At 72.7% G+C, this 110,412-nt stretch carries 99 protein-coding genes, 34 tRNA genes and 4 pseudogenes (1 of these 137 cut by a window edge); 93 read left to right on the forward strand and 44 right to left on the reverse strand.

All coding sequences use genetic code 11. The features are described from left to right. A pseudogene (locus GA0070213_RS21620) lies at positions 1–185 on the reverse strand (hypothetical protein); the annotation flags it as partial. A 774-nt stretch (positions 186–959) separates the two neighbouring features. Between GA0070213_RS21620 and GA0070213_RS21625 the strand changes: the two are divergent. Continuing rightward, positions 960–1,961: an NAD-dependent epimerase/dehydratase family protein gene (locus GA0070213_RS21625; protein WP_091067755.1), complete on the forward strand. Its 1,002-nt coding sequence runs from the start codon at positions 960–962 to the stop codon at positions 1,959–1,961. Positions 1,962–2,006: 45 nt separating this feature from the next. On the opposite strand, the gene GA0070213_RS21630 is transcribed toward GA0070213_RS21625, so the two are convergent. After that, entirely contained in the window at positions 2,007–2,981 is a 975-nt protein-coding gene (locus GA0070213_RS21630) for an Acg family FMN-binding oxidoreductase (RefSeq protein WP_091067758.1), read from the reverse strand. A gap of 184 nt (positions 2,982–3,165) precedes the next feature. Between GA0070213_RS21630 and GA0070213_RS21635 the strand changes: the two genes are divergently transcribed. Further along, positions 3,166–3,804, forward strand: a complete 639-nt coding sequence (locus tag GA0070213_RS21635; RefSeq protein ID WP_091067762.1) for a response regulator — start codon at positions 3,166–3,168, stop codon at positions 3,802–3,804. Positions 3,805–3,813: 9 nt separating this feature from the next. Here the strand turns inward: GA0070213_RS21635 and GA0070213_RS21640 are convergent, their stop codons facing one another. Further along, entirely contained in the window at positions 3,814–5,481 is a 1,668-nt protein-coding gene (locus tag GA0070213_RS21640) for a GAF domain-containing sensor histidine kinase (RefSeq protein WP_175441439.1), read from the reverse strand. 92 nt (positions 5,482–5,573) lie between these two features. Then, complete coding sequence (locus tag GA0070213_RS21645; protein WP_091067768.1) at positions 5,574–6,584, reverse strand: Acg family FMN-binding oxidoreductase; 1,011 nt, start codon at positions 6,582–6,584, stop codon at positions 5,574–5,576. Between the two features lie 169 nt (positions 6,585–6,753). Between GA0070213_RS21645 and GA0070213_RS21650 the strand changes: the two genes are divergently transcribed. After that, positions 6,754–9,093: a heavy metal translocating P-type ATPase gene (locus GA0070213_RS21650; RefSeq protein ID WP_091067770.1), complete on the forward strand. Its 2,340-nt coding sequence runs from the start codon at positions 6,754–6,756 to the stop codon at positions 9,091–9,093. Positions 9,094–9,140: 47 nt separating this feature from the next. Here GA0070213_RS21650 and GA0070213_RS21655 read toward each other — a convergent pair whose 3' ends face one another. The 6 genes from GA0070213_RS21655 to GA0070213_RS21680 form a co-directional block, all read right to left on the reverse strand. Continuing rightward, a complete protein-coding gene (locus tag GA0070213_RS21655) occupies positions 9,141–10,004 on the reverse strand; it encodes a universal stress protein (protein ID WP_091067774.1) in 864 nt (287 codons plus the stop codon). Next, entirely contained in the window at positions 10,001–12,403 is a 2,403-nt protein-coding gene (locus GA0070213_RS21660; protein ID WP_091067780.1) for a phosphoketolase family protein, read from the reverse strand. The genes GA0070213_RS21655 and GA0070213_RS21660 overlap by 4 nt, the downstream gene beginning before the upstream one ends. Before the next feature lie 128 nt (positions 12,404–12,531). Next, positions 12,532–13,362, reverse strand: a complete 831-nt coding sequence (locus tag GA0070213_RS21665; protein WP_091067784.1) for a universal stress protein — start codon at positions 13,360–13,362, stop codon at positions 12,532–12,534. Positions 13,363–13,428: 66 nt separating this feature from the next. After that, positions 13,429–14,253 carry an oxidoreductase gene (locus GA0070213_RS21670; RefSeq protein WP_091067787.1) on the reverse strand — a complete coding sequence of 275 codons (825 nt, stop codon included), beginning with the start codon at positions 14,251–14,253 and terminating at the stop codon, positions 13,429–13,431. Next, positions 14,250–14,813 (reverse strand): TetR/AcrR family transcriptional regulator, encoded by a 564-nt coding sequence (locus tag GA0070213_RS21675; protein WP_091067790.1) that lies wholly within the window; start codon positions 14,811–14,813, stop codon positions 14,250–14,252. The genes GA0070213_RS21670 and GA0070213_RS21675 overlap by 4 nt, the downstream gene beginning before the upstream one ends. A 64-nt stretch (positions 14,814–14,877) precedes the next feature. Further along, entirely contained in the window at positions 14,878–15,678 is an 801-nt protein-coding gene (locus GA0070213_RS21680) for a PP2C family protein-serine/threonine phosphatase (protein WP_091067793.1), read from the reverse strand. 103 nt (positions 15,679–15,781) lie between these two features. Between GA0070213_RS21680 and GA0070213_RS21685 the strand changes: the two genes are divergently transcribed. The 7 genes and pseudogenes from GA0070213_RS21685 to GA0070213_RS21710 all read left to right on the forward strand — a co-directional run bounded on the left by GA0070213_RS21685 (position 15,782) and on the right by GA0070213_RS21710 (position 21,048). Continuing rightward, complete coding sequence (locus tag GA0070213_RS21685; RefSeq protein WP_091067797.1) at positions 15,782–16,018, forward strand: HTH domain-containing protein; 237 nt, start codon at positions 15,782–15,784, stop codon at positions 16,016–16,018. Continuing rightward, positions 16,018–16,215, forward strand: a pseudogene (locus GA0070213_RS32785) (Clp protease N-terminal domain-containing protein); the annotation flags it as partial. The gene GA0070213_RS21685 and the pseudogene GA0070213_RS32785, both read left to right, overlap by 1 nt. A 174-nt stretch (positions 16,216–16,389) precedes the next feature. Beyond that, positions 16,390–16,581: pseudogene (locus GA0070213_RS32790) on the forward strand (Clp protease N-terminal domain-containing protein); the annotation flags it as partial. A gap of 104 nt (positions 16,582–16,685) precedes the next feature. After that, positions 16,686–17,693: a diacylglycerol/lipid kinase family protein gene (locus GA0070213_RS21695; RefSeq protein WP_091067804.1), complete on the forward strand. Its 1,008-nt coding sequence runs from the start codon at positions 16,686–16,688 to the stop codon at positions 17,691–17,693. Beyond that, complete coding sequence (locus tag GA0070213_RS21700) at positions 17,686–18,687, forward strand: YihY/virulence factor BrkB family protein (RefSeq protein WP_091067809.1); 1,002 nt, start codon at positions 17,686–17,688, stop codon at positions 18,685–18,687. Before GA0070213_RS21695 ends, GA0070213_RS21700 begins: the two co-directional genes overlap by 8 nt. Positions 18,688–18,764: 77 nt before the next feature. After that, positions 18,765–20,255: a phosphatase PAP2 family protein gene (locus GA0070213_RS21705; protein WP_091067813.1), complete on the forward strand. Its 1,491-nt coding sequence runs from the start codon at positions 18,765–18,767 to the stop codon at positions 20,253–20,255. 4 nt (positions 20,256–20,259) lie between these two features. Next, a complete protein-coding gene (locus GA0070213_RS21710; RefSeq protein WP_091067816.1) occupies positions 20,260–21,048 on the forward strand; it encodes an endonuclease/exonuclease/phosphatase family protein in 789 nt (262 codons plus the stop codon). Here GA0070213_RS21710 and GA0070213_RS21715 read toward each other — a convergent pair. Together GA0070213_RS21715 and GA0070213_RS21720 are read right to left on the reverse strand one after the other, a co-directional pair. Beyond that, complete coding sequence (locus tag GA0070213_RS21715; protein ID WP_091067819.1) at positions 21,045–21,680, reverse strand: GAP family protein; 636 nt, start codon at positions 21,678–21,680, stop codon at positions 21,045–21,047. The genes GA0070213_RS21710 and GA0070213_RS21715 overlap by 4 nt on opposite strands. A gap of 177 nt (positions 21,681–21,857) precedes the next feature. Then, positions 21,858–22,820 carry a TIGR03557 family F420-dependent LLM class oxidoreductase gene (locus GA0070213_RS21720; protein WP_091067821.1) on the reverse strand — a complete coding sequence of 321 codons (963 nt, stop codon included), beginning with the start codon at positions 22,818–22,820 and terminating at the stop codon, positions 21,858–21,860. Positions 22,821–23,080: 260 nt separating this feature from the next. Between GA0070213_RS21720 and GA0070213_RS21725 the strand changes: the two genes are divergently transcribed. Both GA0070213_RS21725 and GA0070213_RS21730 read left to right on the forward strand, forming a co-directional pair. Next, on the forward strand, positions 23,081–24,469 hold the full coding sequence (locus tag GA0070213_RS21725) for a cellulase family glycosylhydrolase (RefSeq protein WP_091067823.1): 1,389 nt from the start codon (positions 23,081–23,083) through the stop codon (positions 24,467–24,469). A 343-nt stretch (positions 24,470–24,812) separates the two neighbouring features. Next, positions 24,813–25,343 carry a hypothetical protein gene (locus tag GA0070213_RS21730; protein ID WP_245716498.1) on the forward strand — a complete coding sequence of 177 codons (531 nt, stop codon included), beginning with the start codon at positions 24,813–24,815 and terminating at the stop codon, positions 25,341–25,343. 51 nt (positions 25,344–25,394) lie between these two features. On the opposite strand, the gene GA0070213_RS21735 is transcribed toward GA0070213_RS21730, so the two are convergent. The 3 genes from GA0070213_RS21735 to GA0070213_RS21745 form a co-directional block, all read right to left on the reverse strand. Continuing rightward, the gene (locus GA0070213_RS21735; protein WP_175441440.1) at positions 25,395–26,642 is read right to left on the reverse strand and encodes an RNA polymerase sigma factor; all 1,248 of its coding nucleotides are present in this window, start codon (positions 26,640–26,642) and stop codon (positions 25,395–25,397) included. A 2-nt stretch (positions 26,643–26,644) separates the two neighbouring features. Further along, a complete protein-coding gene (locus GA0070213_RS21740) occupies positions 26,645–27,037 on the reverse strand; it encodes a YciI family protein (RefSeq protein ID WP_217628649.1) in 393 nt (130 codons plus the stop codon). A gap of 117 nt (positions 27,038–27,154) precedes the next feature. Further along, positions 27,155–27,565 (reverse strand): RidA family protein, encoded by a 411-nt coding sequence (locus tag GA0070213_RS21745; protein WP_091067835.1) that lies wholly within the window; start codon positions 27,563–27,565, stop codon positions 27,155–27,157. A gap of 79 nt (positions 27,566–27,644) precedes the next feature. Between GA0070213_RS21745 and GA0070213_RS21750 the strand changes: the two genes are divergently transcribed. Continuing rightward, a complete protein-coding gene (locus GA0070213_RS21750; RefSeq protein WP_091067840.1) occupies positions 27,645–28,022 on the forward strand; it encodes a winged helix-turn-helix transcriptional regulator in 378 nt (125 codons plus the stop codon). 3 nt (positions 28,023–28,025) lie between these two features. On the opposite strand, the gene GA0070213_RS21755 is transcribed toward GA0070213_RS21750, so the two are convergent. From GA0070213_RS21755 to GA0070213_RS21770, 4 genes are all read right to left on the reverse strand, one after another. Further along, the gene (locus GA0070213_RS21755; protein WP_091067844.1) at positions 28,026–30,245 is read right to left on the reverse strand and encodes an alpha-galactosidase; all 2,220 of its coding nucleotides are present in this window, start codon (positions 30,243–30,245) and stop codon (positions 28,026–28,028) included. 148 nt (positions 30,246–30,393) lie between these two features. Further along, positions 30,394–31,278, reverse strand: a complete 885-nt coding sequence (locus tag GA0070213_RS21760; RefSeq protein ID WP_091067848.1) for a carbohydrate ABC transporter permease — start codon at positions 31,276–31,278, stop codon at positions 30,394–30,396. Continuing rightward, positions 31,275–32,234: a carbohydrate ABC transporter permease gene (locus GA0070213_RS21765; protein WP_091067852.1), complete on the reverse strand. Its 960-nt coding sequence runs from the start codon at positions 32,232–32,234 to the stop codon at positions 31,275–31,277. The genes GA0070213_RS21760 and GA0070213_RS21765 overlap by 4 nt, the downstream gene beginning before the upstream one ends. A gap of 22 nt (positions 32,235–32,256) precedes the next feature. After that, positions 32,257–33,588 carry an ABC transporter substrate-binding protein gene (locus tag GA0070213_RS21770; RefSeq protein ID WP_091067855.1) on the reverse strand — a complete coding sequence of 444 codons (1,332 nt, stop codon included), beginning with the start codon at positions 33,586–33,588 and terminating at the stop codon, positions 32,257–32,259. Between the two features lie 217 nt (positions 33,589–33,805). Between GA0070213_RS21770 and GA0070213_RS21775 the strand changes: the two genes are divergently transcribed. Beyond that, positions 33,806–35,797 (forward strand): beta-galactosidase, encoded by a 1,992-nt coding sequence (locus GA0070213_RS21775; RefSeq protein WP_091067858.1) that lies wholly within the window; start codon positions 33,806–33,808, stop codon positions 35,795–35,797. Beyond that, on the forward strand, positions 35,797–36,573 hold the full coding sequence (locus GA0070213_RS21780) for a DeoR/GlpR family DNA-binding transcription regulator (protein WP_091067861.1): 777 nt from the start codon (positions 35,797–35,799) through the stop codon (positions 36,571–36,573). Before GA0070213_RS21775 ends, GA0070213_RS21780 begins: the two co-directional genes overlap by 1 nt. A 1-nt stretch (position 36,574) precedes the next feature. On the opposite strand, the gene GA0070213_RS32795 is transcribed toward GA0070213_RS21780, so the two are convergent. Then, complete coding sequence (locus tag GA0070213_RS32795) at positions 36,575–36,898, reverse strand: hypothetical protein (RefSeq protein WP_425412852.1); 324 nt, start codon at positions 36,896–36,898, stop codon at positions 36,575–36,577. Then, positions 36,895–37,119: a DivIVA domain-containing protein gene (locus GA0070213_RS21790; protein WP_091067864.1), complete on the reverse strand. Its 225-nt coding sequence runs from the start codon at positions 37,117–37,119 to the stop codon at positions 36,895–36,897. The genes GA0070213_RS32795 and GA0070213_RS21790 overlap by 4 nt, the downstream gene beginning before the upstream one ends. Before the next feature lie 411 nt (positions 37,120–37,530). On the opposite strand from GA0070213_RS21790, the gene GA0070213_RS21795 reads away from it, so the two are divergent. The 8 genes from GA0070213_RS21795 to GA0070213_RS21830 all read left to right on the forward strand — a co-directional run bounded on the left by GA0070213_RS21795 (position 37,531) and on the right by GA0070213_RS21830 (position 48,558). Further along, positions 37,531–38,403 carry a helix-turn-helix domain-containing protein gene (locus GA0070213_RS21795; protein ID WP_091068448.1) on the forward strand — a complete coding sequence of 291 codons (873 nt, stop codon included), beginning with the start codon at positions 37,531–37,533 and terminating at the stop codon, positions 38,401–38,403. Then, positions 38,400–38,621, forward strand: coding sequence for a DUF397 domain-containing protein (locus GA0070213_RS21800; protein ID WP_091067868.1), 222 nt, complete (start codon positions 38,400–38,402; stop codon positions 38,619–38,621). The genes GA0070213_RS21795 and GA0070213_RS21800 overlap by 4 nt, the downstream gene beginning before the upstream one ends. Before the next feature lie 478 nt (positions 38,622–39,099). Further along, on the forward strand, positions 39,100–40,167 hold the full coding sequence (locus GA0070213_RS21805; protein WP_091067872.1) for an ACP S-malonyltransferase: 1,068 nt from the start codon (positions 39,100–39,102) through the stop codon (positions 40,165–40,167). Positions 40,168–40,178: 11 nt separating this feature from the next. Then, positions 40,179–41,015, forward strand: a complete 837-nt coding sequence (locus GA0070213_RS21810) for an ACP S-malonyltransferase (RefSeq protein WP_281182315.1) — start codon at positions 40,179–40,181, stop codon at positions 41,013–41,015. An 8-nt stretch (positions 41,016–41,023) separates the two neighbouring features. Beyond that, complete coding sequence (locus GA0070213_RS21815) at positions 41,024–44,614, forward strand: type I polyketide synthase (RefSeq protein ID WP_091067879.1); 3,591 nt, start codon at positions 41,024–41,026, stop codon at positions 44,612–44,614. Positions 44,615–44,637: 23 nt separating this feature from the next. Beyond that, positions 44,638–45,981 carry an MATE family efflux transporter gene (locus tag GA0070213_RS21820; RefSeq protein ID WP_091067882.1) on the forward strand — a complete coding sequence of 448 codons (1,344 nt, stop codon included), beginning with the start codon at positions 44,638–44,640 and terminating at the stop codon, positions 45,979–45,981. A 30-nt stretch (positions 45,982–46,011) separates the two neighbouring features. Continuing rightward, entirely contained in the window at positions 46,012–47,448 is a 1,437-nt protein-coding gene (locus GA0070213_RS21825; protein WP_091067885.1) for a condensation domain-containing protein, read from the forward strand. Between the two features lie 60 nt (positions 47,449–47,508). Further along, positions 47,509–48,558 (forward strand): sporulation protein, encoded by a 1,050-nt coding sequence (locus GA0070213_RS21830; protein WP_091067889.1) that lies wholly within the window; start codon positions 47,509–47,511, stop codon positions 48,556–48,558. A 64-nt stretch (positions 48,559–48,622) separates the two neighbouring features. On the opposite strand, the gene GA0070213_RS21835 is transcribed toward GA0070213_RS21830, so the two are convergent. Further along, entirely contained in the window at positions 48,623–49,000 is a 378-nt protein-coding gene (locus tag GA0070213_RS21835) for a hypothetical protein (protein ID WP_091067893.1), read from the reverse strand. 272 nt (positions 49,001–49,272) lie between these two features. On the opposite strand from GA0070213_RS21835, the gene GA0070213_RS21840 reads away from it, so the two are divergent. Next, the gene (locus GA0070213_RS21840) at positions 49,273–49,695 is read left to right on the forward strand and encodes a hypothetical protein (RefSeq protein ID WP_175441433.1); all 423 of its coding nucleotides are present in this window, start codon (positions 49,273–49,275) and stop codon (positions 49,693–49,695) included. Positions 49,696–49,750: 55 nt separating this feature from the next. On the opposite strand, the gene GA0070213_RS21845 is transcribed toward GA0070213_RS21840, so the two are convergent. Next, a complete protein-coding gene (locus GA0070213_RS21845; protein WP_175441442.1) occupies positions 49,751–51,967 on the reverse strand; it encodes a HelD family protein in 2,217 nt (738 codons plus the stop codon). 242 nt (positions 51,968–52,209) lie between these two features. Beyond that, positions 52,210–53,337, reverse strand: coding sequence for a LolA family protein (locus GA0070213_RS21850; protein WP_091067899.1), 1,128 nt, complete (start codon positions 53,335–53,337; stop codon positions 52,210–52,212). A gap of 95 nt (positions 53,338–53,432) precedes the next feature. Between GA0070213_RS21850 and GA0070213_RS21855 the strand changes: the two genes are divergently transcribed. Both GA0070213_RS21855 and GA0070213_RS21860 read left to right on the forward strand, forming a co-directional pair. Then, positions 53,433–54,089, forward strand: coding sequence for a response regulator transcription factor (locus tag GA0070213_RS21855; RefSeq protein WP_091067902.1), 657 nt, complete (start codon positions 53,433–53,435; stop codon positions 54,087–54,089). Further along, positions 54,086–55,534: a sensor histidine kinase gene (locus GA0070213_RS21860; protein ID WP_091067905.1), complete on the forward strand. Its 1,449-nt coding sequence runs from the start codon at positions 54,086–54,088 to the stop codon at positions 55,532–55,534. Before GA0070213_RS21855 ends, GA0070213_RS21860 begins: the two co-directional genes overlap by 4 nt. 4 nt (positions 55,535–55,538) lie before the next feature. Here GA0070213_RS21860 and GA0070213_RS21865 read toward each other — a convergent pair whose 3' ends face one another. Both GA0070213_RS21865 and GA0070213_RS21870 read right to left on the reverse strand, forming a co-directional pair. Further along, positions 55,539–57,140 (reverse strand): tetratricopeptide repeat protein, encoded by a 1,602-nt coding sequence (locus GA0070213_RS21865; RefSeq protein ID WP_091067908.1) that lies wholly within the window; start codon positions 57,138–57,140, stop codon positions 55,539–55,541. Positions 57,141–57,188: 48 nt separating this feature from the next. Then, positions 57,189–57,659 (reverse strand): MarR family winged helix-turn-helix transcriptional regulator, encoded by a 471-nt coding sequence (locus GA0070213_RS21870; RefSeq protein ID WP_091067910.1) that lies wholly within the window; start codon positions 57,657–57,659, stop codon positions 57,189–57,191. 50 nt (positions 57,660–57,709) lie between these two features. On the opposite strand from GA0070213_RS21870, the gene GA0070213_RS21875 reads away from it, so the two are divergent. Then, a complete protein-coding gene (locus GA0070213_RS21875; RefSeq protein WP_091067913.1) occupies positions 57,710–58,231 on the forward strand; it encodes a VOC family protein in 522 nt (173 codons plus the stop codon). A 48-nt stretch (positions 58,232–58,279) separates the two neighbouring features. Beyond that, on the forward strand, positions 58,280–59,179 hold the full coding sequence (locus GA0070213_RS21880; protein WP_091067916.1) for a hypothetical protein: 900 nt from the start codon (positions 58,280–58,282) through the stop codon (positions 59,177–59,179). On the opposite strand, the gene GA0070213_RS21885 is transcribed toward GA0070213_RS21880, so the two are convergent. Both GA0070213_RS21885 and GA0070213_RS21890 read right to left on the reverse strand, forming a co-directional pair. Beyond that, a complete protein-coding gene (locus tag GA0070213_RS21885) occupies positions 59,145–59,663 on the reverse strand; it encodes a potassium channel family protein (protein WP_091067920.1) in 519 nt (172 codons plus the stop codon). The genes GA0070213_RS21880 and GA0070213_RS21885 overlap by 35 nt on opposite strands. A gap of 118 nt (positions 59,664–59,781) precedes the next feature. Next, positions 59,782–59,955, reverse strand: a complete 174-nt coding sequence (locus GA0070213_RS21890; RefSeq protein WP_064498970.1) for a DUF4236 domain-containing protein — start codon at positions 59,953–59,955, stop codon at positions 59,782–59,784. Between the two features lie 217 nt (positions 59,956–60,172). Between GA0070213_RS21890 and GA0070213_RS32660 the strand changes: the two genes are divergently transcribed. The 7 genes from GA0070213_RS32660 to GA0070213_RS21920 all read left to right on the forward strand — a co-directional run bounded on the left by GA0070213_RS32660 (position 60,173) and on the right by GA0070213_RS21920 (position 65,623). Further along, positions 60,173–60,277: a putative leader peptide gene (locus GA0070213_RS32660; protein ID WP_311773696.1), complete on the forward strand. Its 105-nt coding sequence runs from the start codon at positions 60,173–60,175 to the stop codon at positions 60,275–60,277. 138 nt (positions 60,278–60,415) lie between these two features. Then, on the forward strand, positions 60,416–61,450 hold the full coding sequence (locus GA0070213_RS21895) for an ABC transporter substrate-binding protein (protein ID WP_091067923.1): 1,035 nt from the start codon (positions 60,416–60,418) through the stop codon (positions 61,448–61,450). Further along, positions 61,447–62,265: an ABC transporter ATP-binding protein gene (locus GA0070213_RS21900; RefSeq protein WP_091067927.1), complete on the forward strand. Its 819-nt coding sequence runs from the start codon at positions 61,447–61,449 to the stop codon at positions 62,263–62,265. The genes GA0070213_RS21895 and GA0070213_RS21900 overlap by 4 nt, the downstream gene beginning before the upstream one ends. Next, positions 62,258–63,109: an ABC transporter permease gene (locus GA0070213_RS21905; protein ID WP_091067930.1), complete on the forward strand. Its 852-nt coding sequence runs from the start codon at positions 62,258–62,260 to the stop codon at positions 63,107–63,109. Before GA0070213_RS21900 ends, GA0070213_RS21905 begins: the two co-directional genes overlap by 8 nt. Positions 63,110–63,120: 11 nt before the next feature. Beyond that, on the forward strand, positions 63,121–64,455 hold the full coding sequence (locus GA0070213_RS21910; RefSeq protein WP_091067933.1) for an LLM class flavin-dependent oxidoreductase: 1,335 nt from the start codon (positions 63,121–63,123) through the stop codon (positions 64,453–64,455). After that, on the forward strand, positions 64,452–65,015 hold the full coding sequence (locus GA0070213_RS21915) for a flavin reductase family protein (RefSeq protein ID WP_091067937.1): 564 nt from the start codon (positions 64,452–64,454) through the stop codon (positions 65,013–65,015). Before GA0070213_RS21910 ends, GA0070213_RS21915 begins: the two co-directional genes overlap by 4 nt. After that, a complete protein-coding gene (locus GA0070213_RS21920) occupies positions 65,012–65,623 on the forward strand; it encodes a malonic semialdehyde reductase (RefSeq protein ID WP_091068458.1) in 612 nt (203 codons plus the stop codon). The genes GA0070213_RS21915 and GA0070213_RS21920 overlap by 4 nt, the downstream gene beginning before the upstream one ends. Here the strand turns inward: GA0070213_RS21920 and GA0070213_RS21925 are convergent, their stop codons facing one another. Both GA0070213_RS21925 and GA0070213_RS21930 read right to left on the reverse strand, forming a co-directional pair. Then, positions 65,624–66,079, reverse strand: coding sequence for an RrF2 family transcriptional regulator (locus tag GA0070213_RS21925; protein ID WP_091067940.1), 456 nt, complete (start codon positions 66,077–66,079; stop codon positions 65,624–65,626). A gap of 7 nt (positions 66,080–66,086) precedes the next feature. Further along, positions 66,087–67,001, reverse strand: coding sequence for a helix-turn-helix transcriptional regulator (locus GA0070213_RS21930; RefSeq protein ID WP_425412853.1), 915 nt, complete (start codon positions 66,999–67,001; stop codon positions 66,087–66,089). 160 nt (positions 67,002–67,161) lie between these two features. Here GA0070213_RS21930 and GA0070213_RS21935 point away from each other — a divergent pair, with 160 nt between their 5' ends. After that, positions 67,162–67,938 carry a glucose 1-dehydrogenase gene (locus tag GA0070213_RS21935; RefSeq protein ID WP_091068464.1) on the forward strand — a complete coding sequence of 259 codons (777 nt, stop codon included), beginning with the start codon at positions 67,162–67,164 and terminating at the stop codon, positions 67,936–67,938. Between the two features lie 78 nt (positions 67,939–68,016). Here GA0070213_RS21935 and GA0070213_RS21940 read toward each other — a convergent pair whose 3' ends face one another. Further along, a complete protein-coding gene (locus GA0070213_RS21940; RefSeq protein WP_007457244.1) occupies positions 68,017–68,448 on the reverse strand; it encodes an SsgA family sporulation/cell division regulator in 432 nt (143 codons plus the stop codon). Between the two features lie 273 nt (positions 68,449–68,721). Here GA0070213_RS21940 and GA0070213_RS21945 point away from each other — a divergent pair, with 273 nt between their 5' ends. Then, complete coding sequence (locus GA0070213_RS21945; RefSeq protein ID WP_425412854.1) at positions 68,722–69,255, forward strand: TIGR02611 family protein; 534 nt, start codon at positions 68,722–68,724, stop codon at positions 69,253–69,255. A gap of 50 nt (positions 69,256–69,305) precedes the next feature. Further along, positions 69,306–69,377, forward strand: a tRNA-Val gene (locus tag GA0070213_RS21950). Between the two features lie 568 nt (positions 69,378–69,945). Here the strand turns inward: GA0070213_RS21950 and GA0070213_RS32285 are convergent. Continuing rightward, positions 69,946–70,104 (reverse strand): hypothetical protein, encoded by a 159-nt coding sequence (locus tag GA0070213_RS32285; protein ID WP_245716500.1) that lies wholly within the window; start codon positions 70,102–70,104, stop codon positions 69,946–69,948. A 6-nt stretch (positions 70,105–70,110) separates the two neighbouring features. On the opposite strand from GA0070213_RS32285, the gene GA0070213_RS21955 reads away from it, so the two are divergent. Next, positions 70,111–70,428 carry a hypothetical protein gene (locus tag GA0070213_RS21955; RefSeq protein WP_245716501.1) on the forward strand — a complete coding sequence of 106 codons (318 nt, stop codon included), beginning with the start codon at positions 70,111–70,113 and terminating at the stop codon, positions 70,426–70,428. Between the two features lie 277 nt (positions 70,429–70,705). Here GA0070213_RS21955 and GA0070213_RS31200 read toward each other — a convergent pair whose 3' ends face one another. Continuing rightward, positions 70,706–71,017, reverse strand: coding sequence for a hypothetical protein (locus GA0070213_RS31200; protein ID WP_139128709.1), 312 nt, complete (start codon positions 71,015–71,017; stop codon positions 70,706–70,708). A 211-nt stretch (positions 71,018–71,228) separates the two neighbouring features. Here GA0070213_RS31200 and GA0070213_RS21960 point away from each other — a divergent pair, with 211 nt between their 5' ends. From GA0070213_RS21960 to GA0070213_RS22125, 37 genes and pseudogenes are all read left to right on the forward strand, one after another. Further along, on the forward strand, positions 71,229–72,503 hold the full coding sequence (locus GA0070213_RS21960; protein WP_245716502.1) for a barstar family protein: 1,275 nt from the start codon (positions 71,229–71,231) through the stop codon (positions 72,501–72,503). A gap of 244 nt (positions 72,504–72,747) precedes the next feature. Then, entirely contained in the window at positions 72,748–72,879 is a 132-nt protein-coding gene (locus GA0070213_RS32570) for a hypothetical protein (RefSeq protein ID WP_281182317.1), read from the forward strand. A gap of 70 nt (positions 72,880–72,949) precedes the next feature. Further along, positions 72,950–73,022: transfer RNA gene (locus tag GA0070213_RS21965), tRNA-Trp, on the forward strand. Positions 73,023–73,210: 188 nt separating this feature from the next. Beyond that, positions 73,211–73,283: transfer RNA gene (locus GA0070213_RS21970), tRNA-Pro, on the forward strand. Positions 73,284–73,412: 129 nt separating this feature from the next. After that, positions 73,413–73,486: transfer RNA gene (locus tag GA0070213_RS21975), tRNA-Glu, on the forward strand. Positions 73,487–73,501: 15 nt separating this feature from the next. Beyond that, positions 73,502–73,574: transfer RNA gene (locus tag GA0070213_RS21980), tRNA-Gly, on the forward strand. Between the two features lie 7 nt (positions 73,575–73,581). Further along, positions 73,582–73,654, forward strand: a tRNA-Gln gene (locus GA0070213_RS21985). A gap of 3 nt (positions 73,655–73,657) precedes the next feature. Then, a tRNA-Leu gene (locus tag GA0070213_RS21990) sits at positions 73,658–73,732 on the forward strand. Positions 73,733–73,737: 5 nt separating this feature from the next. Then, positions 73,738–73,813: transfer RNA gene (locus GA0070213_RS21995), tRNA-Thr, on the forward strand. A 1-nt stretch (position 73,814) separates the two neighbouring features. After that, positions 73,815–73,887, forward strand: a tRNA-Gly gene (locus tag GA0070213_RS22000). Positions 73,888–73,923: 36 nt separating this feature from the next. Next, positions 73,924–74,367: pseudogene (locus GA0070213_RS22005) on the forward strand (HNH endonuclease). Between the two features lie 36 nt (positions 74,368–74,403). After that, positions 74,404–74,475: transfer RNA gene (locus tag GA0070213_RS22010), tRNA-Gln, on the forward strand. A gap of 6 nt (positions 74,476–74,481) precedes the next feature. Further along, positions 74,482–74,558: transfer RNA gene (locus GA0070213_RS22015), tRNA-Leu, on the forward strand. A gap of 1 nt (position 74,559) precedes the next feature. Further along, a tRNA-Thr gene (locus tag GA0070213_RS22020) sits at positions 74,560–74,635 on the forward strand. Positions 74,636–74,715: 80 nt separating this feature from the next. Continuing rightward, positions 74,716–74,791: transfer RNA gene (locus GA0070213_RS22025), tRNA-Met, on the forward strand. 1 nt (position 74,792) lies between these two features. Beyond that, positions 74,793–74,876: transfer RNA gene (locus GA0070213_RS22030), tRNA-Leu, on the forward strand. 14 nt (positions 74,877–74,890) lie between these two features. Then, a tRNA-Ala gene (locus GA0070213_RS22035) sits at positions 74,891–74,963 on the forward strand. A 102-nt stretch (positions 74,964–75,065) separates the two neighbouring features. Next, positions 75,066–75,138, forward strand: a tRNA-Asp gene (locus GA0070213_RS22040). 11 nt (positions 75,139–75,149) lie between these two features. Next, positions 75,150–75,240: transfer RNA gene (locus GA0070213_RS22045), tRNA-Ser, on the forward strand. A gap of 1 nt (position 75,241) precedes the next feature. After that, positions 75,242–75,318 (forward strand) — tRNA-Ile (locus tag GA0070213_RS22050). Between the two features lies 1 nt (position 75,319). After that, positions 75,320–75,392: transfer RNA gene (locus GA0070213_RS22055), tRNA-Arg, on the forward strand. A gap of 5 nt (positions 75,393–75,397) precedes the next feature. Then, positions 75,398–75,473: transfer RNA gene (locus GA0070213_RS22060), tRNA-Pro, on the forward strand. A 1-nt stretch (position 75,474) separates the two neighbouring features. Beyond that, positions 75,475–75,548, forward strand: a tRNA-Pro gene (locus GA0070213_RS22065). 5 nt (positions 75,549–75,553) lie between these two features. Continuing rightward, positions 75,554–75,642 (forward strand) — tRNA-Ser (locus tag GA0070213_RS31640). A 47-nt stretch (positions 75,643–75,689) separates the two neighbouring features. Continuing rightward, positions 75,690–75,896: a hypothetical protein gene (locus tag GA0070213_RS22070; RefSeq protein WP_091067950.1), complete on the forward strand. Its 207-nt coding sequence runs from the start codon at positions 75,690–75,692 to the stop codon at positions 75,894–75,896. A 229-nt stretch (positions 75,897–76,125) separates the two neighbouring features. Beyond that, a tRNA-Lys gene (locus GA0070213_RS22075) sits at positions 76,126–76,201 on the forward strand. Between the two features lie 3 nt (positions 76,202–76,204). After that, a tRNA-Arg gene (locus tag GA0070213_RS22080) sits at positions 76,205–76,277 on the forward strand. An 83-nt stretch (positions 76,278–76,360) separates the two neighbouring features. Then, positions 76,361–76,436, forward strand: a tRNA-Met gene (locus tag GA0070213_RS22090). A 2-nt stretch (positions 76,437–76,438) separates the two neighbouring features. Further along, positions 76,439–76,510 (forward strand) — tRNA-Val (locus tag GA0070213_RS22095). Positions 76,511–76,516: 6 nt separating this feature from the next. Beyond that, positions 76,517–76,590: transfer RNA gene (locus GA0070213_RS22100), tRNA-Lys, on the forward strand. 1 nt (position 76,591) lies between these two features. After that, a tRNA-Asn gene (locus GA0070213_RS22105) sits at positions 76,592–76,665 on the forward strand. 4 nt (positions 76,666–76,669) lie between these two features. Beyond that, a tRNA-Ser gene (locus tag GA0070213_RS31645) sits at positions 76,670–76,756 on the forward strand. Positions 76,757–76,761: 5 nt separating this feature from the next. After that, a tRNA-Val gene (locus GA0070213_RS22110) sits at positions 76,762–76,833 on the forward strand. Between the two features lie 20 nt (positions 76,834–76,853). After that, a tRNA-His gene (locus GA0070213_RS22115) sits at positions 76,854–76,927 on the forward strand. Continuing rightward, a tRNA-Tyr gene (locus GA0070213_RS31650) sits at positions 76,928–77,011 on the forward strand. Positions 77,012–77,013: 2 nt separating this feature from the next. Then, a tRNA-Arg gene (locus tag GA0070213_RS22120) sits at positions 77,014–77,087 on the forward strand. 4 nt (positions 77,088–77,091) lie between these two features. Next, a tRNA-Cys gene (locus GA0070213_RS22125) sits at positions 77,092–77,162 on the forward strand. Positions 77,163–77,524: 362 nt separating this feature from the next. Here GA0070213_RS22125 and GA0070213_RS22130 read toward each other — a convergent pair. Both GA0070213_RS22130 and GA0070213_RS22135 read right to left on the reverse strand, forming a co-directional pair. After that, entirely contained in the window at positions 77,525–77,785 is a 261-nt protein-coding gene (locus GA0070213_RS22130) for a hypothetical protein (protein ID WP_091067952.1), read from the reverse strand. A gap of 326 nt (positions 77,786–78,111) precedes the next feature. Further along, the gene (locus GA0070213_RS22135; RefSeq protein ID WP_091067957.1) at positions 78,112–78,627 is read right to left on the reverse strand and encodes an isochorismatase family protein; all 516 of its coding nucleotides are present in this window, start codon (positions 78,625–78,627) and stop codon (positions 78,112–78,114) included. A 593-nt stretch (positions 78,628–79,220) separates the two neighbouring features. On the opposite strand from GA0070213_RS22135, the gene GA0070213_RS22140 reads away from it, so the two are divergent. Next, complete coding sequence (locus GA0070213_RS22140) at positions 79,221–81,482, forward strand: ATP-binding protein (RefSeq protein ID WP_091067960.1); 2,262 nt, start codon at positions 79,221–79,223, stop codon at positions 81,480–81,482. Between the two features lie 69 nt (positions 81,483–81,551). Beyond that, positions 81,552–83,801 (forward strand): helix-turn-helix domain-containing protein, encoded by a 2,250-nt coding sequence (locus GA0070213_RS22145; RefSeq protein WP_091067964.1) that lies wholly within the window; start codon positions 81,552–81,554, stop codon positions 83,799–83,801. 21 nt (positions 83,802–83,822) lie between these two features. On the opposite strand, the gene GA0070213_RS22150 is transcribed toward GA0070213_RS22145, so the two are convergent. Beyond that, entirely contained in the window at positions 83,823–84,578 is a 756-nt protein-coding gene (locus GA0070213_RS22150; protein WP_091067967.1) for a PP2C family protein-serine/threonine phosphatase, read from the reverse strand. 373 nt (positions 84,579–84,951) lie between these two features. Between GA0070213_RS22150 and GA0070213_RS22155 the strand changes: the two genes are divergently transcribed. The 4 genes from GA0070213_RS22155 (at position 84,952) to GA0070213_RS22170 (ending at position 87,974) form a co-directional block, all read left to right on the forward strand. Then, positions 84,952–85,785, forward strand: coding sequence for an alpha/beta fold hydrolase (locus GA0070213_RS22155; RefSeq protein ID WP_091067969.1), 834 nt, complete (start codon positions 84,952–84,954; stop codon positions 85,783–85,785). Positions 85,786–85,802: 17 nt separating this feature from the next. Beyond that, complete coding sequence (locus tag GA0070213_RS22160) at positions 85,803–86,516, forward strand: alpha/beta fold hydrolase (protein WP_091067971.1); 714 nt, start codon at positions 85,803–85,805, stop codon at positions 86,514–86,516. 83 nt (positions 86,517–86,599) lie between these two features. Continuing rightward, a complete protein-coding gene (locus GA0070213_RS22165) occupies positions 86,600–87,370 on the forward strand; it encodes a pirin family protein (protein WP_091067976.1) in 771 nt (256 codons plus the stop codon). A gap of 79 nt (positions 87,371–87,449) precedes the next feature. Next, on the forward strand, positions 87,450–87,974 hold the full coding sequence (locus GA0070213_RS22170; protein WP_175441434.1) for a VanW family protein: 525 nt from the start codon (positions 87,450–87,452) through the stop codon (positions 87,972–87,974). A gap of 166 nt (positions 87,975–88,140) precedes the next feature. Here GA0070213_RS22170 and fxsT read toward each other — a convergent pair whose 3' ends face one another. Beyond that, positions 88,141–90,711, reverse strand: coding sequence for an FxSxx-COOH system tetratricopeptide repeat protein (gene fxsT / locus GA0070213_RS22175; protein WP_175441435.1), 2,571 nt, complete (start codon positions 90,709–90,711; stop codon positions 88,141–88,143). Between the two features lie 232 nt (positions 90,712–90,943). Further along, on the reverse strand, positions 90,944–91,834 hold the full coding sequence (locus GA0070213_RS22180; protein WP_091067987.1) for an META domain-containing protein: 891 nt from the start codon (positions 91,832–91,834) through the stop codon (positions 90,944–90,946). 650 nt (positions 91,835–92,484) lie between these two features. On the opposite strand from GA0070213_RS22180, the gene GA0070213_RS22185 reads away from it, so the two are divergent. The 3 genes from GA0070213_RS22185 to GA0070213_RS22195 all read left to right on the forward strand — a co-directional run bounded on the left by GA0070213_RS22185 (position 92,485) and on the right by GA0070213_RS22195 (position 94,962). Further along, complete coding sequence (locus tag GA0070213_RS22185) at positions 92,485–93,444, forward strand: DUF1963 domain-containing protein (RefSeq protein WP_091067992.1); 960 nt, start codon at positions 92,485–92,487, stop codon at positions 93,442–93,444. Positions 93,445–93,727: 283 nt separating this feature from the next. Continuing rightward, complete coding sequence (locus GA0070213_RS22190) at positions 93,728–94,144, forward strand: hypothetical protein (RefSeq protein ID WP_245716503.1); 417 nt, start codon at positions 93,728–93,730, stop codon at positions 94,142–94,144. A 107-nt stretch (positions 94,145–94,251) separates the two neighbouring features. After that, positions 94,252–94,962: an alpha/beta hydrolase gene (locus tag GA0070213_RS22195; protein WP_091067996.1), complete on the forward strand. Its 711-nt coding sequence runs from the start codon at positions 94,252–94,254 to the stop codon at positions 94,960–94,962. Positions 94,963–94,998: 36 nt separating this feature from the next. Here the strand turns inward: GA0070213_RS22195 and GA0070213_RS22200 are convergent, their stop codons facing one another. From GA0070213_RS22200 to GA0070213_RS22210, 3 genes are all read right to left on the reverse strand, one after another. Then, the gene (locus GA0070213_RS22200) at positions 94,999–95,979 is read right to left on the reverse strand and encodes a hypothetical protein (RefSeq protein ID WP_139128710.1); all 981 of its coding nucleotides are present in this window, start codon (positions 95,977–95,979) and stop codon (positions 94,999–95,001) included. Continuing rightward, positions 95,976–96,491 (reverse strand): SigE family RNA polymerase sigma factor, encoded by a 516-nt coding sequence (locus tag GA0070213_RS22205; protein WP_245716504.1) that lies wholly within the window; start codon positions 96,489–96,491, stop codon positions 95,976–95,978. Before GA0070213_RS22205 ends, GA0070213_RS22200 begins: the two co-directional genes overlap by 4 nt. Before the next feature lie 123 nt (positions 96,492–96,614). Then, on the reverse strand, positions 96,615–97,388 hold the full coding sequence (locus tag GA0070213_RS22210; RefSeq protein ID WP_139128711.1) for a hypothetical protein: 774 nt from the start codon (positions 97,386–97,388) through the stop codon (positions 96,615–96,617). A gap of 121 nt (positions 97,389–97,509) precedes the next feature. On the opposite strand from GA0070213_RS22210, the gene GA0070213_RS22215 reads away from it, so the two are divergent. Continuing rightward, positions 97,510–98,523, forward strand: a complete 1,014-nt coding sequence (locus GA0070213_RS22215) for an acetamidase/formamidase family protein (protein ID WP_091068009.1) — start codon at positions 97,510–97,512, stop codon at positions 98,521–98,523. An 18-nt stretch (positions 98,524–98,541) separates the two neighbouring features. Here GA0070213_RS22215 and GA0070213_RS22220 read toward each other — a convergent pair whose 3' ends face one another. Beyond that, complete coding sequence (locus GA0070213_RS22220; RefSeq protein ID WP_091068013.1) at positions 98,542–101,814, reverse strand: ATP-binding protein; 3,273 nt, start codon at positions 101,812–101,814, stop codon at positions 98,542–98,544. A 142-nt stretch (positions 101,815–101,956) separates the two neighbouring features. On the opposite strand from GA0070213_RS22220, the gene GA0070213_RS22225 reads away from it, so the two are divergent. From GA0070213_RS22225 to GA0070213_RS22240, 4 genes are all read left to right on the forward strand, one after another. After that, complete coding sequence (locus GA0070213_RS22225) at positions 101,957–103,495, forward strand: MFS transporter (protein WP_091068015.1); 1,539 nt, start codon at positions 101,957–101,959, stop codon at positions 103,493–103,495. Between the two features lie 35 nt (positions 103,496–103,530). Next, the gene (locus GA0070213_RS22230; RefSeq protein WP_091068018.1) at positions 103,531–104,442 is read left to right on the forward strand and encodes an NADP-dependent oxidoreductase; all 912 of its coding nucleotides are present in this window, start codon (positions 103,531–103,533) and stop codon (positions 104,440–104,442) included. A 78-nt stretch (positions 104,443–104,520) separates the two neighbouring features. Continuing rightward, positions 104,521–105,258, forward strand: a complete 738-nt coding sequence (locus GA0070213_RS22235; protein ID WP_091068022.1) for an SDR family oxidoreductase — start codon at positions 104,521–104,523, stop codon at positions 105,256–105,258. Positions 105,259–105,288: 30 nt separating this feature from the next. Continuing rightward, positions 105,289–106,176, forward strand: a complete 888-nt coding sequence (locus tag GA0070213_RS22240) for an SDR family oxidoreductase (RefSeq protein WP_091068026.1) — start codon at positions 105,289–105,291, stop codon at positions 106,174–106,176. A 69-nt stretch (positions 106,177–106,245) separates the two neighbouring features. Here GA0070213_RS22240 and GA0070213_RS22245 read toward each other — a convergent pair whose 3' ends face one another. Next, entirely contained in the window at positions 106,246–106,989 is a 744-nt protein-coding gene (locus GA0070213_RS22245) for an alpha/beta fold hydrolase (RefSeq protein ID WP_091068029.1), read from the reverse strand. Between the two features lie 58 nt (positions 106,990–107,047). On the opposite strand from GA0070213_RS22245, the gene GA0070213_RS22250 reads away from it, so the two are divergent. Beyond that, positions 107,048–108,037: a helix-turn-helix transcriptional regulator gene (locus GA0070213_RS22250; protein WP_091068033.1), complete on the forward strand. Its 990-nt coding sequence runs from the start codon at positions 107,048–107,050 to the stop codon at positions 108,035–108,037. On the opposite strand, the gene GA0070213_RS22255 is transcribed toward GA0070213_RS22250, so the two are convergent. Beyond that, on the reverse strand, positions 108,009–108,614 hold the full coding sequence (locus tag GA0070213_RS22255; RefSeq protein WP_091068038.1) for a TetR/AcrR family transcriptional regulator: 606 nt from the start codon (positions 108,612–108,614) through the stop codon (positions 108,009–108,011). The two genes, GA0070213_RS22250 and GA0070213_RS22255, sit on opposite strands and share 29 nt — an antisense overlap. Before the next feature lie 70 nt (positions 108,615–108,684). Between GA0070213_RS22255 and GA0070213_RS22260 the strand changes: the two genes are divergently transcribed. Both GA0070213_RS22260 and GA0070213_RS22265 read left to right on the forward strand, forming a co-directional pair. Then, positions 108,685–109,953, forward strand: coding sequence for an FAD-binding oxidoreductase (locus GA0070213_RS22260; protein WP_091068042.1), 1,269 nt, complete (start codon positions 108,685–108,687; stop codon positions 109,951–109,953). Beyond that, positions 109,950–110,412, forward strand: the 5' portion of a protein-coding gene (locus GA0070213_RS22265; RefSeq protein ID WP_091068046.1) for a MerR family transcriptional regulator. It continues 308 nt past the right edge of the window; only the first 463 of its 771 coding nucleotides appear in the window; its start codon is at positions 109,950–109,952; its stop codon lies beyond the right edge, outside the window. Before GA0070213_RS22260 ends, GA0070213_RS22265 begins: the two co-directional genes overlap by 4 nt.

Raw genomic sequence — 110,412 nt, forward strand, 5'->3', positions numbered from 1 at the left:
ACGTTGGCGGTCTGCTCGTCGTTCAGCGCGATGGTGGACTGCTCACCCTGCACACTCGCCACCGCGACCGGCTTGGTGGCGGTGTGGGCGGGCTCGGCGTGCGCGGCGATCGGACCGGCGAACACACCACCGGTAAAGGCCAGACCGGCAACACCGAGGATGCTCTTACGCAGGATCGTGTTCATGGTGAGGGCTCCATTCGGGGGTCGACGCACCCCGTGGGGGGACCGGGGGTGCGGGGGCACCGTCAGGCGCTCAGAAGACTGGGGGATCCGGCATGCGCGCGGGGCAGGACGCTGCCTCGTCGCGGGTGCCGGGAGTGTGTGCAACGACCGGGCGGCCACCGTCATTCCCGGGGTGGGGGGGCGGCAGGTGGTCGGCGGTGCGGGGTGCGCTCGCCTTCCTCGGTCGTTCACCCGTCTACAACGCCCCGCACCCCGCGACGATTCCACCGCCAGCGTGCCACCCACCACCGCCGAACCGGACACCCACCCCATCCGGAACACCCGGCGGCACACCACCGGCACCCGCCCCGCACACACCCACCCCGTTCCACCCACACCCCACGAACCCCACGACTGGAACGCCACGGGTGCCTCAACGCCTCGCAGACACCCACAGCGTTCCGCCCGCGCCCCGCGCACCCTGCCGAGTGGGACGCCATGGGTGTCTCAGGGCCCGTAGGCGCCCACAGCGTTCCGCCCGCGCCGCGTACGGGAACAGGGCCTCAGGGCGACGCGGGCACCGCGACCGGGACCTCGCGGGTGTCTGAGGTCGCCGGCGCGCTCCCGAGCCGGTTGGCCAGCACCGTCGGGTCCGGGAGCATGACGGCCCGGCCGCGATCGACTCGCGGGGATGAGCGCCCCGCCCGGCACCCGCGCGGAAGCGTTCTGCCGTCGGCAGATCCGCTCACCGTGAACAGGGTGTCCCGGGCGGGGTTCGGGCGGCAGGGTGGGGTGATGCGACTGTTGATGCTGGGTGGCACGGGTTTCGTCGGCGGGGCGGTGGTCACGGAGGCGGTACGCCGGGGCTGGGCGGTGACCGTCTTCAACCGGGGGGTGAGCGGGGAGGCGCCGACCGGCGTACACCGGTTGCGGGGTGACCGGGACGAGCCCGGCGGGTTGGCCGCGCTCGCCGGCGGTGAGTGGGACCTGGTGGTGGACACCTGGGACGGCGCGCCACGGGCCGTGCGGGACGCGGCGCGGGCGGTGGCCGGCGCGGTGCCGCACTACGTCTACGTCTCCAGTGGATCGGTCTACGCGCCGCCGGTCGGCCTGGGCACCGGCGAGGAGGCGGCGACCGTGGCGGCGGAGCCGGACGCGGGCTTCGGCGACTACGCGAGCAACAAGGCCGGCGGGGAGCGGGCCGCGGTGGAGGTGTACGGCGACCGGGCGTTGCTGGTGCGGGCCGGGCTGATCCTCGGGCCCGGGGAGGACATCGGCCGGTTGCCGTGGTGGTTGCAGCGGATCGCCCGGGGCGGCGAGGTGCTGGCGCCCGGGCCGCGTGACCTCCCGGTGCAGTACGTCGACGTCCGCGACCTGGCGATCTGGCTGCTGGACCGGGGCGCCGAGGGCGTCGGTGGCGCGTACAACGTGGTCGGTCGCAGCGGCCACACGACGACCGGTGAGCTGCTCGACGCGGTGGTGGCCGCCACCGGGTCGACGGCGACGCTGCGCTGGGTGGAGCCGGGCCCGATCCTGGCCGCCGGGGTGGAGCCGTGGAACGACCTGCCGATCTGGATCCCGCGTGGACACGAATACCGGTGGTTGCAGGAGCGGGACGTGGAGCGGGCGTACGCGGCGGGGCTGGTCTGCCGGCCGGTCGCCGAGACGGTCGCGGACACCTGGCGGTGGCTGCGCGAGGTGGGCCGGGTGCCGGCACGGGCGGGGCGGCCGGCACGCGCCCCGGTGGGCCTGGCGCCGGAGCGGGAGGCGGCGCTGCTGGCCTCGCTGCCGGCCTGAGCCGGGGGCGCGGTGGACCGGCCCGGGCCACCGGGCGGCGCACGGTCAGGCCGGCACGACCGGCAGGTCCAGCACTTCGTCGACCGGCCGGCGCGGGGTGGCGCGGCCCGGCTGCCCGTACCCGATCCGCATCACCATCTGCGGGGTGCCGAACCGGCCCAGGGACATCCGCAGCGCCTCCCGCGCCCCCGGCACCTCGATCGGCTGGGAGAGCATCGACACGCCGAGCCCGGCATCGGTGGCGGTGAGCAGCACCCGTTGCAGCGCCTGCCCGGCGACGACCTGGTCGGTGCCGGTGTTGCCGGGCGTGCCGAGCACGGCGACGAGTGGCTCCGGTTCGAAGTCGCGGCCGGGGGCGCGGTTCCGCCCGCCGAAGCCGCGCTGGGGCAGCAGGTCCTGCGGCTCGCTCTGCGGCCCGCCGGCGGCGGCGGGCACCCCGTCCGGGGCCGGCTCGGAGCGGATCCACTCCACCCGCTCGGCCACGTAGGCGGGGTCGCGTTCCAGCACCCGGTGCGCGCTGCGGGCGACCTCGGCGAGCGCGTTGACCGCGCTGGCACCGATGACCAGCTCCAGCCAGCACTGCTCGGCCCGGGCCGCCTCGCCGAGCCGCCACCGCGCCTCGGCCGGCACCGGGTCGGGCCAGAACGGCGCGCGGTTGCTGAACCGGTGGGCGATCGCCCCGTAGAGGCCCTGTTCGGTAGGGGTGGGCCGGCGCGGCACGTCGGGCACCAGTCGGGCCACCACGTCCGGGTCGGCCGGGTAGGGGCGCAGCCGGACCGTGGCCGGGGTGCCCGCCACGGCGAGCGCCAGCCGCAGGTTGAACAGTGCCGCCCCGCAGGCGATCCGCGCCCCCCAGCCGGTCGGGTCGGTGGCCGGCAACCCGCGCAGCGGGTCGACGGCGACCTCGATGCCGCCGTCGTGCAACCGGAAGCGCCACGGCTGGGTGTTGTGCAGCGACGGCGCGCGTACCGCGTCGGCGACCGCGGCCCGCAGCTGCGAGACGGTGTATCCGGTCGTCATGGTCGTGCTCCCTCCGTGCGTCGCCGGCTCCCCGGTCGGTCCACCCCCACCGTGCGGCACCGGTGCCGGCCCTGGTCAGGGCCGGAGGTCCCCACCTGGGCGGGACCGTCCGTCCCGGGTCGGCGCGCGACGGACGGGACCTTCGGCCCGTGCGGGGGTGCGGTGCGGCGGGTAGAAAGGACGGATGATCCGGGTGTTCCTGCTCGACGACCACGAGGTCGTCCGTCGTGGCCTGGCCGACCTGCTCCAGAGCAGCGGCGACATCGAGGTGGTCGGCGAGTCCGGCCTCGCCCAGGAGGCGACGCGGCGGATCCCCGCGCTCCGCCCCGACGTGGCGATCCTCGACGCCCGGCTGCCCGACGGCAACGGCATCGACGTCTGCCGGGACGTCCGCGCCGTCGACTCGTCGATCAAGGGCCTGATCCTCACCTCGTACGAGGACGACGAGGCGCTCTTCGCGGCCATCATGGCCGGGGCGGCCGGCTACGTGCTCAAGCAGATCCGCGGCACCGACCTGGTGGACGCGGTCCGCCGGGTGGCGGCCGGTCAGTCGCTGCTCGACCCGGCGATCACCACCCGGGTGCTGGAGCGCATCCGCAGCGGCGTGGAGCAGCCGCGGGAGCTGAAGTCCCTCACCGAGCAGGAACGGCGGATCCTGGAGTACGTCGCCGAGGGGCTCACCAACCGCGAGATCGCCGGGAAGATGTTCCTGGCCGAGAAGACGGTGAAGAACTACGTCTCCAGCGTGCTGGCGAAGCTCGGCCTGGAACGGCGGACCCAGGCCGCGGTGCTGGCCACCCGGCTGCTCGGCAAGACGCACTGACCCGACCGGTCAGCCGAGCGGGACGCTCCAGCGCAGCTCGGTGCCGTGCGGCTCGACCCGGCGCAACGTGAACCCGCCGTCCAGCCGTTCGGCCCGCTCACGCAGGTTGACCAGGCCACTGCGGGCCGCCTCCGGATCGCAGCCGACCCCGTCGTCGGTGACGGTGACCTCGACCCGGCCGGCGTCCACCGCCACCCGCACCGCCACCCGGTCGGCGTGCGCGTGGCGGACCGCGTTGGAGAGCGCCTCGCGTAGCACGGCGACCAGCTCGGGGCGCAGCTCGTCCGGCACGGCGCTGTCGATCGGGCCGACCAGCTCCAGGTCGGGCCGGTGGCCGAGCGACTCGGCGGCCACCTCGATCGCCTCGCGGATCTCGGTGCGCAGCGCCGCGCTCATCGGGGTACGCAGCTCGAAGATGGTGCGGCGGATGTCGCGGATGGTGGCGTCCAGGTCGTCGACCGCCTGGTTGATCCGCTTGGCCGTCTCGGGTCGGGCGTTCATCGCCCCGCTCTGCAGTTGCAGGCCGGTGGCGAAGAGCCGCTGGATCACCACGTCGTGCAGGTCGCGGGCGATCCGCTCGCGGTCCTCCAGGACCACCAGCAGCTCCCGTTCCTCCTGCCCGCGGGCGCGTTCCATGGCCAGCGCGGCCTGGCCGGCGAAGCTGGCGAGCAGCGCGAGGTCGTCGTCGGCGGCCGGGGCGTGGTCGGGCCGGTGCGCGATCACCAGCACGCCGTGCAGCGTGTCGGCGGCGGCGAGCGGGGAGACCACCGCCGGCCCGGCGATCACCGGGCGGGGCCAGGGCGCCGCCGCGGCGAGGTCGTCGACCTGTTCGTGGCGGCGTTCGGTGGCCGAGCCGGCGAAGCTGGTCTCGGCGGCCGGCAGGACCGCGCCGACGAGTTCCCGGGCGATCGGGTCGGCGCCGTCGACCACCTCGACGGTGAACTGTGCCTCGTCCTCGTCGTAGAGCAGGACCAGGGCCAGCTCCGCCTCGGCGACCTCGCGGGCGCGGCGGGCCACCAGCGACAGCGCGTCGGTGCGGCGGACCTCGCCCAGCAGCACCGAGGTGATCTCGGCGGTGGCGGCCAGCCAGCGTTCCCGCCGGTGCGCCAGCGCGTAGAGGCGGGCGTTCTCGATCGCCACGCCGGCCGCGGCGGCGAGCGCGGTCACGATCTCCTCGTCGTCCTCGGTGAACTCGGCGGCGCCCTGCTTCTCGGCCAGGTAGAGGTTGCCCCAGACGTGGTCGCGGATGCGCACCGGAACGCCGAGGAAGCTGTGCATCGGCGGGTGGTTCGGCGGGAAGCCGTACGACCGGGGGTGGCGGGTGATGTCGGGCATGCGCAGCGGCTTCGGCTCGTCGATGAGCAGGCCGAGCACGCCCCGCCCGTGCGGCAGCTCGCCGATGCGGGCGTGCAGTTCGGCGTCGATGCCGTGGACGATGAAGTCGTGCAGCATCCGGTCGGGGCCGATCACGCCGAGCGCGCCGTAGCGGGCGCCGGCCAGCTCGCACGCGGACTGCACGATCCGCTGCAACGTGCTGCGCAGGTCGAGGTCGGAGCCGATGCCGACCACCGCGTCGAGCAGCGCGCGCAGCCGCTCGCGGCTGGTGACGACCTCGCCGACCCGGTCGAGCATCTCCTGGAGCAACTCGTCGAGACGGACCCGGGACAGCGGGGTCAACCCGAGCGACGGCGTGACGTGCTCGTGCCGGGGGTTCGGTGCGGCGGTCACCGGGCGATGCTATCGCCCGGTGGCGCGCGCCGACGAGACCGTCAGGCCAGGTGGCCCCGGACCGCGGAGGTGTCGACGGTCTGCGCGGCGTCCAACCGCGGGGTGTGCGGCGGGCCGGCGTGCTCCGGGTCGGCCACGCCGAGGCGCATGCTCAGGTAGGGGTGGCCGAGCCCGGCCAGCATCTGCCGGAGCACCTCGCGGGTGCCGTCGACCTCCACCACGCCCGACAGCGGCACCACTGACACCCCGTGCCGGGTGGCTTCCAGCCAGGCGGCGGAGAGCGCCTCGCCGGCGCGCAGCCAGCTCTCCGGCTCGTCCTCGGAGCCCCAGAGGATGGCGTAGACGGCGGCCTTGTCGTGGCCGGGGCCGATCGGCAGCGAGCCGGGGGCGCCGAAGTTCCGGCCCGGCACGGTCGTCTGCGCCGGCTGGTCGGGCAGCACCTCCGGCGGCAGGCCGGTGCCGGTGCCGGCCCGGTTGGTCCAGTAGGCCAACTCCTCGCGCAGCTCCGGGCTGTCCGCCTCGACGGCGGCGGCCTGCTGCGCGGCGCCGGCCAGCTCGATCTTCTGCATGTCGTCGAGGAGCTGCAGGTTGACGCCCTCCCGGGTGGCGGCCCGGTCGATGTCGCCCAGCACGGCGGCGGGGATCGGCTCGTCGCTGACCGGCCGCCGGTCGGTGTGCCGCACCTGCATGCACTGCACCAGGCGCATGGCGTCCGGGTCGGCGCCGGTGTGGCGCAGCCCGGTGAGCCGGGCCACCAGGTCGGGCCGGTGCGGGTCGGGCAGGCGCTCCACCACCGGGGTCCAGCCCTCGGCGGCCAGCGCCACCCGGGCGTGGTGCAGCGCGGCGCCGCAGCTCACCACCAGGAGCCGGCCCTCCGGGTCCATGGCGCTGAGGTGCCGGTCCTTGACGACCCGCAGTTCGAGCGCGTCCGGGAGGACCGTCCAGTGCCACGGCTGGGTGTTGTGCACCGACGGGGCGTGGCCGGCCGTTCCGGCGGCCTCCGCGAGCGCGGTGGTCAGCGGGCGATCGGTAGCCGGCGTCTCGTGGCTCATCGTCACGACCTTTCCTGTTTCTCCCCATCGTGCCCCACGCCCGGGACGCCCGGGCGGGGTTGCCGCTCCATCCTCGGGCATGCCCGGACGGAGCGCACGGGTCCTTGTGCCTACCGGATTACCCGCGTTCGCCCTACCTGCGCCACTTCGGCACTGAGACGATCCGCACGTGGGATCCGAACCGCGCGAGTGCGTACCCGAACGGCCGGCCCGTTCCCGGCGGGCCGTGACGGCCGAGTGGGCGCCGCTGGCGCTGCTCACGCTGGCCGTGCTGGGCGGCGCGGCGCTGTGGTTCGCGGGGGCGCGGGGCGCGGCCGACCTGGTCTGGGCCGCCGTCACCGTGCTCGCGCTGGCGCCGGCCGCCTGGTCGGTGCTGCGCGAGCTGTGGCGCCGGCAGTTCGGGGTGGACGTGATCGCCGTGCTGGCCCTGCTCGGCGCGCTGCTGGTGCGGGAGTACCTGGCCGGCGCCGTGATCGCGGTGATGGTCGCCACCGGGCGGGCGTTGGAGGAGTACGCCCGCCGCCGCGCCACCCGTGACCTGCGGGCGCTGCTGGAACGCGCGCCCCGCCAGGCCCGGCGGCGCACCCCGGACGGCGGGATCGAGGTGGTCGAGCTGGATCGGGTGACGGCCGGTGACCGGCTGGTCGTCGGTCCCGGTGACGTGGTGCCGGTGGACGGCACGGTCGAGGAGCCGGCCACGCTCGACGAGTCGGTGGTGACCGGCGAGTCCCGGCTGGTCGGTCGCGCCGCCGGGGAGCAGGTGGCCAGCGGCGTGGTCAACGCGGGCGCCGGGTTCGGCCTGCGGGCCAGCCGCAACGCGGCGCAGAGCACGTACGCCGGCATCGTCCGGCTGGCCGGCGAGGCCACCGCGCGGAAGGCCCCGATGGTGCGCCTCGCCGACCGGTACGCGGCCGCGTTCGTGCCGTTCACGCTGCTGCTCGCCGGCCTGGCGTGGCTGTTGTCCGGCGAGTTCGTGCGGGCGGTGGCGGTGCTGGTGGTGGCCACCCCGTGCCCGCTGCTGCTGGCCACCCCGATCGCGGTGGTGTCCGGGCTGTCCCGGGTGGCCCGCCGGGGCGTGCTGGTGCGCGACGGCGGATCGCTGGAACAGCTGGGCCGCGCCCGTACCCTGCTGCTGGACAAGACCGGCACGCTCACCGCCGGTCGGCCCCGGGCCGCGGAGACCGTGGTGGCGCCCGGCGGCGACCGGGACGAGGTGCTGCGGCTGGCCGCCTCCGTCGAGCAGCTCTCGCCGCACGTGCTGGCCGCCGCGCTGGTCCGGCAGGCCCGCGAGCGGGGGTTGCCGCTGGCCGAGCCGACCGGGGTGACCGAGGAGCCGGGGCGCGGGGTGACCGGGCGGGTGGACGGCCGCGAGGTGCGGGTCGGTCAGCTCGACGGCGAGCCGCCGCCGTGGGCGGACCGGGCGCGCGAGCGGGCCGAGCTGTCCGGCCGCTCCACGGTGTGGGTCAGCGACGGGCACGGGCCGCTCGGCGCGATCCTGCTGGAGGACCCGGTGCGCCCGGACGCCCGGCGGACCGTGCGGCGGCTGCGCGAGGCCGGGCTGACCCGGCTGGTCATGGTGACCGGCGACCGGCCGCGCACGGCCCGCCAGGTGGCGCAGGTGGTGGGCGTGGACGACGTGATCGCGCGCTGCTCGCCGGGGGAGAAGGCCGATCGGGTACGCGCCGAGTCGGCGCGGGCGGTGACCGTGATGGTCGGCGACGGGGTCAACGACGCCCCGGCGCTGGCCGAGGCGCACGTCGGGGTGGCGATGGGCGCGACCGGGGCGACCGCCTCCGCCGACGTCGCCGACGCGGTGCTCACCGTGGACCGGCTGGACCGGCTCGCCGACGCCGTGGAGATCGCCCGGTACGCCCGGCGCATCGCGGTGCAGAGCGCCACCGTGGGGATGGGGCTGGCGGTGCTGGCCATGCTGGTGGCCGCCGCCGGTCGGCTGCCGCCGGTCGCCGGCGCGTTCCTCCAGGAGGGCATCGACGTGCTGGTGATCCTCAACGCGCTGCGCGCCCTCGGCGGCGGCCTGCGGCGGAGGGACGTGCCCGCGCACACCCGGGAGCTGCTCGACCGCTACGAGCGGGAGCACGGCGGCGTGCGGGACGTGCTGGCCCGGCTGCGGGACACCGCGGACCTGGTGGCGACCCGTCCCGACGACCCGGCGTGCGGGCCGGCGCTGCGCGACGTGCACCGGCGGTTGACCGAGGAGGTGCTGCCGCACGAGGAGGCGGAGGAACGGCAGCTCTATCCGGCGCTGGCCGGCCCGCTCGGCAGCGACGAGGCGACCTCGACGATGAGCCGGGCGCATGTGGAGATCGTCCGGCTGGTGGAGCGGATCGGCGGTCACCTGGTGACCCTGGACGGCCGGGTGCCCACGGACGAGGCGCCCGACCTGCTGGCCGCGCTCTACGGCCTGGACGCCGTGCTGCGCCTGCACCTGGCCCAGGAGGAGGAGGACTACTTCTCCCTCAACCCCGCCGACGGGCCGGCGGGGCGTTAAGCGGGGCCCCCTCCTATGCGGAATGCGTTAAGAAGGGGCCCCGCCTTTCACTCGCGCACGACGGCGACGGGGCAGTGGGCGTGCTGGATGAGCTGTTGGCTGACCGAGCCGAGCAGCATGCCGCGCAGGCCGCCCCGGCCCCGGCTGCCGACCACCACCAGCTGTGCCGACCGGCTCGCCTCCACCAGCAGCGACGCCGCGCTGCCGGGGACCGCCGAGATCTCGATCGGCACGTCGGGGAAGGTCTCCCGCCACGGGGCCAGCTCCGACTCGGCGGCGGTCCGCTCGCCCGCCGCGACGTCCTCCGGGTCGAAGTCCGCGGGCGACCACCTGTCGCCCGGCGGCTCCCAGACCCGCAGCACGCGCAGCGGCACGTCGCGCTGGGCGGCGCGCTCCACGGCGAAGCCGAGCGCCCGCAGCGCCGAGGGGGAGCCGTCCGAGCCGACCACCACCGGCCCGGACGTGACCGCCCGGCCGTCGCGGACCACCACCACCGGGCAGTGCGCGTGCGCGGTGACGGAGACCGCGGTGGAGCCGGCGAGCAGCCCGCCGAAGCCGCCGTGCCCCCGGCTGCCGAGCACCAGCAGGCCCGCCTCGGCGGAGCGTTCCTGGAGCACCAGCGCGGGCGGGCCGTCGAACACCTCGCCGTGCACGGTGATGCCGGGCCGCTCGGCGGCGGCGTCCGCCGCCGCCTTGCGGACCAGTTCCTCGACCTGGCGCCGGGCGTTCTCGTCCGGCCAGATCCCCGGGGCCACCCCGGGGCCGATCCAGCCGGCCACGGTCAACCACTCGAAGACGTACGCCAGTCGTATCGGCCGCCCGGAGCGGCCCGCCTCGTCCAGCGCCCAGTCCAGGGCCACCGACGCGTCGGTGGAGCCGTCGTAGCCCACCAGGATCTCGTCGTCGCTCATGCGTCACCCTTCAGGGCCGGGTCGGTCTCGCGGATCCACCGCCACTCGGCGACCCGGGGGCCGTCCTCGCCGTGCTCGCGGGTGTAGTCACGGCAGGCCTGCCGGGCGTCCACCATCTCCTGGCGCAGGTGCGCGGCGCGCGAGCGCAGCCCCGGCACCCGGTCGATGACGTCGATGACCAGGTGGAAGCGGTCCAGGTCGTTGAGCATCACCATGTCGAACGGCGTGGTGGTGGTGCCTTCCTCCTTGTAGCCGCGCACGTGCAGGTTCTCGTGGTTGGCTCGGCGGTAGGTGAGCCGGTGGATCAGCCACGGGTAGCCGTGGTAGGCGAAGATGACCGGCTTGTCGCGGGTGAAGATGGTGTCGAACTCGTTGTCCGGCAGGCCGTGCGGGTGCTCCGAGGGCGGTTGCAGCCGCATCAGGTCGACCACGTTGACCACCCGCACCCTCAGGTCGGGCAGGTGCCGGCGCAGCAGGTCGGCGGCGGCGAGGGTCTCCAGCGTCGGCACGTCGCCGGCGCAGGCGAGCACCACGTCCGGCTCGGCGCCGTCGTCGGTGCTGGCCCAGTCCCAGATGCCGAGGCCGCGGCGGCAGTGTTGGACCGCCTCGGCCATGGTCAGCCAGTTCGGCGCCGGCTGCTTGCCGGCCACCACCACGTTGATGTAGTGCCGGCTGCGCAGGCAGTGGTCCATGGTGGAGAGCAGCGTGTTGGCGTCCGGCGGCAGGTAGACCCGGACCACCTCGGCCTTCTTGTTGACCACGTGGTCGATGAAGCCCGGGTCCTGGTGCGAGAAGCCGTTGTGGTCCTGGCGCCAGACGTGGCTGGAGAGCAGGTAGTTCAGCGACGCGATCGGCTCCCGCCAGGGGATGTGCCGGGTCACCTTGAGCCACTTGGCGTGCTGGTTGACCATCGAGTCGACGATGTGGATGAACGCCTCGTAGCTGGTGAAGATGCCGTGCCGGCCGGTCAGCAGGTAGCCCTCCAGCCAGCCCTCGCAGAGGTGCTCGGAGAGCACCTCCATCACCCGGCCGTCGGGGGAGAGGTGGTCGTCGCCGGGCTCCCGGCGGCCGACGAACGCGCGGTCGGTGACCTCGAACGCGGCGCCGAGCCGGTTGGAGGCGACCTCGTCCGGGCCGAACAGGCGGAACGTCTCCGGGTTGCGGGTGATCACGTCGCGGACCCAGGGGCCGAGCGTGCCGGTGGCCCCGGCGACCGTGCCGCCGGGCTCCTCGACGTCGACGCCGTAGTCGCGGAAGTCCGGCAGGTCCAGGTTGCGCAGCAGCTTGCCGCCGTTGGCCACCGGGTTGGCGCTCATCCGCCGGTCACCCGTGGGCGGCAGCGTGGCCAGCTCGGCGACCGGGCCGCCGGTGGCGTCGAACAGTTCCTCCGGGCGGTAGCTGCGCAGCCAGCGCTCCAACTCGGCCAGGTGCGCCGGGTTGTCACGCACCTCGGCGATCGGCACCTGGTGGGCGCGGAACGTGCCCTCGACGCGCTTGCCGTCCACGTCCGCCGGGCCGGTCCAGCCCTTCGGCGTGCGCAGCACGATCATCGGCCAGCGGGGGCGTTCGACGTCGCCGCCGGAGCGGGCCCGGCGCTGGATCCCGGTGATCTCGTCGACCGCCCGGTCCAGCGTCGCGGCGAGCACCTGGTGCACGGCCGTCGGGTCGTCGCCCTCGACGACGTACGGCTGGTAGCCGTAGCCGCGCATCAGGTCCAGCAGGTCGTCGGTGGGGATCCGGTCCAGCACCGTCGGGTTGGCGATCTTGTAGCCGTTGAGGTGCAGGATCGGCAGCACCGCGCCGTCGCGCGCCGGGTTGAGGAACACGTTGGACAGCCAGCTGCCGGCGAGCGGGCCGGTCTCCGCCTCGCCGTCGCCGATCACGCAGGCGACCAGCAGGTCCGGGTTGTCGAACGCGGCGCCGTACGCGTGGCTCAGCGCGTATCCCAGCTCCCCGCCCTCGTGGATCGAACCCGGCACCTCCGGCGCCACGTGGCTGGGGATGCCGCCGGGGAAGGAGAACTGGCGGAACAGCCGCTGCATGCCGGCCTCGTCGCGCGGGATGTGGTGGTAGAGCTCGCTGTAGGTGCCCTCCAGCCAGGTGTTGGCGACCAGCGCGGGGCCGCCGTGGCCGGGGCCGGTGACGAAGATGGCGGACAGGTCACGCGCGACGATGACGCGGTTGAGGTGCGCGTAGAGCAGGTTGAGGCCGGGGCTGGTGCCCCAGTGCCCCAGCAGGCGCGGCTTGACGTGCTCAGGCTTGAGCGGCTCGCGGAGCAGCGGGTTGTCGAGCAGATAGATCTGCCCGACGGTCAGGTAGTTCGCCGCCCGCCAGTAGGCGTCCAGCCGGCGCAGCTCGTCGTCGGTCAGGGGGCTGTGCAGGTCCAGCGCGGTGTCCATGCTGCGTTAGCCTCTCGTGGCTCGGGGTCGTCTGCCACTCGGGGAGGAAACTGCCGTCCCCGGCGCGTCCACTCTCGCCGCCGGCCGGGGGCGACGGTCAGGGCCGTAGGTCCCGGGTCGGGCGGGTGTCACGGCCCCTCCCCGGCGCCCGGGTCGAGCCCGCGTACGACGATCAGCGGAGCCGGCGAGTGGTAGAGCAGGGACTGGCTGACCTCGCCCAGGCTGGACTGCACCGGCCCGTCACCGCGCGCGCCCACCACGACCAGTTGCGCCGAGCGGGACCGGTCGAGCAGGACGGTGCGCGGGTCGCCCCGCACGGTCTGGCAGTCGGCGGCCACCCGGGGGTGCCGGGCGGCGTGCCGGTTGACCGCCTCCTCCAGCACACCGTCGTCGCCGTCGCGGCGTTCCGGTTCGACCACCCGGACGGCGAGCAGCCGGGCGCCCCGGCGTTCGGCGCAGTCGAAGGCGTACCCGAGGGTGGCGTGGGAGCCGGGCGAGCCGTCCCAGCCGACCAGCAGCGGCCCGGGCGGGGCGGGCTCGGACCGGCCGACCAGGACCGGGCAGCCGGCCCGGGCGGCCAGTTCGACGGCCGGCGCGTCGGCCGGTACGCAGGCCGGGCAGGTGGCCATGCCGCCGTCGCCGAGCGCGACCAGGAAGGCGGCGTCGGCGGCCCGCAGCAGCGCCTCGACCGGTGAGCCCTCGACGATCTCACCGCTGACCGGCACCTCCGGCGCGGCGTCGGCGACGATCCCGCCGGCCCGTTCCAGCGCGTTCTCGGCGTCGATGCGGGTGCCGCCGGCCGGGGCGGGGCCGCCGGTGGCCGCCCAGTTGAACGCGTGCACCAGGTGCAGCGGCCGGTGGTGGGCCGCGGCCTCGTCGGCGGCCGTGCGGACCACCGACAGGGCCTCCGCCGACCGGCCGACGCCGACCACCACCGCGCCGTGGCTGGGTGCGGCCATGCCGGCTCACCTCCCGAGCGCGCTTTCCACCCACGGTAGTCGGGCGGCCGGGCCGGCCGGAGCGGGTCAGCGGAACTGGAGGCGGTTGACCGCGTCGAAGAGCCGGGCGCCGAACAGCCGGCGGGTGTGCACCATCGCCCAGGCCGCGGCGGTGACCAGGTAGCGGGTGCGGGGCCGGCGGGCCACCACGGCCCGCTCGATGGTGCGGGCCACCGCCTCCGGCGGGGCGGCCAGCAGCCGGCTGCGGTAGGACTTCGCCATCGCCGCGTCGACCGCGGCGACCATCCGGTGGTACGGCCCGGCCGGGTCGGCGCCCGCGCCGAGCGAGGACGCGGCGACCGCGCCGAAGCCGGTGCGGATCAGGCCCGGCTCGATCACCGCCACGTCGATGCCGAACGGGCGGGTCTCCTGGCGCAGCGCGTCCGAGACGGCCTCCACCGCGTACTTGCTGGCGTGGTAGTAGCCGCCGCCGGGGAAGACCAGTCGGCCGCCCATCGAGCTGACGTTGACGATCCGGCCCCGGCCGGCGCGGCGCATGCCGGGCAGCACGAGCTGGGTGAGCCGGGCGAGCCCGAAGACGTTCGTCTCGAACTGGGCGCGCACCCGCTGCATCGGGGTCTCCTCGATCGGGCCGTACTCGCCGTAGCCGGCGTTGTTGACCAGCACGTCGACCTGGCCGTGGGCGGCCTCCACGGCGGCGACGGCGGCGCGCATGGACGCCTCGTCGGTGACGTCGAGGGGGAGCAGTCGGGCGCCGGTGTCGGCCAGGTCGGCGATCGCGTCGACCTGGCGCGCGGTGGCGTAGACGGTGAGGTCGGGGCGGCGGGCGAGGCGCGCGACGGTGGCCCGGCCGATGCCGGAGGAGGTGCCGGTGATCAGGACGGCGGTCATGCGGGGTCTCCCTGGTGGGGTAGGCCGGCGACGAGCAGCGCGACGCCGTCGCGCAGCCGCTGCCGGGGCAGGTCGGGGTCGGTGAGGTCGGCCTCCAGGCCGCGGGTGAGCGCGACGAGCACGTCGGCCACCGCGCGGGCCCGCGGCCCGGCGGCGTCCGCCAGCGTGTCGGCCACCAGCCCGGTCAGCTCGGCGGTGTACGCCTCGACGAGGTCACCGGTGAGCTTCCCGCTGGCGTCGAGCAGCTCGGTGGCGTGCGGGCTGTCCCGGTGCAGGGTGAGGGTGAGTTCCAGCTTGGCGGCGAGCACGTCGTGCAGCCGGCCGGTCAGGTCTCCGCCGGCGGTGGTGGCGGCGCGGCGGGCCCGGTCGAGCGAGTCGGCGAAGAGCCGCTCGGCCAGCCGCCGGTAGGCGTCGTCCTTGTTGCGCACGTACTGGTAGACCGCGGGCCGGGACATCCCGGCGGCGGCCGCGATGTCGTCCATCGTGGTGCGCCGCATCCCGTGCCGGGTGAAGCACTCGTACGCGGCGGTCAGGATCGTGTCCAGGCGGGCCTCTGACATGCTGACGATTCTTGCACAGAATGTCAGAGTGTTGCGAGTGGTTCCCGTCACGCCGCCCCGGCGGTCAGCGCGGCGCGGGCAGCGCCGGATGCACGCGCAGGACCACGGCGGTGGCGTTGTCCTCGCCGCCGGCGTCCAGGCTGGCGTCGAGCAGGGCCCGGACGGTGCGTGCCGGGTCCCGCCGGGCGGCCAGCAGGTCCCGCAGGCGGTGGTAGCCGAGCTGGTCGCTCACCCCGTCGGTGCAGAGCAGCCAGGTGTCGCCGCGGCGCAGTGGGACGCAGAGCAGGTCCGGGTCCGGCGCGTCCGGGTGGCCGACGTAGCGCAGCAGTTGGTAGCGGGCCCGGGCCGCCTCCGGCGAGTCCGCCGCCCACCACCCGTGCAGCAGGCCGAGCCAGGCCATCGTGTGGTCGACCGTGACCAGCTCCAGCATTCCGTCGCGCAGCCGGTACGCCCGGGAGTCGCCGAGCTGCACCAGCCACCCCTGGCCGCCGGTCGGCTCGACCGCCAGGGCGGTGAGCGTGCAGCCGGTCAGCCCGGTCCGGGCCGCGCCGGCCCGGCGTACCCGTCGCTGGGTCTCGGCCGTGGCGGCGCGCAGCCCGGCGGCGTCGACGGCCGGCCAGGCGGCGCGGACCTGGTCGACGAAGGTCCGCGCCGCGGTGGCGCCGGCCGCCCGGCTGCCCTCGCCCTCGCCCATGCCGTCGCAGACCACGGCCAGCGGCAGCTCGTCGTCGACGTGCAGCACGTCGTAGTTCTCCGGGTAGCGGTGCCCGACCACGCTGCCCCCGGCGACCTCCAGGGTGAGCCGCCCGGCGGTCAGCCGGCGCGCGGCCTCGACCGGCCGGTCCAGCGGACGGCGACGGAACACCTACGGAACGTAACACCGGCGTCGTCGGTGGGTGGGTAGGCGACGGCGTGTCTCCTGTCAACCGGGGTTGACGCGAGTCCGGTTGTCAACCTACATTGACAGCATGAGTCATGCGACGGAACTCGCGGCGGCGGCCGGCAGCACCGACCCCAAGGTCGGCCTGCGTGCGGTGCTGGCCCTGCGCCGGCTGCTCGAACGGCTCGAGGTGGTCCAGGTGGACAACGCCCGGCGTCAGGGCTGGTCCTGGCAGGAGATCGCCGACGCCCTCGAGGTCAGCCGGCAGGCGGTCCACAAGAAGCACGCCGGGCGACCGGCGGTGCGCGAAAGCTGGGAGGCGTGATGTTCGAACGATTCACCGACCGGGCCCGGGCCGTGGTGCGCCACGCGCTCGTCGAGGCCCAGACCGAGGGCCGGCGTCCGGTCGGCACGGAACACCTGCTGCTCGGCGTGCTCGCCGACCGCGACAACCTGGCGGTCCGCCTGCTGGCGGCCGACGGCATCGACGCCGACGCCCTGCGCGCCGCGGTGGCCCGCCACACCGTGCGGGGCGTCGACGGCCTCGGCGCGGCGGACGCGGCCGCGCTGCGCGAGATCGGCGTCGACCTCGCCGCGATCGTGGCCCGCATCGAGGAGTCCTTCGGCCCCGACGCGCTGCGCGAGGCGACGCCCCGCCCGCGCCGGTGGTGGCGCCGCCGGCACGACAGTGGCCGGTTCTCGCCGCGGGCGAAGAAGGTGCTGGAGCTGTCGCTGCGGGAGGCCCTGCGGCTGCGCCACCGGCACATCGGCACCGAGCACATCCTGCTCGGCCTGCTCCGGGAGGGCAACGGCCTGGGCGCGCAGGTGCTCGTCGAGGCCGGCGCCGACGTCGACGACCTGCGGCAGCGGGTCGAGGTGGCGCTGCGCGAGGCGGCCTGACGCCGGGTCCGGATTCCAAACCTCTTTGCGGTCCTCGCAACGACCCCGCCCGCCGGGTCGCCGCCGCGCTCCGCGTCCTGCACACTGACGCCGTGGACGGTGCAGAAGAGAAGCTTCCGGTGACCGCGGAGAACCGGACCCCGCGCTCCGCCGTGGTGGTCAACCCGGTGAAGGTGGCCGACCTGGACGAGTTCCGGCGGGTCGTGGACGGCGCGCTCAACGCGGCCGGCTGGCCGGCGCCGACCTGGTACGAGACCACGGTCGAGGACCCGGGGCGCGGCCAGGCGGAGGAGGCCGTCAAGGCCGGGGCCGAGGTGGTCTTCGCCTGCGGCGGCGACGGCACCGTGATGGCCTGCGTCACCGCGCTCGCCGGCACCGAGGTGGCGCTCGCCGTGCTGCCCCAGGGCACCGGGAACCTGCTCGCCGCCAACCTCGGTCTCTCCAACGACCTGGGCGCCGGGCTGGAGGTCGCCGTCGAGCGCGGGATGCGCCGGCTCGACGTCGGCGTGGTCGACGACCAGTGCTTCGCGGTGATGGCCGGGATGGGCTTCGACGCCCAGATGCTCGACTCCACCTCCGAGACCACCAAGAAGCGGATCGGCTGGCCGGCCTACCTGGTCGGCGCGGCCCGCCACCTGCGGGACCGGCCGATGCGCGTCTCGGTGCGCATCGACGGCCGGCCGCCGCTGCGCCGCCGCGCCCGCTCGGTGCTGGTCGCCAACGTCGGCCGCCTCCAGGGTGGGGTGCGCCTGCTCACCGACGCCGAGCCCGACGACGGCTGGCTCGACGTGGCGGTGCTGACCCCGCGCACTGTCGGTCACTGGCTCGCCATGGGCTGGGCGCTGGTCCGCCGCACCGGCAGCGTGCCCCGGATGGAGGTGTTCCGGGCCCGCACCGTCGAGATCGCCAGCAACCGGCCCCAGCCCCGCCAGCTCGACGGCGACCTGATCGAACCCGGGCGCTCGCTCACCGCCACCATCCGGCCCGAGTCGCTCTGGCTCTGCGTCCCGCAGCCGGAGGACCACCCCGACCTCGCCGAGGACGCCAAGGCCGCCGCGGAGCGCGGCGAGCGTCTGGTCGAGGACGCCCGCCGTGAGTAGCACCAAGCTCGTCCCCGAGACCCGGCTGATGACCCAGAACGAGCTGTCGGCCGACGACGCCTGGCACACCCTGCGCCGGCACGGCGGCTGGTGCCTGCTGCGGGACGCCTTCATCCGGTTCCGCTACGGCGACGGCTTCAGCCACTCCCGGGCGCTGGCGTTCCAGCTCTGCCTCGCCGTGGTGCCGTTCCTGATCGCGCTCACCGGCCTGATCACCGACCTCGGCGCGGACGAGGGCGGCAAGGTCGTCGCCGACACGGTGCTGGCGATCACGCCGGGCCAGAGCGAGTCCATGGTGCAGGAGCTGCTGACCGACTCCGACCGCACCGAGGACGTCGGCGAGCTGGCGCTGACCCTCGGCCTGATCACCGGGCTGGTCGCGTTGACCACCACGATGGCCCAGATCGAGCGGGGCGCCAACCGGATCTACGGCGTCGAGCGGGACCGCCCGGCCTTCCCCAAGTACGTGCGGGCCGCGGTGCTCGCCGTGGTCGCCGGCGTACCCGCGCTGATCGGGTTCCTGATCCTGGTCGGCGGCGGCGCGGTCGGTGACTCGGTGCGCCGGCACTACGAGTGGGGCGAGGCCGCCACCGTGGTGTGGGACGTGGTCCGCTGGCCGCTCAGCCTGGGCCTGACCGTGCTCGCCGTCGCGGCGCTGTTCCGGCACGCGCCCCGGCGCAAGCAGCCCGGCCTGTCCTGGCTCTTCTTCGGCGCCGGCATCGCCATCGCCATCTGGTGGGTGGCCAGCCTGCTGCTCGCCGCGTACGTCAAGTACGGCGGCGGGTTCGGCCAGACCTACGGCGCGTTGACCGGCATGATGGCGCTGCTGCTCTGGGCCAACCTCACCGGAATGGCGCTCTTCGGTGGGCTGGCGTTCGCCGCCCAGCTGGAGGCGATGCGGATCGGCGTGGAGGAGCCGGCCCAGCCGGACCTGTGGGAGCCGGACGCGCAGCGCCAGGAGCTGCTCGACACCGGCGAGATGACCGCCCTCTGACGCCGCGCCGGTACGGCGTGTACAAAACACGCCGATCGGGTACAGCGCGCCTCGCAGAAGAACAAGGGAGGTGCGGTGTGACCGCGGTCAAGGAATCCGGGCGCCGACCGCTCGGCCACTTCGCCGAGCGGAGCCTGGTCGGCCTGCTCGCGGTGGCCGGCGCGGGCGTCGCGTTCGGCGTGCTGCTGATGCTCGTCCGGTTCCGCTGGAGCCCGCTGCAGGACGCCGACCACGAGGCGGCCGAGTGGTTCAACAACCTCGTGGCCCCGCACCACCCGCTGGTCACCGTGCTCCAGGCGATCACCGACCTGGGCGGGCGACCGGTGCTGATCTGGCTGATCACCATCGCGGTGGTGGGCCTGCTGATCCGCCGCCAGTCCCGGCTGGCGGTCTACCTGATCGTCACCGGTGTCGGCGGGCTGATCCTCGACCCGTCGCTCAAGGCGCTGGTCGGCCGGCTGCGCCCGGTGGTGGACGTGCCGATCGCCAGCGCGCCCGGCAACAGCTTCCCCAGCGGCCACGCGCTCGGCTCGTTCGTCGCGTACGGCGCGCTGCTGCTGGTGTTCCTGCCCGCCATGGCGCCGCGCTGGCGCAAGCCGGCCATCGCCATCGCCGCCGTGCTGGTCTTCCTGGTCGGGCTGACCCGGATCGCGCTGGGCGTGCACTTCGTCTCCGACGTGCTCGGCGGCTGGCTGCTCGGGGCGGCCTGGCTGGGCGTCACCGCGTATGCCTTCCGGCTGTGGCGGCGCGAGCGCGGCCGGCCGGTTCCGCCGCTGACCGAGGGCCTGGAGCCGGAGGCGGGCGAGGAGATCACCCCGGCCCCGGCCGAGGAGAAGGTGCTGGAGCACCCCCGCTCGGCGGTGGCCGAGCTGCTGGTCGGCTGGGTGATCGTGTTCGGCGCGCTCTACGCGTTCGGCATGTACGTCAGCTACCACGCCAAGGGCACGGTCTTCGACTGGCTCGACACCGAGGTGCCGCGCTGGTTCGCCGCCCGGCACACCGACGCGCTCACCGACCTGAGCTGGTGGTGGAGCAAGTTCGGCGACACCCACGCCATCCTGCTGGTCTCGCTGGTGTTCTGCCCGATCGTGCTGGCCGTGTGGCGCCGGTGGCGGCCGGTGTTGTTCGTGGTGCTGGCCATGTTCGGCGAGCTGAGCCTCTTCCTGGCCAGTGCCCGGGTGGTGGAGCGGCCGCGCCCGCCGGTGGAGAACCTGGACGGGCAGATGCCCACCTCGTCGTTCCCGTCCGGGCACATCGCGGCGACCATCTGCCTCTGGGTCGCCATGGCGATCATCGTGTTCCCGCGCACCGACCGGTGGTGGCGGTGGCTGTTCGTGGCGATGGCGGTGATCATGCCGGTGGGCGTGGCCACCTCCCGGATGTACCGGGGCATGCACCACCCGACCGACTTCATGGGCGCGATCATCCTCGGCACGCTCTGGCTGTCGCTGCTCTGGTGGGTGATCCGGCCGAACGCCGACGTGGCGCAGGGCAACCAGCCGGAGATCGAGTCCGAGCAGGTGGACGAGCTGGACGACGAGCTGGCCAAGGCCGGCCGGCCGGAATGACCCGATGCTGCGGCTGATGACCTGGAACATCCGCACCGGCGGTCGGGACCGAGACGGCACCGACCGCCGGGACCGGATCGTCTCGGTCGTCGCCGCGCACCGCCCGGACGTGCTGGCGTTGCAGGAGCTGCGCGGGTCGGACCGCACGCTGGGCGGGCTGGCGCAGCGGCTGGGCATGGCGCCGTACCTGGCCCGGTCCTGGTTCGGCCAGCCGGTGGCGGTGCTGGTCCGCCCGCCGCTGCGGGTGCTGCGCGCCGGCCCGGTACGCCGGCCGTTCCACCACGCCGCCGCCCGGGTCCGGGTCGCCACGCCGGCGGGACCGCTGACCGTCTTCAGCACCCACCTGAACCCGTACTCGGGCGGGCGGCGGCGGATCGAGGCCGGTTGGCTGGCGACGGCGGTGCGGCGCGGCGGGGGAGAGCTGGCAGTGCTCGCCGGGGACCTGAACACGCTGGAACCGGACGTGGACCACGCCGACCGGCTGGCCGGGCTCGCCGCCGCGTACCGACGCCGGCACCTGCGTCGCGACGGCCGTACCGTGGACACCCGCGCGGTGGCCCGCCTGCTCGACGCCGGTCTGGTCGACCTGTGGCCGCGCGCCGACGGCGACGGGCTGACCGTGCCGACCGGGCACGGCGGCGCGGAGTTCGCCGGGATGCGGCTGGACTACCTGCTCGCCACGCCGGCGCTGGCCGCGCGGGTCCGGGCGGTCCGGGTGGTCCGCGACGGCGACGCGGAAACCGCCTCCGACCACTACCCGGTGCTGGCCGAGCTGGACGTCGCACCCGGCTAGGCGAGGTCGGACAGCACGATCGCCACGAAGATCAGGATGACCGCCTCGCTGATGATCCAGGAGTGCGCGTTGGACCAGTCGCGGATCGTCGGCAGCAGCCGTTCGGCGCGTGCGCCCAGCAGCACCAGCGCGAGCAGCGGCAGCGCCAGCAGCAGCACGGTCAGCACCAGGAACGGCAGCAGGTGCCACCACGGCTTGTCGTGCCCGGCCAGGCTGCCGGCCACCGAGGCCATGGTGACCTCGTCGCTCGGCATGGCCAGGAAGAGCAGCAGGCCGAGGCCGAAGGCGAACGCCGGCTTCGGGTCCTCCAGCTTGCGCATCCAGCCGGGCGGCTGGTTCCGCCCGCGCCGGAGGAACGTGATCACCATGAGCACGAGCAGCAGCGCCAGCACGATCCAGTCGATCAGGTGCCGGCTGCCGCTGTCCTTCGTGCCGTTGCCGGCGCCGTGCCGGATCGCCCGGAACACGCCGTACCAGACGGTCAGCGGGACCAGCGTGCCCAGCGCGGCACCGGCCAGGTAGGCCACCGAACTGCGGCGCGGGTCGCGGCTGGCGGCCAGGAAGACCGCGCTGATCAGCTGCGGCCCGGCGACCATCACCAGGGTCAGCGGCAGCACGGTCAGCAGGTTCATGGCCTCATTGTGTTGTCGCCCCGGCGGCGGCGCGGCCGGTTCTAGAGGATCAGGTTGAGCAGCACGGTCAGCACCACCGACGCCACGATCGAGAAGAGGATCATCAGGAGGCAGCCGACCCCGCCGCCGGCGGGCCGGATCTCGGTGTTCCCGATACGCATGTCGCGGGCCCTCCCGTCACAGCTCGCGCAGTCGGGGCAACAGCTCCTCCTGGGCCCAGTCGAGGAACATCGGCTGGCTGTCGCCGCCCACCTGCACCAGCGCCACATGGGTGAAGCCGGCGTCGACGAACTTCTTGAACGCCTCGACGTGCCGTTCGGTGTCCGGGCCGCAGGAGATGCCCTCGGCCACGTCCTCCTCGCGGACGAACTGGGTGGCCGCGGCGAACGCGTCCGGGTTCGGCAGGTCGGCGTTGACCTTCCAGCCCATCCCGAACCAGCGGAACTGGTCGTGCACGATCTTGCGGCACTCGTCCTCGTCGGGGCCGTAGCAGATGGCCACCTGGCCGTAGCGGGGGCGGCCCGCGCCGCCGGCCTCCTCGTACATGTCGACCAGGTGCGACAGCGGGTCGGTGGCGATCATGGCGTCGGCGTACTCGGCGGCGAGGGTGGCCGACTGGCGGCCGGACGCGGCCACCGCCATCGGCACCGGGCGCTCCGGCCGGTCCCACACGTACGCGTCGGGCACGTCGAAGTGGTTGCCGGAGAACGTCAGCGTCTCGCCGTTGAGCAGCGGCCGGATGATCTGCAGCGCCTCCTCGAACATCTCGTGCCGCTGCTGCACGTGCGGCCACCCGCCGACCACGTGCTCGTTCAGGTTCTCCCCGGCGCCGAGGCCGAGCGTGAACCGCCCGTCCGAGAGCACCCCGATGGTGCTGGCCTTCTGCGCCACCACGGCCGGGTGGTAGCGGCGGATCGGGCAGGTGACGAACGACAGCAGCTCGGGCCGGGTGGTGGCGTGGGCGACCGCGCCGAGCACCGACCAGGCGTACGGGGAGTGGCCCTGCGACTCCAGCCACGGGTAGTAGTGGTCGGACATGACGAGGTGGTCGAAGCCGGCCGCCTCGGCGCGCACGGCGTGGTCGACCAGGTCCTTCGGGCCGGCCTGCTCGCACATCAGGGTGTAGCCGACGTTCACCATGTCGCCTCTCCTTCCGGGTGGATCGTCCCGGGATACCCCGTCGGGCGCGGATCAACCTTGACGAGTGGTTTGCCGCTGCCTATATTCCGGCTTAACCGGTTCATGCCGGGGAGGCGCACCATCCTGTGGTGGGGATGACCGCCCCTGCGGCGGCCCGTGTCGACACGGGCCGCCGCAGGACTTAACCGGTTGCTTTCAGCGGTCCATCGGCCTACGCTGATGCCGGCGTCCGGGACCGCCGCCACCTTCTGAGGACAGCCATGAAGAAAATGCTCTCCGTCGCGGGCGTCGCCCTGCTGACGGCCCTCACCGCCGTCTTCGCCTTCGGGCAGCCGGCGCAAGCCGCCACCGGTTTCTCCGTCTCGAACGGCCGGCTCTACGACGCCAACGGCACCGAGTTCGTCATGCGCGGCGTCAACCACGCGCACACCTGGTACCCGCAGCAGACCAGCTCGTTCGCCAACATCAAGGCGCTCGGCGCCAACACCGTCCGGGTGGTGCTGGCCACCGGCGACCGCTGGACGAAGAACAGCGCCGCGGACGTGGCCAACGTGATCTCGCTGTGCAAGACCAACCGGCTCATCTGCGTGCTGGAGGCGCACGACACCACCGGCTACGGCGAGGACGGCGCGGCCACCACGTTGGCCAAGGCGACCGACTACTGGCTGAGCATCGCCGACGTGCTCAAGGGCCAGGAGAAGTACGTCATCGTCAACATCGGCAACGAGCCGTTCGGCAACCAGGGCTACGGCGCCTGGACCACCGACACCTCGAACGCGATCAAGCGGCTGCGCGCCGGCGGCCTCACCCACACGATCATGGTGGACGGCCCGAACTGGGGCCAGGACTGGTCGTTCACGATGCGCGACAACGCCGGCACCGTGTTCAACGCCGACCCGCAGCGCAACACCGTCTTCTCCATCCACATGTACGGCGTCTTCGACACCGCCGCGGAGATCACCGACTACCTGGGCCGGTTCCGCAGCGCCGGGCTGCCGATCGTGGTCGGCGAGTTCGGCTTCAACCACTCCGACGGCAACCCCGACGAGGACACCATCATGTCCTACGCCCAGGCCAACCGGATCGGCTACCTGGGCTGGTCGTGGAGCGGCAACGGCGGCGGCGTGGAATACCTGGACATGACGACCGGCTTCAACCCGAACCAGCTCACCAGCTGGGGCCAGCGCATCTTCGCCGGGGCCAACGGCATCACCGCCACCTCCCGGGAGGCCTCGGTCTACTCCGGCAGCTCGCCGACCCCGACGACGAGCCCCACCACCAGCCCGACCACCGGCCCGTCGCCGACCACCAGCCCCAGCCCGACCACGCCGCCGACCACGACGCCCCCGCCGGCCGGTGGCTGCACCGCCACTCTCACCGTGGTCAACTCGTGGCAGGGCGGCTTCCAGGGCGACGTCAAGGTGACCGCCGGCTCCGCCGCGATCAACGGCTGGACGGCGAAGTGGACGTTCGCCAACGGCCAGACCGTCAGCCAGGCGTGGAACGCCACGGTCAGCAACAGCGGGTCGGGCTTCACCGCTCGCAACGTCGACTACAACGGCCGGCTCGGCGCCGGCGCCAGCACCACGTTCGGCTTCATCGGCAACGGCAGTGCCGCCACGCCGGCGGTGACCTGCACCGCGAGCTGACCGACCAGCGCATCGGTGGCCGGGTCCGCGCGGACCCGGCCACCTCTCCTCGCGTACGCCCCTGCGCTGCGCTCCGGTCCCGTCCGTAGTGCCTACAAACTTGATGACGTGGACGAGTCACCGTCTCGACTCGCTTACGTCATCAAGTTTGTAGGCACACGAAAGACCGATCCGCCCAGCTCGGGTGGAGTCCTGGGCGGTGCGCCCGTCCGACGGGCGCACCCGCGCGCCGAGGGCACCCTGCCGTACAGTCTGGCGCGCGCTGGGCCGACCGGTCGGCGCGCGATGGTCGGGAGGGGACGCGATGAGTACACCGGGGACCAGGGGACGACCGTCGGGGCTCGTGATCGGCTCGCTCGTGGCCATCTCGTTCGGGACCGTCTTCATCATGGTCAACAGCGGCGGCCTGCCGTCGCCGTGGCCGCTCGTGCTGCGGATCGCCGGTCTGGTGGTGGCCGCGCTGCTCCTGGTCGGCCTGTTCCGGGTGGCCCGCCAGGCCACGCCGGCCGCGCAGGGGTCGGAGGCGGCGGGGTTCATGGACCGCCGCTACTGGATCGTGGTGGCGCTGGAGGCGGTCGCGCTCTTCGGCGGCCTCGCTGTCATCAACAACGTGCTCGACCGCCCCGCCGTGGCGGTGGCCTGGGTCGCGGTGGTGGTCGGCGTGCACTTCTTCGGCCTGGCCGCGGTCTGGAAGATGCCGCGCTACCACTGGCTCGGCGCCGTGATGACCGCGCTCGGCCTGGCCGGTTTCCTCACCTACGCACTGGGCGGTGACGCCGGTGCGGTCGGCCTGATCTCCGGCGTAGGCTGCGGCGCCGCCCTCTTCGCCACCGTCGCCCTGGCCCTGCGCGACACCACCTCGCGCATCAGTTGACCAAGGAGTTCGCGTCGGGAAGCGTGCCGAACGCCGACGCGAACTCCTTGATCAACGAGAGCGGCGCAGGCGGGCGGCGCGGGTCAGCAGGTACTCCTGTTCCGGGCGGCTCGTCGTTCTCGCGGCGGCGGCCCGGTAGTGGGTCACCGCGGCGTCCCGGTCGCCGGCCATCTCGTGCAGGTGGGCGCGGGCCGCGTCGAGCCGGTGCGAGCCGGCGAGTCGGGGGTCGGCGGCCGGGCCGGCGAGCGCCGCCAGCCCGGCGGCCGGGCCGTGCACCATGGCGGTGGCGACCGCCCGGTTCAACGCCACCACCGGGCTGCCGGTGAGGCGCTCCAACACCCCGTAGAGCGCGAGGATCTGCGGCCAGTCGGTGGCCGCCGCGCTCGGCGCCTCGTCGTGCAGCGCGGCCACCGCGGCCTGGAGCTGGTACGGCCCGACCGGGCCCCGGCGCATCGCGTCGGTGACCAGCGCCGTGCCCTCGGCGACCGCGGCGGCGTCCCAGCGGGACCGGTCCTGTTCGGCCAGCGGGATCAGCTCGCCGGCCGGGCCGGTGCGGGCGGCGGCGCGGGCGTCGGTGAGCAGCATCAGCGCGAGCAGCCCGGCCACCTCGCTGTCGTCGGGCAGCAGCCGGTGCATCTGCCGGGCCAGCCGGATCGCCTCCTCGCAGAGGTCGATGCGGCGCAGGTCGTCCCCGAGGCTCGCGGTGTGCCCCTCGGTGAAGATCAGATAGAGCACGTGCAGCACGGCGGCGAGGCGGGCCTGCCGGTCGGCCGGCTCGGGCAGCCGGAACGGCAGGCCGGAGTCCTTGATGCGCTGCTTGGCGCGGCTGATGCGCTGCGCCATGGTGGCCTCGGGCACCAGGAACGCGCGGGCGATCTCGGCGGTGCTCAGGCCGCCCACCGCGCGCAGCGTCAGCGCGATCGCCGACGGGGTGGTCAGCGTCGGGTGGCAGCAGAGGAAGAGCAGCACCAGCGCGTCGTCCCGGTCGCCGATGGGCAACTCGTCCGCGCCCGGCGCGGTCCGCCGGTCGTCGCCGGAGCGCCGGGCCGCGCGTTCCTCCCGGTCCCGCCGGGCCGTCTCGGCCCGCACCAGCTCGATCATCCGCCGGTACGCGACCTGGGTGAGCCAACCGCGCGGATGCTCCGGCAGCCCTTCGGCGGGCCACTGCCGGGTCGCCGCCAGCAGCGCCTCCTGGACGGCGTCCTCGGCGGTGGCGAAGTCGCCGAACCGGCGGGCGAGCACGCCGAGAACCTGCGGCGCCAGTTCGCGCAGCAGGTCCTCGACGGCGTGGTCGACCAGGGTCACATCTCCTGCGGCGGGCCGGACATCACCGGGCGCACCTCGATCGGCATGTTCAGCGGCCGACCGCCGGGGCCGGGTGCCGTCGAGATGAACGCGGCGATCTCGACCGCCCGCTGCGGGGTCTCGCAGTCGACGATCCAGAAGCCGGCCAGGAACTCCTTGGTCTCCGCGAACGGCCCCTCGGTGACCACCGGCGCGCCGTTCTCACCGGCCCGCACGATCCGGGCCTGTTCCGGGCCGCCGAGCCCTTCGCCCTGCACGAACTCGCCGTCCGCCATGAGCTTGGCGTTGACCTCGCCCATGAAGTCGATGTGCGCCCGGAACTCCTCCGGAGTCCAGGTGTCCACCGCGGGAAAGTCGGCCCCGGCGGCGCTGAACTGCATCAGCAGCATGTACTTCACGATTGGCTCCTCACGCCCGAGCACCGATTGTCGGTGCTTCCACCCTCGGGTAGAAGCCACCACCCCGCTCCTCGACATCCGGTGGCGAGAAAGTTCGAGGAACTCCGGTCACGCCGTGACGGCGGTCGCCTCCAGTTCGACGAGCACGTCGGGCTCGAAGAGATGGTCGACGCCGATCAGCGAGGCCGGCGGCAGCGGACGGGGCAGGCCGAGTTCCTCGGCGACCGACTCGATCCCGGCCATGAACGGCCCGATCTTCTCGGGTGCCCAGTCGGTGACGTAGAAGGTCAGCCGGACCACGTCGTCGAAGGAGGCGTCTGCGCCGGCGAGTGCCCGGCCGGTGTTGCGCAGCACCTGCGCGACCTGCCCGGTGAGGTCGCCGGTCGCGACGGGGGTGCCGTCGCCGAGGCGGGCGATCTGACCGCTGACGTGGATGTGGCGCGACCCGGTGGCGACCGCCACGTGGTGGTAGGGCGTGTGCGGCTGAAGATCGTCGGGGCTGAGGCGGGTTACTGGCATCGGGTCTCCTCCAGGTGCGATGTAGCGGTTTACTATTGATACCTAGTCGACGGCGGACACTTCAAGGAGACCTGGTTTCATGCGCGATACCACCGCCCCCCGGGCCGCCGAGCTACGCATCGACGCGCCGCACCGCGAGCTGCTCGACCAGGTGCTGGACAAGTGGTCGCTGAGCGTCCTCAACGAGCTGTGCGAACGGCCGTGCCGCTTCAACGAGCTGCGCCGCGCGATCCCGGCGGTGACGCAGAAGTCCCTGACCGCGACGTTGCGACGCCTGGAACGCAACGGCATCGTGGAGCGCCACGTGGTGGCGACCCGTCCGGTCGCGGTGGAGTATCGGATCACCCCGCTGGGCAAGACGCTGCGCGCCCCGATCGACGCGCTCCTGGACTGGGCCGACGCGCAGATGCCGCGGATCGAGAACGCGCGGCGGGCGTTCGACGCCACTGTGGAATAGTGCTCAGGCGGCGGTGACCTCCAGCAGCAACGCCTGCTCCGGGTGCAGCGCGGGCAGTTGCAGGCCGACAGTCCCGAGCGCCGATCCGGGCAGCGTCACCCCGGTGCCGGAGGTCAGCCAACCCGGCGCTGCCAGCTCCAGCGCGGCCGGCTCCGGCGCCCCGGCCGGGGGCCGCACCCGGTAGCGCCGCTCCGGGTCCAGCCCCGGCAGCCGCACCGCGCCCGGCACCTGGGCCACCGAGGTGGCGACCCGGCTGACCGCGTACACCGCTCGGGAGCGGTCGTGGGCGACGACACCGTGGGCCTGCACGGCCTCGTCGGGGTGGTCGACCCGGACCACCCGCCCGCCGTGCAGCAGCGGGCGGAGCCGCTTGTGCAGCGCCACCCAGGCGGTGAGTTCGGCCCGGGCGGACGTGTCGATCGCGCTGATGTCCCACTCGATGCCGTGGTGGCCGAAGAACGCGGTGACCGCCCGGAAGCCGAGGTCGTGCACCCGGTGCGTGGTGTGCGAGCGGTCCGGGCCGATGTGCGTGCCGATCAGCTCCGGCGGGAGCAGCAGCCCGGTCCAGCGCTGGATGGCCAGCCGTTCCAGCGCGTCGTTGCAGTCGCTGGCCCAGACCCGGTCGGTGCGGCGCAGGATCTCCAGGTCGACCCGGGCGCCACCGGAGGAGCAGCTCTCGATCTCCAGGCCGGGGTGCCGTTCACGCAGCTCGTCGAGCAGCCGGTAGACCGCCACGGTCTGCGCGTGCACGCCGGGCCGGCCGCCGTGTCCGGCCTCGGTGAGGTCCCGGTTGTGGTCCCACTTCAGGTAGGCGATCCCGTCGTGCTCGCCCAGCACCGCGTCGAGCCGGCCGAGCAGGTACGCGTAGGCGTCCGGGTGGGCCAGGTCGAGCACCTGCTGGTGCCGCCAGGCCGGGGGCAGCCGGCCGGGCGCCTGGAGCACCCAGTCGGGGTGGGCGCGGAACAGGTCGGAGTCGGGGTTGACCATCTCCGGTTCGACCCAGAGCCCGAACTGCATGCCGTGCCCGCGGACGTGGTCGACGAGCGGTTGCAGCCCGCCCGGCCAGACCTGCTCGTCGACCCACCAGTCGCCGAGCCCGGCGAGGTCGTGCCGCCGGCCGCGGAACCAGCCGTCGTCGAGCACGAAGCGTTCCACGCCCACCTCGGCGGCCCGGTCGGCGAGCCCGCGCAGCCGGTCCAGATCGTGGTCGAAGTAGACCGCCTCCCACACGTTGAGCGTCACCGGCCGGGGCGTGCGCGGATGGCCCGGCCGGGCGCGCAGGCTGGTGTGCAGCACGTCGCTGAGCCCGTCCAGCCCGTCGGCCGAGCAGGCCGCGTAGAGCAGCGGGGTGGCGTACTCCTCGCCCGGCCCGAGCACGACCTCGCCGGGCGCGAGCAGCTCCCCGCCGCCGAGCGTGGCCTCGCCGGTCGGGCGGCGTTCGGCCACCGTGACGTGGTCGCCGCTCCACGCGGTGTGCACCGCCCACACCTCGCCGTGCCCGAAGCCGAAGCCGGGCGTACCGGCGACGAGCAGCAGCGTGGCGTCGTGCCCGGTGCGGCCGTGCCGCCCCTCGCGCACCCAGGCGCCCATCGGCCACGGGTGCCGCTGCGGCGCGCGTTCCCGGCACCAGCGCCCGGTCAGGTCGAGCAGTTCGGTGGCGACCGCCGGCACCGGCAGCACCGGGGTCAGCTCCCGCAGCTCGTAGCGGCCGTCGCCGTCGTTGCGCAGCCGGTGCCGCAGCGTCAGCAACCCCGCCGCGTCCAGCGTGATCTCGACGGTCAGGCTCAACCCCGCGCCCGGGTCCGCCGCCCGCACCGTCACCCGCGCCGCCCCGCCGCCGTCGTGGTCCCGCTCCCCGTCGGATACGCGCACCGCCTCCCCGCCGTCGGCCACGTGACCCGCATCATGGCTCCCCGCACTCACGTCGAGACCGACCAGGCGAAACGCCGTGGACCAGTCCCGGCCGTCGCGGTGGCCGGCAAGCCCGGGCCGGCCACTCCAGCCCGCGCTCCCCTCGGGCAGCAGCGACAGCACGGTGGGTTCGTCGAAGCTGCTCGGTACCACCGGCGCGACGGTGGCGTCGACCAGCGCGGAGAGGTCCGCGGTCGACAGCGGCCCGAGGTCGGCGCCCCAGTGCACGACTCGTGGCAGCCCCGAGCCGCGCGCGTCGAGCACCAGGCTGGTCCCCGCCCGGCGCAGGTGAACGATGACCGAAGGCTTCATGACCGCTCGATTCCCTATGAGTGCCCCACGCTCGTCACGCGGAGCGACGCCAGCGGAGAGGGCAAGAGTAATGAGCGCTATGACTGAGAGGCATAATTATTCCTCCTGGTCATATCGCTCTATGGACGTCACCGCCCGGAGCCCGGAGTCATCCCTTGGAGGCTCCCAGCGTCAGGCCCCTCACGAACTGCTTCTGCAGCAGGAAGAAGATCACCAGGGTGGGGATCGCGACCAGCACCGAGCCGGCCGAGACGAGGTTGTTGTCGGTGAAGAACTGGCCGCGCAGGTTGTTCAGCGAGCTGGTCACCGGGAACTTGTCGCCGCTGCGCATCAGCACGGTGGCCCAGAAGAACTCGTTGTAGATCCAGGTCACCTCCAGCGTGGCCAGCGCGGCCAGGGCCGGCCGGCACAGCGGCATGGTGACCTGCCAGTACTGCCGCCACACGCTCGCCCCGTCGACCATCGCCGCCTCGTACAGCTCGTGCGGCAGCGCCTTCATGTAGTTGCTCAGCACGAAGACGCAGAACCCGCACTGGAACGTGACGTTGACCAGGATCAGCCCCCAGTAGCTGTCGTAGAGCAGCTCCGAGTCGCTCATCCAGGCCGGCAGCGGGATCTCGGTGAACATCCGGAACAGCGGGATCAGCAGGGACTGCTGCGGCAGCAGGTTGGCCGCGGTGAAGAGGCCGAGCAGCGCGATGTTGAGCCTCCAGCTGAACCGGGCGATCACGAACGCCACGCACGAGGCGAGGAAGAGCGTGAGCAGCACCGCCGGGACGGTGATGTAGACCGAGTTGAGGAAGTGCTTGCCGAACTCGGCGGTCTGCCACGCGGTGACGTAGTTGTCGATGGTCCAGCCGCCGAACGAGACGTAACCGTGCACGGCGGTGTACTGGTAGGAGCGGAACGAGGTGAGCACCGCCCAGAGCAGCGGGAACAGCCAGCCGACGGCGACCGTACCCAGGAAGACGTGCAGGACGACCCGGGCGGGCCGCACCGGCCGGCGGCGCCCGGGGGAGACGGCGGTGCTCATCGCTTGTCCTCCCGCATCACGGTCCAGAGGTAGATGGTGATGAAGATCAGCGAGACGGCCAGCATGATGGTGGCCAGCGCGGAGCCGAAGCCGATGCGGCTGGCCTCGCCGACCACGTTCTGGGTGACCAGGGCGGAGATCAGCTCGAGCCCGTTGCGGCCCTTGTTGATCACCCAGACCAGGTCGAACGCGCGCAGCGACTCGATCACGGTCACCACCAGCACGATGATGTTGATCGGGCGCATCACCGGGAAGACGACCCGGAAGAACGTGCTGGTCTCCGAGGAGCCGTCGACCGCGGCGGCCTCCCGCAGTGACGGGTCGACGCCCTTCAGGCCGGCCAGGTAGAGCAGCATGATGTAGCCGACGTGGCGCCACCCGGCGGCCACCAGCACCGCCCAGATGTTGACGTTCGGGTCGCCGTACCAGTCGGTCTCGCCGCCGAACACGCCGTTGAGCAGGCCCTGGTCGCGGCTGTAGATGAGCTGCCAGATGAAGCCGACGAGCGCCAGCGAGAGCACCACCGGCAGGTAGAGCGCGGTCTGGTAAAAGCGGCTGCCGCGCAGTTCCTTGTCCAGCAGCACGGCGAGGAACATGCCGAACGGGGTGGCCACCACGAAGAGCGCGGCCAGCCAGAGCAGGTTGTTCTGCACCGCGGGCACGAACGGCGGGTAGTTGTGCACCACGTCGTCATAGTTCTTCAGCCCGACCCAGTCGATCTCGCCGATCGGGCCGATGCCGTCCCAGTTCGTGCCGGAGAGCAGCACGGTGGCCCCCGCCGGCAGCCAGACCAGGCCGAGGACGAGCAGCAGGGGCACCAGCACCATCAGCGTGATCACCACGCGGTCGGTGCCGGAGAGGAGCCGTAGCCGGCGGCCGCGGCCACCACCGGTGGCGGTGGTCGCGGCCGGTGGCGGCACGGCGCGATCCGCGTGGATCAGGGGCAGGTCGGACATGGTGTCCTTCCCCCTTCCGCCGTCAGCTGGTGAAGATCGACTTCTTCTGGTTCTCGACGCTGGTGAGCATCCCGCTGATGTCCTTCGGGTTCTTGATGAACTGCTGGAGCGCCGGGATCATCACGGTGGAGGCGAAGTCCGGCCGGGTGTCCCGGTCGAGGAACTGCGCGATCTCGGTGGCCGAGCCGACCAGTTCGGCGGCCTTCTTCTGCAGCGCGGTGTAGCTCGCGGTGTCCGCGCCGCTGTTGGCGACCAGGGTGCTCGGGTCGTTCTTGACCGTGACGTTCGCGGCGTCCTTCGAGCCCAGGTAGGTCAGCAGCTTGGTGGCCGCGTCCTTGGACTTCGGCTTGCGGGCCATCATGTAGCCGTCGATCGGCGCGTCCAGGGCCTTGGCCCCGATCGTGGAGTCGACCTCGGGGAACGTGAAGAAGTCCAGGTCCTCCAGGTCGGCGCCGCTGAACTGCTGGCCGACGAAGAGGCCGAGCAGGTACATGCCGCTCTTCTTCTGCTGCAACGACTGGGCGGCCTCCTGCCAGGTGCGGCCCAGCGCGTCCGGCTGGTGCAGGGGGAGCAGGCCGGCCCAGGTGTCGAAGACCTTCTTGACCTTGTCGGAGGTCCACGCCTCCTTGCCGGCCATCAGGTCGACGTGGAACTGGTAGCCGTTGATCCGCAGGTTGAGGATGTCGAACGTGCCCATCGCCGGCCAGCCGTCCTTGTCGGCGAACGCGATCGGGTTCAGCCCGTCCTTCTTCATCTGCGCGCCGAGCGTGGTGAGCTGGTCCAGCGTGGTCGGCACCTGGTAGCCGCGCTGCTGCCAGACCGACTTGCGGTAGAAGACCGCCCACGGGTAGTACGACGCCGGCACGAAGTACTGCTTGCCGTCGTCGCCGGTGGACGCCTTCTTGAACGCGTCGGAGTAGCCGTCGAGCTTGGCCCAGACGTCGCTGAGGTCACCGGCCAGGCCCTTGGCCGCGAAGAACCGCATCCGGTAGCCGGCGAACCAGGTGAACACGTCGTCCGGCTTGCCCTGCAGGTAGTTGTTGATGTTCTCCTGGAACGTGTTGTGGTCGACCGTGTTGACGTTGACGGTCACCCCGGACGACGTCTTGAAGCCGTCCATCACCTTGGCGATGACGTCCTTGGGCTTCGGGTCCGACTGGTTCGAGCCGAGCGAGACGCTCTTCGCGTCGCCGCCGGAGCCGGAGTCGGAGTCGCCGCATCCGGCGAGCGCGCCGGTGCCGAGCAGCGCGCCCGTGGCGGCCGCGCCGGCGAGCAGCGAGCGCCGGTTCAGGCCGGCGACGGACGGGGGTACGAGCCGGGCGAGGTACTCGGCCTGCGAACGGGGACGGGACATTGCGCCTCCTGCGTGGAGAGGTGTGCTACGAGATCCACCGAGAATCCACACGTCCAAACAGAAATAGCCGGTGGCGGTTGAAGCTACCCCTTGGTTCGGCGCTGTCAAGAGGGCGAAAAGCTGTTCTGGACAGGGAATAAAGATGGTAAACGTTGTAATGACTATCGATGTTAGAAAGTGTTGACTTGGGTGCCGGACGGGGGCACCCTCTGCTCTCATGCGGACCTGGCACGGCGAGGGAATCTTCTACGGCGCCGACTACAACCCGGAGCAGTGGCCCGAGGAGGTGTGGATCGAGGACGTCGCGCTGATGCGCCGCGCCGGCGTCAACCTGGTCTCCGTCGGCATCTTCTCCTGGGCCCTGCTGGAGCCCGCCCCCGGCGCGTACGAGTTCGGCTGGCTGGACCGGGCCCTCGACGTGCTGCACGACGGCGGGATCGGCGTCGACCTGGCCACCGCCACCGCCAGCCCGCCACCGTGGCTGGCCCACCGGCACCCGGAGACGCTGCCCCGCCGCGCCGACGGCACCGTGCTGTGGCCCGGTGGCCGGCAGGCGTACTGCCCCAGCTCGCCGGTCTTCCGGGAACGCTCCGTCGCGTTGGTCGAGGCGGTCGCGCAGCGGTACGCCGCCCACCCGGCGGTCGTGCTCTGGCACGTCTCCAACGAACTGGGCTGCCACAACGTGCACTGCTACTGCGACGTCAGCGCCGAGGCGTTCCGGCGCTGGCTGCGCGGGGTCTACGGCGACCTGGACGCGCTCAACGCCGCCTGGGGCACCGCGTTCTGGAGCCAGCGCTACCACGACTGGGCCGAGGTGAACCCGCCGCGTGCCGCGCCGACCTTCGCCAACCCGACGCAGCAGCTCGACTTCCTGCGCTTCTCCTCCGACGAGCAGCGCGCCCAGCTCCGCGCCGAGCGGGAGGTGCTGGACCGGCTCGTCACCCAGCCGGTCACCACCAACTTCATGGTCGGCACCGGCATCAAGCACATGGACTACCACTCCTGGGCGTCCGACGTGGACGTGGTCGCCAACGACCACTACCTGAACGCCGCCCACCCGCACCCCGAGGTCGACCTCGCGTTCGCCGCCGACCACACCCGCGGCGTGGCCGGCGGCGCGCCGTGGCTGCTCATGGAGCACTCCACCAGCGCGGTCAACTGGCAACCCCGCAACGTGGCCAAGACGCCCGGGCAGCTGCGCCGCAACAGCCTGGCGCACGTGGCACGCGGCGCCGACGGGGTGCTCTTCTTCCAGTGGCGCGCCTCCCGCGCCGGCGCGGAGAAGTTCCACTCCGCGCTGGTGCCGCACGCCGGGCCGGAGACCAAGGTGTTCCGCGAGGTCTGCCGGCTCGGCGCCGACCTGCGGGCGCTGGCCGAGGTACGCGGCAGCCGCGTCGACGCCGACGTCGCCGTGCTCTTCGACTACGAGGCGTGGTGGGGCGTCGAACTCGACTCCCACCCCAGCGTGGACGTCACCTACACCGACCGGGTCACCGCGCTGCACGGCGCGCTCTGGCGGGCCGGCGTCACCGCCGACGTGGTGCACCCGTCGGCCGACCTGTCCCGCTACCGGCTCGTGCTCGTGCCCACGCTCTACCTGACCCGCGACGCCGACGCCGCCGTGCTGCGCGAGTTCGTGGCGGCGGGCGGCACCGCGCTAGTGACCTACTTCAGCGGCATCGTCGACGAGCACGACCACATCCGGCTCGGCGGCTACCCGGGCGCGTACCGCGACCTGCTCGGCGTCCGCACCGAGGAGTTCTTCCCGCTGCGCGCCGGCGAGACGGTACGCCTCGACGACGGCTCGCACGCCGACGTGTGGACCGAGTGGCTGCACGCCGAGGGTGCCGACGTGCTGGCCGCGTACACCGACGGGCCCTTGCCGGGCGTGCCCGCGCTGACCCGCAACGCCGTCGGCGCGGGGGCCGCCTGGTATGTCGGCACGCGACTCGACGAGGCGGCGACCGACCGGCTGATGGCCCGGCTGCTCGCCGAGGCCGGCGTGCGTCCGGCGGCGCCCGCGCCGGCCGGGGTGGAGGTGGTCCGCCGCCGCTCGGCGGACCGGAGCTGGCTGTTCGTGGTCAACCACACCGACGAGCCGGCCCGCCTGCCGGTCACCGGTGCCGAACTGCTCGGCGGCGGGCGGTGCGACGGCGAGCTGACGGTGCCGCCCGGCGAGGTGGCGGTGGTCCGCGAGGAGCGGGTCTGATGCTCGCCCAGCAACGGCAGAGCGCCATCCTGGAGCTGATCCGCCAGCGCGGCGGCGTCCGGGTCAGCCACCTGGTGAGCCGCTTCGGCGTGTCGGACATGACCATCCGGCGGGACCTGGAGGTGCTCGCCGACCGCGGGTTGATCGACAAGGTGCACGGCGGCGCGACGTTGGCCGGCCCCGGCTCGACCGAGGAGCCCGGCTTCGCCGCCAAGTCGGTGCGGCAACGGGCCGAGAAGCAGGCCATCGTGGCGCGGGCCGCCGGGCTCGTCGAGCCCGGCATGGCCGTCGCGCTCTCCGCCGGCACCACCACGGCCGCGTTGGCCGCCCGGCTCGCCGAGGTACGCGGGCTGACCGTGGTCACCAACTCGATCCCGGTCGCGGACGCGCTCTACCAGAACCCCCGCCCCGACCAGACCGTGGTGCTGACCGGCGGCATCCGCACCCCGTCGGACGCGTTGACCGGCCCGGTCGCCGAGGCGGCGATCGCCGCGCTCAACGTCGACCTGCTCTTCCTCGGCGTGCACGGGATGAGCCGGCGGACCGGCTTCACCACCCCGAACCTGCTGGAGGCGGCGGTGAACCGCCGGCTGATCGGCGCGGCCCGTCGCCTGGTCGTGCTGGCCGACCACACCAAGTGGGAGACCATCGGCATCGCCACCATCGCCCCGCTGGGTGAGGCCGACGTGCTGGTCACCGACGCCGGCCTGGCCGCCGAGGCGCGCCGGGAACTCGGCGAGCAGGTGGGTGAGCTGGTCGTCGTCGACGTGGGCTGACTCACCCGGTGTCGGGCTCGCACGGCCCGTCGTGGTCGGCCGCCCGCAGGCACCGGCGGCGATCCGGCATGACCAGGTCACAGAAGACCCAGCGTCGTACGTGCTGGGCGTCCTCGGCGGAGACGGTGGTGCCGGCGACCTCCAGCCCGGGGACCGCCGCCAGCGAACGGGCCAAGGTGTACGCGAAGCGCATCGCCTGGTCCGTCCCGACGACGGTGATCGGCAGGTGCACGACGTGCCGGCGCGGCGCGTCGTCGGGTTCGGCGAACGCCTCGACCACGGCGCGGGGGAGCGGCGCGAACACCACGTCGCGATCGGGGCTCACGGCTGCCTCCGGTGCGCGCTCTGCCACTCGCGCAGCGCCCGCTTGAGCCGGGCGTTCTCGTCCGCCAGGCGCGCCAGCCCGTCGTGCGCGGTGGCGAGTTCCCGCGCGACGCGGCGCAGGAAGCGGCGTACCTCCTGCGGATCGAGACCGCGGCGGCCGAAGCCGACGACGGTGAACCGGCGGTCGCGGACGACCGTCGGGTGGAGGGTGCCTCGGATCATGGGTTGCCTCTCCTCGTCTGTAGAGGGAGCGGCCCTGGTCTCCGCGCAGGGCCGCTCGATCGGCGGGTACGGCGCACCGGGCTGCCGGTGAATCGGTGATGTCGAGCAGGTCGGGGTCGCGCGCGCCCCGGTCTGCGTGGTAGGTATTCAGGCAAGTCGGTCGGAGCCGGATTGCGCGTGTGGCGCGGCTCCAGGTAGAGGCCCGACGAGAGCCGGTATGCGGTTGCCGCCCGCGAGGCCGTCCCTCGTCATCTTCTCGGCTGGTGGCACAGCCGCGGTTACTGCGCTTGCACCGGGCGTCCCCGGGGGCCGGTGATCACCTTCACCCGAAGACCACATTTCCAGTGGCTTCGGGATTGGTGCAACGACACCAACGGATTCCTTTCTCAACGGGTGCCCGGAGAGGTGAGCATGGCGGCAAGACGAGAAGCGTTCGTCCGCACGCTGCGAGCGCAGTGGCTCGGCCAGCAGATGCGCGAGCTGCGGGAGCGGCGAGGTCTGACCCTGAAGTACGTCGCGCGATTCCTGGAGCGGGACTTCTCGTCGCTGGCTCGGTACGAGCGAGCCGAGTGGCCGTTCCGCCGGGATCTCGTGGTGGAACTGCTGGACCTGTACGGCGTCTATGACGAGCGGGAGCGTGACCGTCTCGTCCAACTCGCCCAGGACGCCTGGCGCGTCGATCGCTGGGAGAACGAATTCGACCAAACGGTCTACGACACGTCCTTCATCGACTTCCCGTGGTTGGAGTCGAAGGCCGAGCAGATCTGCACCTATGCCGCGCTGCTGATTCCCGGGCTTCTGCAGACCAGGGATTACGCCGAGGCGGTCATCCGGAACGCCGAACCGAGTTCCACGAGCGAGGTCCAGATCCGCAAGTGGGTCCAGCTCCGAATGGATCGGCAACGGTTGCTCGACGGACCGTCGTTGACCAGGTTGGCCGTGATCATCGAGGAGGCGGCACTCAGACGACCGGTGATGAGCCGGTCAGTTATGGCGGGCCAGCTCGCGCACCTTGTCGATGCGACCCGCCGGCCGGCAGTCGAGATCCGGGTCCTCCCGCCCTCGCTCGGGCTGCACGCCGGGTTGGATGGAACATTCTGGCTCTTCAAGATGCCGTATCCGTACCCGGACGTGGCACACACGGAGACGCTGGGCGGTCGGCTGTTCATGGAATCGGACAAGGCCCAGAGATACGTCCGCGCGTACAATCGCCTCCGGGAGGCCGCACTCAGCGTGAGTGAGTCGGCGAGACTGATCGCAGCGGTCGCAGAGGAGCTGTCATGAGCGAGACCCTGCCGGACGTCGCGTGGCATGTCAGCACCAGGAGCCCTGACAACGGCGGGAACTGCGTCGAGGCGGGCCCCGTCCTCGACGGGTCCGGCCGGGTGGCGGTGCGCGACAGCAAGGCGCGGGCGGCCGCGACGATCGTCTACCCGGCCACCCACTGGACCACCTTCGTCAACGCGATCAAGGCCGGCGACTTCACTCCCCCCGCGTCCTGAGGAGATCTTGGTACGAAATGGCCCCTCCGGGGGCACTTTCGCACTAAGATCTACCCGCTCCATGATCACATCTCACCATGGCCGCGTTGATGAACGGTGTCAGCTGCGTTAATTCCTCGTGGGGTGGCTGCGCGTACCTCAATCAGCGGGACAAATGGTACCTGCCTGGCAATTCTTTTGCGGGCAGTCGAGCGCGAGTGGACTGAGCTGCGCAAACTCGGGAATTGCGCGGAGTGCTATTGACGCTGCGCGATGGTTCGCATACTGTTCGCGGTGCCCCGCCCGCCACCTGCGAAGAAGCAGCGTCCACATCGGACGCTAGACGGGTCCTCATGCCGCAACATTGAGGTCACGGGCACGTTCGAATTGCGTGACAACACCCCGATCCGCAAGGAGATCCTTGGAAACGCTCGCCTCGCCCCGGCGTGTCCTGGCCCTTTTCGACGGAATAGGTGGACACCAGGGAAATCTGCTCACCGTGCTCGGTGAGCGATTCGCAGAACCGCAGAACGCGCCGTTCTTCGACCGCATGTTCCGTACCCTCGACGCGCTTGTGGAGCACCTCGGCCCGACACCCGGTCCGACGCCGCCCGCCGGGGCCCGGCTCCGGCGCTGGCTGGCCGCGCCCGGCGCCGCGCCGCCCGGGGCGACCGACGACTCGGTCGCCGCCGGCGTCTGCGTCCACCTGCTGCAACTGTGCGACCTGCAACCGCAGCTGACGGCGCTGGACGAGGTCGCCGCCGTCCTCGGGCACAGCATCGGCCTCCAGGCGGCGATCGTCGCCGGCCTGCGACCGAAGCGCACCGACGACTTCCTCGCGCTGGCCGAGACCTCGCTCCGGCTGGTCGCGCTCAGTCTCGTCCGCGCCCACCAGGTGACCGCCGGGCCACCCGGCCCGGCCGACACGTGGGGGCCGCCGCACGCGACCGACCCGCCGCACGCGACCGATCCGGCGCGGGCCGAGCGGGGCGAGCCCGGCGTGCGGCCGGCGCCGATGGCGGTGGTCAGCGGGCTGTCCCGGGACGACCTCGCGGCCCTGGTCGAGTGCTACCGGCGGGAGAGCCGGCGGCCCGTCTCGGTGAGCCTGGTCAACACGCCGACGACGGGCGTGCTCAGCGGGCGCACCGACGACCTGCTGCACTTCCGGGCCCACCACGAGCCGGTGTTCCGCGACGGCGCGGTCCGCTGGACGTTCCTCGCCAACACCGTGCCGTTCCACAGCCCGCACCTGGCGCCGGCCGCCGAGCAGGTGCGCCGCGAGCGGGACTTCGTCGGCGCGCTGCCACCCGCCGCGGCGCTGCGGATCCCGGTGTACGCGGCCGACGCCCCCCGCACGCTGCCCCCCGGCGCTGACCTGGTCGACGAGTTCCTCGACCAGGTGCTGGTCCGCCCGGTCGACTGGGCGACCGCGAGCCTGCACGCCGTCGCCGACGCCGGCATCACCACGGTGCTCGACTGCGGCCCGGGCCCGGGGGCCCGGCGCTTCACCCGCGAGTGCCTCGGCGCCGGCGCCCGCGCGCTGCGCTTCACCTCGATCCGACGCTGAAAGGACACCCCGTGCACTGTCTACTCTTCCCAGGTCAGGGCGTGCAGCGCAGAGGGATGGGCGCCGACCTGTTCGGCAGGTACCCGCAGGAGACCGCGACGGCCGACGAGATCCTCGGCTGGTCGATCGAGGAACTGTGCACCCGCGACCCGCACCGGCGACTGCGCGACACCCGCTACGCCCAACCCGCCGTCTTCTTCGTGAACGCGCTGCTGGCACGGCAACTGACCGCCGAGCGGCACTACCACTACTTCGCCGGGCACAGCCTCGGCGAGTACAACGCGCTGGTCGCGGCCGGAGTGCTCGACCTCGCCGCCGCGCTGCGGCTGGTCGACCGGCGGGCCGAGCTGATGTCCGAGGTCACCGGCGGGGGCATGTCGGCGGTCCAGGGCCTGCCGGTGTCCTTCGTGCGGCGCGCGCTGACCGAGACCGGCCTGCCCCGGGTGTTCCTGGCCAACCTCAACGCCGACACCCAGAACACCATCGCCGGGGACCGCGCCGAACTGGCGGTGGCGGCCAAGGCGATCGGCGCGCTGCCCGGCGCACGGGTCGTGCCGCTCAACGTCAGCGGGCCGTTCCACACGCCGCTGATGGCCCCGGCCGCCGAGCGGTTCCGGGCCGCGTTGGCCGACTGCGTGTTCGCCGCCCCGCACACGCCTGTGGTGTCCAGCGTCACCGGTGACGTGCTCGACCCGGCGCAGGCCGCCGACCTGCTGGCCCGGCAGCTCTGGACCCCGGTGGAGTGGGTGCGGACGGTCACCACGCTGCGGGCGGCCGGCGTCACCGAGTTCGACGAGGTCAACGGCAAGACCCTCAGCGCATTCCTGACCCGCATCGCGGAGAGGTGAGTCACCGCATGGACACGGACATCGCCGTCGTCGGCCTCTCGGTCGAGGTTCCCGGCGCCACCGACCTGGACGGCTTCTGGCAGATCGTCAGCTCCGGCGCGAGCCTCACCCGGCCGTTCCCCGCCGACCGCCGTCAGAAGCTGCGCGAATACGTCAGCTATCTGCGGGCCACCAGCATCGAACCGGTGCCCGACCCCGACATCGACTATCACCACGGCTGCTTCCTCGACGAGGTCGACACCTTCGACCACACCGTCTTCGGTATGAACCCGCGCCAGGCCACGCTCACCGATCCGCACCACCGCATGGTGATGCGCGCGATGTTCCTCGCGCTGGAGGACGCCGGCTACGGTTTCGACAGGCTGCGCGGCAGCCGGACCGGAGTGTTCGTCGGGTTCGCGGTCAACCCCGGATCGACCTACCTGGACTACATCTGCCGGGTCGACCCGAACAACGGCCAGCAGGCCATCACCGGCAACATCCCGGCGATGCTGGCGAACCGGCTGTCCCACCTGCTCGACCTGCGCGGCCCGAGCCTGGTGGTGGACACCGCCTGCTCGGCCACCCTGGTCGCGGTGCACCAGGCCAAGAACGCGCTGCTCGCCGGCGACTGCGACATGGCCGTGGTGGGCGGCGCGCGGATCGTCTTCTCCCCGGTCAAGCACCCGCACTCGAACATCGGCATCGAGTCGTCCGACGGGGTCACCCGCACCTTCGACGAGGCCGCCGACGGCACCGGCTTCGGCGAGGGGTCCGGATCCGTCGTCCTCAAGCGGATGGCGGAGGCGCTCGCGGACGGCGACCGGATCTACGCCGTGCTCAAGGGCAGCGCGGTCAACCACGACGGCAACACCGAGGGGATCACCAACCCCGACTCCGACTCGCAGGCCGACCTGCTCGACGCCGCCTGGCGCAACGCCCGCGTCGACCCCCGCACGCTGGGCTACCTGGAGGCCCACGGCACCGCCACCCGGGTGGGCGACCCGATCGAGCACGAGGGGATGAAGCGGGCCTTCGCCCGGCACACCACCGACCGGGGCTTCTGCGCGGTCGGCACGGTCAAGGCCAACGTGGGGCACCTGTTCGAGGGCTCCGGCGTGCTCGGGATGATCAAGGCCATCGCGGTGCTGCGCAACCGGATGATCCCGCCGCAGGCCAACTTCAAGAACCCCAACCCGAAGCTCGACTTCGCCGCCGGACCGCTCTACGTCTCCACCAGCCTGCGACCGTGGGAGTCGCCCGACGGCCCGCGCCGGTGCGGGGTCAGCGCCTTCGGCCTCGGCGGCACCAACGCCCACGTCGTCCTGGAGGAGTACGTCGCGCCGCCGGCACCGGCCCCCGCCGGCGGGGGCCCCCACCTGTTCACGCTCAGCGCGGCCACACTGAAGTCGCTGGTGCGCCTCGGCGAGAGCTACGTGCGGTTCATCGACGCCGCCGGGTTCGACGGCGTCGACATCGCCGACATCTGCCACACCAGCCAGGTCTCGCGCAGCAGCCACCGGCACCGGGCCGCGTTCGTCGTGCGCGACGTCGCCGACCTGCGCCGGCAACTGGTCGCCTCGCTTGCCGACGGGGCGGCGCCGCCGCCGGACGGGCCGCTCGGCGACGAGGCTCGCCGCTATCTGGCCGGCGCGCCGGTGGACTGGCGCCGGCTGTCGCCCGGCCCCCGCCGGATCGTCCGCCTTCCCGGGTACGTCTTCGACACCGTCCCCGCCTGGGTGCAGTTCCCGGACACCTGGCGCGACCAACTGTCCCTCGGCACCGCCGACGAGGAGCAACCGGTCACCCATGACACGGTCTTCGCGCCCGCGCCCGCCCCGGCGGACCCGGTGGCCGGGGCCCGCGTGCTGGCCCTGGTCGACCCGGACACCGACGCCGAGGAGCTGCTCGCCGCGACCGGCCTGGCCGACCTGCGCGTGCTGCGCCTGGGCGAGCCGGTACGCCCCGACGGCGCGCCCTTCGACGCCGGCTCGGCCGACTCGTACGCCGAGATCGCCGACCTGGTCGGCGCGGCCGGGATCACGCACGTGGTGCACGCGCTCGGCTTCGACGCCACGCCCGCCCGCGACGGCGGCGAGCTGGACCGGCGCACCACCAAGAACCTGGGCAGCCTCTTCCACCTCACCCGGGCGCTGATGGCCGCCGGCGCGAAACTGGAGCTGACCGTGCTCACCCGTCGGGCGGTGTGCGCCCACGACGGGGAACCCGACGTGGTGGTGGAGAACGGGGCGCTCGTCGGCTTCGGCAAGGTCGTCGGCCGCGAGTACCCGTACCTCGGGGTCACCCACCTGGACGTCGACGCGACGGCGCCGGCCGACGCGGTCCGGGCGGAGATCCTCTCCCCGGAGCGCGGCGTGTTCCTGCTCCGCGACGGCCGGCGCCTGCACGAGGTCTTCGTGGAGGTGCCGCAGGTCGACACCGACGGGCCGCAGGTCTACCTGAAGCCGGGCGGGACCTACCTGGTCACCGGCGGCACCGGCGCGCTCGGCCTGGCCGTCGCCCGGTCCTTCGCCGGCCGGCAGCCCGGGGTGAACCTGGTGCTGCTCAGCCGCTCCGGGCTGCCGCCGCGCGCGCAGTGGCCGGACCTGCTCGCCGGGCCCGGTGGCGACGCCCGCGCGGCCCGGATCCGGGCGGTACGGGAGCTGGCGGACCTCGGCGCCGAGGTGCGGGTGGTGGCCGCCGACGCCGGCGACCCGGCCGCCCTGGCCGGCGCGCTGGCCGGGGTCCGCGCCGAGTTCGGCCGCGTCGACGGCGTCGTGCACGCCGCCGGCCTGCCCGGTGGCAGCACCGTCATGTTCCGCGAGCCGGCCGACTTCGACGCCGTGGTCCGGGCGAAACTGCACGCCGCGTTCCACCTGGAGGAGCTGACCCGCGAGGACCCGCCGGACTTCGTCGTGCACTTCTCGTCGGTGGCCTCGGTGTTCCCGGCCCCGGGCCAGGCCGACTACGCGGCGGCCAACTACTACCTGGACAACGTCGCCCGGGCGCGGGCCGGCGGGCCGACCCACGTGCTCGCCCTGGACTGGGTCGCGTGGAAGGAGATCGGCATGGCCGTCGACCACGGCACCAGCGGCGACACCATGTTCCGGGCCCTGCCGACCGCGACCGCGCTGGAGATCCTCGACGCCGGCCTGCGCTCCGGGCGGTCCCGGCTGTTCGCCGGGGAACTGCACTACCGGGGCGAGCTGATCCACCTGCTGCGCTCCTACGACGTGCGGCTGGCCCCGGAGATCGACGCGAAGGTCGAACACGAGATGCAGGCGCTGGAGCTGCGGCTCAGCCAGGCCGCCGAGAAGATCCGGGCCACCGTGGACGCGGTGGTGGTGGAGCTGGAGGGGCGGCCGGACGGCGACCACACCGACGTCGAGCGCTCGGTGGCGCAGTGCCTGGCCCTCGCGTTCGGCTATCCCACGCTCGACGTCGAGGCGGACTTCTTCGACCTGGGCGGCGACTCCATCATGGCCGCCTCGGTGGCCAACACGATCGCGGTCCGCCACGGCGTGACGTACGACGTGGCGGACCTGCTCGCCGACCGCACCGTCGCCGAGATCGCCTACCACGTCGAGGACCTGGTCGCGTTCGCGGCCGACACCGCCTGAATCCACACCGATCGGAGGACGGCATGTCGGACATGACCGCCGGGCCGGCGCTGCGGCGCATCGTCGGCTTCGCCCTGCCGCTGACCGCCGCCAACCTGCTGCAGCAGGGCTACCTGCTGGTCGACAGCATCGTCGTCGGTCGCTACGTGGGCGTCGAGGGGTTGGCCGTGGTGGGCGCCTGCGGGCCGCTGTTCTATCTGCTCAACGCCATGTTCATCGGGCTGGGCACGGCGTTCACCATCCGGCTGGCCCACCTGACCGGCGGGCAGCAGGTCGACCGCCGGCGCGACGTGGTGGCCGCCCTGGCCCTGCTCACCGTCGTCTGGTCGGCCGGCTGCGTGGTCCTGGCCACGCTGCTGGTCGACCCGGCGCTGGCGGTGATGGGCATCGACGGCCGGCTCGCCGCCGACTCGGCCCGGTTCTTCTCCACCCTGGCGGTCGGCTTCCCGGGGATCTTCGGCACCGCCGCGGTCAGCGCCTACTTCCGAGGGCTCGGCGACTCCCGGTCCGCCATGTGGGTGCAGGGCATCGGCAGCATCGCCAACGTCGTGCTGGTGTGGGTCTTCGTCGCCGTGCTCGGCGGGGGAGTGGCCGGCGCGGCGCTCGCCACCGGGGTGGCCAGCACCGCCGCCCTGGTGGTCGGCCTGGTCTGGGCCGCCCGCGCCCATCCCGTCCGCCGACGCGGCCCGCGCCCGGCGGTGCGCCGCGAACTCGTCGACGCCGCCCGGCTGGGCCTGCCCCTGGCCAGCCAGCACATCGTGCTCGCCGTCGGGATCATGGTGCTGGTCGCGATCATCCAGTCGTACGGCGAGGTGGTGCTCGCCGCCTTCACCATCGTCTCCCGGATCGAACTGTTCACCGGGATGCTGTTCCTCGACTTCTCCGGCGCGGTGACCGCGTTCGCCGCGCAGAACCTCGGCGCGGGCGACCGGGCCCGCGCGCGGGAGGGGCTGCTGCGCACCATCCGGCTGACCGCCGTGCTGTCGGTGGTCGTCGCCGGCGTGGTGCTGGTGGCCCGGGCCCCGCTCGCCGCCGTCTTCACCGACGACCCGGCGACCCGCGACCTCACCGAGCGCTACCTGACGATCATCTACCCGTTCCTGATCCTCTACACCGTCATGGTGGTCACGCACGGCTACCTCAACGGCTCGGGACGGACCACCGCGCCGCTGGTCTGCACGCTCATCGCGTTCGTCGCGGTGCAGATCCCGTTCGCCTGGCTGCTGAACGGCCCGTTCGGCATCGACGCCGTGATGTGGGCGGTGGTGGCCAGCTGGACCGCCGGGCTCACCTACAGCGTGCTGTGCCTGCGCCGGGTCCTGTTCACCCGCCCGGCGTCCGAGCCGGTGCCCGCCGCCGTGCCCTGACCCCGCCCACCCTTCTCGTGAGGACACCCGTTGATCACACGTCGCAGCGCCGAGGTCACCTTCCACGCCGGCGCCGACCGGTCCGCCCACCTGACCTGGGGACAGCAGGGCACCTGGGACGTCTTCCGGCAGTGGCTGCCGGAGCTGAAACCGTTCTTCGTGCTGACCCGGTGGCTGCCCGTACCCCTGCTGCTGGAACTGGACGACGTGCTGGCGCAACTCGCCCACCTGCTGGAGCGGCACGAGTCGCTGCGGACGGTGTTCCCGGCCGGCCCGGCCGGTGAGGGCAGCCAGCACGTCCTCGGCCGGGGTTCGGTGCGCGTCGAGGTCCTCGACCGGCCGGACGGCGACCCGGTGAGCTTCGCCGACCTGGTCACCGACGCCGTCCGGCAGGCCGGCACGACGCCGTTCGACCACGACACCGGGCTGCCGATCCGGTTCACCGTCGCCACCCACGAGGGCGTACCGGTACTGCTGGTCCTCGCCGTCTCCCACCTGGCCGCCGACCACCTCAGCGCCGACCTGCTCGTCACCGAGCTGACCGAGCTGCTGCGGGCCCGGGCCGACGGCGCCGCCGCGCCGCCGGCCCGGCCGGCGACGCAACCCGTCGACCTGGCCGCGTTCGAGCGGTCCCTCGACGGGCAGCGACTCAACGTCGACGCCCTCGCCCACCTGCGCCGGCAACTCGCCCGGCTGCCGGCCGCGCCCCTGCCGCCCCGGCTCGCCCCGGTCAGCCCCCGCTACTGGCGCGGGGAACTGGCCTCCGCCGCCGCCGCAGCGGCGCTGCGGCTGGCCGCCCGCCGGCTGCGCGCCAGCACCTCGGTCACGCTGCTCGCCATCACCAACGCGCTGGTCCGCACGGTCTGCGCCGGGCCGGTCTATCCGCTCGACATCATGCAGAGCAACCGCGCCGAACCGGCGCTGCGCCACACGGTGACCAGCCTCAACCAGGCCGTCCGCCTCGCCATGGACGTCTCCGGCGACACCTTCGACGACCTGCTCGGCCACGCCCGTACCGCGATGGCGGCCGCGATGCGGCACGCCCGCCACGACGGTCGTGCCGCCGCGCGCGTCGCGGCCGACGCCCTGCCGGCGCCCGGCGGCCAGTTCAACGACCGGTGGTCGCTGCAACCGCGCCCCCCGGGCGCCCCGCCCGGGCCGGCCGACCTGCCCGCGCTGGCCGCCGGGACCACCTTCGACTGGCCGCAGACGGCCGAGGCGGAGGGCATGCCGTTGTACGTGGACGCGAGCGGCCCCGCCGACCGCGTCCACCTGTCGCTGATGGCGGACACCGCGCTGCTCGCCCCGGCCGACATCCGCGGCTTCCTGTACGCCGTCGAGCAGGTCGCCGTCGAGTTGGCCGCCGGCGACGTCGATCTCCGTCGGGTGACGGAGATCTACGACGGTCACCGGCGCTCCGACGTGACCGGGGGTGTTTCTCAGCCACTTCTCAGCGACGGCGGTTAGGGTCCCCTCACCAGCGTCCGACGGTCCATGTCGGAGCGCCGTGCCCCACGGGAGTGACCGATGGTCTTCAAGAAGATGTTGAGCGCGTTCGGTGTGGGCGGCCCCAGCGTCGACACGGTGCTCGCCAACCCGAACACCCGGCCCGGACTGGCCCTGGACGGGCACGTCAACCTGGTCGGCGGCGACGCGCCGGCGCGCATCGAGCAGATCAGCGTCGGCCTGGTCACCCGGGTCGAGATCGAGGGCGGCGACACCGAGTACGCCGGCGTCATGGAGTTCCACCGGATGCCGGTCAGCGGCGCGTTCGAGCTGGCCCCGAAGCAGCAGCTGGCCATCCCGTTCCAGCTTCCGGTGCCGTGGGAGACCCCGGTCACCGACGTCTACGGCCAGCGGCTGCACGGCATGACGATGGGCCTGCGCACCGAGGTCGCGGTGGCCCGGGCGGTCGACAAGTCCGACCTGGACCAGGTGTCGGTGCACCCGCTGCCGATCCACGAGCGGATCCTCGACGCGTTCCAGGCGTTGGGTTTCCGGTTCAAGCACGCCGACCTGGAGCGCGGCCACATCTACGGGGTGCCGCAGACGCTCCCGTTCTACCAGGAGATCGAGTTCTTCGCCGCGCCGCAGTACGCGCAGACCGTCACCGAGGTCGAGCTGACGTTCGTGACCAGTCAGCAGGGCGTCGAGGTGATCCTGGAGTGCGACAAGCGCGGCGGCTTCTTCACCGGCGGGCAGGACGTCTTCGGCCGATACTCCGTTCCGCACAGCGACGCCGCCCGCACCGACTGGACGCCCGTCGTGGACGGCTGGCTGCGGGAGACCACCTCGCGCTACGGCGGCCTGCGCGCCCAGGGCTTCGGCGGGCCGGGCCACTACGGCGCCCCCGGCCAGTACGGCGCGCCGGGCCACTACGGCGCGCCCGGCCACTACGGCGCGCCCGGCCACTACGGCGCGCCGGGCCACCACGGCCGGCGCGGCCCGGGCATGGGCGGCGTGGTGGCGGGCGCCGCGCTGGGCGTGGCCGGCGGTCTGGTCGCCGGCGAGATGATGGACGACGCCTTCGGCGGCGACGACGGCGGGGACGACGGCGGGGACTTCGGCGAGGAGTGACGGCACGCGACGACGCCCCCGGGACGGATCCCGGGGGCGTCGCCGTTGGCGTGGCGGCGCGGGGTCAGTGCCGGCCTCGACGCTCCTTGCCGGAGCGGCGCGAGCTGCCCGCCTTGGACAGACCCCGGCTGACCAGGTACGCGCCGGTCAGCGCGGTCAGGTACCACCAGGCCTGGTTCGGGTTGTTGATGTTCAGGCCGTTGGCGGTGGTGCCCTTCCAGAACGCGGCGATCACGACGACCGCGGCGGCCGCGGCGTACACCCAGAACTCGGTGGTCAGGAACGCCTGCTTCGTCTCGGTGCCCGGGCTGGGCATCTGCTCCCGGTGGCCGTCGTGCATCGACGGCATCTGCCGGGTCGACGTGTCCTGCATGCTCGACCGGTTCTGGACGTCGGACATCGGCCGGTTCATCGGCCTGGTGGATGCAGCCTGCGTGCTCATCTGGTCCTCCTCAGGATTTGATGAGTCGTTACCTGCACACCCTCGCCCCGCTACCGCAGGTCGGCCACGGCACGGTTCGCGCTCTGTGGCGGGGGCACCCTCCGTCTACCCGGCCCCCGAGACAAGGTAACCGCCGGACGTCGCCGGTATCCCGGCCCGCTCCGCGCTTCGGACATTCGGCGCTTCCTGCCCGAAACGTCGCCGGTTTCAGCCCTCGGCCCACGGGCACGCCGTACCGACACCCACATCACGAGAGCGGCGAGGTGGTTGACGTGCGTGAGGACGACATGCGGCAGGACGCCGCCCGGCAGGCCGAGCGGCGGATCGCCGGCGGGGTCTACGGCGAGGGCGCGCTCGACGAGGTCACGGTGCCGCCCACCGACGAGCAGCGAGTCATCCAGGAGTCGGATCCGGACGACCCGGCGCACGTGCCGGTGGATCCGAGCGTGCTGCGCGACGGCGGCCCGACCCGCGGGCAGGGCGCGGTGACCACCACCGGTGGGACGGCCGGCCCGGCCAGCGTGCGCCGGGTGGCCCGGCAGCCGGAACGGCACCCGGGCAAGGTGGCGCCGACCACCACCGGCGACGCCACCACCGGCGGCCTGAGCACCCCCGCCGGCGGCTCCACGAGCGACGCCTCGGCGACCGGCGCCCAGGTCGGCAACGTCACCGACGAGGGCGCCAACCCCGGCTGAGTGGTGTTAAGAAGGGGCCCCGCCTATACCGAAAGCGTTAAGCGGGGGCCCCTCCTTACCTCCGGAGGATGCCGAGGCGCTGGGTGGCGCGGGTGAGCGCCACGTAGAGGTCGCTGTGCCCGCGCGGCGACTCCGCGACGATCCGCTCCGGCTCCACCACCAGCACCGAGTCGAACTCCAGCCCCTTGGCCTGCTCGGTGGTGAGCACCACCACCCGGTTCGCCAGCTCCGGCTGCTCGCCCACCGCCGCCTCGGGCAGCGCGGCCACGACCGCCGCGCCCAGCTCCGCCACCCGCCCGGTCGGCACGATCACGCCGAGCCGGCCGTCGGCCAGCCCGGCCGCCTCGCGGGCGCTCGCCTCGACCAGCTCGGCGACGAGCCGGTCCGCTGGCACCGTCCGGTCCCACGGGGGTACGCCGGTGGCGCGTACCGAGCGGGGCGGGCGCAGCGCCGGGTCGATCTCGGCGAGCACGTCGGCGGCGACCGCCATGATCTCGGCCGGGGTGCGGTAGCTGACGGTCAGCTCCTCCAGGCGCCACCGGTCCGCCACGTACGGCGCCAGCGCCTCGGCCCAGGACGGCGTGCCGGCCAGCGCGCCGGTCTGCGCCACATCCCCGACGATCGTCATCGACCGGCTCGGGCAGCGCCGCATCAGCAGCCGCCAGGCCATCGGGGACAGTTCCTGCGCCTCGTCGACGATCACGTGCCCGAACGCCCAGGTGCGGTCCGCGGCGGCGCGCTGGGCGGTGGTGAGCCGGTCGGACTCCTCCTGCCGCTCGGAGAGCCGGGCGGCGTCGATCAGGTCGGTCACGCCGAGGATCTCACCGCCGTCGGCCTCGTCCTCCACGTCGATGGAGCGGGAGCCGCGCCAGATCTCCAGCACACCCTCGGCGTACTCGCGTTCCATCGCGCGGATCCGCTCGCGGCGGGCGGCGGCGGCGCGCTCGTCCTCGCCCAGCAGTTCGGCGGCCTCGTCCAGCAGCGGCACGTCGGCGGGCGTCCAGCCGCCGGGCTCCCGGTGCAGGGCGGCCCGCTCGTCGTCGGTGAGCATCGGCGCGGCGGTGGCGATCCGCTCCGGCGCGGCGAACAGGTCGGCGAGCAGGCGTTGCGGGGTGAGCACCGGCCACAGCTCGTCCAGCGCGGCCACGATCTCCGGCTCCTCGCGCAACTCGCGGCGGATCTCCGCCCGGTCGGCCTCGGAGAGCAGGTTGTCCCCGCCGAGCGGGTCGGCGCCGATCCGCTCGGCCACCTGGTCGGCGAGCGCGTGCACCACCTCGATGTCGAACTGGGCCCGGGCCAGGTTGTGCGGGCGGCCGGTGCGGCGGACCCGGTCGCGGGCCTCGCGCACCGTCGCCGGGTGGAGGGTGAGCACCTCCCGCTGGGGCAGCTCGATCTCGATCGGCTCGGCCGGCACCCACTGCCGGTCGCGCACCGCCGCGGCGAGCACCTCGGTCAGCACCGCGCGGCCCTTGAGCGCCGCGGTGGTGGCGGGCTCGGCGCGGCGGGCGTGCACGCCGGGGAACAGGTCGGCCTGGGTACGCAGCAGCACGCCGGTCTCGGCCAGCGCCGGCAGCACCTGGGAGATGTAGCGCAGGAACGTGGCGTTCGGGCCGACCAGCAGCACGCCGCGGGTGGAGAGCTGCTGCCGGTGGGTGTAGAGCAGGTACGCCGCCCGGTGCAGCGCCACCGCGGTCTTGCCGGTGCCCGGCCCGCCCTGCACCACCATGACGCCGGGCAGGTCGGCGCGGATGATCCGGTCCTGCTCGACCTGGATCGTCTCGACGATGTCGCGCATCCGGCCGGTGCGCCCGGCGTTGAGCGCGGCCAGCAGCGACGCCTCACCGGTGACCTCCTCGTGCGCGGTGGGCGAGGCGGCGGTGATGTCGAGCACCTCGTCGTTGAGCCCGGTGACCTTCCGGTCCCTGGTGCGCAGGTGCCGGCGGCGGCGGACGCCCTGCGGGTTGGCGGCGGTGGCGAGGTAGAACGGGCGGGCGGCCGGGGCGCGCCAGTCCATCAGCAGCGGGTCGTAGTCGCCGGCGGTGTCGAAGATGCCGATCCGGCCGATGTAGCGGGCGGCGTCGTCGTCGCCGTCGAGGCGGCCGAAGCAGAGGCCGGCCTCGACCGCGGAGAGCTGCTCGACCTGGTCGGCGTACATGGCGACGGTGGCGTCGCGCTGCGAGCGCGCCTGCTGGGTGCCGCCGGTGTGGCGCAACTCCTCGTCGAGCCGGCGGGCGGCCTGCTCCCGCAGCCCGTCCAAGCGGTCGTAGAGCATGGAGACGTACTCCTGCTCGCGACCGATCTCGTCGTCCTGGCGCAGGTCACCCGACACGTCGGAGTGCGTTGACAAGCCGGCTCCTCATTGGCTAAAATTGCGGCAGGAATGGCATTCAGATGCCATTCCTTTTGTGTGTCTGAACGTTGAAAGATAGCGCGCCGCCCGCCATTGCACCAAGCCCGGACACGGCTCGGGGCCCGGCCGGCGGATGCCGGCCGGGCCCCGAGCCCGATGGTCGATCAGCCCTTCGCGGCCTGGTAGAGCCGCTCCGGCGTGACCAGACCGGCCACCACCCGACCGTCGTCGGTCAGCAGCACGCTGAACAGCTTGCCGCTGAGCAGCCGGCCGCTGCCCCAGTCCCCGCTGACCTTGGGCAGGTCGCCGAGCACCTTCGCCAGCATGTCGGCGTCCGGCGCGCCGCCCGCCTTCGCGCCACCGGCTCCGGCCATGTCGCCGAGCTTGGCCACCACCACGGTGGTCCAGCCGGTGCCGACGGTACGCACGTCCGGCCGCTGCCCGTCGGCCCTGCCGGGCGCCGTGCCGTCCTTGCCGAGCGCCTTGCCGGCCGGGCCGGGGCGCGCGTCGGTCGACTCCTCGGTGACCTTCACGCCGGGCGGCGGGTTGAACCGGAACTGGTCGGCGTCCGGGGTGCGGAAGTCGACCTGGGTGAACGCCACCTCGAACGCCGGTTCGTCCTGGCCGTCGGCGAGCACCTCGAAGCGCAGCGGCACGTGCTCCTTCGCGTCCAGCGCGATCCGCACCTGGTGCACCAGCGACGCCTTGTCGCGCGGCGTGAGCACCAGCTCGTACGCGTCCCGCCCGGCCACGGTGGCCGAGCGGCCGACGGTGACCGCGGTGGTCGGGTCGATCGCGGCCAGCGCCTGCTGGGCGGCGTCGGCCGGGGTGGCCGGCGCGGACGGCAGGTCCTTGCCGTCGGTGGGCAGCTTCCGGTGGACGGCGGTGTTCTCCCGGCTGCTCCAGGTCCAGACGTCGCGGCCGTTGCGCAGCACGTCCTGCTCGCCGAGCGTGTCGACCAGGGCGAGCCGCTGCCGGTCCTCGCCGCCGTACCAGACGCGCAGCGTGTGCGTGCCGGTGACCAGCCCGGCCAGCTCGTTGCCGGTGGCCTTGCCGGCGAGCGCGGCGATCGGCGGCAGGCCGAGGTCGGCGCGCTGCACGACCGTGCCGGAGAGCCCGTCCAGGCGGGACGTCCGCAGGTCGTCCAGGAGCTGGGCGGCGCTGCGCGGTGGCAGGGCCGGGTCGGCGCCGGCGGCGAACGTGCCGACGGCGGCGCCGCCTCCGATCACGGCGACCCCCGCGGTCACCGGGACCAGCCAGCGCAGCACGGCGCGGTTCTTCATCACTGACATAGTGTGCACCTCCTGCGCTCCATGCTGCGGGATCGTCGCTGTGACGACGCTGAGGAGATCCCCTACGGGTGACCCGGTGGTGGCACCCTGGACCGGTGCGGTTGCTGGTGGTGGAGGACGAGACGCGGCTGGCCGGGGCGCTGCGCCGGGGCCTGTCGGCGGAGGGGTTCGTGGTGGACGTGGCGGCCACCGGCCCGGCCGGGCTGGACGCCGCGCGCCACGGCGACTACGACGCGATGATCCTCGACGTGATGCTGCCCGGCCTCTCCGGTTACGAGGTGGTGCGCCGGTTACGCGCCGAGCAGCGGTGGCTGCCGGTGCTGATGCTCTCGGCCAAGGACGGCGAGTACGACCAGGCCGACGGCCTGGACTGCGGCGCCGACGACTACCTCACCAAGCCCTTCTCGTACGTGGTGCTGCTGGCCCGGCTGCGGGCGTTGCTGCGGCGCGGGGCGCCCCGCCGCCCGGCCGTGCTCACGGTCGGCGACCTGCGCCTGGACCCGGCCCGTCGGCGGGTCACCCGGGCCGACGCCGAGGTGGTGCTGACCAGCCGCGAGTACGCGCTGCTCGACTACCTGATGCGCCGCCCCGGCGAGGTGGTGTCGAAGACCGAGCTGCTGGACCACGTCTGGGACGCGTCGGTGGACACCGCCCCGAACGCGGTGGAGGTCTACGTCGGCTACCTGCGTCGCAAGATCGGCCGGGAGCGGTTGGAGACGGTCCGCGGCGCCGGCTACCGGCTGGCCACGTGAGCCGCCCCCGCCTCGGCCTGCGGGCCCGGCTGCTCGCGCTGGGCGTGCTGGGCCTGGTGCTCGGCTTCGGTCTCGGCGGCGCGCTGCTGGTCGGCGCGCTCGGCTGGACGTTGCAGCGCTCGGTCGACGCGGAGGCGTTGCGCACCGCGGACGCGGTCGCGTTGCTCACCGCCGAGGACGCGTTGCCGGATCCGCTGCCGGTGGCCGGCGGGCAGCTGCGGGTGCAGGTGGTGGACGCGCAGGGCCGGATCCGGGCCGCCTCGATCGACGCGGACCGCCTGGTGCCGATGCTCGGCCCGGGCGAGCTGCGACCCGGCCAGGCGCAGCGGCTGGTGGTGGACGGGCGGCGGGTCGGCATGTCCGGGCCGGTGCGGGTGGTGACGGTGCCGGCCGGCACCGCCGAGGAGCCGCGCACGGTGCTGGTGGCCAAGTCGCTGTCGGACGTGCGGCACAGCCTGCACGTGGTGCGCAACCTGCTGCTGGTCGGCTTCCCGCTGCTGGTGGCCGGGCTGGCGGTGGTGGCCTGGCGGGTGGTGGGCGCGACGCTGCGCCCGGTGGAGGAGCTGCGCAGCGGCGCCGCCGAGATCACCGGTCGGGCCGGGGCGGAACGGCTGCCGGTGCCGGCCGGGCAGGACGAGATCCACCGGCTCGCGGTGACGCTCAACGACATGCTGGACCGGTTGGCGGCGTCCCGGGACCGGCAGCGGGCGTTCGTCGCCGACGCCGCGCACGAGCTGCGCAGCCCGCTGACGAACATGCGTACCGAGCTGGAGGTGGCCCGCCGGCTCGGCGACGACACCGACTGGCCGGCGGTCGCCGACGACCTGCTCGCCGACACCGAGCGGCTGAGCCGCCTGGTCGACGACCTGCTGTTGCTGGCCCGCCTGGACGAGCAGGCGCCGGCGGACCGCCGGCGCGTCGCCGACGACGGGCGTCGGCCCGACGTCGAGGACGGGCACCGGGCGCGGTCGGCGCCGGTGGGCCCGGTGGAGCTGGGTGAGCTGCTGCGCGGGGTGGCCGGGCGGTACCCGTCACCGCCGGTGCGGGTGGACGTGCCGGCCGGGGCGTGGTGGGTCGAGGGGGACGCCGGGGAGTTGCGGCGGGTGCTGGTCAACCTGGTGGAGAACGCGCTGCGGCACGCCGACGCCGAGGTGGAGCTGGCCGTGGCCGGGCCGGTCGGGGCGTACCACCTGGTGACGGTGACCGACGACGGGCCGGGCATCCCGGCGGCGGACCGGGAGCGGGTGTTCGCCCGGTTCACCCGGCTCGACGACGCGCGGGCCCGCGACGCCGGCGGCGCCGGCCTCGGCCTGGCGATCGTGCGGGAGCTGGTGCGCCGGGCCGGCGGCACGGTGGAGCTGGTCGACGCGACGCCCGGCGCCGCCGCGCCGGGGCTGCGGGCGACGGTGCGGCTGCCCGCGCTCGCCGAGCCGGACCGGGAGTGAGGAGTCAGCGCCGCCGTTTCGTGCAGGCCGGGCCGGTGCGGGCGACCGTGTCGGTGGACCAGACCAGCGCCACGGTGAAGCAGTAGTCGGTGGTGCGGTCGAGGCCGTAGGCGATGTAGTCGGCCGAGCCGGCGGGCAGCGTCGCGAACGTGTGTTGCGGCTGCCCGGCACGGCCGCCGGCGACCACCACCGGGCCCTCCGCGCCCGGCGGGTAGGTCCAGCTCAGCACGATGCTGTCGCGCCTGTCGCTGAGCGCGAAGCGCCCCGGTGGGGTGCCCGGGGAGGCGGCCGGCGGCCCGCTCGGGGTGGGTCGGGCCGAGGCGGGCGGCGGCGTGCTCGACGCCGCGCCGGACGGCGCGGCCGGGGTGTCGCGGTCGCCGTCCACCCGGGACACGCCGGCGATCACCGCGATGGTGCCGAGCAGCAGCGCCACCACCACGCCGAGCACCGCCAGCGGCAGCCACTGCCGCTCCCGCCGGGGCGTGGCGGGTGGCCGGGGCACGTGCACCGGCAGGTAGCGCGACGGCGCTTCCGTCGGTGGGGGCGGCGGGACCCGGCGGACGCCGGCCGGGTCGTCGTCGGCGAGCCCGACCACCGTCGGCGGCAGCGCGTCGTCGCCCGGCCGCCAGGGCTGGTCCGCCGGCTCGCCCGGCCGCCACGGCTGGTCGTCCGGCTCGTCCGGCGGCCACGGGTAGTCGCCGAACGCGTCGCCGTCGGCCTCCGGCGGGGTGCGCGGCGTGGGCACGTGCGCGGGGTCGGCGGTGCGGCCGGGCGGATGGTAGAGCGGCGTCTCGACCGGGTCGTCGAGCGCGGGCGGGGAGTAGGGCGGCAGGTCCGGCGGACCTTCGGTGGGCTCGGGGACCCGGGCGGCGGGCACCACCGGCGCCGGGCGCGCGGGCGGTTCGGGCGCGGCGCAGACGTGGTCCGGGTCGGCGGCGGCCCGGGCCAGGCCGGCGACCTGGACGGCGAGCGGGTCGTCGACGGCCAGGTGCTCGCGGCACAGGTCCTCGGCGAGCCCGAGGTGGTCGTGGGCGTCGGCGTAGCGCCCGCAGTCGCGTTCCATCGCGCCGAGCTTGGCCAGCATCTTGATGCCGCTGGGGTGGCCGTCGCCGTAGACCTCGCGGTGCAGCTCCCAGGCGTCGGCGAGGCGGTCGCGGGCCACCTCGCACTGGCCGCGCGCGTATTCCACGGTGGCCAGGTCGGCGTGCGCGGCCAGCACCCGCTGCGACTCCGGGCCGTCGCGGGCGGTCAGCTCGATGATGACGTCGGAGTAGAGCCGGGCGGCGCGGGCGTCGCTGCCGACCCGGTGCAGCACCGCGGCGAGTGTCGCGGCGGCGGTGACGGTGCGCTCGTCGGAGCGCCCGAACAGCCGGGTGGCCGCCGCGTACGCGAACGCGGCCCAGCCCCGGGCGGAGTGCGGCTCGCCGAGCGCGACGAGCAGCCGCGCCTGGAGGCCGGCCGCCTCGGCCAGCTCGGGGGAGGCGTTGCCGGGGCGGGGGTCGGCGTCGCTGAGCGCGTCGGCGAGCAGTCGTTGCGCGCCGGTGAGGTCGCCTTCGGACACCAGGTGGTGCGCCTGGACGGTCAGGTCAGCGAAGCCGGAGGACACGCCCCATCGTGCTCATCCGGCGACGGTAAGTACAACCCCCGGAGTGGATCAGTTTGGTCCCGATCCGGTCAGGTGGTCGGCGAGCGTCTCGCTGATCCGGCGGAGCTGGTCGACCTGGGCCGGGCTGAGCGCGTCGAACAGGTGCCGGCGTACCCCCTCGACGTGGCCGGGCGCGGCGGCGGCCAGGGTGGCGAAGCCCTCGTCGGTGAGGACGGCGAGCTGGCCGCGGCGGTCGGTGGGGCAGTCCTCCCGGCGGATCCACCCGGCGGCCTCCAGCCGGGCGGCGGCGTGCGACAGGCGGCTGCGCGACGAGCCGGTGGCGTCGGCCAGGTCGCTCATCCGCAGCCGCCGGCCGGGGGCCTCGGAGAGCCGGACCAGGATCTCGTAGTAGGCGTGCGGCATGCCGGCGTCGCGTTGCAGCTCGCGGTCGAGCGTGTCCATCAGCGCGCGGGAGGCGGTCAGGAAGGCGCGCCAGGTCCGCTGCTCGTCGGGGTCCAGCCACCGGGTCATGACGCCCATCATACCGCCGATGGTTGAACGCTCAATTAAACCGCGCTACCGTCGGTGGCATGGGAATCCACCGGCTCAACCACGCCGTCCTCTACGTCAGTGACCTGGAGCGCAGCGTCGCCTTCTACCGCGACGTGCTGGGCTTCCGCCGGGTGGAGATGACGCCCGACGGCTTCCGCGGCGCCGCCTTCCTCCAGGCGCCGGACTCCACCAACGACCACGACCTCGGCCTGTTCGAGGTCGGCGCGGCGGCCGGGGCGTCCACCGCCGGGCGCGGCGCCGTCGGTCTCTACCACCTCGCCTGGGAGCTGGACACGCTCGACGAGCTGGCCGCCACCGCCGAGCGGTTGGCCGCCGCCGGCGCGCTGGGCGGCGCGTCGGACCACGGCACCACCAAGAGCCTCTACGGCCGCGACCCGGACGGGCTGGAGTTCGAGATCGTCTGGATCGTCCCGGCGAACCTGCTGGACGACGCCGCGCTCGCCGCCCGCAAGCGGATCGGCCGGCTCGACCTCGACCGGGAGCGGCAGCGCTACGGCGGCCAGACCCGAGGCGGCGTGGGCGTCTCCGTCCCGGCCTGAGCGGGGTTACCGGGCGGGACGCTCGCGCGGTGCGGTAGAAACGGCACCATGCCGTCCGACGCCGTCCTGCGCGAGCTGCTCGTCCGCCAACTCGACCACTGGCTCCCCGCCGCGCTGCACCGCGCGCGGCGGGCCACGCTCGCCCTCGCGTACGCCGGGGACGCCGCAGCCGGCGCGGAGGCCGCGCTGGGCGTGGTGGGCGAGTTCGCCGACCGGCTGCGCGGGCGGCGGCTGACCGTGCTGGTGCTCGCCGACGGCGACGCGGAGCTGCCGACCCGGCTCGGCGCCGCCGAGGCCGCCCTGCCTGCCGACGTCGCCGTGCACGTGGTGCCCGGTCGGCCGGACCGGCTGCCGGTGGCGCTCAAGGCGGCCGGCGCGGCCGGCGCACCGCTGCTCGCCGTGGTCGACGGCGGCGAGCCCGACCCGGCGCTGCTGGCCGCCGTCGCGTCCGGTCGCCCGGCCGAGCTGCTGCTGGTCACCGACGCCGGACGGTCGCTGCGTCCGGCGCTCACCTCCGCCGGCTTCCCGCTGGTCACCGAGGTCGAGCTGGTGGCCGACGACGGGCCGGCCCGGCTGCTCGGCTACGGCACCGGCTCCGACCGGGGCCTGGAGGCGCTGAAGGAGGCGCTCTGGGCGGTCGACGAGTTCGCCGGGGTGCGCTACCGCGACCCGGCCGACCCGGCCGGCCGGCTGCTCGACATCAGCCTCGACCCGGACCCCGGCCCGCTGCGCCGGGAACTGCTCGCCGAGCTGGCCCGCTCCGGCCCGCTCACGGTCACCGAGCTGCGCCGGTTCGCGGCCACCGCCACGGTCTACCGGGCGGCCGACGCGAACCGGGCGGTCGCCTCGCTGCTGGACGGCGGCGCGGTGACCCGCGACCCGGAGCCCGGCCGGCTCGGCGGCGACGTGCTGATCAGCGTCGCCCCGACCGCTGGGTCATCTGCCTGACCACCACCGACGCGCCGGTGGCGACCACGCCGATGCTGAACACCATCTGCGCGCAGACCGCCACCCGGGCGATCTGCCCGTGGGCGTGCACGTCGCCGTAGCCGATCGTGGTGAGCGTGGCCAGCGCGAAGTAGAGCGCGTCGACGCGGGTGCGCAGCCCGACGAACTCACCGGGGCGGGTGTTCGCCACCACGTAGTCGGCGAGCGCGAAGACCAGCAGCCCGGCGATCAGCGCGACCGCGAGCCGGGTCAGCGCCCGGTCCTCCTCCCGGCCGGTCGGCTGGTCACGGGTGAGCTGGCGGCGGACCTGGCCGGTGACCAGGAACGCCACCACGGCCACCAGCACCAGCGTGCCGATCGACCGCAGCGCCAGCCGCAGGCCGTTCGGGTCCGCCTCGACCGGCACCAGGAAGTAGCCGACGAGCATGAGCGCGCAGCCCGCCACGGCCCGCCGCCGCATCCGCCGCAGGGTCGCATCCGCCATGTCGCGATTGTTCCGCCGTCCGGACCGGCTCGGCGGCGGAACGCGGAACCCGGTCCGGACGACGAGCGGGGCACCGGCGAACCGCCGGCGCCCCGCTCGTCGTAACGGTCTCAGACCGTCAGGCCTTGTCCTGCTTCCAGGAGAGCGGCCCCGGAAGGTCCACGCGGTGGGCGCGGGTGTTGGAGTTCCAGGACCAGCGGCCGATCTTGATGCTCCACGAGGAGAACCCGTTCTGGGTGAAGTGGAGGATCAGCGGCCCGTACTTCTTGCGCTTGCGGAACTGGACGCCCATCGGGGGTGCCTCCTTCGTCTCCCTGCCTCTGCGGGATCCAACATGCCCGGATCGACGATTCGCGAAACCCGGTCGGGTCCGCTCTGGACGGTGGGTGTAGCGCCCGGCACAATCTCTATCCAACGGGTAGGTGTTAAGGGGTGGTAAATGCTGGTGGGGGCGGGTCGTAACAAAGCCAGCGATGAAAGTCTCACTGAGTGGAAGAGCGTTGACCGGCGTGGAGAACGGTCGGCAGCATGAGGGCATGTCGCAGCGGGACGAGCTTCTCCTCACCGCTCGCGTGCACGTCGACCTGGTCCGGCACGCGAGCGCGCTCTGTTGAGCCGAGCGCTCGTCGTTCCCCCTCCGCAGCTCGTCCGTTCCCGCCGCCGGCGCATCGTGGCCCGGCGCGGTGCGGCGTGCTCTCCGGCCCCACGCGGGCCCCCTCCACCGCATCGTGGACAGATCAGGAGACACCGCCATGCCCTCGACCCGATCGCCACGGCGTGCCCTCGCCGCCGCCGTCGCCCTGCTCGCCCTCGCCGCCGCCACCGGATGCGGCGCCGACGCCGCCGCCGGCGGCGGCGCCCAGACCACCGAACTGCGCTACCAGGGTTCGGTCGGCCAGGTGACCCTCCCCGAACTCGCCGCCGACCTCGGCTACCTGGGCGACGTCAAGCTCAACTGGATCGGCAACGTCACCGGCGGTCCCGCCGACATCCAGGCCACCGCCACCGGCCAGAGCGACTTCGGTGGCGCGTTCAACGGCGCGATCGTCAAACTCCAGTCCGCCCACGCGCCGATCACGGCCGTGGTCAGCTACTACGGCTCCGACGCGCAGACCTTCCAGGGCTACTACGTGCTCGACGGCAGCCCGATCCGCGGCCCCCGCGACCTGATCGGCAAGCGGGTCGGCATGAACACCCTCGGCGCGCACGCCGAGGCCGTGCTACGCACCTGGCTGGCCCGGGGCGGCCTGACCGCCGACGAGATCGGCCGGGTCGAACTGGTCGCACTGCCGCCGGTCAACACCGAGCAGTCGCTGCGCGCCAAGCAGATCGACGTCGCGGTGCTCGGCGGCGTGATCCGCGACAAGGCCGTCGCCAACGGCGGCATCCGCACCGTGTTCACCGACTACGAACTGCTCGGCGCGTTCAGCGCCGGCAGCTACGTCTTCCGCGACGACTTCATCGCCCGCAACCCGGACACCGTCCGCGCGTTCGTCACCGGTGTGGGCAAGGCCATCGAATGGGCGCGCACCCAGCCACGCGAGACGGTGGTGGCCCGACTCAAGGCCGTCATCGGCAAGCGCGGTCGCAACGAGGACGCCACGCTCGTCGGCTACTGGAAGTCCAGCGGCGTGGCCGAGAAGGGCGGCGTCATCACCGACCGGGAGTTCGCCACCTGGATCGACTGGCTCTCCGACGCCGGCGAACTCAAGGGTGCCAAACCCAAGCCGTCCGACCTCTACACCAACAGGTTCAACGCGTTCGCCAACCCCGGCGGTGGCGCATGAGCACCGACAAGATCCTCTTCGACCGGGTCCGCAAGGTCTTTCCGGGCCGGCGTGGCGCGGGCGGCGCGGTCACCGCGCTCGACGACCTCACCCTCGGCGTACGCCCCGGCGAGTTCCTGGTCGTCGTCGGCCCCAGCGGCTGCGGCAAGTCCACCCTGCTCGACCTGCTCGGCGGGCTGGCCACCCCGAGCGACGGGCAGGTGCTCGTCGACGGCCGCCCGGTCACCGGGCCGGGCCTCGACCGGGGCATCGTCTTCCAGCAGTACGCGCTGCTGCCCTGGCGCACCGCCGCCGGCAACGTCGCGTTCGGCCTGGAGGCCAAGGGCCTGCCGCGGCGCGAACGCGCCGAACGGGTCGCCCACCACCTGGAACTGGTCGGCCTGACCGGCTTCGCCGACCGCTACCCGCACGAACTGTCCGGCGGCATGAAGCAACGCGTCGCCATCGCCCGCAGCCTCGCCTACGACCCGGACGTGCTGCTGATGGACGAGCCGTTCGCCGCGCTCGACGCGCAGACCCGCGACTCGCTCCAGGACGAGCTGGTGCGGATCTGGCAGGCCACCGGCAAGACCGTCGTGTTCATCACGCACGGCATCGACGAGGCCGTCTACCTGGGCCGACGGGTCGCCGTCATGACCTCCCGCCCCGGCCGGATCAAGCAGGTCATCGACATCGAGCTCGGCGACCGGCAGGCCGAGGAGGACGTCCGCTCCACCGACGCGTTCCGCCACCACCGGCACCAGATCTGGACGCTGTTGCGCGACGAGGTACGCGCCGCGCAGTCCGCCGTCCGCGAGGAGGCCCGCGTTGGTTGACGTCGCCGCACGACCCGCCGCGACCCGGCCCGCCGTGTCCCCGGTGGCCGCCGCGCCCGCCCGGTCCGGGCGGCTGCTCGCGCTCGGCGGCCGGGCCCTGCACCGCAGCGTCGCGCTGCTGGCGCTGGCCGCGATCTGGGAGACCGTGCCCCGCACCGGCCTGGTCGACCGGGTCTTCCTGCCCCCGCTGTCCGAGGTGCTCGTCGCCTGGTGGGAGCTGCTGCGCAGCGGGCAGCTGGCCGAGCACGTCGGCGCCAGTCTCACCCGCTCGCTCACCGGTCTGGCCCTCGCGGTGGTCACCGCCATCCCGCTCGGCCTGTTGATCGGCTGGTACCGGCCCCTGGCGGACCTGCTCAGCCCGCTGCTGGAGGTGTTCCGCAACACCGCCGCGCTGGCGCTGCTGCCGGTCTTCGTGCTCATCCTCGGGCTCGGCGAGACCTCCAAGATCGCCCTGGTGCTCTACGCCTGCTCCTGGCCGATCCTGCTGAACACCATCGCCGGCGTGAAGGGCGTCGACCCGCTGCTGGTCCGCTCGGCCCGCTCGATGGGCCTCGACCACCTGCGGCTGTTCCAGAAGGTGATCCTGCCGGCGTCCGTGCCCACCATCTTCACCGGCGTCCGGCTCGCCGGGGCCTACTCGATCCTGGTGCTGGTCGCCGCCGAGATGGTCGGCGCCAAGGCCGGCCTCGGCTACCTCGTCAACTACGCGCAGTACAACTTCGCGATCCCCGACATGTACGCCGGGATCATCACCATCTCCGCCATCGGGCTGGTGGTCAACCAGCTCCTCGTCGCCGGGGAACGTCGCTTCTCCACCTGGCGCGTCGACGTCACCACCGCCTGAGAGGAACCGCCATGACCCGGACCCTGCACCTCAACGCCTTCCTGATGGGCGTCGGCCACCACGAGGCCGCCTGGCGGCATCCGCTGACCGACCCCGGCCGCCTCGGCGACGTGCGCCACTTCCAGGAGCTGGCCCGCATCGCCGAGCGGGGCACGCTCGACTCGGTCTTCCTCGCCGACGGGTTGGCCGTCGGCCCGGCCGTGCGGCACAACATCCAGGCCGTCTTCGAGCCGCTCACGCTGCTCGCCGCGCTGGCCACCGTGACCGAGCACATCGGGCTGATCGCCACCGCCTCGACCAGCTACACCGAACCGTTCAACCTGGCCCGCGCGTTCGCCTCGCTGGACCACCTCAGCGGCGGCCGGGCCGGCTGGAACATCGTCACCTCCGCCCAGGCCCGCGAGGCCCGCAACTTCAACCTCGAGGACCATCCCGCGCACGCCGACCGCTACCGCCGCGCCGCCGAGCACGTCGAGGTGGCGATCAAGCTCTGGGACAGCTGGGAGGACGACGCGCTGGTGCTCGACACCGCCGCCGGCGTCTTCGCCGACACCGACCGGGTGCACGAGATCGCGCACACCGGCGAGCGGTTCCGGGTGGCCGGCCCGCTCAACACGCCCCGACCGCCGCAGGGCCGGCCGCTGCTGGTGCAGGCCGGCTCGTCCGCCGACGGCATCGCGTTCGCCGCCCGCTACGCCGAGGCCGTCTTCACCGCGCAGCAGACCCTCGCCGACGGCCAGGCCTTCTACACCGCGCTCAAACGGGCCGTCGCCGACGCCGGCCGCGACCCGGACCTGGTCAAGGTGCTGCCCGGCATCGCGCCGGTGATCGGGGGTACCGAAGCGGAAGCCCGTGCCCTCGCCGACGAACTGGAGGCGCTGATCGTGCCCGAGCACGCCCTCGCGCAGCTCTCCGGCATGACCGGGCTCGACCTGACCGGCCTGCCGCTGGACGGGCCGCTGCCCGACCTGCCCGACGCCACCGCCGTGCAGTCGCACCAGAGCCGCTACCAGCTCGTCGTCGACCTCGCCCGGCGCGACCGGCTCACCCTGCGGCAGCTCATCGGCCGCCTCGGCGGTGGGCGCGGGCACCGGGTCGTGGTCGGCACCCCGGAGCAGATCGCCGACCAGATCGAGCTCTGGTTCACCCAGGGCGCCGCCGACGGCTTCAACGTCATGCCACCGCTGCTACCCCACGGACTGGAGGCCTTCGTGGACCACGTCGTACCCCTGCTGCGTCGGCGCGGGCTGTTCCGGTCCGCGTACGCCGGCCGCACCCTGCGCGAGCACTACGGCCTGCCCCGGCCGGCCAGCGTCCACGCCGTCCGCGAGCTGGTGGCGTCGTGACCACCGTGGACCGGCCGGCCGCCGGCCCGGTCGAGCTGCGTCCGGTCGACGTCGACTCGTTCCGCGGCCTGCTGCGCCGCCAGGCGTCCACGGTCACCGTGGTCACCACGCCCGGCCTGCGCGGCGACCGGCTCCGGCCGACGCTGCCACCGGCCGGTTTCACCGCGACCTCGTTCACCTCGGTCTCGCTGGACCCGCCGCTGGTGTCGGTCTGCCTCGGCCGCGCGTCGTCGAGCTGGCCGACCGTCGCGCACGCCGAGCACGTGGCCGTGCACCTGCTCGCCTCCGGCCAGCAGGAGATCGCGCAGATCTTCGCCACCAGCGGCATCGACCGGTTCACCGCCCACCCCGGCTGGGCCACCGGCCCGTTCGGGGTGCCGCTGATCGGCGACGCGCTGGCCGTCCTGCTGTGCCGGGTGGTCCGCCGCATCGAGGCCGGCGACCACACCATCGTGCTGGGGGAGCCGCTGGCGCTCGGCGCCGGCGAGGACGGCGACCCGCTGCTGCACCACCGGGGCCGCTACACCACCACGCTCGAGGACTGGTCCGACTCGTGGTGAGCGCCCCGGCCGACGAGCTGCTCGCGCTGGACCGGGCCGCCCAGGACCTGCTGTTCCGGGCGGCCCGCACGGCCACCGCGTTCACCGCCGAGCCGGTCGACGACGCGCAGGTCCGGGCCGTGCACGACCTCGTCCGCAACGGCCCGACCGCGATGAACGCGCAGCCGCTGCGGGTGCTGCTGCTGCGGTCACCGGCGGCCCGGGCGCGGCTGCTGCCGCACGTCAGCGCCGGCAACCGGGACAAGACGGCGAGCGCGCCGCTGACCGCGGTGCTCGCCGCCGACGTGGACTGGCACGACCGGCTGCCGGAGCTGTTCCCGCACCGCCCCGGCGCGCGGGACTGGTTCACCGGCGACCCGGCCGGCCGGGAGGCGCAGGCCCGGTTCAACGCCGCGCTGCAGATCGGCTACCTGGTGGTCGGCGTGCGCGCGGCCGGGCTGGCCGCCGGGCCGATGGCCGGGTTCGACACGGCCGCGGTGGAACGCGAGTTCTTCCCCGACGGGCGGCACCGGGTGCTGCTGCTGATGAACATCGGCCGACCGGCGCCGAGCGCCGGGCGGGAACGCCTGCCCCGGCTGGCCTACGACGAGGTGGTCAGCACGCTGTGATCAGCGCGGCTCCCACGCGTCCGGCTGGGCGGTCAGCTTGCGCACGTGCGCCGGGAGCCGGCCGCTGACCAGCTCGTCCAGGCTCACCTCGTCGACCACCCGGCGCACCGAGGCGCGTACCGCCACCCAGAGCCGGGGCAGGTTCTCCGCCGCGCCCTCGTACTTCGTCTCCTCGGGGCGCAGCCCGCGTACCCCGGCGAGCGGACCGTCGACGGCGCGCAACACCTGCCCGATGGTGACCTCGCGCGGCGGCCGGGACAGCGTGTAGCCACCCTCGGCGCCGCGCTGGGCCCGGACGATCCCGGACCGGCGCAGGTCGGCCAGGACCGCCTCGAGGAACTTGCGGGGCATGTCCTGCTCCGCCGCGATGGCCTGGGTGGACAGCAGGGTGGGGTACGCGGTGGCCAGGCTCAGGGCCGCCCGGACCGCGTAGTCGCCGCGCGCGGAGATCTGCACAGTGCCATCATGCCCGGCCGGCCGGCACGGGGGAGTCGGCGGGCGGGCGCGGACGCACCGGACGGACGGGCAACGGTTGTTCGCGGGCCGCGCGGAACGCCCCCGGGCTCACCCCGACCTCGCGGGTGAAGAAGCGGCCGAAGTTGGTCGGCTCGGGAAAACCGAGCCGCCGCCCGATCCGGGCGATCGGGTCGTCGGTCGCGGCCAGCAGCCGGCAGGCCTGCAACGCCACCCGCTCGTCGATGACCTGCTTGGCGCTGCGGCCGGTCACCGCCAGGCAGGCCCGGGTGAGGGTACGCACCGAGCAGCCGATCTGCGCGGCGTAGTCCTCCACCCGGCGGGTCCGCCGGTAGCCGCGTTCCACCTCCCGGCACAGCCGCCGGAACGTCTCCGCCTCGGCGCGCGGCGACGGCGCCTCCCCGGGGTGCGGCAGCAGGCTCAGCCGCAGCAGCAGCACCGCGAGCTGGTGGCGCAGCAGCGCCGCGGCGGCCGGCACCAGCGCGTGCCGGTCGGCGTCCACGGCCAGCTGGGTCACCTCGCTGATCACCGCGTCCTCGTCCTCGCCGGCGAGCTGGCGGTGGGTGGGCACCGCGTCCGGGTCGACGTCGAGGCCGCGCAGCGCGTCCGGCCCCCAGCTCACCACCGTGGCGTCGAGCTGGGTGCCGAGGCAGCGCAGCGCCTGGCCGGGGCGGGCGCGCAGCAGTGTGCCCGGGCGGCAGGGCACCGCCCGGAAGTCCAATTCGGCGCTGCCGTGCCCGTGGGTGACCAGGATCAGCAGGTCACGGTCGAGCAGCACCGGCCGGGGCCAGCCGGGCGCGGGGGTGAGGTCGTCGAGCGCGCCGGTGACGATCTCGTCGGTGGTGAGGCGGGGTTCCGACAGGCCGGTGCGGGTGGCCGGCGGGGGCTGACCGGTAGTGACCATCATCCCCGACGGTAACCGGCCGGACAGCACGTTGCATCTCGACGGTTTCGCCCCACCCGGGCGCTCTTGTCGGCGCGTACGACGGACGGTTACGTTACCGGTCGGTAAGGCGCGGGCCGGCCGACGGCCGCGACCGGCGGAAAACGGCGATGGGATGGGCATGACGGATCTGTTCTCGGTCGACGGCAAGACGGTCCTGGTCACCGGCGGCTCCCGGGGGATCGGGCTGATGATCGCGCGCGGATTCGTCCGGGCCGGCGCCCGGGTGATCATCTCCTCGCGCAAGGCCGACGTCTGCGAGTCGGTCGCCAAGGAACTCGCCGCCGAGGGGCACTGCGAGGCCATCCCCGCCGACCTGAGCACCGACGCGGGCGCGCTCGCGCTGGCCGAGGCCGTCCGGCAGCGCCACGACCGGCTGCACGTGCTGGTCAACAACGCCGGCGCCACCTGGGGCGCGCCGCTGGAGGAATACCCGGAGGGCGCGTTCGACAAGCTCTGGGCGGTCAACGTCAAGGCCGTCTTCCGGCTCACCACCGCGCTGCTGCCGGCGCTGCGCGCCGCCGCCGACGCGGACGACCCGGCCCGCGTCATCAACATCGGCTCCATCGACGGGCTCCGGGTGCCGTGGATGGAGGTGTACGCCTACTCCGCCACCAAGGCGGCCGTGCACATGCTCACCCGCGGCCTCGCCCACCAGCTCGCCGGCGAGGCGATCACTGTCAACGCGATCGCGCCCGGCCCGTTCGAGAGCAAGATGATGGCGTTCGCGCTGGACGACCCGGAGTCCCGCGCCGCGATCGAACAGCAGGTGCCGCTGGGCCGCATCGGGCGCCCCGAGGACATGGCGGGCACCGCGATCTACCTCGCGTCGCGCGCCGGCGCGTACCTCACCGGAGCGGTCATCCCGGTCGACGGCGGGATCACCACGCGCGGCTGACCCGCGTACCCCATGGGGTGAAGACGGCCCGGGGCCGCGCGGACTCGGCAGATCCGCGCGGCCCCGGTGTGGTCGTGCTCAGCGACCGGCGAGCAGCCGGTTCACCGCGGTGTCGACGTCCAGGTGCTCGGCCTCCCGGCCGCGCGGGACGACGACGTAGGTCCGGCGCAGGAAACGCACCAGCACGCTGCGCGGGACCTCGAACAGGGCGTTGCCGTCCGGGGACGACAGCGCCAGCGCGACGAAGTCGCCGCGCGGGGTGGCCCACGGCCAGACCCGGACGTCGCCGATGCCGGCCGGCTCGTCGAGCCCGGTGACCAGCAGCTCGCGGGCGAACGACCAACTCACCGCCTCGCCGCCGGCCGACTCGGCATGGAACAGGACATGGACCGCATACGGGTCAGCAGGGTCGTAACGCAGGCTGGCACGCACCGGCAAGGCGGTGGCGTCAGGCGCGACGAGCCTTAGCGACGTCTCGACCTCTACGGTCGTCGGTCGGATGACACTCATGGACGTTCTCCCCCCGGCACCGCTGCGGAACGCGCGTGTCCCGCTTTTCCCATACTCAGGTGCTGCTCCTGGCTACGCTCCGCCATACGCTGACTTCACCCAGTGGTGGGAAGGGGGTCGGAAAGCCCTCGGGACCATGGGATCCCGCGTAGAATTTCCGGTTCCGCCCACTCCGTCGTTCCGCCCGGCAACGGGTGGTTCAGTCGTCGACTTACTCCGGTAACGTCCAGTCGTCAGCAGGGGTGACGGTCGCGGGCGACACTGGGGGTGGAAATGGTCACGAGAAGCACCTCCACGGCGACCAGGGCCGCGGCCGATCCGCCGGAGGATGCGGCCCGAACAGCCAGAAATCGGGGGTACGCGGTGCCGGTCGACGGGCGTTCACCACGCGCTCTCCTCCCGCGCCGGCAACGAGGCTGGCGAGGCCGTCTCAACACCACGCTCGACCTGATCCGCGCCAACCCCACCGGCCGCGTCGCCCTGAAGATCTTCATCGGCATCCTCGGCGCCCTGGTGGTCACCGTCGGCATCGCGCTGATCCCGCTGCCCGGCCCCGGCTGGCTGCTCGTCATCGCCGGCCTCGGCGTCTGGGCGGTCGAGTTCCACTGGGCCCGCCGGCTGCTCGCCTTCACCCGCCGCCACGTCAACGCCTGGACGCGCTGGGTGACCAGCAGATCGCTGCCGGTGCGCTTCGTGCTCGGCCTGGTCGGGCTGGTCTTCGTGTCGGTGGTGGTGTGGCTGTCGCTCAAGTACAGCCTCGGCATCGACGTGGTGGCGAGGGCGCTGCACTACCTCGCGACGCACTGAGACCCGGTTTTTGGTCCGGCCTCTCGATCGGGTAGAGTCATGGGCGCTGAGGGCGATTAGCTCAGCGGGAGAGCGCTTCGTTCACACCGAAGAGGTCACTGGTTCGATCCCAGTATCGCCCACCGTGAGTATGTGCAGTTCAGAAGCCCGTTACTGGAACCGCCGGTAACGGGCTTCTGACGTTTTGCTCCTTAGATTGGGAGCAGATTGGGAGCAGAACGTTCGGCTCCGATGGCCGACGCGGTAGGCGAGCCGGCGGCCACTACTGGCTCACACCGCCCCGCCGTTGGATCAGGGAGCCGGACGTACCGCAAGCACCTGCGTGATGAGAGGCCAGGCTTGGCTCCGGGGCCCACCGATGACTGCGGTCCGGTGGGCCCCGGTCCACATGGCGAACGTGGATCCAGCTCTTGGTGCTTCGCAGGGCCTTGGCTGACCACTTTGCAGCTCTCCCTGATCCGAAGCCGGTGAGCCTCTTGCGGCCAGCAGTTGTCTATCGCGGGCGAATCCTCGGGCCAGCGATACCGCAACAGAGGGGTCACTGGAGATGGAGGTCTTCTCCTACATCGAAGGCTTCTACAACCCGCGCCGCCGGCACAGCCGTCTGGGTAACGTCAGCCCCGACACCTACGAGAAGATCCACCGAGAGACACTGACACACATTGAGGTGTCCGGCCGATAGGGGTCACTTCAGGGCACCTGCGGGACCTGGCGCTGTCGCTGTCGGACCTGGCTGACGACCCGGCCAAGTCTGGCCGGCTCGACGAGGCCCTGGCCGTCGGCGAGGAGACCCTCGAACTGCAGCGTGAGGTCGCGGCGGTCAACCGGCCGGCAATCCTGGCGCGACACGCGGAGATGTTGAGGCGGCAGGCGGTACGGCTGAACGACGCAGGCCGCACGGCCGAGGCGCTGGCGCTGGGCGAGGAGGCGATCACGGCCGCTCGCGAGGCCGTCGCCCGTAACCGGGCCCCCAATCTCAAGATCTTGTCGTACGCGCTGGAGGATCAGGCGGCGCGGCTCGAGCAACTACCCCGTCGCGGTTCAGGACATGCAAGGCCGCACCGGGCCACGCCAAACTCCCGCAAGAGGAAGGAACGCCAGGCACAGGCCATGGCCCGGGAAGCACAGGAGCTTTGGGCGGAATACCAACAAGAAGATCCCGTCTCCGGCTGAGTGACGGAACTGCGTGCGGATCCGCTGGTTCCTCGACGAAGCCGCCGATGGCGGCTACCGCCAAGAAGACGTTGCCGCGCCTGCGTTCACCCTGCCCGCGCGGGCCGCTTACGCCAGGTGGTCGAGGGTCGCTGGTTCGCGTTACCTGATGGCCGTGCATCCGAATAGGACCTATGCGCATGTAGCTGCCCGGACAGCGTCGTTCGATGCGTACCGGGCGTCACAGCGCACACGCTACCCGCTGCGGCCCACGTCCGGTCCTGTTGAGGCCTGCTCGTCAGGCGCCGCAGCCTCCGCCCAGGTAGTACAGGCTCAGGGCTAGTCCTAATGCCCAGCCGGTCACGAGGCCAGCCCATGATCCGCGGCCGAGCCGTCCGGACAGCGCGACACAGCAGCCCAGCAACACCAGTTGCGCGATGCCGTATATGACGACGCCGAAGAGCAGCGCCGCTAGTCTCCCGCCGGCGTCGAGGTCCGCGTTCGGGCCCCCGCCACCGGCGATAGCCGATGCAGCCGTGACCCCAGCGGCCAAGGCCTGCCCAGCGAGGGCGATGACTGCTCCGGCAACAGTCGCTCTGGTGATCGTCACCGCCGCAGCGTGGCACACGTCGATCGCTGGCGGTTCAGAGGACCGACGCCGTACATGATATTGATCGCCTACCGTGGTTAGTCGCGACGGTCCCTGGTCCTGACGGGCCTACTCGCGCGGCGTTGCAGGATGCGGGCGAGCCAGGGCAGCTGGGGCAGGTGGGCGGTGACGCGCTCCTCACGCGGGTCGGTAGCCCGGATAGGATCCTGGCGTGACGACGAGCGCCGGCTCCAAGGATGGCCGTGCGCCGCAGCAGGAGTGCCGGACGCCGGAACATTTGGCGGGCCCGCGGTGGCTGCTCCTTGGCGATGTCGGCTTCGACAGCGTCTATGAGGACGATGTGCCGCTGGCGGCGTGCGCGGAGATCGAAGGATTGTTCGTCGACCTGCCTCAGCGACCGCGGGAACGGTTTACCCTCGTTGGCTGCGCTCCGGACGGCGCGTTCGCCGACCTGCTCAACCGGCTGCCCGCCGAGGCCCTCGGCACCGAACGGGCGTGGCTCGGTGACGTCGCGATAACGGCGCCTGCGCCTTCGCAGAGCATGTCGCCGTCCTGGTCGGGCGAGTACCTCGGTGACGTGCTCGTGCTCGGACAGCGGCCAAGCAGGGTGGGGCTCGGATCCGTGGACATCGACCTCGACGGGTTCGTCCACCTCTACGACCGTACGGATGCCGTGGTGCGTCCCGGCAACGTCGCCCATTTCGTTCTCCTGGGTGGGGGCGAGACGCCGTACGGCACATGCCGGGACGTCAGCGGTGTGTTCCGCGAGCAAGCCCCACCGCTGGTGCCGCAGGTCCGGCTCCTCGGCTGCCGGCCGGAGGCGCCCATGCTGGCCGCGCTCGACGCGGTCGGGCAATCGACCAAGGTCAGCGTGCGTCGCCGTCGCATCCGCGCTGAGGTGCACACGATCGCGGCCGACGGCTCGGCCCATCGGGTGATCGACGCTGTGGTGTCCGGAACGGTTGAGTCAGGCGAGCCGTCGCGGTTCGGAGGTGGGCTCCTCGACGTGACCGTCGACAGCGACCCACAGGAGCCGCTGCCTACGGCAGTCCTCGACATTCTCACGCACTGGCACCACGGGCCGCCCGCCCGGAAGAACATGTGGTCCGGCTACGGCCGGGAGTTGCGGCACCAGTGGGCCATGGCCGCGGCCGCCCACCAGTCTGTTGCGCAGGACCGACCGACCGGTACCACGTACGACCTCGACGGCTGGTACGTCACGGACATCGAAGGGTTCTACTGCGCGATCGGCGAGGCGGTCAACGGCCCGGGCGGATACTTCGGCTGCAACCTCGACGCCTTCGACGACTGCCTCCGCGGAAGGTTCGGCGCGAGGACACCGTTCCGGCTGGTATGGCACGAATCGGCCGTCGCTCGTGACCACCTCGTCGCCGGCTACGATCGGCGACGACTCGCGCCGGCGGCGACCATGGAGTACCTGCTCGGCATCTTCGCGGAACACGACGTCGAGATCGACCTGCGTTGAGCTGGACCGTCGCTGCTGCGCTGCAAAGCGTCCGGTCGGTGCGCGGGCCGCAGGGTGGGCTGAACTACCGGCGGTGTCGCTGCCCGTCGCGTATCCGTCGTCCGCGGACGGCGTGCACCTCGAAGACTGACGGCCCACCTCACGAAGCACATGAGTGTGGCTTCGGAATATCCATTGCCAACCGTGGGCATCGGCCTTACCTTGAAATGGCAAGGTCAACCGGACCGAACCCAGGGAGTTCCCCGTGATGCAGTACGCCTCCACCGAAACCACGCGGTTCATGCCGCGCGGCGGTGTCGTGCTGCCCTCGATCGGGCGAGCCCACGATCTGTGCGCGAGCGAGCAGAACTGGAAGCCGGGGTGGTGGCGCGAATAGCGCAGAAGCATTCGCGAAGCCGCCCACCCGACAGGGACAGGGCGGCTTTTTCATTACCCAACAACCTCATAGGGGCATAGCTCAACTGGTAGAGCACCGGTCTCCAAAACCGAAGATTGCAGGTTCGAGTCCTGTCGCCCCTGCGTTTTCGCCACGGCCGCGGCCGGCGGCGCTGATAATTCTCAACTCCACAGTGGATGGCATAAGCGAGACCCCGGCCGGCGCCTGCACGGGCCGGCCGGGGGGCAACACCTCCGGGACGAGGGAAACGGCTGACCCGCTCGCTTTGGGAGCGAGAGACACGGGGTTCGACACCCCGGTCCCGGACCGTGGGGATGTAGCTCTGCTGGGAGAGCGCCGCCGCGGCAGGTCGGAGGCCAGGGGTTCGAGTCCCCTCTTCTCCACATACCGATGCCCTCCTGGCGTAACTGGTAGCGCACGGGAGTGAAGACCCCCGAGGACTCCGTTCAAGTCGGGGGGAGGGCACGTTGGCGGGTGCGCGGGCGCGCGACCACGATCCCCGCCGGCTCCATGGGCCGTTGGAGCAAGCTGGCAGCTCACCTGGTTCTCAGCCAGGAGGTCACGGGTTCGAGCCCCGTACGGCCTACGCACGAAATGCCACGCGGTCGTGGTGGACTCGGCGGACACATCGGTCTTCCAAACCGAAAAAACGGGTTCGATGCCTGCCGGCCGCTCAACCATTCCGGGATGCTCTGCTGGCCGGGCGCCCCGACTTTGGATCGGGAGGACGCAGGTTCGATTCCTGCTCCCGGAGCTTGCCCCGGTAGCCCAACGGTAGAGGCCGCCGATTCAAGATCAGCGTGAGCTGGGGGTTCGAATCCCTCCCGGGGCACTCAGGCCGTCGTAGCTCAGTTGGTAGAGCAGCGCCATGGTAGGGCGCAGGTCGCCGGTTCGATTTCGGCCGACGGCTCCATGCGGACGTAGCGCAGTCGGTAGCGCGGCACCTTGCCAAGGTGCAGGTCGCGGGTTCGATCCCCGCCGTCCGCTCTCACGATCACCGGCCACGACAGGAAGGAGGGCCCGGTGGACGCCGTTCTCGTCCTCAACGCCGACTTGGGACCGCTGCACCGGGTCCCGATCTAACACGCGATCCGGATGCTCATGCGCCAGGTCGCCGAGATCCACGAGGCCGAGCCGGACCGGCACCTCGGCATCTTCCCGATGCCCCGCGTGCTGCGGCTCGTCCGGTACGTCGTCACCCGCTGGCGCTACACCCACGGGCCCGCCTGGAGCAAGGGCGGCGTCCTGCGCCGCGACGGCCACCGGTGCGGCTACTGCCCCGCGCCGGCGACCACGGTCGACCACGTCCTTCCCCGATCCCGTGGCGGGCGGAACACCTGGCAGAACACGATCAGCGCTTGCTACGCGTGCAACCAGCGCAAGGGCGACCGGACCCCCGCCGAGGCGGGCATGCAGCTGCTCCGACAGCCGACGGTTCCCTCCTGGTCGAGCATGATGCAGCGCTGATCCCGGCCGGCGGGTCCGCGGCCCGCCGGCCACCCTTCCCGGGTCGTCTAGTCGGTAAGACGCCGCACTCTGGATGCGGAGAGCTGGGTTCGAATCCTGGCCCGGGAGCGCGATGCCCTCGTAGCCCAACGGTAGAGGCGACGGTCTGAGGGGCCGTACAGTGGCGGGTTCGAATCCCTCCGAGGGCACCAAGCCGGCGTAGCTCACCAGGTAGAGCACCGACCTTGTAACTCGGAGGCAACCGGTTCGAGCCCGGTCGCCGGCTCCAGGCCAGCGCAGCACGACAGGCGGTGCGCGCTTCTCGTAAGGGCGAGGTAGGGCGTTCGAGCCGCCTCGCTGGCTCTCCATGCCGACGTAGCTCAGGTGGTAGAGCGGCCGGCTCATAACCGGCAGGCCCCCGGATCGACACCGGGCGTCGGCACCACGCGCTCGTGGTGGAACTCAGGTAGACACGCGCGGTTCAGAGCCGCGTGCCGAGAGGCATGGGGGTTCGACTCCCCCCGAGCGCACGCAGCAACACCATGGGGTCGTAGCTCAGCTGGTAGAGCGCTGCTTTCGCGATGCAGAGGCCGGCGGTTCGACTCCGCCCGATTCCACGTCCCTCGCCCCGTCTCCGGCTGTACGGCGAGCGCACGAGGACAAGGCGCCGATCGTGAGGCTCGCGAGCTGATCGGCGGCACCGTCAATCAGCCGGTCCAGTCGGCGTGGCCTAGCGGCTAAGGCACCTCGTTGTCAGCGAGGGGATCGCGGGTTCGAGTCCCGTCGTCGGCGCGCAAGATCATGGAGGGGTGGCATGAGCGGTCTATGGCGCTGCCCTGCTAAGGCAGTACGGGGGCAACCTCGTCCCGGGTTCGAATCCCGGTCCCTCCGCCAGGTCGTCGTAGCTCAGCAGGTTGGAGCGCTTCCCTGATTAGGAAGAGGTCGGCGGTTCGAGTCCGCCCGGCGACACCATGCCCCCGTGGCTCAGCGGATAGAGCACTGGATTACGGATCCAGGGGTCGCGCGTTCGAATCGCGCCGGCGGTACGTATCGGGATGTGGCGCAGTTGGTAGCGCGCTGCGCTGGGGGTGCAGAGGTCGTCGGTTCGAGCCCGGCCATCCCGACCAACGGGCTGTAGCGCAGGTTGGTAGCGCGCCGCGTTCGGGGCGCGGAGGTCGTCGGTTCGAATCCGGCCAGCCCGACTCATGGTGAGGCCACCCGATAGGTGACGGGCGCCGCCTCGAAAGCGGACAGGGTCGCAAGGCCTTGGGGGTTCGACTCCCTCCCTCACCGCCACGCCGCCCGGCTCCTACTGTCGGGCTCTTACGGCACAATCTCCTGACGTGAAGAAGCGGTGCTCGATGTGCGGCGAGACGAAGCCGCTCGACCAGTTCGCCGTAAGCCGTCGCCGCACCGACGGACGGATCACGTATTGCAAGCCGTGCAAGAAGGTCTACAACGAGGCGTACTACCAGCGGACGCGCGATCGGCACAACCCGAGCCGGGCAGCGCGAAGGGATCAGCACCGCGCTGAGAACGCGCCCGCCTGATCGACTACCTGCGCTCTCACCCGTGCGTCGACTGCGGGGAAGACGACGTCGTCGTCCTGGACTTCGACCACCAGCGCGACAAGGTTGCCGAGATCAACGACCTGCTCCGCAACGGCGCGACTTGGACGCGCATCCTCGCGGAGATCGAGAAGTGTGAGGTGGTGTGTGTGAACGACCACCGACGTCGTACGGCAAGGGGGCCCAGGGATGGGCGCGCGCCGACGACCATGCGCCGTTAGCTCAATCGGTAGAGCTGCTGACTCTTAATCAGTAGGTTCCGGGTTCAAGTCCCGGGCGGCGTACCACCTGCCCCGCTAGCTCAGCGGACAGAGCAGCCGCCTCCTAAGCGGCAGGTCGCTGGTTCGAGTCCAGCGCGGGGCGCAGCACGATGCCGCCGGCGCCTGATGGCCGGGCTCCAGATTTTTAATCCGGACTGCGGAGGTTCGATTCCCTCCGGCGGCACTTGCGGGGTAGAGGAGTTCGGTCGTCCTCGCCGGCCTCATAAGCCGGAAATCGCGGGTTCGAATCCCGCCCCCGCTCCCGCCGCGGTAGCTCAGCGGGAGAGCAACGCCTCGACAAGGCGTAGGTCGCTGGTTCGATCCCAGCTCGCGGCACGCAGACGCGCGTTCGGTCATGAGTAGGCCCCTAGCCTTTTAAGCTGGTGAAGCGGGTTCGAGTCCGGCACACGCGACCATTCCGGCGTCGCCCAATCGGTAGGGCAGCGGACTGTTAATCCGTACAGGCACTGGTTCGAGTCCAGTCGTCGGAGCAATGGAGGGGTCCCGGCGGTCACGGGGACGCCGTTGGAAACGGTGTAGGGGGCGGAAGCCTCCTCGTGGGTTCGAATCCCACCCCTTCCGCGCATGCCCGCGTAGCTCAACGGGAGAGCACCTGGTCCACACCCAGGGGGTCGGAGGTTCGACACCTTCCGCGGGCACTGGCCTCCGGGTCGAGGTTGTGGCTGTAGCTCAATGGCAGAGCGCCGGGTTGTGGCCGCGGAGGTGCCGGGTCAGTACCGGCCAGTCACCCCAGTGGGTGCGCCACCGATGGGGAGGTGGGCCTGGCTGTAACCCAGGTGCGTAGACGCTCAGGGGGTTCGAATCCCTCCACCCGCACTGCCCACGTAGCTCAGCGGATAGAGCACCAGCTTCCGGAGTTGGGTTGTCGGAGGTTCGAGTCCTTCCGTGGGCGCCTTGGTCGTGTGCCCGAGTGGTCAGGGAGCGGTCTGCAAAACCGCGTACGCCGGTTCGAATCCGGTCACGGCCTCGACTGCCATCCACTGCGGATAGCGAGCGGGATGCCAGTACTTTAAGCCGGCGGGATGCGGTGGGACCGAGGCGGCGAGCGCGTCTCAGCTGAGGGACTGACCCCGCGCGGGCAGACACCCGCACAGGTGCCGGCCCGCGCGACGGGATGCCAGGCCCGCCGATCAGGTGCCACCGTTCGCGAGCCGAGATTGAGGGAGCGGGTTGGGAGCAGACGGATGCACTGAACAGCGTAGAACCGCACCGAACGGCACCGAACCGCGTTCAACTGCACCCACCCCAACCTGCACATTCTCGTTTCCGCAGGTCAGTGGCGGTGCGGAGTCCTGCTTCACACCGAAGCGGTCGGCGTTGCTCCCGACGTCACTGCTCGGTCGCTCGGACGACATCTCCTGACTCTACGTCGGACGCCGCCACGTCTGGCAGGGCGAGAGACGCCATGCCGGGAGGTGAGTGCAGCTCACTGTAAGCCCGGGTGGTGACCACGACGTTGCGGTCGCGCAGAACCTCCACCATGTCGCCGTGGCGCAGCTCGGTAGGGCTACAGGCACCGGACACGATCACTGGACGGCCCGTGATGTTGAAAACGTGGGAGATCACCATCTCGAAGCGCGGTTCCGGCACGAGCCAAGTGTAGGGGTGGCTGGTGTACGGACGGGGCGCAAGACAACGTCAAACGTCGACAACCAGCTGAAGTGACCCCTATCGGCCGGACTCATCAAGAGGTGTCCGCACATACCGCCAAACGAGCGTCACGGGCGTGACGAGCAGCCCGTGCGGCGAAGTCGGGGCTGCCGCGCGTTCGTTAGCCCGAACGATTGACGAAACCTCCCGGCACGGCCTCCCGACGGAGCGCACTGATCTGCCGCAGAGGGCACCCCCGCCAGCTTCCGCTCGTGGCGAGATCCAGGCGCTCGGACGTGGAGCACGACGGGCTCAGCTGGGGCGAGTCAGAGCTGAGCCAGAAGTTCCTGGGTGTCGAGGACGTCGCCGAACCGGGGCAGGACCACGGCAAGGGCGTGTTCGTGTTCCGCCGTCGTCATCCCGCTCATCGCGTCGGCTGCGAACACCACGTGGAAACCGTGGTCGGCGGCCGCTCGTGCGGTCGACTCGACCCCCATGGTGGTAGCCAGCCCCGCCATGACGACGGTGTCGACGCCGCGCTCGCGCAACTGAGCGGCCAGATCAGTGCCGTAGAAGGCGCCAATCGTGCGTTTCACCACGACCACGTCCCCGTCCTGCGGTTCCATCTCCGGAACGAAGCCGCTCCCCGGCGGCTGTTCGGCGATGTTCGGCCGCTCGACTCGGACCAACACCGCGGTGCCGCCGGCCCGCCGGAGCGCGGTGGCCAGACGGGCCGTCCGGTTCACGACGTCGGCACCACGGTGCGGACCCAGATTCTGATCAACGATGCGAGGCATCAGGTCGACTGCTATCAACGCCGTCCGGGTGGCCGCAAGTGTCATGCCGACGAGCGTACGCGTCGATGATCGCGTATCCAGGTCCGCCGCAGACGGCACGCCCCGCCAGCTTCCGCTCGTGCCGATGAGCGCGAGACCCGCGCAGGTATACGGCTGTCAAGGGTGCTGGCGTTCACGCGGGTTCCCTGAAGACGAAGCCGGCTGCGTACGGCGGGACTTCGTCCTTCTGGCGGGCATGGCCTGGAAGGCCTTGCGAGCGGTCACCTCGCCGCACATCGAAACCGTCGCGGGCAAGCTGCTGCGGCGGTACCGGGTCGGGGCGGCAGCGAAAGCGTGGGCGCTCGGTCGCTCGGGTCTTCAACTGCACGACTACGCGTTGCGTCTGAGGATCCGCCCGAACATGCCGCCGAACGTGCGCGGTGCCTCAGGGCATCGGTCCTGCTGAGCAACCAGACGCGGTCCCCGCGGCGGCCGCCGGTCAGCTGCCGGCGGTGTCGCGCCGAGACCAGGGGAGCGGGACGGGAGCAGACGGGTGCACCGAACGGCGTCGAACAGCTTCATCCGTCTTCGCGCACCCGGACCGGCTAGGTCCCGCAGGTGACAAGATTGCCCCAGGGCCGGGAGGGCAGGGGGCGGCGATGGCGGACCAGGAGAGCCTGGGCGAGTTGCTCCGCCGGCATCGCATCGGTGTCGGCCTGACGCTGGAGCAGTTGGCCGAGGCCTCCGGGGTCAGCGGCCGGACGATCAGCGACGTGGAGCGTGGCATCAGTCGCGCTCCGCGGGCGCGCACCGTGGCGGCTCTGGCCGACGGCCTGCGGCTCGACCCGGCGGAGCGGTCGGAGTTGCTGGCCGCCGCGCGCGCCGGGCGCCGCCGCGCTGCCGCGCCGGAACCGGCCGCGGCGCCTGGGTCGGCCATGCCGCGGGGGTTGCCGGACTTCACCGGCCGCCGGCGGGAGCTGGACGCGATCGTCGGGTGGGCGGGCGGCGCCCGGGTCGGTGAGCCGGCGCCGGTGGTCCTGGTCACCGGCTCACCGGGTCTCGGCAAGACCTCGCTGGCCGTACGGGCAGCCGGCGAGTTGGCCGGTTCCCTCCCGGACGGGCAGTTCTTCGTCGACCTGCGGGGTCTGGACGCCCGGCCGTTGCCTACGGCGACCGTGCTGGATCGGTTGATCCGCGCGCTCGAACCGAGCACCGGCGCCGTGCCGAGGCAGGTCGAGGAGGCCTCGGCCGTGTGGCGGTCGATGATCCGGGGCCGTCGGATCGTGGTGCTGCTGGACAACGCGGCGCACGAGAGCCAGGTCCGCCCCGTGCTGCCGTCTGAGGGCCCCGCGGTGGTGCTGGTCACCAGCCGGCGCGGTCTCACGGGCCTGGAGGGCGTGCACCGGATCATGTTGGAGCCGCTGCCTGACGAGGCGGCGGTGGACCTGCTGGCCGGTATCGCGACGGACCGGGTCGAGGCGGCCGGGCTGCGGCGGCTGGCCCGGCTCTGCGCCAACGTGCCGCTGGCGTTGCGGATCGCCGGTAACCGGCTGTCGACCCGGCCGGGATGGACCGTCGACGATCTCGCCGACCGGCTCGACCGGCAGGAGCGGCGGTTGGACGTTCTCACCGAGGGCGATCTGGAGGTGCGGGCGGCGTTCGCGTTGTCGCACCAGCAGTTGTCGGAGGCGGCCCGGCGGTTGTTCCGGCGGTTGGCGTTGGTGCCGGGGCCCTCCACATCGGTCGAGCTCGCCGCCGTGCTCGCCGACGAGACCCCGCCGGACGCCGAGGACAGGCTGGACGAGTTGCTGGACCTGACCCTGGTGCAGCAGCGCAGTGACGGCCGGTTCACCAGCCACGACCTGTTGAAGCTGTACGCCGGTGAGGAGCTGGTGGCCGCCGAGGACGCCGCCGGCCGGGCGGACGCCGAACGCCGGATGCGCGACTGGCTGCTGGACACCACCATCGTGGCCGGGCGGTGGTACGAACCGGCGTTCGGTGCGCCCGCACCCGGAGCGACCCGGTGGGTGGAGCTCGACACCGCCGAGGCGGCTCGGCGGTGGTTGCAGGCGGAGGCGGAGAACTGGGTGCCGGCGTTGCGGCAGACCGCCGAGGCGGGGGAGCACCGGCGGGTGGTCGACGTGGCCGAGTCGCTGCACTGGTTCTCCGACCTCTGGGCGAACTCCGGATACTGGCAGGAGGTGTACACCCTGTCCGCGGAGGCGGCGGACGCCTTGGCCGACGACCGGCTACGCGCGGTGCACCGCGGCTATCTCGCCTGGGTTTACAACGAACCGTTGAACGAACCGGAGGAGGGCTACCGGCAGGCGGTGCTGGCGTACGAGCACGCCCGCCGGGCCGGTGACCTGGGCCAGCAGGGCTGGGCGCGGATGTACGCCGCGTGGGCGCAGTGGCAACTGGGCGGTCACGAAGAGCAGTTGGCGCTGAGCCAGGAGGCGGTCGCCCTGTTCCGGGCGGCGGGCGACCGGGAGGGGTTGCCGCAGGCGCTGATGGAACGCGGCAAGGCGCTGGCGCGACTCGGTCGCAGCGCGGAGGCGATCGCGACGTACACCGAGATGATCGGCGTGGTCAGTTCGCCGGAGACCGCCCCCGCCCCGACCCTCGCTCGGTTGGCGATGGTGGCGGCCTACGGCGGCATCGGGCGGATCCACCTGGAGGCCGGGCGGTGGGAGCAGTCGATCGAGTTCAGCGACCAGGCGCTCCGATTCGCCCGGGAGACGGGCCACCGGGAGCAGGCGGCGGTGATGCTGACCCGGCGGGCCGAGGCCCGCGTCCACCTGGGTGACCTCCTCGCCGCGGTGGCGGACCTGCGGGAGGCCCTCGACCTGCAGCGGGACGCGGGGGACGAGCGGGGCCAACGCGCCACCCGGGAGCGGCTGGAACAGCTGCTCGGGCGCTGACGGCGGCGAGCTCGTCCGCCGGGGCGTGGCACACTTGGTCCGCCAAGAACCAGCTCAGGAGGGCGGCGGATGTCGCAGGAGCCGGCGCTCGCCGCCGCGCTGCGGGAGCTACGTACCCGGGCCGATCTGACGCTGGAGCAGTTGTCGGCGGCGTCCGGGGTCAGCGTCCGGGCGATCAGCGACATGGAGCGCGGCGTCAGTCGCGGTCCCCAGGCCAAGACGGTTGCGGCGTTGGCGGACGCGTTGCACCTCACCGGCGCGCATCGCTCGGCACTGCTGGCCGCCGCCCGGGCGGGCCGGCAACGCGGCACCGGGGAGGGCCCCGAGTCGGCCAACCGGTGCCCGATGCCCCGCCGCCTGCCCGATTTCATCGGCCGGCGGATGGAACTCGACCTGCTCACCGCGAACGCGGTCGACCCGTCGGTGGCCCAGGTCACTCTGATCAGCGGTTCCGCCGGGATGGGGAAGACCTCACTGGCGGTGCAGGCGGCTGCGGAACTGGCCGACGCGCAGCCGGACGGCCAGTTCTTCGTCGATCTGCGTGGCATGGATCCCCGCCCGCTGTCCGCGCTCGTGGTGCTCGAACGGCTCATCCGGGCGGTGGATCCCGGGATCACGTCCGTGCCGAAGTCCGTGGACGCGGCCTCCGCGCTGTGGCGTTCCGTCATCGATGGGCTGCGCGTCATGGTGATCCTCGACAACGCCGCGTCGGAGGGGCACGTCCGGCCAGCGCTGCCCGCCGCCGGTCCGGCCGTCGTCCTGGTCACCAGCCGCCGTACCCTGCCCGGCCTGGAGGCCGTACGCCGGATCGCGCTGGAGCCGCTACCGCCCGAGTTCGGGGTGGGGATGCTGGCCGGCATCGTGCCGGACCGCTCCGCTCAGCTCAGCGCGTTGAGCCGGCTCGCCGACCTGTGCGCGAACGTGCCGCTGGCACTGCGGATCGCCGGGAACCGGCTGGCCAGCCGGCCCGGCTGGACCGTCGAGGACCTCGTTGCCCGACTCGCCGCCGAGGAGCGTCGGCTCGACGGGCTCGCCGTGGGGGATCTGTCGGTCAAGGCGGCTTTCGAGCTGTCGTACCGGCAGTTGTCCGGCGTGGGCCGACGGATGTTCCGCCGGCTCGCGCTGGTGCCGGGCTCCTCGACCGGTACGCCATTGGCTGCCGTGCTGGCCGACGAGCCGCTCGCGATCACCGAGGCGGCCCTCGACGAACTGCTCGATCTGGGGCTGGTCCAGCAGAATCGGGACGGCCGCATCTCCTTCAACGAGCTGCTACGGCTTTACGCCGGGGCGCAGTTGCGTCGAGAGGAGTCGGCCGCGGACCGTGCCAGTGCGACCCTCGCCGCCCGGGACTGGTTGCTGGACACGGCGGTGGTGGCCGGTCGCTGGTATGAGCCGGAGTTCGGTGCGCCGCCGTCGGGCTCCACCCGCCTGGTCGAACTGGACACCGCGGACGCGGCCCGCAACTGGCTGACCGATGAGGCGGAGAACTGGCTGGCCGCGCTGCGGGCGTCCGCCGCGGACGGAAACCACCGGCGGGTGGTGGAGGTGGCGGACTCGCTGCACTGGTTCTCCGACCTGTGGGCGCACTGGGGCTACTGGGACGAGGTGTTCACCCTCTCCGCGCAAGCCGCCGACCGGCTCGACGACGACCTGCTGCGAGCCACCCATCGTGGCTATCTCGCCTGGGCGCACACCGTCGCACTCGGCGATCCGGCGGAGGGCTTCCGGCAGGCCGAGCTGGCCCACCGTCACGCGCTGCGCGCTGGTGACGTAGGCCAGCAGGGCTGGGCGCGGCTCTACGGCGGTTGGGCCAGATGGTCGGCGGGCGAACACGCGGCGGCCCTGGCGCTCGCGACCGAGGCGGCCGGGCTGCTGCGGGCCGCGCGCGACCGCGAGGGGTTGCCGCAGGCGCTCGGCATGATCGGCAACTGCCGGCGCGACCTGGGTCGCCACCAGGAGGCGATCGATGCGTACGAGGAGGTGCTGCGTGTCGTCCGGCAGCCCGAGGATGCGCCGCTCGGGCGCCTGGCCCGGATGGCCGAGATGGCGGTGACCCGGGAGATCGCGTACCTCCATCACCAGCTCGGTCGGTGGCGCGAGGCCATCGACATGGGCACGGCGGCGCTGGGGATGGCGCGTGAGCTGGACCACTCCCGTCAGGTGGCGGTGGTGCTGTCCCGCCGGGCCGAGGTGTACGTCAGCTCGGGTGACACCGCCGCGGCGGTCGCCGACCTGCGGGCGGTCGAGCGTGTGCAGCGGGAAACCGACGACGAGGCGGGGCTGCGCCGGACCCGCCGGCGACTCGCCGAACTGCGCTGACCGCCGACCCGCACCGGCTCGTCAGGCGGCGGGCCGCCCGGCGCGCAACGCCATCACGGCGACGTCGTCCAGGTTGACCCCGCCCCCGAATGCCAGCGCCGCCTCCTGCACGTGCCCGGGGACCAGGGCCACCTCGATCCCGCCCATCCGGGCGAGCAGGAGAGACAGGCGGCCGGCGTACTCCTCGTTCCCGCACCGAGCCTCGGTGACCCCGTCGGTGTACAGCAGCAACGTGTCGTCCGGCCCGAGCAACAGCCGGGTCTCGACCAGCCGGGGCTCGCTCACCACCCCCAGCATCGTGCCACCGCCGTCACCGACCGGGCCGACCTGCCCGTCCGGCCCGCGTAGCAGCACGGGCGGGTGCCCGGCGGAGCAGAGGACGACTTCCACCCCGGACTCCGCCGGCCGCAGCAACAGACAGACCATGGTGAGGAAGCGGGTGGTGACGGTCACGTCGTCGTCGGCGAGCAGGTGGTTCAGCGCCGACAGGATCTGCCGCGGTCGGTCGTTCAGGGCGGCGGCGCGACGGATCACGGCGCGCACGTCGTCGGCGACCGCGGCCGCCGCCGCGCCCTTGCCACAGACGTCGCCGAGCACGGCGATCCAGCGGTCGTTCCCGGTGGGAAAGACGTCGAGGAAGTCACCGGACAGCTCGGCGCCGCTCGCCGGCAGGCTGCTGACGGCCACCTGGAAGTACGCGGGCTGCGGCGGGGCGGGGTAGGCCGTGCGGCCCACTTCGTGGTGCGGTGCCGGTCGGGCCGGGGCGATCGAACTCATGGGAGGTAGCGCTTCCTGACGTGGGCCGTCGTACCCCCTGAATAAACCCGGTCGCCGGTCGGGACACCACGAAGAACACAGGCAGAAGCCCCGACACCCCTCGCGGACCGTCGTTCACCGGCTCCCGGACGGCTCCCGCCGGTGAGGGTGCGACCCAGGTCACCCGGGAAGCCGCGAAGGGGCAGGAGGCGGTGGTCGGGCGACCGATTTCGGTTACTTCGTCGCCTCTCAGTTCGAGGGTCGGTGACTTCTGCCTGTCTTCTTCATGGTCGTCACCGGGGCGGACCGGTTGACTCGGTGGTGCGGCGGGACCGACAGGCACGGGGCTCACCGGTCCGCCCGCACTCATCCCTCCCAGGTCAGGAGTACCTACATGCCCTACGTCAAGGTCGGCGAAGAGAACAGCGGCGACATCGACATCTACTACGAGGACCACGGCACCGGTCAGCCGGTGGTGCTGATCCACGGATACCCGCTCAACGGCGCGTCCTGGGAGAAGCAGACCCGCGAGCTGCTCGCCGCCGGCCACCGGGTCATCACGTACGACCGGCGTGGGTTCGGCAAGTCGAGCCAGCCCACGGTCGGCTACGACTACGACACCTTCACCGCGGACCTGAACACCCTGCTGGAGCACCTCGACCTGCGCGACATCGTCCTGGTCGGCTTCTCCATGGGCACCGGCGAGGTCACCCGCTACCTCGGCGCCTACGGCTCCGGCCGGGTCCGCAAGGCGGTGCTGATGGGCGCCATCCCGCCGTTCCTGCTCAAGACCGACGACAACCCCGACGGCGTCGACCGGCAGGTCTTCGAGGACATCAAGGCCGCGGTGGTCGCCGACCGGCCGGCGTACTTCAAGGACTTCCTGAACAACTTCTACAACGTCGACGTCCTCGGCGGCACCCGGATCAGCGACGAGGCGTGGCAGAACAGCTTCATCACCGCGGTCGGCGCTTCGGCGTACGCCGCGTACGCCTGCGTCGACAGCTGGCTGACCGACTTCCGTGACGACCTCGCGAAGATCGACGTGCCGACGCTGCTGCTGCACGGCGACGCCGACCGGATCCTGCCGATCGACGCCACCGCCAACCGGCTGCCCGGGCTGATCGCCGACCTGCGCTTCGAGGTCATCCCCGGCGGCCCGCACAACATCGCCTGGACCCACCCCGAGCTGGTGAACCGTCACCTGCTCGAGTTCATCGCCGCCTGACCCGCAGGAGAGAAGACATGACCGCTCCGACCGTCGTGCTGGTGCACGGCGCCTTCGCCGACGCCGCCAGTTTCGCGCCCGTCGTCACCGAACTGCTCGATGCGGGCCTCCCGGTGCGCGCGCCGGCCGTGCCCAATCGCAGCCTGCTCGGTGACGCCGGGTACATCGCCTCGGTGGTCCGGCAGATCTCCGGCCCGGTCGTCCTGGTCGGCCACTCGTACGGCGGCGCGGTGATCACCGTCGCCGGCACCGAGCCCAACGTCGTGGGCCTGGTCTACCTCGCCGGATACGCCCTGGACGAGGGCGAGAGCCTCGGCGAGCTGCAGGGCCGGTTCCCGGACTCCGACCTGGCCACCGCCCTCGTCTACACCCCGTTCCCGGCCGGGGACGGGCAGGAGGGCACCGACGTGTCGGTCGACGTCGAGCGGTTCCCGGCGATCTTCGCCCACGACGTCGACCCGGCCACCGCAAGGGTCCTCGCCGTCTCCCAGCGGCCGCTCGCCGGCGCCGCTTTCGGGGAAAAGGCCACCGCCGCAGCATGGCGGACCAAGCCGTCGTGGGGCATCGTCGCCGCCGCAGACCACACCATCAACCCCGAGGTCGAGCGGTTCGGTTACTCCCGGGCCGACATGACGGTCACCGAGCTGGACTCGTCGCACCTGATGATGCTCTCCCACCCACGAGAGGTCGCCGCCGTGATCCGCGAGGCGGTCGACCGTACCGCCGGCTGACCAGCCCGCCCCCACCCGGCGCGGCCGCCCCCTCCCCGGGCCGGCCGCGCCGGGCGCAGCTCCATCCGCTGAGGAGACCCGAGATGACCGCCCTGCTCACCCCGAACGTCGACATCCGTCGCGCGGGCGACCGCTTCTCCACCGGACTTTCCTGGTTGGACAGCAAGCACTCGTTCTCGTTCGGCCGCCACTACGACCCCGCCAACACCCACCACGGGCTGCTGCTGGTCAACAACGACGACCGGGTACGCACCGGCACCGGCTTCGAGACCCACCCACACCGCGACATGGAGATCGTCACCTGGGTGCTCCGCGGCTCGCTGGTGCACCAGGACTCCACCGGTCACAGCGGCGTCATCTACCCAGGCCTCGCCCAGCGGATGAGCGCCGGCACCGGCATCCTGCACAGCGAGAAGAACGACGCCTACCGGCTGGAGGCCGACCGGCCGCACGAACAGGTGCACTTCGTGCAGATGTGGGTGGTGCCCGACGAGTCCGGCGCCACCCCCGGCTACGAACAGCTCGAGATCGACGACGCGCTGCTCGCCGGCGACCTGGTCCCGGTGGCGTCCGGCATGGACCGGCACGACGGCCTGGCCGCCATCCGGATCCGCAACCGGTACGCCGCGCTGCACGCCGCCCGGCTCACCCCCGGCCAGAGCGTGCAGTTGCCGGAGGCGCCGTTCCTGCACCTGTTCGTGGCGCGCGGCGCGGTGACGGTCGAGGGCGCCGGCCCGCTCGGCGCCGGTGACGCGGCCCGTTTCACCGCCGTGGGTGGCCAGCGCGTCACCGCCGTCGAGCCCGCCGAGATCCTCGCCTGGGAGATGCACGCCACCCTGGCGGACCAGGCATGAACACCACCGCACCGGCTGCCGACGGTCCGTCCCGACGAACCGCGGTGTGACCGTTCGCCCAGGTGAGCCAGGCCGCAGCGTGGACCTCGCCGCTGCCGTTGATCGACTGATCGCGGCGGTGGTCGACCCGATCCCCGCCCCGGTACGCCTCCCGGTGGTCGTCTTGCCGCCCGGCAACGCCACTCCCGCAATCGCCGGCGTCGATCAGCTGATCGGCAGCTTCACCACCTACCACCCGTGCTGCCAGGGCCGGGTCACCAACATCCACCGCATCGCCGACCTGGTCGACGGCACGATCATCACCCCCGGGTGGACATTCTCGCTGAACACCACCGCTGGTGAACGGACCCTGGACCGGGGCTTCGTGCCGGCACCCGCCATCGTCAACGGGGAACTCGTCGACCAGCCCGGCGGCGGAGTGTCGCAGTTCTCCACCACCCTGTTCGACGCCGCCTGGTTCGCCGGCCTGCCGATCCTCGCCCACCAGCCCCACACCAAGTACATCTCCCGCTGTCCGCCGGGCCGGGAGCCTGGACTGAGCCTGAGCATCGAGATCGACAGCGTCCCGGTTCAAGCCCGTTTGCGAGGAGTGATCTCCTGCTGAAGGCCCGGCCGTTCTGCTGTCGGTGCGAATCCCGGCACCCGAGACCCGAATCCCCCCAGCGGACCTCTGGCCAGGGCTTGTTGCTCGGAGACCTCTTCGGCGAGACCGAAGGCGTGAATGTCGAGGTTCCGCCGGACCTGCCTGTCGATGGGAGCGGCCGGGCGCATCAGCCAGCCGTGGATCTGTCCGACCGGTATTGCCAGTAGACGAGGTTGTTGTGTGTGGCGCGGATGTCGGGGTGGTTCGGGCCGAGGACACGCCGGCGGTCGCTGAGCAGCGCTCGGAAGGCGGCTGCCGCACCTCTGGCATCTCCGGCGTACCCGCGCCACGAGGCGAGGTTGTTGCGGGTGGTCAGCGTGTCCGGATGGTCGGGTCCGAGGACACGCAGGCGGTCCGACAGGAGCTCTTCGAAGGCGGCCACCGCACCGGCGGCGTTCCCCGCCTTACCTCTCCAGTGCGCGAGGTTGTTGCGGGTGGTCAGCGTCTGCGGGTGGTCGGGCCCGAGGACGCGCAGGCGGTCCGCCAGGAGTTCCTCGAACGCCGTCACGGCGCCGGCGGCGTCCCCGGCCTCACCCCGCCAGTGAGCCAGGTTGCTCCGTACCCGAAGTGTGTCGGGATGGTCGCGGCCGACACGACGAAGCTGCTCGTCAAGTAGCTCCTGGAAGGCTGAGACGGCCTCGCCGGCGTCGCCCGCCAGGCCGCACCAGGAGGCGAGGTTGTTGCGAGTGTTCAGGGTGCGAGGATCGTCTGGGCCGAGGACGCGCAACTGCTCGCTCAGGAGGGCCCGGAAGGCGGCGACAGCGCCGGCGGCGTCCCCGGCCATGCCTCGCCAGAGGGCGAGGTTGTTGCGGGTGGCCAGAGTTTGGGGATCATCGGGGCCGAGGATGCGTAGCATGCTGGTGAGGAGATCCTGGAAGGCAGCGGCCGCGCCGGCGGGATTCCCGGACTGCCCCTGCCAATCCGCCAGATAGCTGCGGATGCCCAGGGTGTGAGGATGATCGGGGCCGAGGAGACGTAGGTGCTCGTCGAGTAGGTCCTGGAAGCCGGCGACCGCACCGGCCGGGTCGCCCGCCTCGCCCAGCCAGTGGGTGAGGTCGCTTCGGGTGACCAGGATGTCGGGGCGGTCCGGCCCGAGGTGCCGCCGCTGGTCGTCCAGTAGCTCGCCGAGGAACGTGATGGCCGGTAGGAGCAGTCCGGTTCGGCCGAAACTGCGTCCAATGGCGAACAGCACCGGGTGGGTGCGGGGGGCGATCAGCAGATGTCCGGTGGCGTGGCGTAACGCAAGGGCGTTGTTCCGTAGGAACTGTTCCGGCTCGGGATGGCGCGCCGAGGACCAACAGTCGAGGAGGGCGTCGGCGGCGGCCAGCGCGGCGGCGCGCAGTTCATCGGGCGAGAGGTGCTCGCGGGTAGCGCGTTGGACGAGGGCGTGAACGCGGATCTGACCGTTGGTGACGGTGGCCAGACTGAACCGGTGCAGGTTGTGCAGAGCACTGGTGGCCGCGTGAGCATCGCTCTGCTGATCGTCACCTGTCGTGCGGGTGAGGTAGGCCAGGACGGGCCGGCTGGTGAAGACGGCCGCAGGTATGCCGTTGGAATCCAACACTGAGGCCAGGGCGAGCATCGGTCGTGCGAGGTCTTGAGGCTCGGCCCGGTCCGCCGCCTCGACGGACAGGGACCACGCGGCGGTCACCGTTGCTCGCTGGTCGTCAGGTAGAGCGTCCTGGTGGGGCAACAGCTCTGCCAGAGCAAGCTTCCGGTCGGCGAGGCGCCTGCGGTAGCCGGCGCAGTCGAGGCCGTCCGTATCGGCGCGGTCACGGATGTAAGCCGTCGCTTGAGCAAGTGCGAGAGGTAAGAAGCCCAGGTCAGCGGCGAGTCCGTCCGCGCCGGTCAGCCGAGCCGGGTCGGCGATGGCTCGCTTCACGTAGGAAACGGCCTCGACAGGTGTGAAGAGACCTACGGTGATCAAGGCCCGTCCCTCGGTCGCCAGGACGGCGTCACGACGACGGGTTGTCACCAGCGTGCGGCCGTTGCTGTTGGCGGGAGGCCACAGACCAGCGGCGTGGACCGGCGCGTCGAGGTTGTCCAGGACGATCAGGTGCCTTCGGTGGGTGCGCTCGAGCCAGCCGAGCAGGGCACCTGCTGCTTCCTCGGGAGGAACCTTGGCGCCGACCACCCCGAGCCGCTCCGCGGTCTGGGCGTACGCGGTGACGATCGCGTCGCGGCTGGCGGCAGTAATCCACACCAGCAGATCAAGCTGATCGGTGTCCGCCAGATGGCGCGCGAACCGGGCAGCCAACTGGGTCTTGCCGACCCCGCCCATCCCGGACAGGACCTGGGTCGTCACCATCGTCCGCCCGGCACGAGCCGAGGCGAACAGGTCGTCGGCGATGCGGCGATCCTGGAACCACGCCGCCAGCCGCGGGACCGACCCGACCTGAATCAAGCTACCGACAGTGGCACCGCTCCTGGGCCGGACCGGGCCGGAAACGGGCCGCAGCATCACCACCAACGTGAACAGTCCGAGCAGCGCGCTGACTATCCCCGCTATCCACCCCGCCTGCTCCGTGCCTTTCCACCCCGGGCTCGGCAGGTCCCCGCCCCACGGACCGCCCACGGCAAACGCGGCGAGGCCGAGCACCAGCGCCACGGCTGTCCCCAACACCAGGCCTGTTTGGTGCCGCCGCGGCTTGCGGTCAAAGACTCGGGTCACCACCCCATCATCGATGGTCGTACCCATCATGAGGAAACCGACGACCCGGCAGAGGCAACAATCAACCTTGGCATTCCGCGGGTTGGCGAACCGCGCAGATCATGAACGGACGACGATCGGGTCTGTCGACGAAGCGACCAGACGCGGTTGGCAGCGACTGTCCAGCGTGGGCCGGCGGCGACACCGCGGCGGACCTCGCAGGGCGGCGCCGGTGTAGCCGTCAACCGATGGTGGACAGCCGCCGTCAACGGGACGGCGTTCAGTTCGCGGGAAGCAACCGACCTGTCTCTGTGCCCTGGGCGTCGAGGAGCACCAGGATGTGACCGTCGAATCCTGCTCGTCTGGCCGTCGTGAGCCATCCTCCGACGGACACACTGTCGGCGCAGAACACCAGGGTCGTTCCTCTTGTGGTCGTGAGTAGTGTGCCGCTGGTAGCGGTGATCCACCGACCGCTCTCGTCGTTGCAGCCGTCGGATCCGTGCCATTCGCCGTCAGCCGTGAACGTCACGTATGCGGCCCTGTGTCCCGACAGGGGAACCCAGCGACCCGTCAGCCGGTGTCGGTCCACCGGAACCAGCCTCCCCGGTAGGGCGACCGCTGGTGTCAGGGCCCGGCGGGCCTCGTCAGTGAGCACCGGCGGCTCCAGTGCGTCGTCGGCCTTGTCGGGCTCGGGGGTCGGTGTCGCCCCGGGGATCAGCCGGGCGACCGGTTGTGCTCGTGCGTCCAGGAGCACGGGTAGCCCTGCGCGGTCGAACTGGTAAGCGGTGACGCGGCGCAGCCATCCGGGGGTTTCTTGACTGGCCTTCGCGCAGCCGGGGATGCCTTCGACCGCGGCGGTGGCAGCCGTGAAGATGTCCGCGAGGAAGGTGCCGTCGCTGCTGGCCCGCCAGGATCCCCCCAGAGTGCCGCAGCGGCTGCCGATCAGGTCCAGATCACGGTCCGCGAGGCGCAGGATCGTGCCCGCGCCGGGATCGGCAACGTCGACGATCGTCCAAGAACCGATCAGTGACGTCGGCGCCAACGGCACCACCGGCCCACTGGTTCCCGAGGTCGGCTGCGGATTCGCGCGCTCCGGGTGGCTCTGCCTACTGCACGCGGCGAGCAGCACACCCACCACGACCAGCGTCGCGAGGTAACCCTGTCGTACCACCTCTGCTCCTCCGGTCGAGCCCCGGCCAGGCTCTGGGTCTCGTGCAGCGAGTTACCGAACCGCCTGCTCCTCTCTAACGGCCGGGAGGGACATCGGGTGCGCCCGGAGTTCGCGCAAGCCTGATACGCCACGGCGACGCGAGGACTGAGGTCTACCGCTGTGGTGGACTCGGCCAGCACGACGGCTGGAGCGGCGGCTACGTGAGCGGCGGTACGCGGAATCACGGGCGGACGGGACCGCAGCCGACGAGCTGGCCACGGCCGTCGGCCATCGCATGTACATGGTCCGGGTGAAACTGGGCTTGGGGGACATCGCCTACGCGATGGGCGACCGGTCCGCAGCCGGGACGGCATGGCTGGCGGCACACCAGTGATCATGCGGGCTTTCGTGCGGATGCCTCGGTCGGGTAGCAGGTTGGCCAGGACGCGCGTTCACCGCCGGATCGAAGTGCAGCGGATCGCGGTCGCCCGTCGGGCCGGTGGAGCAGGGGGGGCGGGGCGCGCGGCTGGCCGGTGGAGCTCTCCGTGGTGAAGCGGCAGTTCGTCCGGGGTAGCTGCCGGCGGCTCCGCTCGGTGGGCCCGGGCATCGTTCGCGCATGCCGAAGAGCGGATACGGAACGCCTGCCGCCCGCCGGCATCAGACGTGTCAGCATGACGTCCGTGGATCACTACGGGCTTCTGCGGCGAGCCGCGACCGACGCGGGCTTCACCGAGACGGAGACGGAGGCATTCGCCGAACTGCTGCGCTTCGCCATCTGGACAGGTCAGCGGAACAACGGCGAGCTCGCGGCGCATTCTCGGGGTCTGCCGCCCCAGCGGCCCGCCGACCTGCTCGTCGGCCAGGCCGGCGGCCTGCCGCAGCTCCCGGTCGGCATGCCGTGGCCCACCGACCCGGAGGGCTACCCGCTGCCGTTCATCGCGTCCTTCGACTGTGCCGCGCTGCCGCGGATCGAGCGCCTGCCGCTACCGTCCGACGGCTCCCTGCTGGTGTTCCTGCATCACGAGGAGGACTACGACACCTGTGAGCGCAGCGACGAGCAGCAGTACGGGCGGCTGCTTCACGTAAGGGCCGGCACGGAGACCGCGGCGCAGCCGCCGGCCAACTACGCTGCCCATCCCTACTACGCGGACCGTGACTTCATCGCCCCCGAGCAGGACCTTGTCGCTGTCGTCCACGCCGCCCTGCCCTCGTGGCTGACCGCGGAGGATGCGGACCTGTCCGTCTTCCAGCAGCAACTGGCGCGCGACATGCCGCATCATCGGGAACTGTGTGCTCTGGTCGACCGGCTCTGGCCGGCCGCCAACGTCCCCGCCTTCCAGTTCGGCGGCTACTCGTGGCACACCGGTGGCGTGTCCTACGGCAAGCTGTACGACGATCCTGAGCTGGAGATGGCAGAGAAGAAGCTTCGAGGCCGCCTGCCCGGCATCGACCGCGCCCAGGAGGCCCTCCTGGTGGAACAGGAGTTGCAGCGGGTCCGCCGGGAGTGGCTCCCGTTGGTGCAGTTCGAGACCCGTGACGACGTCTACTTCGGCCGTTTCATGATCCGTCTCGACGACCTCGCCGCCCGGCGGTTCGACCGCGCTGTCTCCTGGACCGAGTTCACCGAGTGAGCGAGGACAGGTGTCGCTCTCCCGGCAGGCGCAGCTCAGGTCCAGTCAGCGAGTGCGTGAGCAGGCGTGTCGATGACGACCACCTCCGACACATGGCTTCGCAAGTCTTCGACGCCCTGCCGCCGGTCGTGCCGGCCGGCCCACCCTGGCGTCACGCTCGGTAGGTCCTTGAGCGGGCGTGGTGCCCGCTCTCGGGCGATGCGCGGGCACCCCGACTAGCGTGTACGACATGGTCGAGTCTTGGGACCTTTCGAGTCCGGCTTCGCGTCGGGAAGCGCTCCGGATGGTTGACGTAGCTGATCCCGGCCCTTGCCACGCGATGCTCCGAGAGATCTTCGATCTCGAAAGGGCGTGGCGCGAAGGCCCGGACGTGGGCGAGAGCGACGAGTACGAGCAGGTCTACGTGACGGCCTTTCTGCTGTTCCTCATCGGCGATCCCGCGGACTCACCGCGCCTGTACGGGGCGAAGTTCCGCACGGGCGACATGGACCTGGGCATCGGCTTCGACGCCCAGGCCATCTTCGGAGCGGGCCGGGGCGACACGCTTCATTGGCTCTTGGAGAACGGATACGCCGACGAGCGCGCGCGTCTGTCTGAGTGGTTGTCGCAGTCGGAAGACCCGAAGATCGAAGACTGGGCTCGGCACGTACGCGATTACTTCTACTCACCGGACGGCGTGTTGCTCCTGGATCCGCTCTAGACACGCCCTGGCCAGCAGGATCCGTCCGCTCCTGCCGCTGACAAAGCTCGCCGTCGGCGTGACGGACGGGGTGGCGGCCGGCAGGCGAGGTCAGGCAGGGTGATCCGATGGATGTCGCGATTGTTCTCGTGCACAGCCCCTCGGTGGGTCCTCTGACGTGGGCGCCTGTGGCGGCGAGGCTGAACGCCTCGGGCGTGGTCACGGTGGTGCCCTCGCTGCTCGGTGTGGCGGATGCCGGGCCGCCGTTCTGGCCGTCCGTCGCGGAGACCGTCGGCAGATCCATCGGCGAGTTGCCGTCGGACATGCCGGTGGTCCTGGTCGCGCACAGCAACGCCGGCCTCTTCGTCCCGGTCATCGTCGAGGCTGCCGGGCGTCCCGTGACCGGCTGTCTGTTCGTCGACGCGGCGCTGCCCGCCCGCAGCGGGCCGACGGCGGTGGCGCCGCCTGAGTTTCTCGATTTTCTGCGGCCCAAGGCGACCGGTGGCCGGCTGCCGCAATGGACGGCGTGGTGGGACGAGTCCGATGTCGCGCCGATGTTTCCGGATCCGCAGACCCGGCGTGCTGTCTCGGCCGAGCAGCCGCGCCTGCCGTTGAGCTACTACGAGGAGAAGGTTCCCGTTCCGGACGGCTGGGACGACGCGGCATGTGGCTATCTGCTGTTCGGGCCGCCCTACGACCAGACCGCGCAGGACGCGCGGGACCGCGGCTGGGACGTCGACCAGGTGCCCGGGCTTCACCTGCATCAACTCGTGGATCCGGACGCGGTGACCGCGCGCATCGTCGCCATGGTCGACAGGTGGTGTTCGCCGGCCGGCTGAGGATGCGCCACCGGCCCGGCGGGCGGGAGCAGACGGTCAATCCCCGGTGGCACGCTCGACCGCGGCGCGGTCGCTCGCCACGATGAGGTCGAGTAGTTCCCCGCCCAGCCCGGCCGGTGCCCGGACCCGACCGCCGCCGGTGGAGATCGCCTGCGGGCAGGACGCGTCGCCGAGCACCACCGAGACCCTGTCGAGGGCGATTCCGACCGCACCGGGCGTCTTCAGCTCGCATTCCTCACCCGCGGGCACGGGGTCGCGCAGCTCGGCGAGGGCGATCCGGATCCGGGCCAGCGTCTTGGCGTCCATGGCGGTGACCATGGGGCCCGCGTTCTCGCTGACGGCGGCGGTGATGCGGTCGGGCAGCACGAGGCCGCCGGAGGCCGGAGCCGCCGGCCCCGCGGGCCAGGTCACGCGCGCGAGCAGCTGCTCGCGACCGTTGGCGTCACCCGAGATGAAGACCCCCGTCGCCATCTCCTCCTCATCGAAGGCGCGGTAGGTCCACTGGGACCGCCTGATGTCCTCCGTCACCTGGAGCAACCGCCCGTCCTCGACTACCAGCCGCTCGGGGTTGACGTATCGGGGAACGGCGTCCCGCACGAGAGCCATCCAGGTCTGACCTTCCGACGGGCACGCGGACCCGGGCTGCCTTGCCCGGGGGGAACCCCGCCGCTCGGCGAGGTAGACGGTGCGCGGCTCGGCGAGGCAGGGGTCGAAGGTGGTGACCTCGCTCGTCCGCCACCCCTTCGGGACGGCCACCGACAGGCCACCCAGGCTCACCGTTCTCCCAGGGGCCCCGCCGGCGTCGGGTCGTTCCGGGGCCGCGATTCGGAGGGGCAGGACCACCCCGGCCGCGACCGCAACCGCGACCGCGACGGAGCCGGCGGTGCCCCAGGCCCGCCGGCGGCGCCGGACGCTGCGCCGCCCGAGGCTGACCAGCCGCGCGGCGGGATCGGTCTCGATCGGCGTCACGGAGGCGGCTGCGCGTTCGAGCAATTCGTTGACGTGGGTGGGATTCACGGCGTCTCCTTGGCAGATTCGACGAACAGACCGCTGGCGCGCAGCGCCGCCAGGGCACGGGACGTGCGGCTCTTGACCGTTCCCACCGCGACGCCGAGGGTCTGTGCCACCTCGGCCTCGGAGGCGTCGGCCCAGAACCGCAACACGAGCACCACCCGCTGGTCGGCGGGCAACCGGCGCAGACTGGCGAGCACCTGCACGCTGAGGTCTGACCGATCGGTGAAGCCACCACGGGATGTGTCCGGCAAGTCCCCGGTCGGCACCTCGTCCCGCCAGCGCCGACGCCTGGCCCGCATCGCGGTACGGACCATCACCCGCCGGACGTACGCCTCCGGTCGCCCGTCCGGCAGGCCGAGCCGGTGCCACGACCGGTAGGCCGCGATCAGCCCCTCCTGGGCCAGGTCTTCGCCCAGCCGGCCGTCACCGGTCAGTAGCGCGCCGAAGCGGACGATCTCGCGGTACCGGCTGACGACGAAGTCCTCGTAGCCGGGGGGTTCCGCTCTGCGAAGCAAGCCCATACCTCACTAAGGGACCTGGACCTGCCGGATGGTTCCCCGGTCCGGCCCGGTCGCGACGAGCGCCCCGGCGCAGGCCGAGCCGGGCGAGGAGCCCGGCGCCAAGGGGATCGGGCCGTGCTACCGCGAGCCGTTCTCCTCGTGGGTGACCGGAGCCGCTCGGACGCGAGCGAGCAGGTTCAACCCCAGGGCGTACGCGGCGGAGCTCACCAGCAGGGCGATGCCGGCGCCGCGCCCCCAGTCGCCCACCGTCACGGGCGGCACGGCCCAGACATCCGTCGACAGTCCGGCCAGTGCGATCGCCGTGCCGGCCGCCATCGGTGGAACGGTCCACAGCAGCGCGTACGGCGCGTGGAACCGGTCGTCCTGCACCAGCCCGACCAGCGTGGCGACGCACCAGCCGAGCAGGATCAGGAGCACGAGCGGCCAGCGCGTCGCGGGTCGCCGCAGGCGCCCGTGCAGCAGCGCGCCGAGGCCCACGCCGGCAGCGGCGTGGAGCGGGTAGGCGGCCACCTCGTACAGGAGAACCCTGACCAGGATCGGGTCGTCGAGTGCCGGGGTCGTGAAGAAGGCGCTGTCGAGGGCTCGGGCGAGCGGGTACGCGACCGCGACGGCCACCCCGGCCAGGAGCAGCGCGAGCGGGACCGCCACCGCCAGCGCCCTCGCCTGTGCGTTCCGTCCGGCGAGGACGACGCCGGCCAGCCACGCCAACGCCTGCCCGCAGAGGACGCCGGAGGTGTACCGGAGGATGCGCGTGGTGTGGAGCAGCTCGTACTGCTGCGCGTCGCCCTGCGCGTCGTAGTTGATCCAGAAGCCGTAGAACCAGCCGTTGAACGGCATGGCCACGAGCACCAGCAGCGCCATCGCCGGCACCGACCACAAAACCGGGCGCATCCGTCGAGCTTGCCCGTCCCTGCGGCGGTCGGGCAAGGGGACGGCCGGCGGTCGGACCGACTGTCGCGGAGCGGCGACGGATGCTCGACACTGGATCCTTCCGTCCCGACGAGGAGTTGCCATGACCGAGGTCGTCACCTACCGGCCCGAGCCGGCGGAGATGTCGTACACCTTCGGCGGCCGGGAGCCGGTCCTGCGGGTCCGGCCCGGCACCGTCGTGCAGCTGTACACCGAGGACTGCTACGGCGGCCGGGTGCGGGGGGTCGACGACCTGCCCTCACGGGTGTGCGAGTTCCCCTACCTCAACCCGGTGACCGGACCGATCCACGTCGAGGGCGCCGAACCGGGGGACACGCTCGCGGTGCACGTGGTGGCCGTCGAACCGGCCCGGGACTGGGCGGTCTCCAGCACCTTTCCGCACTTCGGCGCGTTGACCGGCACGCACACCACGGCCATGCTGCACCCCCCGCTCGACGAGGTGGTCTGGATGTACGACGTCGACGTCGCCGCCGGGACGGTGACGTACCGGGCCCGCCGCGGCGACTACACGGTGGCGCTGCCGTTGGACCCGATGCACGGGACCATGGGGGTGGCGCCGGCGGCATTCGAGTCACGGATGACGATCGTGCCGGACGCCCATGGCGGCAACATGGACTCACCCGAGCTGCGGGCCGGCGTGACCGCGTACTTCGGGGTCAACGTGCCGGGCGCGCTCTTCGCGGTGGGTGACGGTCACTGCCGGCAGGGCCACGGCGAGGTGTGCGGCACCGGGGTCGAGGCGGCGATGAACACCACGCTGATCCTCGACCTGGTGAAGGGCGTGTCGACGCCGTGGCCGCGGCTGGAGTCCGACGACGCGCTGATGAGCACCGGCTCGGCCCGGCCGCTGGAGGACGCGTACCGGATCAGCCAGCACGACCTGGTCAGCTGGACGGCCGAGCTGATGGGGTTGGACCAGCTCGACGCGTACCAGCTGGTCAGCCAGGCCGGTGAGGCGCCGGTGGGCAACGTGTGCGACCCGAACTACACGATGCTGGCCCGGGTGGCCCGGCGCTACCTGGGCGGCGTGACCGCGTACGACGGCGTTCACGCACGGCTTCGCGAGACGGGCCGGGCCCACCTGGCCCACCGCTGACGGTCGACCCGGCCCCGCTCACCGCCGGCCGGTCCCGGTAGCTCCGACCGGATGCGGACCGGTTCGGGCGGGGTCCACCTCGGTCGCGGCCGTTCTCCGGTCCAGCTGCCAACCCCGGCCGTACGCCTCGTCGAAGGGCGCCTCGCCGAGCGCGCCCCGGCTCCGGCGGGCGAGTTCGCGTACCCGCCCGTCGGTGCGGTCGTGCGTGCCGCGCAGTCGGGACGCGGCGCCGAGCAGGACGGCGGCCTCGTGGTGCCGTCCGTTCGCTGCGGCCAACGCGGCCGTCTCGACCGCCACCAGCGACAGCACGGGCAGATCCCTGCTGCTCAGGGCCGCCGCGTACGCCTGCTCCAGGGCCTGCCGCGCACCGGCCGGGTCGCCCAGCTCCAGGCGCAGTGCGGCCCGGGTCGCGCCGGCCACCGCCCGCACGTGGTGGTGGGGGAACGCGATGTCGGTGGGCTGCCCCCGCTCGGCGTTGTCGAGGAGTTCGCCGGCGCGGCTCGGGTCGCCGAGTCGCAACCAGAGGCCGGCTTCCCGAACAGCGACCAGGACCACCATCTCCGCCCCGGCGGCGCGCCGGGCTCGCTCCCGGGCTGAGTCGATCATGGCGGTGGCGAGGTCGGTCTCACCGCGTCGCAGGTGCAGGTCGGCCCAGCGCAGGTCGCGATAGACCTGGTCGCCCGGGCTGGACGAGCCGAACTCGTCGGCCAGCGACCGGGCCTCGCGCAGGTCGGCCAGCGCCCCGTCCAGGTCGCCGTCGTACTGTCGGATCTGGGCGCGCATCGGCAGCGCGGCGACTCGGCCCCAGCGGTCGCCGACCCGGCGGAAGCGGTCCAGGGCCGCCGCCACGTCCGCGCGCATCCCCTCCACGTCGCCCGCGTTCTCGGCGAACTCGGCCCGGAAGATGCCGGCCAGCCCGGCCAGCCATCCGTCGTCGCCGTCGGCTGCCCGTTCGACGAGCGCGAGCGCGGCCTCCTCCTGCCGGAACGCGAGCGGAAGCGCGGCGAGCGCCGCGAACAGACCCGGCAGTCGGGGGTACGCGAGCAGCCGCAGGGTCAGCTCCCGGGTCCGTGCCCGGTCGTCCGCCGACTCTCGCGCGGTCATTCCGGGCCGGGTGCCGACTCCCCGGTGGAACAGGTGGATCGCCGTGGCGCAGTCGCGTTCCGGGGTCCGTTCGCCGGCGGGCACCGCCAGCGCCTCGCCCAGCCAGTGGTCCGCGTCGGAGTGCCGGCCGGACAGCTGCCAGTACCAGGTCAGGTCGAGGGCGAGCGCGACCGCGGCGGAGGCGTCGCCGGCCGCGCAGAGCTGACGCAGGGCGGCGAGCGTGTTGTCGTACTCGGCGTTGAGCACCCGCACGGCGGTGAGCTGAGCGGCCCCGCGCAGCATCGGGTCGTACCGGGCCAGGAGCGCGGCGAAGTAGCCGGCGGCCAGGTCACGGGCGGTGTTAAGGTCGCCGCGCTCGGCCAGCCGCTCGGTGCCGTACTCGCGCAGCGTCTCCAGCATGCGGTAGCGACCCGGCTCGTTCGCGAGTTGGAGCAGCGACCGGTCGACCAGGGCGGCCAGCAGCTCCGGGATCTCCGCCGCGGGTACGGAGGTGGCCGCGCAGACCGCGGTGGCGGACGCCGGTGTGACGCCGCCGGGCAGGACCGAGACCCGTTCGGCGACGGTACGTTCGCGGTCGCCGAGCAGCTCCCAGCTCCAGGCGATCACCGCCCGCAGCGTGCGGTGCCGGGTCGAGGCGGTGCGGCTGCCGGTGCCGAGGAGTCGGAACCGGTCGGACAGCCCGTCGGCGAGTTCCGGCAGGGACAGCGTGCGCATCCGAGCGGCGGCCAGCTCCAGCGCGAGCGGCAGCCCGTCCAGCCCTCGGACCACCCGGCGGATGTCCGGCAGGGTCGTGTCGTCCACGGTGAAACCCGGTCGGACGGCCGCGGCGCGTTCGGCGAACAGGCGTACCGACGCCGTCCGCCGCGCCTCGTCGAGGCTGTCGTCGGGCTCGGGAAGTGCCAGCGGGCCGAGCGGCACCAGCGCCTCGCCGTCCACCGCGAGGGGCTCGCGGCTGGTCGCGAGCACGCGCAGCCCGGCGCACCGGGGCAGCAACGCCGCGAGCAGACGGGCGACGGCGTCGATCAGGTGCTCGCAGTTGTCCACCAGCAGCAGGCTCTCCTGACCGGCGAGCTGGTCCACGAGGACGTCCAGCTCGTGGCCCGCGCTGCGCGTCCGGGCCGCCGACGTGACGCCGCCGCGCCGCCCGGTGGCGGCGAGCAGGGCAGCTGCGACCTCGGCCGGATCGGTCAGCGCGGCGAGGTCGACCCACCGGACGCCGTCGCGGTACCCGTGGCGATGACGGTGGGCGTACTCGACGGCGAGGCGGGTCTTGCCGGCGCCGCCGGGGCCCAGCACGGTGACCAGACGTCCGGTGGCGAGCAGGGCGGCGATCCGGGCGAGATCGTCGTCGCGCCCGACGAAGCTGGTCAGCGGCGCGGGCGGCGTACCGGGCGTGCTCGGCGCGGGCGGCTCGGGCCGGGCGGTGTCGCCGGTCCGCTCGGCGCGCAGCAGGCGCAGGTGGCGCTCGCGCAGCGCCGAGCCCGGATCGGTGCCCAGGGCGTCCGCCAGGGCTTTCCGCACCCGCTCGTAGCAGGTGAGCGCCTCGGCCTGGCGGCCCTGGGCGACGAGCGCGTCCATCAGCAGCGCGGCCGCCCGCTCGTGGACCGGCTGCTCCGCGAGCAGGGCGGCCAGTCGGGCGGCGGCCGCGTCCGCGCGGCCCAGGGACAGCTCCGCGTCGGCCAGGCCGGTGACGGCGTCGAGCGAGGCGTGCGCCAGGCGGGCCGCGGCGGCCGGCGCCACCGCGGCGACGGCCGCGGGCTCGGTGCCGGGGCGGTCACCCCAGATCGCGACGGCCTCGCCCAGCACGGCCGCCGCGGCGAGCGGATCCCCGGCGTGCAGGTGCTCCCGGCCGGTGGCGGCGAGCAGTTCGAACCGCAGCGCGTCCACGCCGTCGGCGGTCACCTCGAGCCGGTACCCGCCGCCCGCCTGGGTGACGGCGCCGGACGAGCCGAGGGTACGTCGCAGCCGCGAGACGAGCGCCTGCAGCGCGTGAGCCGGGTCGGCGGGCAGGTCCTCGGCCCAGATCGCGTCGACCAACGTCTCCTGCCCGACCGCCCGCCCGCCGGCGAGCGCCAGCCGTACGAGCAGGCCCTGCGACCGCGCGCCCGGCACCGGCAGGACGACGTCACCACGGCGGACCCGCAGGGCGCCGAGCAGTTCGAGGCGAAGCCGCGCATCCCCGTCCACCCCACGATCGTCGCCCGCGCGCCTCGCGCCGCCAAATTCGGGGCCCGGGCCGCGTGAGCGGCGTGTGCGGGCCGTGTGAGCGGCCGGGGCCACTCTTGCGGTCCAGGGCCACTGACGGCCACCTCCGACATCGAGGGTCGAGATGAATTCTGACGCGGCAACCGAGGAAGCCAACCGGGCGGCGGGCCCGCGCCCGGTGCGGGGCGATGCCGCGGGCGGCGGGGAATCCGGTGGGCCGAACCGGTGGCTCGCGCTCGCCGTCCTGTGCGTCGCCCAGCTGATGGTCATCCTGGACTCCACCATCGTGAACATCGCGCTGCCGAGCGCGCAGCGCGACCTGGGGTTCTCCGACGGCGACCGGCAGTGGGTGGTGACCGGATACGCGCTGGCGTTCGGAAGCCTCCTGCTGCTGGGTGGACGGCTCTCGGACCTGTTCGGGCGGAAGCGACTGTTCGTCCTCGGTGTGCTGGGTTTCGCCGCGGCCTCGGCGGTCGGCGGCGCCGCCGGTGGCTTCCCGCTCCTGCTCGTCGCCCGGGTCGGTCAGGGGGCGTTCGGGGCGATGCTCGCGCCCGCCGCCCTGTCGCTGCTGTCGGTCACCTTCGCCCGGGACGCGAAGGAGCGCGGTCGTGCCTTCGGGGTCTTCGGCGCGGTCTCCGGCGCGGGCGGCGCTCTGGGGCTGCTGCTGGGTGGCGTCCTCACCCAGGACGCGTCGTGGCGGTGGTGTCTGTACGTGAACCTGGTCATCGCCGCGCTCGCCCTGGCCGGTGCGTCGATCTGGCTCCGCGGCGGCGACCGGCCCGAACGGGTACCGCTCGACGTCGCGGGCACGGTCACGGTGGCCCTCGGCCTGGTCGCGATCGTGTTCGGGCTCGGCAACGCGGAGTCGCAGGGCTGGACCGACGTCCGGACCCTCGGCGCGGTTCTCGCCGGAACGGTCCTCGTGGTCGTGTTCGTGCTGATCGAGCGCCGCGTCGCGCATCCGCTGCTGCCGCTGGGCGTCGTTCTGGACCGCACCAGGGGAGCCGCGTTCCTGTCGGTGGGGATCTCGGGGATCGGATCCTTCGCGATCTTCCTCTTCCTCACCTACTACCTCGTCGACACGCTGGGGTTCACGCCCCTGCAGACCGGCACGGCCTTCCTGCCGATGGTCGCCCTGCTGGTGGTGGGGGCGGTCCTCTCCGGGGCGATGCTCATGCCGCGTACCGGCCCGCGTCCGCTCGTCCCGGTGGGCTGCCTGCTCGCCGCCGCCGGGATGGTGCTGCTCACCGGGATCGGCACCGACTCCAGCTACGTCGGCGGTGTGCTGCCGGCGCTGCTCGTCATCGGATTCGGTTTCGGACTGATCTTTGGTCCGGCCCAGAACGCGGCCACCAGCGGAGTCGACTCCCGTCGGGCCGGCGTGGCCTCCGCGATGGTCAACACCACCCAACAGGTCGGTGGGTCGATCGGGACGGCCGTGTTCAGCTCGCTCGCGGCGACCGCGATCACCCGGTTCCTGACCTCGCACGCCGCGACCGCCGCGCAGCCGGCCACCCGCGCCGACGCCACCATCGCCGGCTACCACCTCGTGTTCTGGATCGCGGCCGCGGTGTTCCTGGCCGCTGCCGTACTGGCCGCCGCCCTGTTCCGCAGCGGCCCACTGCCGGTCGACCCGGATGCCGCGCCGGTCGCGGCCGGCTGAGCCGACCGGCCCCACGGAAAGTTGAGGAGAACATCATGAGAGCAGCACAGTTCCGCGAGTTCGGTGGCCCCGAGGTCCTGACGATCGTGGACCTGCCGGATCCGCACCCGGGCCCCGGCCAGGTCCGCATCGTCGTGCGCGCGGTCGGGATCAGCGCGACGGACACCAAGGTGCGTGCCGGCACGGTGAGCTTCGGTGCCGAGCTGCCGCAGACGACGGGACGCGACGTCGCCGGCGTGGTCGACGAGGTGGGCGAGGGCGTCACCGACGTGACCGTCGGCGACCGGGTCTTCGGCATCTCCGACGACGGCGCCGCCGCGGCCGAGCTGGCGTTGCTGACGTTCCGCGCGGTGATCCCCCGGTCGCTCGGCTTCGTCGACGCCGCCGGGCTGCCCGTCGCGCTGGAGACGGCGACGCGGGTCATCGACCAACTCGGCGTCACCGGCGGCACCACCCTGTTCGTCAACGGCGCGTCCGGTGGCATCGGCAGCACGGCCGTGCAGCTCGCCGTGGCCCGCGGCGCCCGGGTGATCGGCGCCGCCGGGGCCGCCAACCAGAACTACCTCAGGCTGCTCGGCGCACAGCCCGTCACCTACGGCGACGGCATGGTCGACCGGGTTCGGGCCCTCGCGCCGGAGGGCGTCGACGTCGCGTTCGACGTCGCGGGGAACGGGATCCTGCCCGAACTCGTCGGCCTGGCCGGCGACGCCCGGAACGTGGTGACGATCGCCGACGTCGAGGGCGCCAGGGAGCACGGTGTGCACTTCAGCAACGGCTTCGTCGACGGCCACGGCTTCCGCTCGCTCGCCGACGTCGGTGAGTTGATCGAGGCGGGTCGGTTCTGGCTCCCCGTCGACCGGACCTTCCCCCTCGAGCGGATCGCCGAGGCGCACCGCGCCAGCGAGAACGCCCACGTGCGGGGCAGGTTGGCGCTGGTGCTCGGCTGAGGGCGGGAACTCGACGTCCGTCCCGCCCGACCTTCCCGGCGGGAGCGACAACCGATCAACGAAACGAAGGGAGACGACATGGGTGACGAACAACCGCGGGTCGCGATCGTGACCGGCGGGTCGGGAGGCATCGGCCGGGCGGTCGTCGAGCGGCTCGCCGCCGACGGCATGTCCGTCGTCGTGCACTACGCCGGCAACGAGGAGCGTGCGACACAGACCGTGCGGTCGGTGACCGGCCAGGGCGGGTCCGCGGTCGCGGTGGCGGCGGACGTGGCCGAGCCGGCTCAGGTACGGGCGCTGTTCGACGAGGCGGAGCGGCGACTCGGTGGGGTGGACGTGGTGGTCAACACCGCGGGCATCATGCTGCTCGCCCCGCTGGCCGAACTCGACGTGGCGGACTTCGACCGGATGCACCGCACGAACGTCCGGGGCGCGTTCCTGGTCAGCCAGCAGGCGGCGGAACGCCTGCGACCAGGCGGCGCGCTGATCAACTTTTCGTCCAGCGTGGTGCGGCTGGCGCAGCCGACCTACGGCGCCTACGCGGCGACGAAGGGTGCGGTGGAGGCGATGACGCTGATCCTCGCCAGGGAACTGCGCGGCCGGGACGTCACCGTCAACGCCGTGGCCCCCGGTCCGACGGCCACCCCGTTGTTCCTCGACGGCAAGGACCAGCAGACGATCGACCACCTCGCGTCGCTGCCGCCGCTGCAACGGCTGGGCCGGCCGGACGACATCGCCGAGACCGTCGCCTTTCTCGCCGGGCCGGCGCGCTGGGTCAACGGTCAGGTCATCCACACCAACGGCGGGATCGTCTGACCGCCGACAACCCACGTGGGAAGGAGTGCCATGAACAAGATCGTGGTCATCACCGGAGCGTCGAGCGGCTTCGGCGCCATGGCGGCCCGGGAACTGGCGCACGCGGGCCACACCGTCTACGCGGGCATGCGGGACCTCCGGGGCAGGAACGCGGAGGCGGCAGCCGATCTCACCGCCCATGCCCGCCGGGAGGGGGTGGACGCCAGGGCGGTCGAGATGGACGTCGCGGACCAGGCCTCCGTCGACGCGGCGATCGAGCGGATCGTCGCGGAGAGCGGCCGTCTCGACGTGGTGGTGCACAACGCCGGGCACATGACGTTGGGTCCGGCGGAGGCGTTCACGGTCGAGCAGCTCGCGAGCGTGTACGACACCAACGTGCTCTCGACGCAGCGGGTGAACCGGGCGGCGTTGCCGCACCTGCGCCGGCAGCGGGACGGACTGCTGGTCTGGGTCGGTTCCAGCAGCGCCCGCGGCGGCACCCCGCCCTGGCTGGGGCCGTACTTCGCGGCGAAGGCGGCCGAGGACGCCCTGGCGGTGAGCATCGCCGCGGAGGTCACCCGGTTCGGGATCGACACCTCGATCATCGTGCCCGGCTCGTTCACCACCGGCACCAACCACTACGCGCACGCCGGGCGTCCGCAGGACGCCGCCGTGGCCGAGGAGTACGACGCGGTCTACGCCGGCGTGCGGGACGACCTGCTGCGGCGCCAGGCGGCCCTGTCGCCGCCGGACGCCGACCCGACCGAGGTGGCCCGGCAGCTCGCCCGGGTGGTCGACCTGCCGAAGGGCAGCCGGCCCTTCCGGGTCTACATCGACCCGGCGCAGGACGGCGCCGAGGAGATCTTCCGCATCGGCGACCGCGTCCGCCGCGACTTCTACCGCACCGTCGGCTACCCGGACCTGCTGACTCCGAGCTGAAAGACGGATCGGCGTACGCGCGGGGCGGTGCCCGGGCGACTCGGTGTGCGGTCGCCCGGGCGCCGCCGGTTACGTGGTCGTTCCGGCCCGGTGCAGGATCTGGGCCAGCTCGGCCGGTCGGCTGAGCATCGGCCAGTGCCACGTCGGCAGTTCCTCGTACCGCCACGAGTCGCCGGTCATGTGCCGGCACAGCGGCACGGTGGCGGCCATCTGGCGCGTCTGCTCGACGGTGAAGCTCGACAGCACACCGAGGCGCGGCAGCTTCTCCCACGCCCTGGTGAGCCGCACCGGGGTGGTGGCGGTCGCCCACGGTTGGGCAGTGGATCGCTCGGTGAGCAGCGCGACGACCGATTCGTCCACATCTGCCGCGGTCGCCGCCAGGTCGGCCCACGGCGGGGGCGGCAGCCGCCAGCCGTCGCCGTGTTCGGCCACCGCCGCCGCGTTGCGTTCGCGTTCCTGGGGCGGGTTGAAGTCGTCGTTCGCGGCCCCGTCGGGCAGGGGACCGGTGTCGACGAAGACCAGCTGGGCGATGCGGTCGGTCATGCGATCGGCGGCGGCGGTCGTCACCACCGCGCCGGCGTAGCTGTGCCCGACGAGGACCACGTCGTGCAGGTCCTCGTAGCGCAGCAGGTTGACCACGTCGGTGACGTGGACGTCGAGGTCGGTGTCCGGGCGGGCCAGGTGGGCACGCTCGCCCAGGCCGGTCAGGCTCAGCGGGTACACGTCATGGCCGTGCCCACGCAGGGCGTCGGCGACCGGACGCCAGGCCCACGCGCCGAGCCAGAACCCGGGAACCAGTACGAATGTCGTCATGCCTGGCACGCTACGATCAATACCGGACAGGTTCCGCCCGGATTGGGAGGTCGAAGAAGTGACCCGGCCCACCGCGCGTGTCCTGGCGTTGCTGGAGATCCTCCAGGCCGGTGGCGGCTTCACCGTCGCCGACCTGGCCGGGCGGCTGGGCGTCGACGAGCGCACGGTCCGCCGCTACGCCACGCACCTCGCCGACCTCGGCATCCCGGTCGAGGCCCGGCGCGGTCGCTACGGCGGGTACCGGCTCGCACCCGGATACAAGCTGCCGCCACTCATGCTCACCGACGAGGAGGCCGTCGCCGTCATGCTCGGGCTCGTCGCCGCCACCCGGGCAGGGCTGGTCACCGCCGAGGGCGCGGCCGCCGAGAGCGCGACCGCGAAGATCCGCCGGGTGCTGCCGGCCGTCCTCGCCCGGCGCATCGATGCGCTGCTGGACACCGTGGACTTCACCGCACCGGTCCGCAGGTCCGCCCCGCCGGGCATCGAGGTGCTGCTGGTGCTCGCCGACGCGGCCCGACACCAGCAACCGGTGAGCATCACCTACACCAGTTGGCGCGGCCGGTCCGGCGAGCGGCAGCTCGACCCGTACGGGCTGGTCTTCCACGCCGGCCGGTGGTACGTCACCGGACACGACCACCACCGCGGCGCCGTGCGGACGTTCCGGCTCGACCGGATCGGGACGGCCCGCCCCGGCCAGGGCAGGTTCGACATCCCGGCCGGCTTCGATCCCACCGGGCAGGTTCTCGCCGGGCTGGCCGCCGTGCCGTACGCGCACGACGTCTCCGTGGTGCTGCACACCAGCCTCGGGCAGGCGCGGCGACGGATCCCGCCGTCGGTCGGCACGCTCACCGAGGTCCCCAGCGGGGTGCGCCTCACCACCCGGGCCGAACGGCTCGACGGTGCGGCACAGCTGCTCGCCGGGCTCGGCTGGCCCTTCACGATCGACCGACCGGACGAACTCAAGGACGAGGTACGCGCCCTGGCCACCCGGCTGCTCACCGCCACCGAGCGGCCGGGCCTCAGCGCAACGCCGCGGACGCCTGAGTGATCAGCCACTCCTCCGACCGCTGGTAGGTCCAGCCGTTGTCGTCGAGCAGAGTGAAGTAGCCGGAGTATCCGAAGTAGAACCAGAGGATGTCGGTGGCCTCCGCGACGTCCATCCCGTCCCGGAGGCCGCCGACGTCGCGGAGCCGGACGGCGACGGCTTCCACGGCGTCGCGGTAGCGCTTCGTGGCCACCCGCAGGTCCGCGGCGACCTCGGGATGGTGCGGCGCGGTCGTCAAGGTCAGCCGCATGATGTCGCCGTACGTCTCGCGCATGGCCCGGACCGTGGCCGCCGTGTTCCGCAGGATCTCGTCCGGGTCGGTGAGGGTCTCCTGCCGGGAGAGGGTCTGCGCCACGATCGGCGCCTGGCTCCACCGGTCGACAAGCGTCCGGATCAGCCCCTGCTTGCCGCCGGTCACCGCGTACACCGTGGCCGGCGCCACGCGGGCCTCCGCGGCGATGTCCTCGATCTTCGTCGCGAAGTATCCGTTGCGGGCGAAGAGCGAGCGCGCCGCGTCGATGATGGCGGCGCGGGTGGCCGCGGCGTACTCGGCCCGGCGGTTCCTGGGCGGTTCGGTCATGGTCCGGTGAGCATAGCCTCCGTCATTCGCCAGAGTTGGTCTCCGGCGAATGGGTGGATACTCTGGCGACATGAGTGACAGGCTGACGTCAGGACCGCGGTACGAGGCAGCTCGGACGATCTGGAACGGCGCGGTGTCCCGCCGTCCACTCGCCGTTCTTCGATGCGCCGGCGCGGCCGACGTCCAGGCCGGGGTGCGGGCCGCCCGGGAGGACGGTCTCCCGCTGTCGGTGCGCGGCGGCGGGCACGACTGGGCCGGTCGGGCCCTCGTCGACGGGGGACTGACGCTGGATCTGAGCCCGATGCGGCAGGTGAGCGTCGACCCGGCCACCGCGGTCGCCACCGTGGCGGGCGGCGCCACCTCGGCCGACGTGGCCGCGGCCGCGCAGCGGGCCGGGCTGGTCGCGGTGACCGGGACGGCCGGTTCGGTCGGGATGGCCGGCCTGACGCTCGGCGGTGGTTACGGGCCGCTGAGCGGCCGGTTCGGCCTCGCCGCCGACAACCTGCTGTCGGCCGACGTGGTGCTCGCCGACGGCACGCTGGTCACCGTCGACGAAGAACACGATCCCGAGTTGCTCTGGGCGCTGCGCGGCGGTGGCGGCAACTTCGGCGTGGTCACCACGATGCGGATCCGGCTGCACGCGGTGCCGGCGATCCTGGCCGGGATGATCATGTTCCGGTTCGACGTCCTGCCGGACCTGGAGGAGTCGCTGCTGCGCGGGCCGGACGAGCTGACTGTGCAGGCCGGGTTCATCACCGCGCCGACCGGCGAGCCGGTGCTCTTCGCCGCGCCGACCTGGTGCGGGGATCCCGAGGTGGGGATGAAGGCGCTGCACCGGCTCACCGAACTCGGCGAGCCGCTGACGGCGCAGGTCGGTCCGACCACGATGCCCGACCAGCTCGCGCAGATCGACGCGATGTTCCCGGCGGGCCGCCACGTCGAGATCGGGGCACGTACGGTCACCGCACTCGACCCTGAGGTCCGGCAGATCCTGCTCGACGCCGCGAACGCCACGACCTCGCCGCTGTCGGCGATCTCGCTGCACAGCCTCCACGGGGCGGCCGCCCGCGTCCCCGCCGACGCCACCGCGTTCCGCAACCGGACGCCGCACCTCATGGTCGAGACCATCGCGGTCTGGGAACCGGGAGACCCCGCTGAGGATCAACACCGTGCCTGGGTACGGGGAACCGACAGGCTTCCGGGCGGCTATCCCAACCTGCTCGGGCCGGAGGACACCGCGCGTACCGCCGCCGCCTTCGGGCCGAACGGCGAGCGCCTGCTGGCCGCCAAGAAGCGGTACGACCCGGACCTCGTGTTCCACGCCCCGGGTGCGCTGTGAGCTGGAGCACCCGGGAGATCGCCCAACTCGCCGGCACGACGCTGCGAGCGGTACGTCACTACCACGACATCGGCCTGCTCGCGGAGCCAGAGCGGCGTAGCAACGGGTACAAGCAGTACGGGGTGGCGCACCTCGTCCGGATCCTGCGGATCAGGCGCCTGACGGAGTTGGGGTTCTCGCTGACGCAGATCGCGGCCATGCCGGACACCGACGACCAGCCCGTCGAGGCCCTGCGCACGCTCGACGCCGAACTCGCCGCCACCATCGAACGACTCCAACGGGCGCGCCTCGAACTCGGCGTCATCCTGCGGCAACCCACACCGGCGGAACTACCACCCGGCTTCGTCGCACCCGGTGTCGTGTCGACGATGCCGCCCGCCGATCGTTCGTTTCTCGTCGTGCTCACCCGGGTCCTCGGTGCCGAGACCATGCGGGCCTGGGCGGACATGCTGCGCAAGC

Origin of the sequence: Micromonospora humi (assembly GCF_900090105.1) — a bacterium.
In the GTDB taxonomy this organism is placed as follows: Bacteria; Actinomycetota; Actinomycetes; order Mycobacteriales; family Micromonosporaceae; genus Micromonospora; species Micromonospora humi.

Excerpts from the sequence above, each read along its gene's own strand:
- GA0070213_RS21940 (WP_007457244.1), bottom strand. The coding sequence starts at position 68,448 with ATGAGTGTCATCCGACCGACGACCGTAGAGGTCGAGACGTCGCTAAGG.
- GA0070213_RS22145 (WP_091067964.1), top strand. The coding sequence starts at position 81,552 with ATGTCGCAGGAGCCGGCGCTCGCCGCCGCGCTGCGGGAGCTACGTACC.
- GA0070213_RS21835 (WP_091067893.1), bottom strand. The coding sequence starts at position 49,000 with ATGAGCACGCAGGCTGCATCCACCAGGCCGATGAACCGGCCGATGTCC.
- GA0070213_RS22260 (WP_091068042.1), top strand. The coding sequence starts at position 108,685 with ATGAGTGACAGGCTGACGTCAGGACCGCGGTACGAGGCAGCTCGGACG.
- GA0070213_RS21930 (WP_425412853.1), bottom strand. The coding sequence starts at position 67,001 with ATGGTCACTACCGGTCAGCCCCCGCCGGCCACCCGCACCGGCCTGTCG.
- GA0070213_RS21800 (WP_091067868.1), top strand. The coding sequence starts at position 38,400 with ATGAGCGAGACCCTGCCGGACGTCGCGTGGCATGTCAGCACCAGGAGC.
- GA0070213_RS22155 (WP_091067969.1), top strand. The coding sequence starts at position 84,952 with ATGCCCTACGTCAAGGTCGGCGAAGAGAACAGCGGCGACATCGACATC.
- GA0070213_RS21685 (WP_091067797.1), top strand. The coding sequence starts at position 15,782 with ATGAGTCATGCGACGGAACTCGCGGCGGCGGCCGGCAGCACCGACCCC.
- GA0070213_RS21850 (WP_091067899.1), bottom strand. The coding sequence starts at position 53,337 with ATGTCAGTGATGAAGAACCGCGCCGTGCTGCGCTGGCTGGTCCCGGTG.
- GA0070213_RS21790 (WP_091067864.1), bottom strand. The coding sequence starts at position 37,119 with ATGATCCGAGGCACCCTCCACCCGACGGTCGTCCGCGACCGCCGGTTC.
- GA0070213_RS22185 (WP_091067992.1), top strand. The coding sequence starts at position 92,485 with ATGACGTCCGTGGATCACTACGGGCTTCTGCGGCGAGCCGCGACCGAC.
- GA0070213_RS21710 (WP_091067816.1), top strand. The coding sequence starts at position 20,260 with ATGCTGCGGCTGATGACCTGGAACATCCGCACCGGCGGTCGGGACCGA.
- GA0070213_RS21890 (WP_064498970.1), bottom strand. The coding sequence starts at position 59,955 with ATGGGCGTCCAGTTCCGCAAGCGCAAGAAGTACGGGCCGCTGATCCTC.
- GA0070213_RS21740 (WP_217628649.1), bottom strand. The coding sequence starts at position 27,037 with ATGCTGCTGATGCAGTTCAGCGCCGCCGGGGCCGACTTTCCCGCGGTG.
- GA0070213_RS21910 (WP_091067933.1), top strand. The coding sequence starts at position 63,121 with ATGACCCGGACCCTGCACCTCAACGCCTTCCTGATGGGCGTCGGCCAC.
- GA0070213_RS21770 (WP_091067855.1), bottom strand. The coding sequence starts at position 33,588 with ATGTCCCGTCCCCGTTCGCAGGCCGAGTACCTCGCCCGGCTCGTACCC.
- GA0070213_RS21870 (WP_091067910.1), bottom strand. The coding sequence starts at position 57,659 with ATGGGCGTCATGACCCGGTGGCTGGACCCCGACGAGCAGCGGACCTGG.
- GA0070213_RS21625 (WP_091067755.1), top strand. The coding sequence starts at position 960 with ATGCGACTGTTGATGCTGGGTGGCACGGGTTTCGTCGGCGGGGCGGTG.
- GA0070213_RS22135 (WP_091067957.1), bottom strand. The coding sequence starts at position 78,627 with ATGACACTTGCGGCCACCCGGACGGCGTTGATAGCAGTCGACCTGATG.
- GA0070213_RS21670 (WP_091067787.1), bottom strand. The coding sequence starts at position 14,253 with ATGACCGCCGTCCTGATCACCGGCACCTCCTCCGGCATCGGCCGGGCC.
- GA0070213_RS22140 (WP_091067960.1), top strand. The coding sequence starts at position 79,221 with ATGGCGGACCAGGAGAGCCTGGGCGAGTTGCTCCGCCGGCATCGCATC.
- GA0070213_RS21750 (WP_091067840.1), top strand. The coding sequence starts at position 27,645 with ATGCGCGATACCACCGCCCCCCGGGCCGCCGAGCTACGCATCGACGCG.
- GA0070213_RS22150 (WP_091067967.1), bottom strand. The coding sequence starts at position 84,578 with ATGAGTTCGATCGCCCCGGCCCGACCGGCACCGCACCACGAAGTGGGC.
- GA0070213_RS21895 (WP_091067923.1), top strand. The coding sequence starts at position 60,416 with ATGCCCTCGACCCGATCGCCACGGCGTGCCCTCGCCGCCGCCGTCGCC.
- GA0070213_RS21830 (WP_091067889.1), top strand. The coding sequence starts at position 47,509 with ATGGTCTTCAAGAAGATGTTGAGCGCGTTCGGTGTGGGCGGCCCCAGC.
- GA0070213_RS21675 (WP_091067790.1), bottom strand. The coding sequence starts at position 14,813 with ATGTCAGAGGCCCGCCTGGACACGATCCTGACCGCCGCGTACGAGTGC.
- GA0070213_RS22165 (WP_091067976.1), top strand. The coding sequence starts at position 86,600 with ATGACCGCCCTGCTCACCCCGAACGTCGACATCCGTCGCGCGGGCGAC.
- GA0070213_RS21885 (WP_091067920.1), bottom strand. The coding sequence starts at position 59,663 with ATGGCGGATGCGACCCTGCGGCGGATGCGGCGGCGGGCCGTGGCGGGC.
- GA0070213_RS22245 (WP_091068029.1), bottom strand. The coding sequence starts at position 106,989 with ATGACGACATTCGTACTGGTTCCCGGGTTCTGGCTCGGCGCGTGGGCC.
- GA0070213_RS21755 (WP_091067844.1), bottom strand. The coding sequence starts at position 30,245 with ATGAAGCCTTCGGTCATCGTTCACCTGCGCCGGGCGGGGACCAGCCTG.
- GA0070213_RS21875 (WP_091067913.1), top strand. The coding sequence starts at position 57,710 with ATGGGAATCCACCGGCTCAACCACGCCGTCCTCTACGTCAGTGACCTG.
- GA0070213_RS22190 (WP_245716503.1), top strand. The coding sequence starts at position 93,728 with ATGGTTGACGTAGCTGATCCCGGCCCTTGCCACGCGATGCTCCGAGAG.
- GA0070213_RS21900 (WP_091067927.1), top strand. The coding sequence starts at position 61,447 with ATGAGCACCGACAAGATCCTCTTCGACCGGGTCCGCAAGGTCTTTCCG.
- GA0070213_RS21845 (WP_175441442.1), bottom strand. The coding sequence starts at position 51,967 with ATGCTCTACGACCGCTTGGACGGGCTGCGGGAGCAGGCCGCCCGCCGG.
- GA0070213_RS21765 (WP_091067852.1), bottom strand. The coding sequence starts at position 32,234 with ATGTCCGACCTGCCCCTGATCCACGCGGATCGCGCCGTGCCGCCACCG.
- GA0070213_RS21715 (WP_091067819.1), bottom strand. The coding sequence starts at position 21,680 with ATGAACCTGCTGACCGTGCTGCCGCTGACCCTGGTGATGGTCGCCGGG.
- GA0070213_RS21745 (WP_091067835.1), bottom strand. The coding sequence starts at position 27,565 with ATGCCAGTAACCCGCCTCAGCCCCGACGATCTTCAGCCGCACACGCCC.
- GA0070213_RS22230 (WP_091068018.1), top strand. The coding sequence starts at position 103,531 with ATGAGAGCAGCACAGTTCCGCGAGTTCGGTGGCCCCGAGGTCCTGACG.
- GA0070213_RS21645 (WP_091067768.1), bottom strand. The coding sequence starts at position 6,584 with ATGAGCCACGAGACGCCGGCTACCGATCGCCCGCTGACCACCGCGCTC.
- GA0070213_RS22225 (WP_091068015.1), top strand. The coding sequence starts at position 101,957 with ATGAATTCTGACGCGGCAACCGAGGAAGCCAACCGGGCGGCGGGCCCG.
- GA0070213_RS21795 (WP_091068448.1), top strand. The coding sequence starts at position 37,531 with ATGGCGGCAAGACGAGAAGCGTTCGTCCGCACGCTGCGAGCGCAGTGG.
- fxsT (WP_175441435.1), bottom strand. The coding sequence starts at position 90,711 with ATGGGTACGACCATCGATGATGGGGTGGTGACCCGAGTCTTTGACCGC.
- GA0070213_RS21780 (WP_091067861.1), top strand. The coding sequence starts at position 35,797 with ATGCTCGCCCAGCAACGGCAGAGCGCCATCCTGGAGCTGATCCGCCAG.
- GA0070213_RS22210 (WP_139128711.1), bottom strand. The coding sequence starts at position 97,388 with ATGCGCCCGGTTTTGTGGTCGGTGCCGGCGATGGCGCTGCTGGTGCTC.
- GA0070213_RS21935 (WP_091068464.1), top strand. The coding sequence starts at position 67,162 with ATGACGGATCTGTTCTCGGTCGACGGCAAGACGGTCCTGGTCACCGGC.
- GA0070213_RS21945 (WP_425412854.1), top strand. The coding sequence starts at position 68,722 with ATGGTCACGAGAAGCACCTCCACGGCGACCAGGGCCGCGGCCGATCCG.
- GA0070213_RS21655 (WP_091067774.1), bottom strand. The coding sequence starts at position 10,004 with ATGAGCGACGACGAGATCCTGGTGGGCTACGACGGCTCCACCGACGCG.
- GA0070213_RS21725 (WP_091067823.1), top strand. The coding sequence starts at position 23,081 with ATGAAGAAAATGCTCTCCGTCGCGGGCGTCGCCCTGCTGACGGCCCTC.
- GA0070213_RS21820 (WP_091067882.1), top strand. The coding sequence starts at position 44,638 with ATGTCGGACATGACCGCCGGGCCGGCGCTGCGGCGCATCGTCGGCTTC.
- GA0070213_RS21760 (WP_091067848.1), bottom strand. The coding sequence starts at position 31,278 with ATGAGCACCGCCGTCTCCCCCGGGCGCCGCCGGCCGGTGCGGCCCGCC.
- GA0070213_RS22235 (WP_091068022.1), top strand. The coding sequence starts at position 104,521 with ATGGGTGACGAACAACCGCGGGTCGCGATCGTGACCGGCGGGTCGGGA.
- GA0070213_RS21635 (WP_091067762.1), top strand. The coding sequence starts at position 3,166 with ATGATCCGGGTGTTCCTGCTCGACGACCACGAGGTCGTCCGTCGTGGC.
- GA0070213_RS22255 (WP_091068038.1), bottom strand. The coding sequence starts at position 108,614 with ATGACCGAACCGCCCAGGAACCGCCGGGCCGAGTACGCCGCGGCCACC.
- GA0070213_RS21630 (WP_091067758.1), bottom strand. The coding sequence starts at position 2,981 with ATGACGACCGGATACACCGTCTCGCAGCTGCGGGCCGCGGTCGCCGAC.
- GA0070213_RS22215 (WP_091068009.1), top strand. The coding sequence starts at position 97,510 with ATGACCGAGGTCGTCACCTACCGGCCCGAGCCGGCGGAGATGTCGTAC.
- GA0070213_RS21815 (WP_091067879.1), top strand. The coding sequence starts at position 41,024 with ATGGACACGGACATCGCCGTCGTCGGCCTCTCGGTCGAGGTTCCCGGC.
- GA0070213_RS21955 (WP_245716501.1), top strand. The coding sequence starts at position 70,111 with ATGTTGAGGCGGCAGGCGGTACGGCTGAACGACGCAGGCCGCACGGCC.
- GA0070213_RS22195 (WP_091067996.1), top strand. The coding sequence starts at position 94,252 with ATGGATGTCGCGATTGTTCTCGTGCACAGCCCCTCGGTGGGTCCTCTG.
- GA0070213_RS21665 (WP_091067784.1), bottom strand. The coding sequence starts at position 13,362 with ATGGCCGCACCCAGCCACGGCGCGGTGGTGGTCGGCGTCGGCCGGTCG.
- GA0070213_RS21775 (WP_091067858.1), top strand. The coding sequence starts at position 33,806 with ATGCGGACCTGGCACGGCGAGGGAATCTTCTACGGCGCCGACTACAAC.
- GA0070213_RS21880 (WP_091067916.1), top strand. The coding sequence starts at position 58,280 with ATGCCGTCCGACGCCGTCCTGCGCGAGCTGCTCGTCCGCCAACTCGAC.
- GA0070213_RS21720 (WP_091067821.1), bottom strand. The coding sequence starts at position 22,820 with ATGGTGAACGTCGGCTACACCCTGATGTGCGAGCAGGCCGGCCCGAAG.
- GA0070213_RS22160 (WP_091067971.1), top strand. The coding sequence starts at position 85,803 with ATGACCGCTCCGACCGTCGTGCTGGTGCACGGCGCCTTCGCCGACGCC.
- GA0070213_RS21660 (WP_091067780.1), bottom strand. The coding sequence starts at position 12,403 with ATGGACACCGCGCTGGACCTGCACAGCCCCCTGACCGACGACGAGCTG.
- GA0070213_RS22240 (WP_091068026.1), top strand. The coding sequence starts at position 105,289 with ATGAACAAGATCGTGGTCATCACCGGAGCGTCGAGCGGCTTCGGCGCC.